This is a genomic window from Streptomyces sp. 2323.1, assembly GCF_900221035.1.
Classification (GTDB): domain Bacteria; phylum Actinomycetota; class Actinomycetes; order Streptomycetales; family Streptomycetaceae; genus Streptomyces; species Streptomyces sioyaensis.
Genome location: NZ_LT907981.1, coordinates 3,549,620 through 3,662,135, shown reverse-complemented (window position 1 = coordinate 3,662,135; position 112,516 = coordinate 3,549,620). Strand labels below are relative to the sequence as shown.

The window sequence follows — 112,516 nt, the reverse complement described above, 5'->3', positions numbered from 1 at the left end:
GGGAATTCCGGAAGCATTGCTTCATTCGCCCCTGAACAGGGTTGCGGCGGTACCAATGGGTGGTACCGCCGCTGGCATGTCCGCCGGGTTACCATGCGTGCTCGAAAATGTGCCCATCAGGTCGGAATCTTCGTCCGGTTACCTGGTGTGGCTGGCCCGTAATCGACGGGTCGGCGTCGCGTGGGTGCCCGGCATTCATGCATCGGTCCGTGGGCCACTTCCTGCGTTAAAGGCGTTCCTCTCGGATGTCCTTGGTCTCGCGGGCCGTTAAGTCCTTTGTACTCCTCGGGTGAGTCAAGCGGAACCCTGCTTCGCAGATCTTTACGTTTGACGTCAAACGCGATCGGTGCGGGTCATGGGACCGCGGCCAATAGGGCCGAGGCGGCGCTTTGTGGTTTTCCGGCGGCTGCTGTACCAGACAAGCGTCGCGGTAGCGAGCGCTGCGCCCGTGGCGGCCATGACGGCGAGGGCCGGCCGGGAGGGCATCGACAGTGTCGGCAGCCGCTGCTTGAGCGGGACCGGGCGATTGAAGGAGAGAACCGGCCAACCGCGCGCGGTCGCCTCACGGCGCAGCGCCCGGTCCGGATTGACCGCACACGGGTGACCGACCGCCGAAAGCATGGGGACATCGGTCGCCGAATCGCTGTACGCATAACAGCGTTCCAGGTCGTAGCCCTCGGATTCGGCGAGCTCCCGGACGGCTTCCGCCTTGGTCGGGCCATAGGCGTAATACTCCACCTCGCCGGTGAAGCGGCCGTCGTCGCCGACGACCATGCGGGTGGCCACCACTCGGTCCGCGCCCAGGAGTTCACCGATCGGTTCGACGACCTCGGCACCCGAGGTGGAGACGATCACGACGTCCCGCCCCGCGGCGTGATGCTCCTCGATGAGCGAGGCCGCCTCGTCGTAAATGATGGGGTCGATCAGATCGTGCAGCGTCTCGGCGACGATCTCCCGTACCTGTGCCACGTCCCAGCCGCGGCACAGTGAGGAGAGATACTCGCGCATTCGCTCCATCTGATCGTGGTCGGCGCCGCCCGCCAGGAACACGAACTGGGCGTACGCAGTGCGCAGTACGGCCCGCCGATTGATCAGGCCGCCTTGGTAGAACGACTTGCTGAAGGTCAGCGTGCTCGACTTTGCAATGACGGTCTTGTCCAAGTCGAAGAACGCGGCAGTACGGGGACTCGAGTGAGGCACGGAGTGGTTTTCCACGGGGCGAGCATAGGCGCCCACCATTCGGCGTAAGGTGTGGCGCGTGGGTTTGCCTGAGAAGGCTGTCGGGTACACCATGGAAGTCACGGATCGTTCGCGACCGTGCTAACCCGGTCCGGCTCCTCCCCCCCCGAGTCGGCCGTGGGGACGACCCCCGCTCTCCCCCCCGGCGGGGGTCGTCGCATGTCCGGACGCATTTTCCGTCGTCGGACGAGGATCCACTTCTCACCCTGCCCATGCGGCGACCGGAGTCACGTCGCTCACGATCCATTACGCACCGTAGTTGCCGGGATGCTCTGCGGAACGCTGTCTTGAGTACCGGAAGCGACCCTTCCTCGCCGAAATAGGTGACAGGGATATTCACAGTCACGGCGTTGTCCACAGATTTGCTTCAAGATCCACAAGAGTTTCCCGATCGCTGCACGGTGAAAGTCCGCGAGTTCGCGGATGTGCGAGTTGCGTAGCGATAGGGGGACAGAACGTGGCCGGATTCGTGTCATCGGAACAACCGGTGGGAAGCGGGGGAGAGCGCAGTGCGCCGCTGATCATCACCGAGGACGAAAAACTCCTCGACGATCTTGTGCGGCTGTGCGCGGCAGCCGGTGCGCTGCCCGAAGTGGCGCACGGGCTGCCGGCCCGCAAAGGGGAGTGGGAGGCGCCGCCCCTGGTGATCGTCGGCGCGGACTGCGCACGCCGGTTACGCGGCGTCGGACGACGGGCGGGCGTCCTTCTGACGGGCCGCGACGCGGACGACCCGGATCTGTGGCGCCAGGCCGTCGCGCTCGGGGCGGAGCGCGTGCTCGCGCTGCCCGAGGGCGAGCGCTGGCTGGTGGATCGGATCGCCGACGCCATCGAGGGTGTCGGGCCGCCGGCCCTGACCGTCGGCCTCATCGGCGGCCGCGGCGGTGCCGGAGCGAGCACCCTGGCCGGTGCGTTGGCTCTCACCGCGGCCCGGACGGGCCGGCGCACCCTGCTCGTCGACGGGGATCCGCTGGGCGGCGGGCTGGACGTCCTGCTGGGCGGGGAGAAGGAAAAGGGCCTGCGCTGGCCCGCCTTCGCCGAATCGCGCGGCCGGGTGGCCTGCGGCGCCCTGGCGGAGTCGCTGCCGCGGCTGCACTCGCTGCGGGTCCTCAGCTGGGACCGGGACTCCGATGTCGTCATCCCGCCGTCGGCCATGCGCGCGGTCATGGCGGCGGCGCGCCGGCGCGGCGGCGTCGTAGTGGTGGACCTGCCGCGCAGGGTCGACGAGGCGGCGGCGGAGGCCCTGGCCCAGGTGGACATGGGCCTGCTGCTCGTCCCCACGGAGCTGCGCGCGGTGGCGGCCGCCCAGCGGGTGGCCTTCGGGGTGCAGCAGGTGCTCGGCGATCTGCGGGTGGTGGCCTGTGAGGCTCCCGGACGCCATGGCCACGGCCTGCCGCCGGACGAGATCGCCCGCCTGATGGGGCTGCCCCTGGCAGGTGAAGTGCCGTGGGAGGCGGGGCTGTTGGCCGATCTTGCCCGCGGGGTGCCGCCGGGGGCGCAGCTGCGCGGTCCGCTGGCGCGGTTCTGCGCGGGCTTCTGGGAGCGGGTGACGGAGAGCGGGGGCGCGCCGGGAGCCGGTGCGGGGTCAGGTCCGGTCCCGGAGCCGGACGGCGGGCCGGAGCAGGCGCCCTGCCGGGGCGGAGGCCGGACATGAGCCAGGGCCAGGACCTGCTGGAGGCGGTGCGCCGGCGGCTCGCCGAGGACGGGGCGGATCCGACGCCGGCGCGGGTGGCGCTGGCCCTGCGCGAGCAGGGGCGGCTCCTGGGGGATGCCGAGGTGCTGGGTGTAGTGGCCGGGCTGCGCTCCGAAATGGTGGGCAGCGGCCCGCTGGAGCCGCTTCTGGCCGCGCCCGATGTCACGGACGTGCTGGTCACCGCGCCGGACGAGGTGTGGGTGGACCGCGGCGGCGGGCTGGAGCGTACGGAGGTCCGGTTCCGGGACGCGGCAGAGGTGCGCAGACTCGCCCAGCGGCTGGCGGCGGTGGCCGGCCGGCGGCTGGACGATGCCCGGCCATGGGTGGATGCCCGGCTGCCGGACGGCACCCGGCTGCACGCGGTGCTGCCGCCGGTGGCGGTCGCCGGGACGTGTCTGTCACTGCGGGTACTGCGGCCGCGGGCCTTCGGCCTCGCGGAGCTGGTAGCGGCCGGGACGGTCCCGCCGGGCGGCGATCAACTGCTCCGCGCACTTCTGACGGCCAGGCTGTCCTTCCTGATCAGCGGCGGTACGGGCGCCGGCAAGACCACATTGCTGAGCACCCTCCTCGGCCTGGTCGGCCCGGACGAACGGATCGTCCTGGCCGAGGACTCGGCGGAGCTGCGTCCGGACCACCCCCATGTGGTGCGACTGGAGACCCGGCAGGCCAATCAGGAGGGTGTCGGCCGGGTGACGCTGCGGGACCTCGTACGGCAGGCGCTGCGGATGCGCCCGGACCGGCTGGTGGTCGGCGAGGTACGCGGCCCCGAGGTCACAGATTTGCTGGCGGCCCTCAATACGGGGCACGAGGGCGGCTGCGGCACGGTCCATGCCAATGCCGCGTCCGACGTCCCCGCGCGCCTGGAGGCCCTCGGATCGACCGCGGGCCTGGACCGCGCCGCGCTGCACAGCCAGTTGGCGGCCGCGGTCTCGGTCGTCCTGCATCTCGTACGCGACCGGAACGGCCGCCGCCGCATCGCCGAGGTCCACGTCCTGGAGCGGGACCGGGACGGCTTCGTGGTGACCGTACCGGCCGCGGTCCAAAGCCCCGCCGGCTTCCAGGAGGCGCCCGGCTGGGGGCGGTTGATGCGGTTGTGCGAGCGGGGCGGGGGCGGGTTCCGGTGAGCGCGGCCGAGGGGGCGGCGCTGATGGCCGCGGTGGTCTGCGCGGGAGCCGCGGGCCGGCTCGCCGGGGGCCGGCCGGACGACGTACGGCGGCGGGCCCGGGCGCTGTTCGGGAGCCACGGCGAGAGGGACGCTGAAGCGGGATGGCGGGCCCGGATGCGGGCCCAGAAGGTGCGGAAGTGGTGCCTACAGCGGGTGGTCGAGGGGGACGCGGGGCGGCGCTGGCGCGTGGGCCCCCTGGGGGACGTCGGGTGGGAGCTCTGGTGTCTGCCGGCCGGGCTGGTGCTGGGTGTGCTGGGCGGCTCCGCGCTTCCGCCACTGGCTTCCGTGGCGGCCGCGTTCCTCGTCCGGCGGTGGCTGATCGCCCGTGGAGCGGTACGTGCGCGTGACCGGCGGGCTGCCGCGGTGATCACACTGTGCGCGGCGGTGGCGGGGGAGTTGCGGGCCGGGCGGCAGCCCGCCCAGGCACTGCTCGCCGCGGGGACGCCGGGTCTCGGAGCGGCGGGTTCGGCGGTGACCGCGGCAGCGCGTTACGGAGGGGATGTCCCCCAGGCGTTGCGTGCGACGGCGCGACTGCCGGGGGCCGAGGGGCTGACCGGCATGGCCGCGTGCTGGCAGGTGGCGGTGGAGGGCGGCGCGGGACTGGCCAGCGGGCTGGAGCGGGTCGCGGCCGGGCTCAGCGCCCAGCGGGATCAACGCGACGAACTGCGCGCCCAGTTGGCGGGTCCCCGAGCCACTGCTCTGATGCTCGCCCTGCTGCCCGGGGGCGGGCTCCTGATGGGCAGCGCACTCGGCGCCGACCCGCTGCGGGTGCTGCTGCACACGCCGGCCGGGTGGGGCTGCCTGGTGATCGGCGGGTTCCTGGAATGGGGCGGAGTGGCCTGGACGGCCCGGATCGTCGCGGCCGCGGAAGGCGCTCGGGAGAGGGGGTTGAGGTGAGCGCAGAAGTTGTCCACAGGGTGGGGATGGCGGTCGCGGCCATGACGGCGATGCTCTGCGCCGTGGCGCTGCTGCGGGAGGTGCGCAGCGGGCGAGTCGTAAGGCGACGGGTCTCGACGGTATGGGCAGCTGCTCGTCCGGATCGATACGGCGGTCACGCGGCCCGGCCCAGGGCGTCGGCCGGGGTCCCGTGGCGCAGGCGAGCCACGAGGACGAAGGACGCTGCGTACGGTCGGCTGAGCGAGTGGGCCGGACCCGTGGGAGCGGCTCTCTTCATGGTCATCCTCGTCGGTGGCGTGGGCGGCGTCCTGGCAGGACTCGCCGTGGGCTTGGGAGCGCACCGCTGTCTGGCACACCAACGCGGTGCGGAAGCGGCGCGGTTGGCGGCCGCCGAGGTACGCGCGGCACTGGCACCGGCCGGCGATCTGCTGGCTGCCTGTCTCGCGGCGGGAGCCGGGCCGCGCGAAGCGGCCGAGGCAGTAGGTCGGTCGCTCGACGGGCCGGTGGCAGAGCGGCTGCGCCAGGTGGCGGCGGAACTCCGCCTGGGCGGTGAGCCGGCGGCCGTCTGGCCACGGCTGGCCGAACTCCCCGGCGCGGAAGGGCTGGCGCGCTGTATGGAGCGCGCCGGGATATCCGGGGTACCGGCCGTCGAGTCTGCCTCCCGGGCCGCCGCCGGGCTCCGTGCGGAGCAGGCCCGGGCGGCGGTCGCCCGGGGCCGGCGGGCCGGGGTGCTGGTCACCATGCCGCTGTCGGCGTGCTTCTTGCCGGCGTTCCTGGCGCTCGGAGTGGCGCCGGTACTGATCGGCCTGGCGAGCGGCTTGCTGGGGCGCAACTGAGCGGTGGGCGCTGCGGATTTGAAGGCGGCCGGTGAAGTACGTACCGGCGGTGGCAGGGGACCGGCCGCGGGAGGAGATGCCGGCTCACCGACCGGACCACCGGCTAACCGTCCGGGCCACCGGCGCTTCCTCAACTGCCCGTCGGCGCCCGCCGCCGCACTTCAGACGACAGTCAACCAGCAGATGACAGCCAACGAGCAGAAGAGATCCATCAGCAGAAGACATCCAAAGGGGGATGGACATGGTTCGGAGTGGAACGGTCCGGCGGTGGTGGGCGCGGTGGCGCACGATCAGGGCCGACGACCGGGGAATGACCACGGCGGAGTACGCCGTGGGGACGCTCGTTATCTTGAGGAGCAACTTCCCCTCTGGCACGTCTGGTTTCAGTAGGGGCGAGTCTTCTCCTGAGAGGTATCTGAGAGTTGTTAGAGACATCTGGCACGTCTGGTTCTGCAAGTCCGACGTATCGGGCTGAGAAGGCTATTTCGCCTGATTCAGGCCGTGTGTCCTGGGTCGTGGTGGATGCGGTCACGTACGACCTGCACGCGGAGGGCACGGCCTTCCTATTCCAACTGCGGTCGCGCGGGCTGTCGGTGAACACTGAGCGGACCTATGGGGGCCGGGTTGCGCTGTACCTATCGCACTGCGCTGCCAACGGTGTTGGCTGGGCGAACCCGACGCTGAATCAGCTTGCGCGTTTTCTGCACTGGCTGGTGGATGAGCCATTGCCGCCCCGAGGCCGCAAGACGCCCCTGGAACCGCGGTTTCGATCAAAGGCGACTGCCAACGCTGTACTGACGACCGTGTGTGAGTTCCTGCGGTTCGGCGCGCGGTGTGGATGGGTGCGTGACGAGGTCGTATCGAGGCTGTCGTCTGAGAAGTACCTGAGCCACCTGCCGGCAGGCTACGACGCCGGCGAGGACGGCCAGTTCCGCACGGTCCGGGCACGAGAGATCAAGTTCAAGGTAGAGGACGAGGGCATCGAATGGCTTACTCCTGACCAGGTGGAGGAGGTCATCGGGGCAACGACCCGCCATCGGGACCGATTCCTCGTTTCACTGCTGTGGGTCACCGGGGTGCGCATCGGTGAGGCTCTGGGCTTGCGGCGCGAGGACATGCACTTTCTGTCGAACTCCCGCAGCCTTGGGTGCAACGTTGAAGGACCACACCTCCATGTGCGACGGCGTCTGAACACCAATGGCGCGTTGGCCAAGTCGCCTCGCTCCCGTTCGATACCCGTGACCGAGGGACTGGTGGAGCTCTACACCGAGTACCTACATGAGCGGGTCGCTGTTCGTGAGGCGGCCGAGAGCGACATGGTGTTTGTCAACCTCTTCCGGGGGCCACTCGGTCGGCCGATGACCTATGCAGGGGCGAAGGATCTTTTCGACCGCCTGTTGAAGCGCGTGGGGTTCACCGTGCGGCCGCACATGATGCGGCACAGCGCAGCTACCGCGTGGATTCGGGAAGGGCAGCCTCGGGATGTGGTGCAGGACCTCCTGGGGCACCAGTCGCCGTCATCGCTCGATGTCTACGTGCACGCGAGCGACACGGACAAACGCGCGGCCGTGGAACGGGTCGCAGCTGCACGGGAGACGGCCCATGAGTGAAATCGCCGTCTCAGCGGGGGATTCGCGAGTTGTCCAAGCACCGTTTCAGGTGGATCTAGAAGCATGGAAGCTCTGGCTCACGGAGCGCGTCGCGGACGAGTGGCGCCCCCACGAGTGGAATCCGAAGACCTGGCTCTTCAACGGGGATCCAGGCAGTGTCCACACGGCTATGTGGAAGTGCGCGACCGTGAAATGTGAGCTCGGCGTGCACTCCAAGGACGGTCTGTGCAAGCAATGTGCCACTGCCTTGAAGGCTAGCGGGATGGCCAAGCCCGAGTTCACAGCTAGCTACGTTCCACGGTTGCAGAAGTCGCCGGGGATCCGTGAAAGGTGTCTGGTGACAGGCGATCAAGGCGCCTGCCAGCGCGACTCCTCATCTCTGGGCATGTGTCCTCCACACTGGGCCGCCTGGCGGCGCCATAAGGAAGGCGAAGATGCGGTCTCGTTGGAGGTGTGGGCTCGCACGATGGCAGTTCCGAGGCCGGCATTTCCGCTCTGCCTTGTTGCCGGATGCACACTGCAGCGCACGAGGATGTCGGAACTCCTCTGCGCCCACCACCGGGAGCGATATCGGAGACACTGCAAGGGCGCCACCGCTCCCGTTACGCTCCAGAAGTGGGCAGAGTGGGAGACACCGTGGCTCACGCAGTTCGATTTTTCATTAGCTCCGCTGGCTCCGTTGGTGCGGTTGGAAGCGCTCTACGCTATCCGCGAGCGGGACCGTCATAGAACCCGCCTTGACCCCAAGGCTGTGCGTAAGGCGGTCCGCAGGTGGGCAGGGCTGGACAGCCTGGCGCTCTCGCCCTTGCCGCGGATTCAGAGCCCCGACACAAATGAGGAATTCTTCATCGCGGAGTCAGAAACGTGGCTACGGGCTGGCTTCGACAAGTTCCGCGGCGTCGATCCATCTCATGACGGAGAGCTCAATCTGCTGACAGCTGGGCTGGCCTCGTCGCACAGCAAATCGGGACGGCGGACTCGTGGCGGCGTGGTCTCGCTCGCGGGACTCCAGCAGCCTTGGCTGCGGACCCTGCTCTTGTCCTGGGTCAGGATGACCTCGCCGGATAGCCTCGATCTGCGCAGGACGCTGCTGTCCTGTGAGTTTGCTTCCGCCGGCTTGGCCCTGCGGTCCGGCGGCGGCACGGACGTGACCCAGCTCGGCACCTTGGACATGGACAGCGTGATCGCGGCATTCGTGGACGCCCAGATGAAAAATGGAACGGTCTACAGCTACAAGTCGCGTGCTGAGATGCGCCGGGGTTTCCTTGACCTGCTCAGCTTCGGCCGCAGCGAAGGGTTGCTCGACGATCTGAATCCGAGATTCGCTGCCCACTCTGGTCACCGGATCCCCTTCGTGGTCGAGGAAGAGGAGGATGAAGCCGGTAAGGCCATCCCCGAACCGGTGATCCGACAACTCGACGCGAATCTTGGAGAGTTGGGTCGCGGTATCAACTGCGGCGGCCTTGCTCCCGGCGACGTCATGCTGATGATGCAGACCGCCTACATCATCTGCAGGGATACCGGGCGACGCCCTAGGGAGTTCTGCGGCCTGGCCCTGGATTGCCTTAAGTACGAGAAAGGTGAATACAACCTCCGTTGGGACAACAAGAAGGGCAAGCGCCTACGTCGCCTGTTGCCCATCGAAGAGCGAACCGCGCAGGCGATTTTGACCTGGAAAAAACGTCGCGTAAAACTTGACGTCCCTCCATCCAACGCGCGTTATTTGTTTCCCGTCATGAACGAGGAAACCAAGTTGGGTCACATGAAGTCGGGGGAGTTCTCCAACGCCATGCGCGCATGGGTCGACGCGATACCAGCTATCGACTCAGACGCCCCTGGCGACGATGGCAAGCCGTTGCCCTTCGATCGGGAGAAGATATACCCGTATGCCTTCCGGTCCTCCTATGCTCAGAGGCACGCGGATGTCGGTACTCCGATCGACGTCCTGATGTCGCTCATGGACCACAAGTCTGCGCAAACCACCATGGGTTACTATCGGGTTACCATCAAGCGGAAGCGGGAGGCCGTCGAGACGCTGCGAGGTCACACGGTAGACCGATCCGGTCGCCCAGCACCCTTATCCTCCGGCATATCCTACGAGAAGAAGTCGGTCGCCGTCCCCTTTGGGGGCTGCGTCGAGCCGTCGAATGTGACGGCAGGCGGCAAGAAGTGCCCGATTCGATTTCAGTGCGCGGGCTGCGGTTTTTATCGCCCCGACCCGTCCTATCTGCCAGCAATCGAGGACCACGTCCGGTCTTTGAAGGCAGATCGCGAGATGGCCACAGCAATGGGTACCGACGACTTCGTTGTCCGCAACCTCACTGATCAAATCGAGGCGTTCCAAGGCGTTGTGGAACGGATGAATGAACGGATGGCGCAGTATCCGCCCGAGGTTCAGGCGGAGATCCAGGAGGCCAGTAAGGTGCTTCGCAAGGTCCGGGCGGGAGAGGGGCGCAAGCTCTTGCCGCTGACAGTAGTGAACAAGGCGGAAGCCGGATGACCGAGCGCCGGATCCCGGCTGAGGTGCTGCGGGAAGCGCGCCGCAAGGACAGCACCCGTAAGCGTGAGCGGGTGTTGTCGGTGGTGGACCAGATGCTTTCCGAGGGTGATCCGGTGACGTTCGCCTCGGTCGCCCGGACGGCCGGGGTGTCGAACTGGCTGGTCTACGCGGAAGGCGTGCGCGAGCACATCGAGAAAGCCCGTGCTCAGCAGGCTCACAAGGCGGTGCAGGACCGGCAGGCCGGGGTGACTGCGAGCACGGCCAGCCTGCAGACCGACCTGGAACTGGCTCGAGCGGAGATCCGCCGCCTGCGTGAGGAACGGGACAAGCTCAAGGCGGCCATGCAGCGCGGTCTCGGACGTCAACTAAACCAAGCCACGAATGCTGAGTTGGTAGCCCGAATAGAAGAGTTGACACAGATCGCCCAGCGATTGACCGCTGAGCGGGACAGCCTGCGTGGTGAGAAGGCCGGCCTGGAGAAGAGTGTGGAGGTGGCTAACGACGATCTCGCCGCTGCCCGCACAGCCTTGCGGAACATGATGCGCGACCAGAACCGGCCCATCGGGTGACGACGCGGCATGCCGCCGGTGATCCGCAAGGAGTGCGGGTGCGGTGGACGGATTCGCGAACGCCGAGCTCGTGTCGTCACGGGCAGTCTCCGTGTGCGTGAGGCGGTGCCCGTACGGGCACCGGCTTCGGGCGGGTCGAAGGCAGAGCGGCCGTTGCTGGGCCCAGCAACGGCCGCTTTCGTAGGCCCGTTCACGCACGTGTCGCGATGCGCTCGGCGAGTTCCTGCACAGCCGGGCTGTCCGGGATTCCCGGCAGGCGGGCGGCGATGTTGGTCAGGCCGTCGTTGATGCGGACGGACTGAACGCCGTCCGCGCAGGTCAGGAAGTCGCTCCAGGTGGCCAGGGCCTGGGAGATGTTGCCGCGCTTGAGCTGGACCTGGCCGAGGTCGGCGAGCACGATCGCCCGGGTCCGCTTTCGGTCGAGACCGTGGATCTCCATGGCCAGCTGCAAGTGCTCCTCCGCCGCGGCGTAGTCGCCCAGCTTGGCGTGGATCATGCCAGACTCATGGGCCCACCGGCCGTGGCTGTAGTGGCTTGCCCACGACTGGCCAGGGCGGGGCGGGGCGTGCTCGATCGCTGCCTGCGAAGAGGTCAGCAGTCGCCCGGCGGTTGTGCGGTCGCCGTCCGCGGCAGCAGCACGGGCGAGCGTGTTGCGGTAGTACGCCAGCGCCTTGGGGTTCTTCAGCTTCCGGCCGCGCTGTTCGCACGCCTCGGCGAGCCGTACGGCCGTCGCCACGTGACCGAGATCGATGGCCTGGTCCGCCATGCCCCGCAGGGCGGTCGCGGCGAGCTCGTTCTCGCCGGCCTCGGCGGCGAGCTTGAAGCTGTGCACGTTGTACTGCTGACTCAGCCCCTGGCTGCCCTCATCCCGAGCCATCCAGCCGATCAAGTGCACCAGCTCGCTGGTGGCAGCGAACAGCTCGCGGCCGACCTTCTCGGTATAGCGGCCGTCCAGCCATCGCCGGACGTCGAGGGTTAGGTACCGGACGGCCAGGTGGCGGGCGTGTCCGCCGCCGAGTTCGGAGGCGGCGTCGCCGAGTGTGGTGGTCATGGTGCGGACCGCGGCGACTTCGCCCATGCCGACCGCGACGGGGCCGGGGCGGTTCGCGCGGCGGGTGACGGCCTCGGCGTCGGGGAGGTCGATCGCGGCCAGGCCCACGGCTGCTGATGCTGCGAGGAACTGCCGTCGGTCCACGTCGGTGCCTCCCAAGAGCATGACTGAGGTCACGGTATCGGCGAGCTGGGTCTCATTGTCCTCGGACAGATCAAGGTGCAGTACCTGTTCGATGAACTGCAACCACTCCTTGGGCACCCGTCGTTCGGTCTCCCACCGGTAGACCTGCTGCCGGTCAAGAAACCCTGGTTTTCCCCAGCGCGCCGCCGACAGCTCGTCCGCGAGCCGTTGCTGGCTGCATCTGGGACGTCGTGCTTCGCGTGCCGCGCGGATGCGCTCCCCGATAGTCATGTCCGGCCGATCGTTGGTCGTGCGGGTTCACAACTGGCCTACAGCTGGCCCACATTGTGGCAGCTGCCCACGCTGTGCGTCTGCGCGTTGACTGTTCGTCATAGCCCGGCGGACCGAAGCCGGGCGGCGAGTGAAGGGATTTCGTCATGGAGCACCCCACCGAGGTCTACGAGGCGCCCGTAGTGCTGGATGCCGGCGACGTTGTCACGGTGACGCTGGGCACCCAGCCCTTCGACACCGCCGACGACACCGAGTACAAGCACTAGCCCGCGGACTGCCGGGTCCGGCCAGCGGGAATTGAGCGCCACGGCCGACCCGGCACTTAAAGGAGGCGCCGGGCCAACGTCGTTCTCGTGCTGGGGCACGAGATGGTCGGCCCGGCGCCTTCACCTTGTCGCACAAATACGCGCACGGACGAGGGAGAGGGCGATGATGAGGTGGAGCGCGGGTTGGTATGGCAGCGCTGGGAATGACCGGCGGCCCGCCAGGGGCCGGGCGGTGCCCGGCCTGGAATCGACATGGACCACTGGGTGGCCGAAGGCTCAGGTCCGTTCCGTCGGCCAGGGCCCGATGGCTCTGACCGTGATCGGCGAATGCGGCGCCGACGACCGCCAGCTGGAGAGCGCACTGCCCGTGGTGCAGGCGCGTAAGTGGCGAGCGCTGACCCGCTGGCCTGGCTCCCACCTCGTTGTCGCCCGCAGCGGCGAAACCCTGGCCGTGATCGGCGACCTGGCCGGCCAGCACCCGGTCTACTACCGCACCGACGCGGCCGGAACGTGGTGGTCGACCGCGGCGTCCGCGCTGGCAGCACTGGACGGGGCGCCGGTCGACGTGAACGCACTCGCCGCTCATCTGGCCTTCAGCCAGCCCGACGTGTTCGCTGACCGCAGCCTGTTCCGCTCGGTGCGGCGGGTGCCGGGCGGGCACCTGCTGATGATCGGACCCGACGGCGCCATGGTCGAGCGGTACGAGTCGGCCGCGTATCCGCCGGTCCCACTGCGGCAAGCGGCCCCGACGGTCCGGGCCGCGCTCGCCGAGGCAGTCGCCGCCCGCATCGACGACCGGCCCGTGAGCGCGGACCTGGCGGGTCTGGACTCCACCACACTCGCGTGCCTGGCAGCCCAGCACGCCCCGGTGACCGCGGTGACATACGCCGACGAACGCCTACGTGACGACGACCTCGCGTACGCACACCGCACCGCGGCCGCGGTGCCGGGCCTGGTGCACCAGACGGTGCCCGGTAACGCCGAGGCGGTGTACTACGCAGGGCTGGGCGACCTGACAGCGCTACCTGTCACCGACGCACCCAACGCCTACGTGGTCACCGCCTCCATCAAACGGGCCGTGCTCGAGACCGTCGCCGAGCAGGCTTCGACACCGGGGGTGCACTTCACCGGGGCGGCCGGGGACGCGGTGCTGTCCGCCCCCTCCTCCTACCTCGCGGACCTGCTGCGCGAGCGGCAGCACCGGCGTGCCCTCTGCCACGCGGTCGTGCATGCCCGGCTACGGCACACCTCCGCCTTCACCGTCCTCGCCCGCGTGAAGGACGCGGCCCGAACCGACCTCGCCGGGGCCTGGATGCGGACGGCTGCCGAACTCCGCCGCCCCGCACGGGACTGGATTCCCCAAGCCCAGCGGCCGATCGCCTGGACACCGCTGCTGGCCTCGGCGGACTGGATGGCCCCCGACGTACGCCGCCGCCTCGCCACTGCCCTCGACCAAGCCGCCGAAGAGCTCACCGACGCCCCCGCGCGGCTGGCGGACTGGAGCGACCGGCAAGACCTGGCCCGGGTCGGCACCAACACCGCTGGCTGGCGGGCGCTCGCCCTTGCCGAGCATGGCATCGAATTGGCCGCCCCGTACCTGGACAACGAGGTGATCCGGGCCTGCCTTGCCGTCCCCGCCGACCGGCGCGGAGAACCCGCACAGTACAAGCCGCTGCTGGCAGCGGCCTTCACCAAAACCGGCGTGCTGCCGGACTTCGTACTGGCCCGGACGACGAAGGGCGGGTTCAACGCCCTCGCCTACGCGGGCCTGCGCGACCACGCCCGGGTCCTCAAGGACCTGCTGGGACCCTCCTCCCGGCTGGCCGCGCTGGGACTGGTCACCGAGTACCCCGTCGCCGCGGCGCTCGCGCGGGCCGCCGCCGGGCAGTCCACCGCCCAGGGAGCCCTCCACCTGGTGGTCACCGCCGAGGTCTGGCTACGGCAACTGGCCTTCGCGCCCAAGCACTGGTGGGAGGAGGTAAAGCCCCGTGTGGCAGCTGCGTGAACGTGCCCACCCGATCCTCACCGACCAGGGCGGCGCCATCCTCGACGAGCACACCGGACGCTGGACCCAGCTCACCCCGACCGCAGCCGCCGCCGTGATGCTCCTGCTGTCCTGCCAGACCGAGCAACAGGCGGCCCACCGCTTCGCCCAGCGGTACGGCATCGGGGCCGAGCAGGCCGCCACCGACATCCGCACCGTCGCGAACAGACTCTCTGCCAAGGGTCTCGCGCAGGCCGAGGAGGCACCGCCGCGGCGGCGCCGGTGGAGGTGGCGATGACCAGCATGGAGGCGTACTCCACCGTCCGCACCGGGACCTACCTCGAGCGTCTGGCGGCAGCCGCGGGCCTCACCCTGGCGCTCGTCCTGCTGCGGCTGCCCTTCCGTCACACCGTCCGCGCCACCCGCCTAGCCACCCAGGCCGGCCGACGCCTGCTCGCCCCGGCACGAGCCGAGGCGCTGGTCGGTGCCGTACGGCACACCGCCAGATGGTGGCCCGGACGCGCCGCCTGCATGGAAACCTCGCTCGGCGCCGTGCTCGCAGCTGCCCTGCTCGGCCGACGTCTCACCTGGTGCATCGGGGCCCGCTTCTCCCCGCCGCCGGTCGAGCACCACGCCTGGGCCGAGCTGCCTGACCACGGTCCGGTCGGCGAGTACACCGTGGCCGGGTGGCACTACCTCACCGGCATGACGATCCCGGGGCGCCGGGCGCGTATCCATCAGCCGCCCCAGGCGGTTGTCGCGTATGAGTGCCCCACCCCTCGAAGGAGTGAACAGTGACTGCCGTCGCCGACGTCGCCCAGACCGTTCCCGAACGCCACTACACCCACCACGAAGGCCGCGGAGCCACCGCGAACCGCTCCAACCCCAAAGCCATCCACCGCGAGCTGACCACGCTGGAGGTCCAATCGGCCATGAACGTCGTGGAGTTCGGAACCGGCTCCGGCTACTCCGGCGCCCTCCTCGCCCAGCTCGTTGGCCCCACCGGTACGGTCACCAGCCTCGACATCGACAACTACCTCGTGAAGTGGGCCAACCTCATCCACCACGAACGCGGAATCGGCAACGTGCGCTGTCACATCGCGGACGGCACCGCAGGCTTCTCCGAACGCGCCCCGTACGACCGCCTGGTGGCCTGGTGCACCCCACCGCTGCTGCCGAAGGCGTGGGTGGACCAGGTCATCGACGGTGGGCTGATCGTCGCGCCGCTGCCCATCGCAGCCGTGCCCAACATGACCGTGGTCGCCAAGATCCGCATCCATGGCGGCGAGCCGGTCGTTGAGCAGGTGGTCAACGGCGGCTACATCGAGGCGACCGCCTCCCCGAAGACCGACCTGGATCTGCCCGGCCGCTGGGTGGACTGGGAAAACCGCGTCCCCGCCCCGTCCTGGATCTCCATCGCCTGGCGCGAGCAGGACGACCGGCTCCACACCGGTGCCCGCACCGCGCTGGGGCGGCTGCTGAAGGACGCGCACACCGAGCCGTATAGCGGGGAGGAAGTCGACTGGCCGTCCTGGCGGACCTACGCCGCATCCCCGGCCGACCCGCACCTGACCATGGCCGGGATCAACCCGGGCCTGTGGGCCATCGGCCACTCCACACCCACCACGGTCGCCGTCCTGCAGCAGGACGGCACTATCGTCGCCGACGGCCCCGACTCCTCGTCCCTGTCCGTCCTGCGCGACTGGCTCAGCGCCTGGGAGGACGCTGACCGCCCGGCCCCCGAGACGTACACCCCCAGCCTCGCAAGCCACGACGAGCCTGGCCTGACCGGCTGGAACCTCCGCCTGACCCTCTAAGGTTCATCGCCCCAGCCCCGGCCGGCGTCCTTCCCCTTGGGAGGCAGTAGTCGGGGCCCGTCTCTGCCCCAGAGTCCTGTGACAGCGCACCTTGAGCATTTGCCATCCAAGGTTGAGGGCGTGATCAGCAGCGGGGCGTTGCGATGAGGCGTCGCAGTGCGGCGTGGGCGGGTGGGCGCTAGGTGAGCTTGCCACCGGGGCCGCCGTAGACGCCTGCCTCTCCGATGAGGATGCCACCGAGGGCGCGCAGCGTCGCCCAGCCGAGCGCGGCGTAGGGTCGCGGCGTCCGGGACCCCGGCTGGGACGCTTCTGCGCTCCTTCGGCGCCGCGCCGCTGCGGCGAGTGCCTCCCCGGCCGAGCGGTGGATGGTGGACCAGAACGAGACCGGCGCCCTCGTTCTGGTCGCCTTCGGGCCGGGGGACATCGCGCCGGAAGGCCACTGAGCGGGTGGATCCCCCGACGTCCCGGCCGCTGTCGGCTCGCGGCCCTGTGCGCAATCCTTCAGGGGCACCGACGGGCAGCCGACTCGCTCACACTCACTCTCTCCTCAAGAACTAGTGCGATTCCGGCGATCGGGGGGGTGATTGAGTGGTCAAGAACGGGATTCGGCAGGTGAAAATCGGGCTGCTACGGGTAGGGTGATATCACGCAAGAGCCCCTAGGCGGGCTGCCGGGATTACGGCCGGAACCAGGGAACTGGATCCCTCCACCCCCAGAGGTGGTTGTGGCCCCCGGGAGTCCCCCCGGGGGCTTTGTGCATTTCACCGGTTCTTGAGGTCCGGCCACCAGGCGCGTTCCGTGACGAAACGCTTGTCCCCGATGACCTTGATCCCGTAGCCGTCCAGGTCACCGCGCGCCGATCGGCGCAGCTGGTGGCTGATCTTCTGGAGGTTTTCCGCGCAAGCGGTGTCCTGGGGGTTCCCGCTGAGCGCGCTGTTGAGCAGGCCGGCGTGGACGTCGGCGAGCTGAATGCCGTTACAGGCGGTGTTTACCCAGGTGGGTGGCCATTTGATGTGTTGCCACGGGACGCCGAAAGTCTCGCCGCTGCGTACCCGATCCAGGTAGCTCGCGCAGTCCCGGTGGTCCATGTGTTTGACCTGGCCGAGCCGGACTATCGCCAGGCGCTTCCCGCCGGGCCACTCCCTGGCCAGGTAGGCGACGCGTTCCAGCAGCAGCCTGGTCGTGTAGTTGTAGAAGACGCCCTTGTCCCTCCGCAGCTCGGCGTCCTGGTGCAAGGTCTCCTTGTGCGCGATCACATGGATGACACGGGCTGTGGGTATGGAGGCGAGCGCGTGCGCGGCCTGGCTGCGCCGCTGGGGGTTCTTGGCCTTGAAGTGCTCCACCCAGTGGATCGGCTTGAGCAGCTGCTGCGGCTGGCCGCTGTGGACGAGGGCGCGCAGGCCGCCCGCGGCGCACGTGACCATCCATTCGTCTTCCTGGGGCAACGCTAAGGCCGTCATGGCAAAGAACGGCGACTGCGCCTGGGACCGGGCGCTGAAGCCGCGGTCGCCGGTCTCGTCGACGTAGACGTGGAGCTTCGGCAGCTGGCCGAAGTGGACGGGGACGTGGAAAGCCGCCATCAGGCCCGCCTGGGGCGGGCATAGACCGGGCACGGCATCGCGCCACGGTGAGAGTGCACCACGGGAGCGGGTCTCCTTTGTCCTGCCCAACGATCCAACGCCGGGTAGCTCTACGTTGTTACCGACCGGTCACTCCCAGCTACCGTCCGATTTGATGACCGTACACCCGTTGGTCGACATGTCAGCAATGCATATGTACAAGCCCAGTTGACCTGCTGACTTGGATCAAGTCGTCTCTTCGCACGAGTCAGGCCGTCCAGTCGATGTCACCGCCCAACTCGGACCCCGCTCAGCCGAAATCTTCGTCCGGGCCGTCAACTCCGGTGCTCAGCACAGGCACGACGGGCGTCGCGGGCGGAAGCCTCCAGCGCGGCCATCAGGCCCACCGGCTGCTGCGGCTCGCGCGGTGGCAGCACCTTGCCGCCGGCTGCCTGGGTGTCGACCAGGACGTTCAGCGCCTGGGCGTAGCCGTCGTGGAGCTCGCCGATGTCGACGCCGGCCATCTCGTCTATCAGCAGCTCGGCGAGGGCCAGCTCCCGGTCGGTGGTCGGCGCCGGGCTGGACAGGTCGCCCGGGTCCCGGGGGCGTGGCAACGCTGCTCGCCCGGCTTTGGCCAGGCTCCGCTGGCCCCGCCACACCGCCGGCGCTGGGGCGAGATCAGAGGCGCCATGTGCCAGCCGGCAGCCGGAGCGGTCGGGGCTCCGGCTCGCCGCGGTTGTCCATGGGCCGGTCGGTCAGCCTATGAGGCTGCGAAGCACGGGGATGCTGAGCCCTGATGCGCTGAGGCCGGCAAGGACAGCGGCCGGAACGAGCGTGCCGCTGAGGAAGGTGAGGATTCCTGCGATCAGCCCGATGATGACGGCCGCCAAGAGGATGATGGCGGTGTGCATCGTCATGAAGGGGGCGGGATCGGGGCGGTTGGGCTGCGGCGCCGCGGAGGATGAACTCAACTTGACCTCCAAGTAGTTGGTGGTTGTGACGCACGCTCCTACGTCGCCGTGGCCGCGATTCCCCACGGACATCTGGCTGTGGACCTCGTCTCTAGAAAAACTTGGGGGACCTGCGTGGGGTGGCCGGCTGGACGGCACTTAGAAGCCGGCAGATCACAATCGAACCGAAGGGGGAGCAGCATGGGGGGCGACGACGAGCTCGTGGACGAGGAGTCCACGGCCGTGCGCTCCTCGGACCTACAACCTGTAGAAGACGGTCCAATCCTCGCCGATCCAGTGTCGACGAGAGAGCTCAGCGCCTTGGAAGCGCCGACGCACAGCGGCACCACCCAGCACCTGCAGGCCACCATCGACCAGCACATGGCTGACGCGCGGTTGGTGAACGTCCTTGCCGAGGATGGGTTCGCGGGTCCGCGCTACGAGCGGTTCGAGGAAGAGCTCGCCCGGTACGGGATCTCGGTGATGCGGGGCTGGATGTACTCCGGCTTCGTGTTCAAGCTCGTGGCATCACGCGGCTTCAACCTCTTGCCCCACGATGTAGAACTGGAGCAGCTGGCTCGCGACAGTGACCTGCGTGAAGAGCTGGCCATGATGACCGTGGCTCGGGCCCTTCGCCGCTTCCGCGAGCGCGCACTCGTCGGCGGAGGCTGGAAGCCCGCGGGCGGCGCCAGCATCACCACGTACTTCATGGGCGCGTGCGCCTACGAGTTCCCCAACGAGTTCCGCCGGCACCGCAAGGAAGAGGAACGCTGGCGCCGCGGGACGGAGCAGGAAGCGACGGGAGAGCCCGTGCCGTCTGTGCAGAGCGTCGCCGAGGAGGTGCTCGGCAATCTGCGCGTCCTGGAAGACATCAATGGCATCGAGAATCCACGTGCACGGGCCGTGGTCGCCCTGACCATCGACGGCTACACCCAGGAAGAGATCCGACAGATGCTGGATGCGCCAACTGTGCGCGCTGTTGAGGCCGTGCTTCACCGGTGGCGAGCGAAGGCGAAGAGGGAACTGGAGGGAAGGCATGGGTGATCAGCGAGACGAAGCTTTCGAGGCCATCCTGGAGCAGTCGTCGCTCGGCTCTTCCGGAGCGCGCCTACTGCGGGCACGGACCTCTCCCGCCGAAGCCGCTGCCACTCGCGAACTGGCGCAACCGCAGGATTGCCCCCACACCGCTGCCTCCGCGCCATCACCGACAATTGAGTATCTTCGCGCCCTCATGGGGGTGGCCGCCGAGGCCCAGACCGAAGAGGAACCCCCAGCTCCTCCCGAGCACTCAACTGGTAAGGGCGTCGTCTTCCTCACTGTGACAGAGGTTGCCACGGTGATGCGCGTCTCCAGGATGACGGTCTACCGGCTGGTGCACTCAGGTGCACTGCCGGCGATCCGGGTTGGACGTTCGTTCCGCATGCCCGAACAGGCCGTCCACGACTACCTGAAGGCTTCCTTCAAAGGATCTCTCTCCGGCGTCTCTCCTCGCTTGTAAAAATAGCCATGCCGAAGACTCGGTCACGCGAGAAGGGGCGCTGACCTGCGGGGGCCTGATCAGGGGACGGACGCGGGCAAGCGCATCATCGGCCGCAAGCGCCACCTGGGCACGGACACCCTCGGCCTGCTGCTGACCGTCATGGTCACCGCCGCAAGCGTCTCCGACACCGCGGCCGGCGTCCACCTGCTCGCCCGCATCGCCGCAGCCCACCCGCAGGTCCGCAAGGCATGGGTGGACGCCGGCTACCGCACCACCGCCATCGACCACGGAGCCCGCCTCGGCATCGACGTCCATCCCATCCAACGACCCCCGGGTACCCGCGGGTCACAGTGATCCCGCGGCGCTGGACGATCGAGCGCACTTTCGGCTGGTTCATGCACCACCGCCGCCTCGCCCGTGACTATGAGACCCACCCGCACCGCTCCGAAGCCATGATCCATCTCGCCATGATCGACCTCATGACCCGCCGCCTCACCGGCGAAACCACCCCGAACTGGCGCGGCACCTGATCTGCCGGAACCAAACACGAACCAGCGGACCAAACGCTCAGTAACAGCGGCTAACACAATGAGATGGATCGGTCCTGGTTGCCGTGTCCGGGGCGGGAGTTGAGCGTTCGGTCTGGTGTGGGGACGTCGCCTTGGATCGTGTCGGATGAGCTGTGGGACCGCTTGGAGCCGTTGCTGCCGCAGCGTGAGCGCAGGTTCCGCTACCCGGGCCGCAGGGCATTGCCGGACCGGGAGGTGCTGTGCGGGATCTTGTACGTGCTACACACCGGAATCCAGTGGGAGTACCTGCCGCAGGAGTTGGGGTTCGGCTCGGGCATGACGTGCTGGCGCCGGTTGCGGGACTGGAACGAGGCCGGCGTCTGGCAGGGGTTGCACGAGGTCCTGCTGGCCGAGCTGAATGCGGCCTCGCGGCTGGACTGGTCCCGCTGCGTGGTCGACTCCTCTCACGTCAGGGCGTTAAAAGGGGGCAGCGCACGGGCCCGTCGCCGGTCGACCGGGGTCGGGCCGGCTCGAAACACCATCTCATCACCGACGGCCACGGCACCCCGCTCGCGGTCCTGCTGACAGGTGGCAACCGCAACGGCGTCACTCAGCTGCTTCCCCCGCTCGACGCGATCCCACCGGTCCGCGGCCGGGTTGGCCGTCCCCGCCGCAAGCCTGACTCGCTCTTCGCGGACCGCGGCTACGACCACGACATGTACCGCGACCAGGTCCGCGCCCGAGGCATCGTGTCGGCCATCGCCCGCCGCGGCACCCGGCACGGCACCGGACTGGGCACTTACCGCTGGGTGGTCGAGCGGAGTTTTGCGTGGCTGCACGGCTTCCGCCGCCTGCGCATCCGCTGGGAACGCAGAGCCGACATCCACGAGGCATTTCTCAAACTCGCCTGCTGCCTCATCACCCATCGACAACTCAGGTCACTGTGTTGATCCTGGGAAGCAACAGCTGGTGGCCGTCGCCTTGACGTCTGAGGCGCGTGCCATGATCCGGCTTCCGGTCTTGGACGACCGGGACCACCAGATCCAGGTGGACGACGGGATCAGCGCCGGGTCAGCGTTGCTGGATCCACCAGATGATCCACCCGGCCACGCTCGCGCCCAGGGCGCCGGCGCCGCCGCGGACGATGCCGTGGCCCGCCGTTCGGGCGAGGGCGCGCAGACGGCGGACTCCACCCTGTGGCGGCCCTGGCGACGGCGCAAGGCTGACGTATGGACCCTGGGCCCCCACGGTTCGCGGTCGAGGGCTCGGCTGTTCTACGGAGCCGGGCTGATGTCGCCGTTGGTGTTCATGTCGAAGATGCCCTGGGTCTTGCCGTCGACCTTCAGGTGCTTGAGCCAGTGCTTCGAGAGGTTGTGCACGTTCTTGTGCTGCATCTCCCACACCACCGAATGCCCGGCGCAGTCCAGCTTGACCATCAGCTTGTGGTCGCCGGCGATGGCGTTGTAGAGCGCGCGGACCGAGAAGTTGAATTCCGGATCTTCGCTCGACGTGTTCGCCTGCCTGTCGTACTCCCCGTACGCGATGAGGACCGGCACGCTGCCGCCGAGGACGCCGCCCTGAGACGCGGTGGTCTTGTTCCAGCCCCACCGGACGAAGTTTCTGATGCGATTGCGCCCTTCATCGTCCGGCCCCCACGTGCTGCCCACCGGATCGCTTTTCATGATCGCGTTCCACACCTTGTCGCGCATCTCTTCTTCGCGCTGTCCCTCGCAGTGCACCTCGTTGCTCCACCCGTTCCAGGTTCCGTCTTTCGTGCTCAGGAACGTCGGGAAGCCGGGCTGCGGCAGCGGGTCGGGGGTGTTCGACGTGCCCTCGGGCGGGAAGATCGGCGCCAGCAGGAACAGGCTCGACACCTTGCCCGGGTTCTTGACCGCGTACGGCCCCATCGTGAACGCGGCCGCGGACCAGCCGATGAAGGCGACCTTCTTCACCCCGCGCTCGCGGATGATCCACTCCACGACGGTGTTCAGCTCGTCCCGGTCGCTGTTCGAGTTGGTCAGCTGGAACGGATAGTTCGGCGGGCCCGGCGTGAAACCTGGAGGTCTCGGCTTCAGAAGGTTCTGCTGGGCGGGATTGACGTTGCGAGGGTCGTCCATCTTCGGCCGCGGCGACAGCCCCGAGCCCTGGAGGTCCATCATGAAGACGTCGTAACCGGCCTCCGCCAGCGCATCGGCCCAGTTGTACGACTTGAAATCGAGATCAAAGCCCGCGAGCACCGGAACGCTCCGGCCGTGGAGCATCAGGACGGCCGTGCGCTCGTCGAGGTGGCCGGGGGGCGTGCCGTCGCGCTCCCGCACGAAGAGTTCGACGTCCTTGCCCTGATTCGCAAAGACGGTGGACTTGTGGGGTACCCGGTGGTCTTGCACGGTGACGGGCATGAGGATCCGTTCTATGAGCTCGGCCGGGGCGTCGTTGCCCCGCCCAGACCACGCTCGATGCGCGGGACCGTCCGCGCCACAGCAGGGGGCCAGTCGTGTGACGTGTACTTTCTCCGTGCCGACGGCGGCCTGCTCCTGCTCGTCGTCCTCCAACGGCGACAGCGACAGCGCCACCCCGTCGGCGGTCAGCTCGCCCGCCAGCCCCGCCAGCCCCGCCAGCCCGGCGTGCCGCTCAGCGACCTCTCGCACGATCCGCCTCGGCGTGTTCTCCGCGTCCATCCGCCGCCCGTTGCGGGCGATGAGCAGCGGCCTGGAGGCGAGCGCCGATGCGGCTGCCCTACGAACGCCAGACCGGCAGGCGAAGAGACCAGACCGGTAGGACGCGCCTCATTGTGTTAGCCGCTGTAAGGGCTCGCAGGCAATTAACTTGTGGGTTCAGAGACTTGACTTCGCAAGTCAGCGAGCCGTTCGCCCGCGTGTTGTTCTTCTGCGAGCCCTAAGCGCGCACGGAGCCCGGCCGGCAAAAGAGGACTCCCCCGGCCCTTAACCGAGCCGGGCTCCGCGCCACCACATCGGACTCCCCGGTGTCACAGCAGCCTGCAACCATAGGGACATGCTCCAGGTCTGTCTGAACGGTTCCCGCACCCGAGCACAATGCGCGCGGTGCACCACCCGCACCTCGTACTCCTGCAACTCATCCAGATCCGACGTGAACTGATACCCATCCGCCCGGGAGAACCGCAGCGGCGCCCACCCCATCGGCGCGGCCTCATCGCGCAGCATAAACTGGGCTGCCGCATGCCGTCGGACCGTTGCCGACAACGACCTCATCCCGCGTTGAGGGGTTCGGTGGAGACAGGCACTGGAATCTGCTGCCCGGTCTTAGAGTCGTAGGCCACTTGCACGGCCACCACCTGATCAGTGGGCAGCACTTCGACCCACTGGTCGAATACCTCATAGGGATTGGCCGGCTTGAAACCGCCCTCCAGAGGATCGAAACCGGTTTCGAAGACCTCTTCCGTAGCGACGGTGTTAGCGATGGCCGTGTTGGATTTCTGCAACTGAGCAGCGAGATCTTCCAGGACCTGCCCTACGTTTTTGCCGTGGTAGTTGTCGGGGTCACCCTCCTGGAATTTGTAGGGAAGGTCGAGCGCTGCTTCTCCTTCGACGTGCGCTTCTCTGAGCCAACTGAGCGCTTCGGCCTCGTGTCCGGGACGCACCGGCAGGACTGCCTTTGCCCACGCTGCGTTGAGGAACTCATTGCGGCGTGCGTCACCGTCGATCTCGATCAGCCAGCCCAGTGAACTGCCTAGAGGGGCAGGTTGGGCTTGCTCGGTGATCAGATAGTTCACGCGCCACTCTTCGCTCGTTTGGCCTAGCGGATCAATTGCGTTCGTCTTATCGGTGTGGCTGTACCAGCTGGCCACGGTCCGATCTCCAAGAACACTCGGATCCGGCACCGGGTATCTACCGATGCTGTCTTTGGTGGGTTCGGAAGGGTCCGGAGGAGGGAGTGGGGCGCCGGGGACTGGGTGAGGCCTCCAGTAGTCTGGCGCCACGAAGTACAGCATCTCGTCCACATCGAAGATCTGTCGAAGCAGCTCTGAGCCCAAATGCTTGTCCTCGAAGAGCTCGAATGGCTTGAGCTTGTGGATCACGTTTCCGTAGATCGTTTGGCGTTCCTCGTTGCGCAGATCTTGTGACGGCCGCGGGCGCATTGCACTGACCAATTCAAGCCGCTCACGCACGGCGGAGGCGTAGGCGGCACGCTGCAGCTGGGCCACTTCTGCGTCGTAGATCTTCTTCTCCTCCGCGTAGCGATCGTGAGCCTCGTTTGTCGCTGGGGGATCCCACGTGAGGTCGAAGGTCAGGGAGATCGGAGTGAGGTCGCCCGAATAGAAGAATTTCGAGAAGACGGCGAAGCCCGTATGCTCCTGGTTGGGTAGGATCAGATGGTCGATGAACGCCCTTCCCGGCGCCACGGAGACAAGTCGCGCCTCTTTCAGCTTGTATCCCTGTTCGGGAGGTGGCGGTGTGTAATCCATCCGCGCCACAGCATGGATGACGTTTTCGTGGTCAGTGATATCCTCAGCATCCGGAGAGGTGTGGAGAACGAACTCTGTATTTGCTTTGAGTTCGTCCTTATTGCCGGGTGTTCTCCGGATGGGGAACGCGCCGGTGAACTGGGTATTTTTGATCACAAGCGGCGGTGGCGGTTCCGGCTTTCTGATTGAGGTAAGGTCCGGCGCTGGAACAATGTGAACCAGGTCTCCCAGGCCAATCCTGCGGCCTGGTGCGGGAATGTACACCTGCCAGCACAGTCGTGTGCCGATGTGCTGTAGTTGCACGCCGACCTTGCGCATCTTGCGCCGCAGCTCGTAGTTGACCAGCTGCTTCGTGGTGTTTTGCACGACATATCGGCGACTGGAGGTGTCCGTGGTCTCAGTCACCGTCTTGAACGTGGTCTTGAAATTCCGCTTGATTTCGCTGGTGACTTTCGCGCTTTGCGTGCGGGTGTGTTTGTGCGTCTCCTCTGAGGAATGCTTGACCGTGTTGCTGACGCCGAAGCTGGCGCTCGCCTCGGCGTGGTAGATGCCGACAAGGTTTGCACCTCCGGACGCGCTGATGCCGAGCTTGGTGTCGTTGGCGTTGTCCTCCTTAACTGCGTCGGCGATGTCGTCCTGCTCGGTCAGGCTCTCTTCGATCTTGCGCGAAGTTTCCTCTGCCTGCTCGGCTGTCTTTTCGACCAGCGTGCGCCGCGTGCTTGTCTCGACGACCTCGACGGTGCCTCCGGGGCTGAGCCAAAGGTGGCCGGCGGGGGGCCCGAGGAACGTGTCGAACTCGAAGAAGTACTGCCGGAACAGGTTCACCAGTCCGACCGGTGAAAGCACGCCCTGGGCTGTGACCTCGAAGCGCTCCGCAAGGGCGGTCAAGGCCTCATCAGCCAGCCTGCGCGCGGCGGCGCCCGAGAACGATTCGCGGCTGAGGTTCGCCAAGGTCTCATCGGCAGTGCCCCGTGCGACGCGCAGCGAGTTTTGCAGTCCGTACCATCCGGCCAGCGGCTGATAGATGCCGAACAGCTCGCTGGCGTAGGGCAGCATGCCGGCGAATTCGGCCGGTGGGCGGCCGTTGATTGGTGACCCCACCATCGGCGTGGGCAGCAGCTGGACAGTTGCTGGCGTGCCGCTTGCACTGGTGGCGAATTGCACCGAGGCCAGGCTCTGACCTTGGGGGGCCTTGGCGAGCAGCACCTCGCAGGTGGTTTCGCTGGTTGGAGCGACGAACGAGATAATCTGCGTGCCCGGAGAGGCGATCTGGCGTCCTACGTACTGGCGACTCGATGTGGCATCTCGTTGGATGAACATGCCCTGCAGCTGCGATACATCGGGGTACCGCTCTGGGCCACGTACATCCACCTCACGGGGCAGGCCGAGCGCGACCCTCAGCCCCGCCGGGAGTTCACCGCCGCCGCTGGATCCGGCCCCTGTGGATTCAATTTTGTAAGACCAGATGCTGTATCCGACGCCTGTCCCAGGAGCGGAAAGCTCGGTCCGGCCCATGAAGGTGACTACCAGCACGATGACCACTTCCAGAGCAGAGAATTCCGGGCTTCCCGGTTCCAGTCGACCTTATGACGGCAGGGCCGTTACGGCACTTCTGGCTCGGCCTATTGGGTGCGCGTGGTGGGCTCGTAGGCGGGACATGCGCTGGGATCAGGGCCGAATGGATAGAACCATCGACTTACAGATGAGGGACACTACGACCTGCGTTGGCGATGCACAGCGAGCCCGAGCTGAGCATTTCAGTCGCGGGTGCCACCAGGTGTAGATGCTGGCTCGCGGAGATTACGTTTGCGGCTGGGCTGATTCTGTGGTATCTGACAGCCAGCCGATGGGCCGGGCGCACAGGGAACCGGAAGTGATGGTTTCCCCATCATCCAGCTGCTTGGTGATTGCTGCGTCCTGGCAATTACGCACCTGCGCGATCAAGTCCCAGAACCGGAAAGTTGATTTCCTGCAGGCCTCTTAATCTAGATCGTCTTTGAGGTTCGGCTCAGGCAGCTTGTATCGGTCCAGGTCAGCCTCGGTGACGAAATAGCGCCTGCCGGTGCTCTGATCTTGCACAATGGCACCGCGAAGTATGTCATGCCCGGGCTGGAGAACATGTTTCTTGATCTCTATCGACTCGAGCCCGTACATCCCAGCGTCGGGAATCACGAAGGTGTCTGAGCTGTGAGCAGTGATGTCTTCCATCACACACCTCGCCAAAAGCTCACTCGGCCAAGTATTTGCTTGATGAGGGACTTCGATACAACCATTCCTCAGAATATACCTTGACGCTCTGCGCTGTCCTGCTGGAGGTGACGCCAAGACCGCACCGGCCCGCTCATCGGCGTCCTCGAATCGACGCTTGAGACCAAGTGATTGTCGGCGAGGACGCGGTGCTGGTCGACGCAGCTGCCGCCGCTCGCTGCACCGGGGCAGAGTGTTCCTTAGAGTTGCGTCATGAGCCACTTCTGCTTTCAGGCCAGCCAGACGCAACGCCTTACTCGGCTCGCTCTGCAGGTAGGCGAAGAAGCGCGGCCGATCCTGTGGAAGGGGGTCGGCTCCGACGACAATGTGCATGCCGTGCTCTTCTTGCAGGAGCCGGTCGTCGTGTTCGCTGACGAGAAGGACGCCGCCTACGCTCCACAAGATTCCTACCGTGTGCTGGAACTGACGGGACGGGCACCGGGCACCAGCAAGCTCAGAGCCGTTGACGTACCTCGCACAGGCGACCTGAAGACGCTCGGCGAGCTGCAGGTCGATGTGCGGGAGGTCGAAGGCGGAGACGCGGACCTCACTTACTCCGGCAAGTTCCTGTACTGGCACAGCTCGACCCCGAAGGCAGTCAAGGCCGCCGGTCCGCTCCTGTTTCCCGCGACCTCCGGGCTCCTCAAGCACCAGTTCGGCCGTCTGCAGTCGGAGAAGGATCACGGACCCGCACCCGAGGGCCTGTACACCTTCTTCACGCACGTCAATCCGCGTCAGAACTCCGTCCAGGCTGCCAACCTGCGGGGCGACGCCATCACCAACGCAGAAGAGGGAATCGAATTCCTCCCTATTGGCGGCAACGGGCCCGTACAGCCGGCGTGGGGGACGTTCCGTGTCCGGCTCACACCGGTCCGCGGGAATATGTACGGCCGCACCGACTTCTACCTGCACAACTCACGCAAGGGATACAGCCACGGATGCGTCGAGGTCGGGAAGACGTCCGACGGTGACGACTTCTTCGCCCTCCTCCTCGCGTTCTCCGCCCAGAAGACGAGGAAGCCGAAGCTCACACTCCGCGTCAAGTACTCGGATCCGGAACAGCTGACTCGTGGACGCACGGCAGCGCCTTGACGCTCTCCAGCCGTAGCGCGTGCTCAGCACGCGTCAGAACAACCGCGTTGCCGCGACAATACGGTCGGCGTAGGTGCGGTACGCCTGACGCCCGGCCGGGGCGGAGCTATTGCCGACGGGCGTGACGCACTGCTTCACCGCGGCTTGGTGGAGCGCGAGCGGGGCGGTCACGCGAACGGAGTGGCCCTGCCCGCGGCGGATGGTCCGGCCACCACGCAGCGCTTCGCGGATCTCGGCGACATCGGTGGCCTTGGGGCCTGTAAAGATTTCGGTGTAACCGGGTTGGCTGGTCGGGTCAGATTCGGTTGTTGGTGAGGCGTCCGTCGAAGGCGATGTCGAAGGCCTGGAGGGCCCGCTTCCAGCGGGTGGTCCATCGTTTGCGTCCGGTGCCCGTCGGGTCCAGGGACATCACGGCGAGATAGACGCACTTCAGGGCCGCGTTCTCGGAGGGGAAGTGGCCGCGGGCCCGCACGGCCCGGCGGATGCGGGCGTTCACCGATTCGATCGCGTTCGTGGTGCAGACGATCCTGCGGATCTCGGCGTCGAACTGCAGGAACGGCACGAACTCGGCCCAGGCGTTCTCCCAGAGCCGGACGATCGCTGGATACTTGCCGCCCCATTCCTCGCAGAACTCCAGGAACTGGCTGGTGGCGGCATCCTCGGTCGGTGCGGTGTAGACGGGCTTCAATGCTTTGGCGATCTTGTCCCAGTCCTGACGGCCCGCAGCGGAACGACGCCCGCAGCAGGTGGACGACGCAGGTCTGCACCACGGTTTTGGGCCAGACCTCGCCGACGGCGTCGGGCAGGCCCTTCAAACCGTCGCAGACCAGCATCAGGACGTCTTCGACGCCGCGGTTCTTGAGCTCGGTCAGGACACGGAGCCAGTGCTTGGCGCCTTCGCCTCCTTCGCCGCCGGCCCAGAGTCCGAGGATGTCGCGGTGGCCCTCGGCCGTGACCGCGAGGGCCATATAGATGGGCCGGTTGGCGACCTGGCCCTCGCGGATCTTCACGTTGATGCAGTCGATGAACACGACCGGGTAGACGCGGTCGAGCGGGCGGGCCTGCCACTCGGCCATGCCCTCCATCACCGAATCGGTGATCGTCGAGATCGTCTGCTTGGAGACCTCGGCGCCGTAGACCTCGGCCAGGTGGGCTGAGATCTCGCCGTGGGTGAGGCCCTTCGCGGACAACGACAGGACCATCTCGTCGACGCCGGTCAGCCGGCGCTGCCGCTTCTTGACGATCTGCGGCTCGAAGCCGCCCTCGCGGTCCCGCGGAACGTCGATCTCAACCGGACCGACGTCCGTGACAACCGTCTTGGACCGCTTGCCGTTGCGCGAGTTGCCGCCATTCTTGCCCGCCGGATCGTGCCGGTCATAGCCGAGGTGGTCCGTCATCTCGCCCTCGAGGGCGGACTCCAGCAGCCGCTTCGTCAGCTGCTGAAGCAGACCGCCATCTCCCGTCAGCTGCAGGCCCTCGGCCTGGGCTCGGGCCACGAGCTCGTTCAGGAACTGGTCATCCACAGCTGCGGGCGCAGCCCCCACCTCGGATACCGTGGCTATGTTCTCGCTGGTCACAGGTGCACTCTTCCATGATCGGAGTTACACCGTTTTTCTTACAGTCCCTGGCCTTGAGGTGCTCGACGGCTGAAGTCCGTTCTCGGCCTCGTGTCCGAGACAGCCTTCGGAACCGGAAGCGTCTGACTGAGCGTTTGGTCCGCTGGTTCGTGTTTGGTTCCGGCAGATCAGGTGCCGCGCCAGTTCGGGGTGGTTTCGCCGGTGAGGCGGCGGGTCATGAGGTCGATCATGGCGAGATGGATCATGGCTTCGGAGCGGTGCGGGTGGGTCTCATAGTCACGGGCGAGGCGGCGGTGGTGCATGAACCAGCCGAAAGTGCGCTCGATCGTCCAGCGCCGCGGGATCACTGTGACCCGCGGGTACCCGGGGGTCGTTGGATGGGATGGACGTCGATGCCGAGGCGGGCTCCGTGGTCGATGGCGGTGGTGCGGTAGCCGGCGTCCACCCATGCCTTGCGGACCTGCGGGTGGGCTGCGGCGATGCGGGCGAGCAGGTGGACGCCGGCCGCGGTGTCGGAGACGCTTGCGGCGGTGACCATGACGGTCAGCAGCAGGCCGAGGGTGTCCGTGCCCAGGTGGCGCTTGCGGCCGATGATGCGCTTGCCCGCGTCCGTCCTCTGGTCCGCGAGGTGCACGTTGGCGGAGGTCTTGACCGTCTGGGAGTCCAGCACGCAGGCGGACGGCTCGCTGTTGCGGCCCTCGCGCTCACGGACCAGACGTCGCAGGAGTCCGCTGAGCTGCTCGAACACTCCGTCCTGCTGCCAACAGGCGAAGTAGTGGTACGTCGTCGGCCACGGTGGGAAGTCGTGCGGGAGGTAGCGCCAGGGGATGCCGGTGCGGTCCACGAACAGGATGGCGTTCATCAGGGAGCGCAGGTCGTGCTCGGGCGGGCGGCCGATGTCCAGGCTCCGTCCGCGGCGCTCGGCCCGCCAGGCGGCCAGCACCGGCTCGATCAGCTCCCACCGTTCATCGGACAGGTCGCTCGGATAGCTGCCGCGTGCGGTCATGTTCCCGAAGTACTGCGCGCAGGCCGCGACGTCCAGCGGACAAAGCGCTTGAGGGCAGGGCGGTTTGGGATCGGACAGGAGCACCTGGAACGAAACATCCCCCTGGCACCACATTACGTATCGACTGGCTCATGAAGCTCTTCAGCCCCAGCATGTCGAGCTGTAAAAACCAGTTCTTATTGCACTGAAACAGGGCGAAACGCTCAGTTAAGAGGTCCACTGCACCGGCCTCGGCCGCCGCCCTTCCCTTTGGGAGGCAGTAGCCGAGGCCGACCCTTCTCTGCGCCAGTGTCCAATTGACACCGAAGAATGACGAGCGACCATCTCGCGACAGCGAAGATTGATCACACCAGTCGGCCAGTTGATCACGCGACTGCAACCTACGCATGGACACGTGCTGCAACCGTCTCCTCACGCTTTGGTGCGAAGTCGGAACTTCGGGGCTCCTCGTCCGGTGCAGACGAGGCATCGGCCGTACGGTGGAGATATGGATGCGGAGTCGGTCCTGGCTGATGAGTTCGCTCGCTCGCTTGCAGAGAGATGGAAGAGCACTCGGCACCTAGAGGCGCACAGGACCAGCCTGGATGACGGGGCGGTCCGTGTGATCGCTGAAGATGCTGCTGCATTGGCGGTGAGCAACCTCTCCTGGCACATCGCCCTCGGAGACTGCGTCACCGCGCGGTCGCTGTCTGAACAGCTTGGTTTGCCTGTATCGGTCGTCGTCCAGGACGTGAGAAGCGGCAAGCTGGTCGGACTGGAGGGCCGGTACGAGACGTTCCTGCCGTTGTGGCAATTCCCGAACCACACGCCGGACAAGCATCCCGTGGAGACAGTGAGCAGGGTGCTGAACGTGTTCGCTCAGGGGCTGGGAAACGCATTCGCTCCGGATCTGGTCGTGCTGTGGTCTGCGACGGAGCAGCCCGAGCTCGAAGATCAGGAACCGCGGGCGGTGCTGTCAAAGATGAGTCCAGACCGGCTGGAGTGGTCGGCGAAATGCACAGTAGCGGGGCTGGCGCGATGACTGATGAGACTGTGGTCGTGTACGAGCTCGACTCGAACACCGATCTATTTCGCATCTACCTCCGCGAGGTTGACGGGAGAGCTGGCAGCCCGGCGTGGTTCTGCGATGGGCTGAAACACATCTGCAGGTTCGACCTCACAGGGGGGTTGGGCACCTGTTACACGTCCTCGTCTGCGGAAGGCGCTTTCATCGAGGTGTTCTACCGGGTCGCCGGCAAGGGTGTCCCCCAGGACAAGGTGGACGAGAGGTTCCTCGCCACCATGCGTGTGAGCCGCCCGCGTCTCCTCGTTAACCTCAATGTCAACGCCAATCTCGGTGTCATGGGGATAGACGCGGAACTGATACACGAGATGGACGAGAAGTACCCGCGAAGTCGCGCGTTTGCTCAAAGAGCCTGGGGTGAGAGGTTGAGGGGCGTTCGGTGGAACGGCTTGCGTAACCTGGACGGGACGCGGGTCAACTTCGCCCTGTTCTCAGAGTTCAGCGGCGACCAGGAGGGCAAGCTTCTGCATGTTGAGTCGCATGGGCCCATTCCGGAGGACTTGGTAACCAGGGTGGCGGCCGAGTTCAAACGTGGGCGGTTGGGATCCTCGAATTTGTACCCGCTGAAGGGCATTTGAGGGCTTTCATACGGTGTTCAGAGGTTACGAGACACGGTCAGCACCCTAACGACGGTGCTCGCATGCCTGCCAACAGGCCGCCCACCGTGCACGCAAACAGGCAAGCTCCTGACCTCTGACCTGCGCGATCACACTTCGCGTCACAACAGGCAGCCGTCAGCCTTCGATAGCGACGAGCAAGGTCGTAGTCAGAGGACACCCCCTTCGTGTCAGGGATCTACGTGCCTAACGTGCCTTAAGTGGCGTGAGCTTTCTGAACTGCACTGCAAGTTGACAACTCTAGATAATCGCCTCGGCGTGTGCCTTGGCGGCGGTGCTCTACAAGGTCGTGACCAGCGGACCGGTGCAGGCGCTGCTCCGGTCGGTGATCGAGCGGGCGATCAATGTCCAGTTCTGACGGCCACGCCCCGGGCCCCCGGGCTCGGGGCGCCCCGCCGAGCGCCCGCGACGCGGGATTCGTGACGGCGGAGACCGCTGTGATCCTCCCCGTACTCGTGGCGGTGGTGGCGGCGCTGATCTTGGGGTTGATGGCGGTCTGCGCCCGTATCGAGTGCGTGGACGCGGCGCGGGCCGGGGCCCGTGCCGCGGCGCGGTCGGAACCACGGCCGGCGGTGATCTCGGCGGCGCGGGGCGCGGCCCCTCGGGGTGCGCGGGTCGTGCTGTCGAGGGAGGGCGATCTGGTGCGCGTACAGGTCGAGGCCCAGCTGCCCGGCGTGGCGCGGCTGACGCTGCGGGTTCGAGGGGAGGCGGTGGCTCTTGCGGAGGAGACGGTGCGGTGACGAGGGTTCGGCAACGGTCTGGACGGTCTTCGCGGCGGCGGCGCTGTGCGCGGTCTTCGTCGCCCTGATGGGTGTGGGCCAGGCCGTCACGGCGCGACACCGGGCGGGTGGCGCCGCGGACCTGGCGGCGCTGGCCGCGGCGGATCACGCCCTGCAGGGCGCGGACAGGGCCTGTTCGGTGGCGCGTCGGGTGGCGGCGGCGCAGCACACCCGCCTCGTGCGCTGCGCGGTGGACGGCCCGATCGCCGATGTCTCGGCGGAGGCAGGCAGTTCCCCCTTCACCTCCCGGGTGCGCGCCCGGGCCGGCCCGGCGGGGCGCCCTCCCCAGGAGCGGGCCGGGGCCAGGCCCGTCACGGATGCGGTGGTCGGTGGCCGGCCGTTGGTCGCCAGCAGCCCACTGAGCGCCGTACGACACCCACCCCCTACGCCGCCTACGACACCCGTCACGCCGCCTACAGCACCAGCCATGCCGCTACGGCACCCGCTAGGCCTTCTCCGGCGCCCCGCGCAACAGTTCGCCCAGCAACCGGACGGCTCCCCGTTTGTGGAGCGGGTCATTGCCGTTGCCGCACTTGGGGGACTGGATGCAGGAAGGGCACCCGGCCTCGCACTCGCAGGCGGCGATGGCGTCACGGGTGGCGGTGAGCCAGTCGGCGGCCGTGCGGAACGCGCGCTCGGCGAATCCGGCGCCGCCCGGGTGGCCGTCGTAGACGAAGACGGTCGGCAGCAGGGTGTCCGGGTGCAGCGGCACGGAGACCCCGCCGATGTCCCAGCGGTCACAGGTGGCGAAGAGCGGCAGCATGCCGATGGAGGCGTGTTCCGCGGCGTGCAGGGCGCCGCCCAGCTGCTCGGGATTGACCCGGGCGGCGTCGAGCTGGTCCTCCGTGACCGTCCACCACACCGCTCGCGTGCGCAGCGTACGAGGCGGCAGATCGAGCTTGGTCTCGCCCAGGACCTCGCCGGTGATCAGTTTCCGGCGCAGAAAGGAGACGACCTGATTGGTGACCTCGACGGAGCCGAAGCACAGCCGGGCCTCGCCCCAGGGAATCTCGGTGTCGGTCTCCAGGACGGAGATGGCGGTGGTGTCGCGGGCGGTCGTGGAATAGGGCGGGCTGGCCTCCTCGACGAGCGCCACGTCGTCGTCCAGGTCGAGCTGTTGGACGACATAGCTGCGCCCCTGGTGGAGGTGGACCGCGCCGTCGTGGACGGTGGTGTGTGCGGCGGCGGCATCCACGGTGCCCAGCAGCCGCCCGGTGCCGGCCTCCACGACCTGTACGGGCGAGCCGCCCTGACCGCGGATGTCGGCGAGGTCGGCGGCCCGCTCGCGGCGCGTCCAGTGCCAGGCCCTGGCACGCCGGCGCAGCAGGCCCGCGGCCTCCAACTGGGGCATCAGACCGGCTGCCGCGGTACCGAAGAGGGCGAAGTCGGCTTCGCTGAGCGGGATTTCGGAGGCGGCCGCGCACAGATGAGGGGCGAGCACGTACGGGTTGTCGGGGTCGAGGACGGTGGTCTCGACGGGCTGGTCGAAGAGCGCCTCGGGGTGGTGGACCAGATAGGTGTCCAGCGGGTCGTCGCGGGCCACGAGCACGGCGAGCGCGCCCTGTCCGGAGCGGCCCGCCCGCCCGGCCTGCTGCCACAGCGAGGCCCGGGTCCCCGGATATCCGGCGATGACCACGGCATCCAGTCCGGAGACGTCCACGCCCAGTTCGAGCGCGGTGGTGGCGGCCAGACCGAGCAGATCGCCGCTGTGCAGCGCCCGTTCCAGGGCGCGGCGCTCCTCGGGCAGATAACCGCCCCGATACGCGGCGACGCGTCCGGGCAGCGAACGGTCCACCTCCGCCAGCCGCTCCTGCGTGATCAGGGCGATCAGCTCGGCGCCGCGCCGGGAGCGGACGAACGCGACGGTGCGCACGCCCTGGACGGCGAGATCGGTGAGCAGGTCCGCGGTCTCGGCGGTGGCGGTGCGGCGGACCGGGGCACCCTGCTCGCCGTGCAGTTCGGTCAGCGGCGGCTCCCACAGCGCGAAGACCAACTCGCCGCGCGGGGAGGTGTCCTCCGTGATTTCCACCACTGGCAGACCGGTGAGCCGGGTCGCGGCCTGCCCCGGCTCGGCGGCGGTCGCGGAGGCGAGCAGAAAGACCGGATCGGAGCCGTAACGGGCACAGAGCCGTCGCAGCCGGCGGACGATCTGTGCGACATGCGAGCCGAAGACACCGCGGTAGCTGTGGCATTCATCGATGACGACATAGCGCAGCGCACGCAGGAAGGAGGACCAGCGCGGGTGCGACGGCAGGATGCCGCTGTGCAGCATGTCGGGGTTGGTCAGCACGTAGTTGGCGTACTGGCGGACCCATTCGCGCTCCTCGACGGGGGTGTCACCGTCGTAGACCGCGGGCCGGACGGCCGTGCCCAGCGGGGCGGCCAGCTCACGTACCGCGCGCCGCTGATCGGCCGCCAGCGCCTTCGTCGGGGCCAGATACAGGGCCGTGGCGCCCCTCCCGTTCGGGGCCTCGGAGCCGTCCAGGAGCGTGGAGAGGACCGGCGCGAGATACGCCAGCGACTTACCCGACGCGGTCCCGGTGGCGACGACGACCGACTCGCCGCGCACCGCGTGTTCGGATGTCCGTGCCTGGTGGGCCCAGGGACGCTCGATTCCCGCCGACCGGATGGCGTCGATCACTTCCGGCCGGATCTGTTCCGGCCAGTCGGCATGGCTGCCGATGCGCGGGGGCAAGTGCTCCGTATGAGTGATGCGCGCAGCGCGGGTCGCGCCCCGGGCGAGACGTTCGAGAATCATGCCTGGGGAAGGGCGCGCGCCCGCATCCGGCGGGAGTGGATTGGAGGCCATCGGCACCGAGTGTGTCACCGGAGTGACGGACAATGCTCAAAGGGCGTCGTGCACGCCTGCTGGTAAGTGATTGAATGCCATGGCGGCTGCCAGATCCGCCCCTACCTTCGGTGGGGAGGCCCCAGGGGGGCGACCGCTCGATAGCAAGGTGCTGGAGGATCCGTGGACCTGTCCCTGTCGACCCGGACCGTTGGCGACCGTACGGTCGTCGAGGTCGGTGGCGAGATTGATGTATACACCGCGCCCAAGCTGCGTGAGCAGCTGGTCGAGCTTGTGAACGACGGAAGCTACCACCTCGTGGTGGACATGGAACGTGTCGACTTCCTGGACTCCACTGGGCTCGGCGTGCTGGTCGGCGGGCTCAAGCGGGTGCGTGCCCATGAGGGCTCGCTGCGCCTGGTCTGCAACCAGGAGCGCATTCTCAAGATCTTCCGTATCACCGGTCTGACCAAGGTGTTCCCGATTCACACCTCGGTCGACGAAGCCGTCTCCGCCACCGACTGACGGTTTCGCCGGTCCCCCGCGCCATCAGGCGCGGGGGGAGGAAGCAGTGGGGGGTACCGGACGCAGTGTCCGGCCCCCTACGTCGCACGCCCGCATAACGAGGGGGATGGCATGGCCACCGTCGAACTTCGCTTCAGCGCCCTTCCTGAGCATGTCCGCACCGCGCGTCTGGTCGCGGCTGCCGTGGCACGGCGCGCCGGGGTGGACGAGGCCGTGCTGGACGAGGTGCGGCTCGCCGTCGGTGAGGCGTGCAGCCGGGCCGTGGGGCTGCACGAGAGCCATGACATCAACTCGCCGGTGCGGGTCCTGCTGATCGAGGACGAGAAGAAGTTCTCGATCGAGGTGGGCGATGGAGTGAACGGCGACTCCGATGCGCACGGCACCGACCAGGCCGAGGGCGCTGCGGAGAGCGACGCCGAGGGCGAGGACGAGATGGGCCTCGCGGTCATCAGCGGGCTGGTCGACGACGTCGAGGTCACCACCGGCAAGGACGGCGGAATGATCCGCATGACCTGGCCCACGACGGCGGGAGCGGTCCTGCCGTAGGGCGGGTAACGCCCTACCGCCTGCCGCTCCAACGCGGCCGGTTGCCTGATCACGCCCGTACTCCGCACCCCGGGCCTCGTGCCCGTCATTGCGCGCGTCCTGCCGTCCCGCGAGTGGGCCCCTCGGCGGGCTCCGGCGACTGCTCATCGTCCCGACCGCGTGCCGTACGAGCCCCTCAGCCGGCCCGACGCCACAGTTCCCCGCGTTCGCGCCGGCCCCGGCCCCGTGGCTCAGCTCCGTGCCCCCGCCCCGGCTCCAGGGCCCTGGCTCGCGACTCACGGCCCCTGCCCCGGCTCCAGCCCGCCGTCCCGGCCCCTGCGCGCCTCAAACCCCGACGCGGTCCCCAGGCAGCGCCGTCACGAGCCCCCATCCTCACAGGCCCCCCACCGTCATGAGCCATCCGTAGCCACCCGTACCCACCCCCCTCATGCGATGCGATCCGGACGTGATCCGGTGCGGCTTCGCCGGATGCCGGGCGGCGGTGGGCGCGTGGTGGGTCACCCGTTCGGCCGTAGCCGGGCGGATCAATTCTCTCCGGTGTCACGGCGGCCTCAAGCGGCCCGGGTTCCGAGGCGGCATCCTTGAGCAGCGACGATCAGTACGCCGGCGATGAATGATCAGTACGACAGAGAGATCATCAGGCAGCGGTCAGTGAATTCGCTGCATTCCTTCGTCCGAGCGAATTTCGAGCGGCGTCGGCCTTTTGATCTTCCCTGCTACCGGCGAATTCCCTTTGACGCGTACTGTTTTGATCAACCGGGGCTCCCTACAATCCGTCCACATCTTGCTCAGGACGCCTGAGCGTGCTTCCGCGCGCCCATGTGCCAAACGTCAAGGAGGACGAATGGCGGGGCCTTACACCCCTCAGTTGCTTGACACCCCCACTTTTCTGGCCGGGCCGTCTCTTACGGCGGGCAACCGCGGCATCGTGCTGGTGATCGCCGTGGTCGCCCTGGCGGCGCTGGCTGTCGCGGCGGTGCTGGTCCGCCAAGTGCTCGCGGCCGGTGAGGGAACCGACAGTATGAAGAAGATCGCGGCGGCCGTGCAGGAAGGCGCAAATGCCTACCTGGCACGGCAGTTGCGGACCCTCAGCGTATTCGCCGTCGTGGTGTTCTTCCTGCTCATGCTGCTTCCCGCGGACAATTGGACGCAGCGCGCCGGACGCAGCGCCTTCTTCTTGATCGGCGCCGGATTCTCGGCGGCCACCGGCTATATCGGCATGTGGCTCGCCGTGCGCAGCAATGTGCGCGTGGCCGCGGCCGCCCGGGAAGCCACTCCGGCCGAGGGGGAAACCGAGAAAAAGGATCTTACGGCGGTCTCCCACAAGGCGATGAAGATCGCCTTCCGTACGGGTGGCGTCGTCGGCATGTTCACCGTGGGGCTGGGCCTGCTCGGCGCGTCCTGCGTGGTGCTCGTGTACGCGGTCGACGCGCCCAAGGTGCTGGAGGGCTTCGGTCTCGGCGCCGCGCTGATCGCGATGTTCATGAGGGTCGGCGGCGGCATCTTCACCAAGGCCGCGGACGTCGGCGCGGACCTCGTCGGCAAGGTCGAGCAGGGCATCCCCGAGGACGACCCGCGCAACGCCGCGACCATCGCGGACAACGTGGGCGACAACGTCGGTGACTGCGCCGGTATGGCCGCCGACCTCTTCGAGTCGTACGCGGTGACCCTGGTCGCCGCCCTCATCCTGGGCATGGCGGCCTTCGGCGATGCCGGGCTCGCCTTCCCGCTGCTGGTCCCGGCGATCGGGGTGCTCACCGCGATGGTCGGCATCTTCGTCGTCGCACCCCGGCGCCGCGACCGCAGCGGCATGACGGCGATCAACCGCGGGTTCTTCATCTCCGCGGGCATCTCGCTGGTTCTGGTGGCCGTCGCGGTGTTCACCTACCTGCCGTCCAGTTACAGCCGCCTGACCGGTGTCACCGACCCCGGCATCCTGAGCCGGATCGGTGACCCGCGGATGCTGGCGCTGGTGGCGGTGGCCATCGGCATCGTGCTCGCCGCGCTGATCCAGCAGCTGACCGGCTACTTCACCGAGACCAACCGGCGTCCCGTGCGGGACATCGGGAAGACCTCGCTGACCGGGCCGGCCACGGTCGTGCTCTCCGGCATCTCACTCGGCCTGGAGTCGGCGGTCTACTCGGCGGTGCTGATCGGTCTGGCCGTCTACGGGGCGTACCTGCTGGGCGGGGCCTCCATCATGCTGGCGCTGTTCGCGGTGGCGCTGGCCGGCACCGGCCTGCTGACCACCGTCGGCGTGATCGTGGCGATGGACACCTTCGGTCCGGTCTCCGACAACGCCCAGGGCATCGCGGAGATGTCCGGCGATGTCACCGGTGACGGCGCGCAGGTGCTCACCGACCTGGACGCGGTCGGCAACACCACCAAGGCCATCACCAAGGGCATCGCCATCGCGACGGCCGTACTGGCCGCGGCTGCGCTCTTCGGCTCCTACCGGGACGCGATCGCCACCGCCGTCCAGGGCGTCGGCACCGCCGCCACCGGCATGGGCCTGAGCCTGGACATCTCGCAGCCCAACAACCTGGTCGGGCTGGTCCTCGGCGCCTCGGTCGTCTTCCTGTTCTCGGGGCTGGCGATCAACGCGGTGTCGCGGTCGGCGGGCGCGGTCGTCTTCGAGGTGCGCCGGCAGTTCCGCGAGCACCCCGGGATCATGGACTACACCGAGAAGCCCCAGTACGGACGGGTCGTCGACATCTGCACCAAGGATGCGTTGCGTGAGCTCGCCACTCCCGGGCTGCTGGCGGTGCTCACCCCCATCGCGGTCGGCTTCTCGCTCGGCGTCGGCGCGCTCGGCTCGTTCCTGGCCGGCGCGATCGGCACCGGCACCCTGATGGCGGTCTTCCTCGCCAACTCCGGTGGCGCGTGGGACAACGCCAAGAAGCTCGTCGAGGACGGCCACCACGGAGGCAAGGGCAGCGAGGCGCATGCCGCGACGGTCATCGGAGACACCGTGGGTGACCCGTTCAAGGACACCGCGGGCCCGGCGATCAACCCGCTGCTGAAGGTCATGAACCTGGTGGCGCTGCTGATCGCGCCGGCTGTGGTGAAGTTCTCATACGGGCAGGACAAGAGCGTCGGCGTACGGCTCGTGGTCGCGTTGCTGGCGATCGCCGTGATCGTCGGCGCGGTCTACGTCTCCAAGCGGCGCGGAATCGCCGTGGGTGACGAAGACAACTCCGAAGATCCCGAAGGCATCGCCAAATCGGTCAAGACGGCGGTGGCTTCCTAGCCGGCAAGGATCACCGGAAGGGCGCGCGGACCGCTCAACTGGGCGGGTGGACGGCGTTTTTTGCAGACGCCGGCCACCCGCCTTCCGTGTGCTCGGGTGGCCCTGCGGTGCTTGGTGCAAATGGCTGCAATGAGGACGGGCCGGGATGCCCGACCCGTTGCCCAGGCCCTTTGGACGTGTATGTTCCGGGGCCGAGAGCCATGGAAGGGACCAATCCGGTGAACAAGAAGCTTGTGGCTGCACTGTCCGGCGGTGCGGCACTGGTGCTCGCGCTGACCGGCTGCAGCGACGACAGCCAGAAGAAGCTCAACAACTGGGCGAAGACTTTCTGCGACCCTGCGCAGGCTCAGTTCAAGCAGATCCAGGACGCCAACGCCGCCATGCAGATGGCCGACAACGGCAGCACGGACTCCAAGAAGGTCCAGCAGACCGACTCGGCGGCCTTCCAGAAGATTTCCCAGGCGTACGCCTCGCTGGCCACGTCCCTGGAGAAGGCCGGGCCCCCGCCCACCGACAAGGGGAAGCAGGCCCAGCAGAACGCCGTCAAGGAGCTCAACTCGCTGTCCAAGGGCTACGCGGACCTCCAGAAGCAGGTCAAGGCTCTGGACACCTCGGACAAGCTGAAGTTCGCGGACGGCCTGCGCAACCTCTCCAACGGCATCAACAAGCTCAACAAGCAGAGCGAGGCGGCCTTCAAGAACCTGGAGGCCGGCGACGTCGGTACGGCGATGGCCAACCAGAAGGGCTGTCAGAACCCGGCCGCGTCCGGCTCCCCGGCCCCGACGCAGTCCAAGAAGGCGTAGCGGCCCCGGAACAGCAGGGAAGGACGAAGCGCCCGCGGACCGCGGTGTACGCGGACCCGTGACGGCTGCGGACGGCCCGGCGCCACGCCCGGAAAGGGCGTGGCGCCGGGCCGTCGCCGATTGTCGGTGGCAGGGCCGACAATGGTGGCGTGAGTACGCACCTCCCCACCGCAGATGCCCAGGACCCCGAGAGCACCGCCCGCACCGCCCGGCTGCGCGAGGCGCTGCTGGCCGCCGACTTCACCGCCGACGGGCTGCTGGAGCTGCTGGGCGCCCCGGCCTATGCCGCGCTGGCGCGCAGCGAGACCGTCCCCGCGGTGCGGGCGACGCGCGGCGACGGCCCGCTGGAGACCCTGGTGCGGCTGTTCCTGCTGCAGCGTCCGGTGGCGCTGCCGCGGGCCCGGGCCGCGCTGCCGGTCGCGGACTGCCTCGCCGACGGGTGGCTGGTGCAGGAGGGCGACGAGCTGCGCGCCAGTGTGGACGTCCGTCCGTACGGCGGCCCCGAGGGGCAGGACTGGTGGATCGTCTCCGATCTGGGGTGTGCGGTCGGCGGCGCCGGCGGCATCCGGGGCGACGGGGACGCGGACCGCTCGCAGCTGGTGCTCGGCGTCGGCGGCGCCTCCACGACCCTCGCCGGCCTCACCGTGCGCCGCCCGGTCGCCACGGCGCTCGACCTCGGTACGGGCTCCGGCATCCAGGCGCTGCACGCCGCCCAGCACGCGACCCGGGTCACCGCCACCGACCTCAACCCCCGGGCGCTGCGGATCGCCGCGCTGACCCTGGCGCTCTCCGGGGCCGCGCCGGCGGATCTGCGGGAAGGCTCGCTGTTCGAGCCCGTCGGGCAGGAGACGTACGACCTGATCGTGTCCAACCCGCCGTTCGTGATCTCGCCGGGCGCCCGTCTGACGTACCGCGACGGCGGCATGGGCGGCGACGACCTGTGCCGGACGCTCGTCCAGCAGTCGGCCGCGCGGCTCAACGACGGCGGATACTGCCAGCTGCTGGCCAACTGGCAGCACGTGGCGGGCGAGGAGTGGCACGACCGGCTGCGCTCCTGGGTGCCGCGCGGCTGCGATGCCTGGATCGTGCAGCGCGAGGTGCAGGACGTCACCCAGTACGCCGAGCTGTGGCTGCGGGACGCGGGCGACCACCGTGCCGGTGACGAGACCTACACCGCGCGGTACGACGCCTGGCTCGACGAGTTCGAGACGCACAAGACCAAGGCCGTCGGCTTCGGCTGGATCACCCTGCGCAAGTCCGGGTCGGACAGCCCGTCCATCACGGTCGAGGAATGGCCGCATCCGGTGGAACAGCCCCTGGGGGAGTCGGTCGTAGCGCACTTCGCCCGCCAGGACTATCTGCAGGCCACGGATGACGCGGCGCTGCTGGCCGCCCATTTCCGGCTCGCCGACGGGGTGGTGCAGGAGCAGGTCGGGCTGCCCGGGTCGGAGGACCCGGAGCATGTGGTGCTGCGTCAGAACCGCGGTATGCGGCGCGCGACGAAGGTGGACACGGTCGGCGCGGGTTTCGCCGGGGTGTGTGACGGCTCGTTGCCCGCCGGACGGATCCTGGACGCCATCGCCCAACTCGTCGGCGAGGACCCGGTCCTGCTGCGGGACCGCACCCCGGCCTCGATCCGGACCCTGGTCGAGCAGGGGTTCCTGGAGCCGGTGGCGGCGGGCGACTGACGAGAAGCAGGGGAGCGGGCGGGACACGCGGAAGCCGTTCATCCGGCGTTCGCCCGGAGGCCGCCCTGGCGTGTCACGCTCCCCGCATGGAGAGTGGACCCGAGGCATTCGCCGGTGTGGCGTTCGCGCTGTTCGGTGGTGGACTGCTGGCCTGGACGGGGCTGTGCCTGCGGACCGGTATGCCGGTCGCCGACGGTGTCAGCCGTCCGGTCGCCACCGTGACGGCGCTGCTGTCCGGGGTGGTGTTCCTGACCACGGGCTGCTGGCTGCTGGCGGCGCTGTAGCCGCGGCCGTTGCCGGTCTCGCTGCCGGTCTTCGCCGCCGCGCTGAAGCGCCGGCTTCAACTGCCCTGACAAGGCACGACGTTCACTTCCGGACAGTTCCGACGTAGTTGGCCGATCTGTGGCGGTAAGCGGGAACTTTCCGGTGCCGTCAGTCATGTTCCTCAGTGCAGGTCTTCAACAGGCCGGTCGGCCAACGGCCACCAGACCGGCAGGCGCACCGACACCTCAGTGAGGAACTCAGATGAACCGTGCACTTCGCTACGCCACCGTCGGCGTCATCGCCGTCTCCCTGCTCGGCGGCGGAACCGCCGCGGCCTTCGCCGTGCCTAAGGACCTCCACTCGTCCGCCTCGGTCGTGGCCACCGCGCCGGCCGCCGCCAGCCTGACGGCCAAGGCCAGCGCCACCACGGTCAACGCCTGGCAGGAGTTCCGGATCTCCGGCGCCGCCAAGGGCCTCAAGGCCGGCACCAAGGTCACCGTCCAGCAGAAGCAGGGCACGAAGTGGGTCTCGCTGCCCGCACAGACGCCGGTCAACCGCACCGGCACCTACTCGGTGCGGGTCAAGCTGGGCCTCAAGGGCGTCAACCAGCTCCGCATGGGCGCCGGCAGCACCCTCTCGCCGGTGGTCAAGGTCACCGTCCGCTGACCTGGGACCGTCCCGCGTCCGCTCACTGACCGACGAGGTTGCGGGCGACCATCCACACCGCGGCAATGCCGAGCACCACGGCATTGCCGCGGGCCGTCACCCGCGGCCGGTACGTGCGCCCGCCGAGGCCCGCGACCAGCCAGCGCGCGACGGCGTACGCCGCGACCGGCCCGCCCAGCGCGAGGAGCACGGCGTTGTCGTGGAAGGCCGTCAGCACGTCGCCGTGCATCAGGTCGTACGCCATCCGCGTCCCGCCGCACAGCGGGCACAGCAGCCCGGTGGCCCATTTGAAGGGGCAGGGGAGCAGCAGCTGCCCCGGCTGGTGCGGATCGGTGTGCCAGAGATAGACGGCGGCGGGGACACCCAGCCCGAGCGCGATCGACGCGGTGCGGAGGGTGCGCTTCCGGACCGTCGCCCCGGAGGGTCCCGCAGGCTCGGCGGGACCCCACAGCTCCTCGGGACTCACACGCTCAGCGACCTGGCGTAGTTGACCTGGTTGAGCACGAACATGACCTGCTCGCGGGACTGCACCGGGATCATCGTGGAGTGGTGCCGGCCGCCGCTGTTCACCGTGACCTGCACGAACCCGGTCGTCACCCGCTCCTTCATCAGCAGGAAGAGCAGACCGAGCAGACAGAAGAGGAAGAAGACGATCGCGAGCACGACCGCGTGCGTCGGCATCCTTTCCTCCGTCCGCGACATATCGGTCGCCGTCCACACCGCGCCCTTGAGCGGCATCGGCCCGGCGGGTGTCATGACCGTGTCGCCGCTGACCGCGATATCGCCGAGCGACAGCATCATCCCGCCGGGCTGGGCGCCGCCCTGGAATCCGCCGGGCGCCGGCTGCGGCGGGGCGGCCGGCGGGAAGCCGGGCGCGGGCGGCTGCTGCGAGGCGGCCTGCGGATAGCCGTATCCGGGCTCCCCAGGGCGGCCGCCCTGCGGGAAGCCGTATCCGTCGCCGGCGGGCGCGCCGGTGTCCGGGGCGGCGTAAGGGTTCTGGCCGGACTGGCCGGGCGGCTGTTCCGGTGGCGGTCCGGGGTACTGGTTCGCCATGGGTGGTCCCCCCGAGGGTGCGTGATGACGGCAGTACTCGGCTCGAACGGCGAGCCGTGCCGTGTCCATCCTGCCAGCCCGCTCACATGCTGTATCAAGGCAATGACAGCATCCGTCGCCGCCCTGTGACGGTCGGCCGCCCGCGGACGGTGCGGCGGGCGGCGCCGGCGGGCGGCGAACCGTCGGGGATCCGTCACTGTGTGAGATCGCCGATGGTGCCGGGACCGGGGTCCGCAGGAGTCCTCCGAGGTGGGCGCCGGGAAGCAGCGTGGGCCCGCCATGATCCACCGGGCCCGCTCCCGGCCCGCGGAGAACGCCTGGTGCGGTCCGGGCGGCATGAAGGCATGTAGTCGGGTTACCGTTCGAGTGGCGTTGCGGGGTTTTTCCGTTTGACACGGGGCCGGGAGGTACCGTCACACTCCGCAGCGTCAAGCGTCACCGCAGTGCGCCCCCAACGTCCGACCGGGGGGTATTCCCAGCGTCGACCGGAGAGAAGAGCGAAGTTGTCCCCGACCAGCGAGACCGCAGACGGCGGCGGCCGCCGACTCGTCATCGTCGAGTCGCCTGCCAAGGCGAAGACGATCAAGGGCTACCTCGGCCCTGGCTACGTGGTCGAGGCCAGCGTCGGGCACATCCGGGACCTGCCCAACGGTGCCGCGGAGGTCCCGGCGAAGTACAAGGGCGAGCCCTGGGCCCGTCTCGGTGTGAATGTCGACGCCGAGTTCCAGCCGATCTATGTGGTCAACAGCGATAAGAAGGACCAGGTCAAGAAGCTCAAGGAGCTGCTGGCCGAGTCCGATGAGCTCTATCTCGCCACAGATGAGGACCGCGAGGGCGAGGCCATCGCCTGGCACCTCCAGGAGATCCTCAAGCCCAAGGTCCCCGTCCACCGGATGGTCTTCCACGAGATCACCAAGGACGCGATCCGCGAGGCCGTCGCCAATCCGCGTGACCTGAACCAGAAGCTGGTCGACGCCCAGGAGACCCGCCGGATCCTCGACCGCCTCTACGGCTACGAGGTCTCGCCGGTCCTGTGGAAGAAGGTCATGCCGCGGCTGTCGGCCGGCCGGGTCCAGTCCGTGGCGACCCGGCTCGTCGTCGAGCGGGAGCGCGAGCGCATCGCCTTCCGCTCCGCCGAGTACTGGGACCTGACCGGCACGTTCGCCACCGGCCGGGCCGGCGACGCGAGCGACCCGTCAACCCTGACCGCCCGGCTGAACACCGTCGACGGGCGCCGCATCGCGCAGGGCCGTGACTTCGGTCCCAACGGGCAGCTCAAGAACGACGCCCTCCATCTGGACGAGGCGAACGCCCGCGCGCTCGCCGCCGCCCTGGAGCACACCGACTTCGCGGTGCGCTCGGTCGAGTCCAAGCCCTACCGCCGCTCGCCGTACGCCCCGTTCCGGACGACCACCCTCCAGCAGGAGGCCAGCCGCAAGCTCGGCTTCGGCGCCAAGGCGACGATGCAGGTGGCGCAGAAGCTGTACGAGAACGGCTTCATCACCTATATGCGTACGGACTCCACCACGCTCTCGGACACCGCGGTCGCCGCGGCCCGGGCGCAGGTGACGCATCTGTACGGCGCGAACTACCTGCCGGACAAGCCGCGCACGTACGCCGGCAAGGTCAAGAACGCCCAGGAGGCGCACGAGGCGATCCGCCCCTCCGGCGACCGCTTCCGCACCCCGGCCGAGACCGGTCTGACCGGCGACCAGTTCAAGCTCTACGAGCTGATCTGGAAGCGGACCGTCGCCTCGCAGATGAAGGACGCGACGGGTAACTCCGTCACCGTCAAGATCGGTGGCCGGGCCGCCGACGGCCGGGACGCCGAGTTCAGCGCGTCCGGCAAGACCATCACCTTCCACGGCTTCCTCAAGGCCTATGTGGAGGGCGCGGACGACCCGAACGCGGAGCTCGACGACCGCGAGCGCCGGCTGCCGCAGGTCGCCGAGGGCGATGCGCTGGCCGCGCAGGAGATCACCGCCGACGGGCACGCCACCAAGCCGCCCGCCCGCTACACCGAGGCCACGCTGGTCAAGGAGCTGGAAGAGCGCGAGATCGGCCGCCCGTCGACGTACGCGTCGATCATCGGCACGATCCTCGACCGCGGCTACGTCTTCAAGAAGGGCACCGCGCTCGTCCCGTCGTTCCTGTCCTTCGCGGTGGTCAACCTCCTGGAGAAGCACTTCGGCCGGCTGGTCGACTACAGCTTCACCGCCAAGATGGAGGACGACCTCGACCGCATCGCGCGCGGTGAGGCCCAGTCCGTGCCGTGGCTGCGGCGCTTCTACTTCGGCGAGGGCCATGGCGAGGGCGGCGCCGCGGATGCCGGCAACGGCGACGGCGACCACCTCGGCGGGCTCAAGGAGCTGGTCGAGGACCTGGGGGCGATCGACGCCCGGGAGATCTCGTCCTTCCCGGTCGGCGGCGACATCACGCTGAGGGTCGGCCGCTACGGCCCGTACGTCGAGCGCGGGGAGAAGGACGCCGAAGGCCATCAGCGCGCCGACGTCCCCGACGACCTGGCGCCCGACGAGCTGACCGTGGAGTACGCGGAGGAGCTGCTCGCCAAGCCGAGCGGCGACTTCGAGCTGGGCATGGACCCGGAGAGCGGTCACCAGATCGTCGCCAAGGACGGCCGCTACGGCCCGTACGTCACCGAGATCCTGCCCGAGGGCACCCCGAAGACCGGCAAGAACGCGGTCAAGCCGCGCACCGCCTCGCTCTTCAAGTCGATGTCGCTGGACACCGTGACCCTGGCGGACGCGCTCAAGCTGATGTCGCTGCCGCGCGTCGTCGGCAAGGACGCCGAGGGCGTGGAGATCACCGCGCAGAACGGCCGCTACGGCCCGTATCTGAAGAAGGGCACCGACTCGCGCTCCCTGGAGGGCGAGGAGCAGCTGTTCACCATCACCCTCGACGAGGCGCTGGCGATCTACGCCCAGCCCAAGCAGCGTGGGCGGGCCGCCGCCAAGCCGCCGCTGAAGGAGCTGGGCACGGACCCGGTCAGCGGCAAGCCGGTGGTGGTCAAGGACGGCCGCTTCGGTGCGTACGTCACCGACGGCGAGACCAATGCGACCCTGCGGCGGGACGACGACGTCGAGACGATCACCGCCGAGCGCGGCTATGAGCTGCTGGCGGAGAAGCGCGCCAAGGGGCCGGCGAAGAAGACCGCCAAGAAGGCGGCCAAGAAGGCGCCGGCCAAGAAGACGGCCGCGAAGAAGACGGCCGCCAAGAAGACCGCGGCAAAGAAGACCACCGCGGCGAAGAAGACGACCGCCAAGAAGGCCACCGCGAAGACCGCGGCGGCAAAGAAGACGGCGGCGTCGGCCGAGGACTAGCGGGGGCTCCGGCCGGACCGGCCGGACGCGAAACCGCAGGACAAGGGCGGGCCCGACGGATACATTCCGTCGGGCCCGCCCATTTGTTCGGGCAGGCGCTCGACGGCGTGGCGTGTCCCGATAGGCTGGCGAGATGACGCGTGCCGAGCAGCCAACGGTCGTGACCCCCACCTCAGGCGCCCTTGCGGCGGATTCCCGCGAGCGCGCCGTGCGAGCCCTGCTCCGCTTCCCCCCACTGAAGCGATTGTGGAGCGCCCAGTTCGTCGGGGGTATCGGCGATGCCCTGTCCATGCTTGTCCTGGTACTCCTCGCCCTCCAGGCGGCGCTGTACGTACCACTGGGCGGTGAGCCCGTCTTCGGCGGTGGCTATCGGGGTGCCGCCCTTGCGGTCACCGCGGTCTTCGCCGCCCGGATGCTGTCGACGCTGCTCTTCGGGGCCGTCCTGCTGGGACCGCTGTCCGCGCTCACCGCGCCGTCGGGGCCGCTGGACCGGCGCTGGACGATGATCGGCGCGGATCTGCTGCGGCTCGCGCTGCTGGTCGTCGCCCCCCTGTGGATCGACTGGACGCCGGACAACGCACTGGCCTGGCTGCTGGTCACGGTCTTCGTCACCGGCGTCGCCGAACGCTTCTGGACCGTCGCACGGGAGAGCGCGGCCCCCGGGCTGCTGCCCGCGCCGCCCCCGGAGGGCTCCGCCGTCCGGCCGCTCCCGGACAACATGGACGCGCTGCGCCGCCTCTCGCTGCGCACTGCCTTTGTCTCGCTGCCGATCGCGGCCGCCGTACTGGTGGTCGTCACGCTCGTCAGCAAGCTGCTGGGCACCGGCATCGACTGGTTCCACCTGCACCAGGCCGCGCTCGGCTCGTATGTCGCCGCCGGTCTGTTCGCCGCCTCCGTATCGATCCTCTACTTCATCGAACTCCCCGGGGTGCAGACGCCGCGGCCGCGCTCCCCTCTGGAGGGACTGCTCCGCCCGAAGGCCACGGGAGCGAAGACCGGACAGCCGGCCCAGGGTGAGAAGCCCGAGCAGGGCCCCGCCCGGGCGGCCGCCGACAAGGGCCGCACCGGCGCCATCCCGCTGCTGGTGACGACCTGCGCCGCGGTGGCCGCCGCGATCGCCGCCGCCGTCTCCCTCGCCGTGCTGCACGGCTACGACCTGGCCGGCGGACCGGCCGCCTTCGCGCTGGTGGTGCTCGCGCTGACCGGCGGTACGGCCGTCGGCATCCGCGGCGCGCACCGCGTGCTGCCCGTCCTCTCCCGGCGACGGCTGCTCGCCCTTGCGGTGGCCGCCACCGGCCTGACGCTGCTGGCCATGGGGCTGGTGCCGGATACGACGTCGGTGCTGGTCCTCGCGCTGCTGGCCGGTATCTGCGCCGGGATAGCCGCCAATACGGCGCACGTCCTGCTGGACCAGGAGTCCGAGGAGTCCCGCACCGCCCGCACCACCGAGCATCTGCACGCCGTCGTGCGGCTCTCCATCGCGGTGGCCGCCATCGTCGCGCCGCTGCTCGCGGCCGTCATCGGCCCGCACCACCTCGGGAACGGCACCTTCACCTTCGCCTACGGCGGCGCCGCCTACACCCTGATGCTGGCCGGCGCGCTGCTGCTGCCGGTCGCCGCCCTGGTGCTCGGCAAGGTGGACGACCGGCAGGGCGTGCCGCTGCGGCGCGACCTGCTGGAGGCGCTGCGCGGCGGTGACCCCGCCCAGGCGCCCGCCCCCACCGGCTTCTTCATCGCCCTCGAAGGCGGCGACGGCGCCGGCAAGTCCACCCAGGTCGAGGCGCTCGCGGAGTGGATCCGCGGCAAGGGCCACGAGGTCGTGGTGACCCGCGAGCCGGGCGCCACCGCGATCGGCAAGCGCCTGCGCTCGATCATCCTGGACGTCTCGACGTCCGGGCTCTCGGACCGTGCGGAGGCGCTGATGTTCGCCGCCGACCGGGCCGAGCACGTCAACAGCGTCATCCGGCCCGCCCTGGAGCGCGGCGCGGTCGTCCTCACCGACCGGTACATCGACTCCTCGGTCGCCTACCAGGGCGCTGGCCGCAACCTCGCGCCCACGGAGATCGCCCGGATCTCGCGCTGGGCCACCGACGGCCTCGTCCCCCATCTGACGGTGCTGCTCGACATCTCCCCGGAGACCGCGCGGGAGCGCTTCACCGAGGCACCGGACCGGCTGGAGTCCGAACCCGCCGAATTCCACCAGCGAGTACGCGCCGGCTTCCTGACACTGGCCGCCGCCGACCCCGCGCGCTATCTGGTCGTCGACGCCGGGCAGGAACCGGAAGCCGTCACCACCGTCGTACGCCACCGCCTCGACCAGGTGCTCCCGCTGTCCGAGGCCGAGATCCAGGCGCAGGCCGAGGCCCGTAAGGCCGCCGAGGAGGAGGCCCGCCGCAAGGCCGAGGAGGAGGCCGCGCGCAAGGCGGAGGAAGAGCGCCTGGAGCGTGAGCGCCAGGAACAGCTCGCCAAGCTGCGCGCCGAGGAGGAGGAGCGCAAGCGCCGCGAGGCCGAGGAGGCCAGGGCGCGCGAGGAGGCCCGCCAGGCGGAAGAGGCCCGCAAGCGCGCCGAGGAGGCCCGGCAGGCCGCGGAGGCGGAGCGGCAGCGCCGCGAGGCGGAGGAGCGCGCCCGCCAGGCCGAGCAGGAGCGGCTGCGCAAGCAGCACGAGGAAGAGGCGCGGCTGCGCAAGGAGGCCGAGGAGCGCCGCCTGGAGAAGCAGCGCAAGGCCGAGGCGGCCCTGGTCCGCGCCGAGGAGGCACGGCGGGCGGCTGCCGAGGAGGCGGCCGCGGCCGAGGCCAGGGAGGCGGACGAGGCGCCCACTGCGGAGACGCCGGTCGCGGATCTGCGGAAGCGGCTGGCGGAGAGCGAGGGTGAGAACTCCGTCGCGTCCGGTTCCGGTGCGTCCGGTTCCGGTGCGGACGCCGAGCGTACGGAGGCCCTGTCGTGGCCCGAGGCGCGGGGCGGTCAGCCGTCCGGTGCGGCGGACGAGACGGCCGTGCTGCCCTCGGTGCGGGACGCCCGGGACTCCGGGTACGACCGTGGAGCCGGCGCGGACGCGGAGGAGACCGCCGTCCTGCCGCCCGTACGGGAGACGGGTGGCCGGGACTCCGGAGGCCGGGACTCCGGTGGACGGGACGAGCACGGCCGGGCGGGCGACCCCGCCGACCGCGTGCCGTCGTGGATGTTCCGTAAGGAGACGCCGCCGGAGGCGTCGGGGACCCCGGGGACGGCGAACGGCACGGCAGCGGGACGGCCGTCCGGCTCCCCGGCCGAGTCGCGCGTCGAGCGCACCCGCGAACTCCCGCAGATCGACCCGGAAACGGGCCGCCCCGTGGAGACCCCGCAGCGCAACCGCCCCCGCCCGGATTGGGCGGAGGAGACCCCGCTGGACGATCTGCCGACGCTCGCCGACGAGCTGCTGGGCGAGCACGACGAGGAGGAAGCGGACGGCGGAGCGGGCGACAACGGCCGCCGCGGCGGCCGGGGCCGGCGCCGCTAGCAGGCCCGGAACGCGCCTGCCAACGGCCGTGACCGCAGCCCGAAAGCTGCGGCCACGGCCGTTTTCCGGTCCGCGACGGGAGTCCGCAGGGCGGCCCGCGCCGGCTTCCGGGTTCGTTTGTCAGTGGGTTGCACCACAATGGGTCGGGCGCGGAGCAATGCGTGGTGTATGCGGCCGGCGCAGGCGCACTCCACACGCCACGAGCAGCACGGAACGGACAGGAACGGCGGACAGCGATGACGGTGTGGGACGACGTGGTCGGCCAGGACCGGGTGACGGCGCAGCTGGCCGCGGCCGCGCGCGATGCGGACGCCCTCGTCACCGCGGAGCACGCCGCGGCAGGGGCCGGGCGCGGTGCGCAGCCGGAGCCGTCCGCCGAGGGGGGCGGCGCCTCCCAGATGACCCACGCCTGGCTGTTCACGGGCCCGCCCGGCTCCGGCCGGGCCACCGCGGCCCGGGCCTTCGCCGCCGCCCTGCAGTGCGTCAGCCCGGACCGTGCCACAGAGCTCGGCACCCCCGGCTGCGGCTTCTGCGACGGCTGCCACACGGCACTGGTCGGTACGCACGCCGATGTCGAGATCGTCCGTACGGACCTGCTGTCCATCGGCGTCAAGGAAACCCGCGACCTGGTCCGGCGGTCCTCCCTCTCCCCGGCCGGCGGCCGCTGGCAGGTGATCGTCCTGGAGGACGCCGACCGCCTCACCGAAGGCGCCGGCAACGTCCTCCTCAAGGCGGTGGAGGAGCCCGCCCCCCGTACGGTCTGGCTGCTCTGCGCCCCCTCCGTCGAGGACGTCCTGCCCACCATCCGCTCCCGCTGCCGCCAGCTGTCCCTGACCACGCCGCCGGTCGACGCCGTCGCCGAGGTCCTCGTCCGCCGGGACGGCATCGAGCCGGCGGCCGCCGCCCGGGCCGCCCGCGCCACCCAGGGACACATCGGCCGGGCCCGCCGCCTCGCCACCGACGAGCGCGCCCGCGCCCGCCGGACCGCCGTGCTCAAACTCCCGCTCCGCGTCGACGACATCGGCGGCTGCCTCAAGGCCGCCCAGGAGCTGATCGACGCCGCGGGGGAGGACGCCAAGCAGGTCGCCGAGGACGTCGACACCAAGGAGACCGAGGAGCTGCGCGCCGCACTCGGCGCGGCCTCAGGCACCGGCGGCCGGCTGCCGCGCGGCACGGCCGGCGCCATGAAGGAGCTCCAGGACAGGCAGAAGCGCCGCTCGACCCGCACCCAGCGCGACAGCCTCGACCTTGCCCTGGTCGACCTCACCGGCTTCTACCGCGACGTCCTCGCCCTCCAGCTGGGCGCCTCGGTGGTCCTCGCCAACGATGAGGTGCGCGACAGCGTCCAGCGCATCGCCACCACCTCGACCCCCGAACGCACCCTCCGCCGGATAGAAGCCGTCATCGCCTGCCGCGAGGCCCTGGACCGCAATGTGGCCCCCCTCCTCGCGGTCGAGGCCATGACGGCGGCTCTCCGGGCCGGCTGACCACCCCCCCAGCCAATGGGGCCACCACCCCGACCCAGCCCTCATCCCAAGGAGCCGCACACAACGTCCTCACCCGGATACTCTCCGTTCAGCAGTCGTCACACCCTCACCCACCGCCGATTACCGCCGTTCCACTACGGCCCCCACCCCAGTCGCCGCCCGCACCGCTGGGCCCGCAGCCCAAACACCGCGCGGAAATCCCACAGGGCCCCGCCCACTACTGGCTCCCCACCGCTTCGCCCGCACCGCCCCGCCCCACCACGCGGACACCGCCCCACCCCACCCGCACTCCACCCTCAGGGACCGCACCGCACCGCACTCCAGATTCCAGGGACCGAGACCAAGGGACACCGCCCATGGCCACCAGCCGTCTGCTCCGCACCCCCGCCGCTGTCCTCGCGGCCACCGCTCTGCTGATCTCCGGCTGCTCCTCGGGGAGTTCGTCCCCCGGCGGCGAGGCGTCCGCGGGCCGCACCACGGAGGCCGGCGCCCAGCGCCCCGCCGCCGACGCCACCCTTGCGCCTCTCCCGTCCTCCACCCCCGGCAATCTCCGCCCGTATTACGACCAGAAGCTGAGCTGGCATCCCTGCGGAGCGTCCGGTTTCGAGTGCGCCACGATGAAGGCCCCCCTGGACTACGCCAAGCCCGACGCCGGCAACGACCTCAAGCTCGCGGTGGCCCGCAAGAAGGCCACCGGCCCCGGCAGCCGGATCGGCTCCTTGATGGTCAATCCCGGCGGCCCCGGCGGCTCGGCGATCGACTACCTCCAGCAGTACGCACCCCAGCCTGCCGCCGTCCGCGCCCGCTACGACATGGTGGCGATGGACCCGCGCGGCGTGGCCCGCAGCGCACCGGTCGAGTGCCTGACCAACAAGCAGATGGACAGCTACACCCAGATCGACCAGACCCCGGACTCACCCGCCGAGACCACCAAGCTCGCCAACGCCTACCGCGCGTTTGCCAAGGGCTGCGCATCCCGCTCCGGCAAGCTGCTCCCGCATGTCTCCACGATCGAGGCCGCCCGCGACATGGACGTCCTGCGCGCCGTCCTGGGCGATGCGAAGCTCACCTACGTGGGCGCCTCCTACGGCACCTTCCTGGGCGCGACCTATGCCGGCCTCTACCCCTCCCGCGTCGGCCGTATGGTCCTCGACGGCGCCATGAATCCGGCGCTCGACGCCCGCACCGTGAACCTCGACCAGACCACCGGCTTCAACACCGCCTTCACGGCCTTCGCTGCGGACTGCATCAAGCACAAGGACTGTCCGCTCGGCACGAAGAGCACCGCGGACGCCGGCCGGCAGATGTCCGCCCTCTTCAAGAAGCTGGATGCCCACCCGGCAGCGACGGGACAGGCCCGAAAGCTCACCGAATCCCTCGCCACCACGGGCGTCATCGCCGCCATGTACGACCAACGGGCCTGGCCCGTCCTGCGCGAATACCTCGCCCAGGCCAAGGGCGGCGACGGCCGCGGGCTGCTCACCCTCTCCGACAGCTACTACGAGCGCGACCCGAACGGCACCTACAGCAACCAGATGTACGCCAACCCCGCCGTCAACTGCGTCGACCTCGCGTCCGCATTCCGCAACCCCGACCAGGTCCGCGCCGCTCTGCCCAGCTTCCGCAAGGCCTCCCCGGTCTTCGGCGAAAGCTTCGCCTGGGCCGCCATGAACTGCGCGTACTGGCCGGTCAAGCCCACCGGCACGGTCCACCGCATCGTGGCCAAGGGCGCCGCCCCGATCCTCGTCGTCGGCACCACCCGCGACCCGGCCACCCCCTACACCTGGGCCAAGGCCCTCGCCGCCCAGCTCTCCAGCGCCACCCTCCTCACCTACGAGGGCGACGGCCACACCGCCTACGGCCGCGGCAGCGACTGCATCGACACCGCGATCAACACCTACCTCCTCGACGGCACCGTCCCCCCGAAGGGCAAACGCTGCAAGTGATCCGCACCACACCGCCCACGCAGCTTCCAGCCAACCGCTGACCAGCCCCTAAACCGGTTACAGAGCACCCCTCAGCGATGTGTAGACTGGGCCGCGCACCACGCCGCCTTAGCTCAGTTGGCCAGAGCAACGCACTCGTAATGCGTAGGTCTCGGGTTCGAATCCCGAAGGCGGCTCCGTGGAAACCCCAGGTCAGAACTCAGCTGACCTGGGGTTTTGCGTTCAGCGGACGCGGCGACGGCGCCGGGAGCGGGCTGCGCGGCCGTCTTGAGTCTCAGTTGTGGTCTCAGATGCCGGTTCCTGCCGAGGTCGGCGGCGGGCCCGCCGGGCGGGCGACTCCTCCGGGAGTGCGGCGACGTGAGCGAGCAGCTCGACGGCGGAGCCGGTATCGGTGAGGCGGTCGGCAGCCGGCAGCGTGGAGTCAGCGCGGGCGGTGACCGCGCCCAGTAGTACGCGGCGACCGTGTGCAGGGTGTCGGTGCTCCCCGCCCGCCACTCGTCCAGGGCTGCGCCCGCGACAGCCAGCAGGTCCGCGGCGGCCTTTGTGTCCCGGCGCTTCCAGTGGATCCAGCGGCTCCGCTCGTCCGGGCAGCCGGGGTCCGCGGGATACCGGCGCCTGCGAAGTCCACCCCTGGCACACAGCCATACCTGGACCGCCAACTCACCTGGCAGCAAGGGGCACTGGCGCATCCATGGCCACGCCGGGATCATTGCGCCATGGACGAAGAACTCCCGAATACTGACGAATTGCGGCAGGCGGTCCGTGAGTTGGCCGACGCGTTGGAGACGATGCTGAACCTCGTGAAAGCCGACGCGGTCCCCAGGACTCCCGAAGCGATGAGTCTCGTCAGGAAAGCCATCACCACACTGGATGTATCCGGCGATGTGCTCATGAATCCCGCCTCTGCCGGTGAGCTTCTCCCTCTGGCTGCCGCCATCAACGCAATGACCATCGCTGCGCGGGAGCAGATCCTCGACGACGCGGTCGCCGCCTCCCCCGTGCCGGACCACCCGCCGGTGTAGCTGAGGCGCCGCTGGCGGATGGCCGGCCGCGAGCCGTTGGAGGGTTCAATCGGCCCTCCCCACCGGCATCCTGCTGGTAGGGAGGCCGCGGACTTGCCCTGGGGCCACTAGCAGGACGGTGCCGCACCGTGGCCGAAATGCGCCCCTACCAGGTCGATTGTCAGTGCTGTCTGCCATCGTCACCTGAGAGCCGGAACTGGTTTCAGCGGCTCGCGATGGTTACGCGTACACGGCCCAGGGGGAGGCAAGGCATGGCTGGCGATGGCTTTGACATAGATACCGACCAACTCAAGTCCACTGCTCCGACGTTCCACCGGGAGTCTGTCGCTCTGGAACGGGCGACGGCCAAGCTCCGGCATGCGCTCGACGGGTTGGGAGAGCCGTGGGGTGGCGACGAGCAGGGTAAGAAGTTCGAGCACGTCTACGACCCGCACCGGGTGCAGATCGAGAAGGCAGCCGCAGCCCTCGTGAAGGGCTTATCCAGCATCACCAAGGCCATGAACGACATGGCGGCCAACCATGAAGAGGCGGATCGGTCAGCCAAGTCCGGCTTTGAGGGCGGTAAGTGATGGGCGCTGCCGACAAGGCCAAAGAGATCGTCCAGGACCTCACGGGCATGTGGTGGCCGGAGGGCGACGAGGACGAACTCCGGGAAGCCGCGCGGGCCTGGCGTTCGTACGCGGACGATGTCGAGGACTGCACGGCGGCCTGTCACAACCGGGCCCAGGATGTGATCGACAACAACAAGGGCAAGTCGATCGACGCGTTCGGGGAGTTCTGGCGCAGGTACCATGGTGGCGGCAAGGGCTACCTCGACGACATGGCCAGCGCCGCCCGCGACATGGCCAAGGCGCTGGACAAGTACGCCGATCAGGTCGCCGAGGCGAAGAAGAAGATCGAGCACGAGCTGGAGATTGCCGGTGCGGTCCTGGTTGCCGGTACGGCTCTGGCCCTCTTCACCGGTGGCATCAGCGAGGTCGCGGCAGCCGGCGCCACCGAGGCGATCGTCGCCGCAGCGAGTACGGCAGGCGTCGCCGTTTCCGCCACCGTCGCCGAGATCGCCGGAACGGTGCTGGCCACCGCCGCCATAGGCGGCATCGAAGCCATTACCGTCGACGTGGTCGTCGCCCAGGGCGGCAGAAACCTCCTTGGCGACCAGCACGGGGTCAACCTCCAAGAGGCCAGCGCCGCCGGCACAAGCGGCATGCTCCTGGGTGGGGCTTTCGGCGCCGGGGCCCGTGTGGCATCTCGGGTTGCCGAGGGGGCAGGCGCAGAATCCGCCCTCGGCGCGACCAGGATCGACCTCGCGGGGATCAACTCCCTGCGCGTGCCGAGGGCCGGCTCGCTCAAAATGAGCCGCCACTACGATGCCCGTGTTGCGCCTGATTCCACGATTCCCGCGCCGCCCAAGACCGCAGGCAATGCCCATCTTGCCGCTGGCGACCCCGTGTACTACCGGCCCGGCTCGACGGGGATCGGCTACGACTCGGCAACCCTGAAAAACCTTGACTGGGTGAAGCCGAAGAACGGTTTCCACGACGTTGTCATCCATGGCAATGATCGCGGATTCTTCGAGCCGGGCCGCGTCAACGCGCACGGCAACGGGTTCTCCGGAGGAAACACACATCCGGCCCAGATCGCGGAAGCCATTCGGAACAACCCCAGCTACGACGGCGGCCCGGTCAGGCTCGTATCCTGCCATTCGGGAACGGTCGGTGAGGGTGTGAGCGTCGCGCCGGCAGCGCAACAGGTGGCGAACGAACTGGGCGTCCCTGTCATGGCACCTACCAACAAGGTGGGTGTGATGAGGGGCGCTGGTGCCGGCCAGGAGCCGATCATCTTCGCCAACGGCTACTGGCGTACCTTCCTTCCCATAGCCCAGTGAGCACGGACATCAAGGACCCTCAATGAAAATTCTCGGTCATTACGAAGAGCTGTGGCTGGAGCGCGCTGGCACCCCCGACGGGAAACTTCAGGACTTCACGCGGGAGAAAGGCCAACCGGACGAGGACCGGATCGTGCAGTATCTCCGTGCCGGTGAAGAACTTTTCTCGGCGATGGGGACCGTCGGTGACATCCTGGGATCGGACGAGCGCATCCTTGGCGGGGACTCCGTCTTCACCGATGGCGAATGGATCTGGCGTGGTGATCTGTGGTTCTACCTGAGCCGCTACCACCTGCGCCTGCCGGACGAGTTCCTCACCCGGGCCCGCGAGAATGGGTACGCCCTGCCCGTGCTGGATGAGGCTCGCCTGATTGCCTTGTCTGATGAGTTGCAGGAAATTCTCTGAATCTGGGGACGAAATCGGCAGCAGCACCGCCCCGCCTCCGCTCCGGCATAGGGTCGGGGCGGAGGCGCTTTTCGACTCCACACCGGAACCCCCTACCCCACCCCAGCCCCCAACCTCAAAGTCGCCAAGGCGCCCCCGTCCGGAGGGTTTTCGTACGTCACCCGGGCGTTCAGGACGCGGGCCTGGCCGGTGACGATGGTGAGGCCGAGGCCGATGCCGGGGGTGTGGGCGTGGGGGGTGGTGCGGAAGCGTTGGGGGCCGTGGGTGAGGAGGTCGGTGGGGAAGCCGGGGCCGTGGTCGCGTACGTGGAGGGTGGTGCCGTCCACGTCGAGGGTGACCGGTGGGGCGCCGTGGCGGTGGGCGTTGGTGAGCAGGTTGGCCAGGATGCGTTCTACGCGGCGGGGGTCGGTCGTGACGACGGATTCGCGGTGGATGCGGATTTCGATGTCCTCGTCGGCGAGGGCAGCGGCCCGGTGCGCCAGGGTGCTGGGGAGGATCTCCTCGCACTGGGCCTGCTCGACGCCGGGGACGTCGAGCCGGGCCACCTCCAGGACGTTTTCCACCAGGGTGCGCAGGGTTTCCACGCCGCCGCTGACCAGTTCGGCCGGGCGGCCGGGCGGGAGCAGGCCGACGGCGGTCACCAGTCCGGCCACGGGGGTGCGGAGCTCATGGGCGATGTCGGCGGTGACCTGGCGTTCGGCCTCCAGGCGGGCGCTCAGGGCGTCGGCCATGGTGTTGACGGCGGCGCCAAGACGGGCGATTTCGTCCTTGCCCGTGGGCCGGACGCGGTCGGTGAGGTCGCCGTCCGCGATCCGCTGGGCGGTGCGGGCGGACGCGGTGATGCGGCGTCCCGCACCGGCCGCCGCGAGGACGCCCAGCGCACAGCCGAGGGCGGTGACGGTGGCGCCGGAGCCGACCAGCACCCGGTCGAGGGAGGCCAGGGCGCGGGCCTGGGATGCGTAGGAACGGCGGATCGCGAGGATGTCGCGGCCGCTGCGGGTGGCGGCCCAGAGCACCGGGGGTGCGGAGCCGTCGGCGGGCTGGAGAAAGGTGGCCCGTACGGGGCGGTCGGTGATGGTCCGGCGCAGTGCGGCGGGCAGATCCGGCGGGTTGACCAGGGCGCCGCTGTCGGTGCCCGAGGCGTAATCGGCTGCCGCGTCGACGAGCCGGGCATCGGCCGCGCGGGTCGCGTTCGCCCGCTGCTCCTCGGCCGTGCGCTGATGCACCAGCAGCCCGATGAGCGTGGCGACGATCGCGGCGGTGGCGGCGATGACCAGGGCGGTCTTGGTGCGCAGGCCCATGGCGTCAGGGCGCGAGCTTGTAGCCGAAGCCGCGGACGGTCACGATGCGGTCGCGGCCGATCTTGGCGCGCAGCCGCTTCACATGGACGTCCACGACCCGGGCGTCCCCGCCGCAGGGGTAGTCCCAGACCCGCTCCAGCAGGACGGTGCGGGAGAGCACCACTCCGGGCTCCGCGGCGAATTCCAGCACCAGCCTGCGCTCGGTGGGGGTGAGGTCCAGCAGCCGGCCCTCCCGGTGGACGTCCATGGAGGCGGTGTCCACCGTGAGGTCGCCGAACCGCAGCCGGGTGGCGTCCATTTGGGGCTCGCTCGGGGCGGCGTCCGCGGTACGGCGCAGTGCCGCGCGTATCCGGGCGACGAGGACGGGGATGTCGTACGGCTTGGTGAGGTAGTCGTCGGCGCCCGCCTCCAGGCCGAGGATGACATCGACGGGGTCGGTGCGCGCGGAAATCATCAGCATCGGCAGCCGGCTCACCGCGCGGATGCGGCGTACCACGCTCACCCCGCCGAGACGGGGCAGCATGACGTCCACGACGACGACATCGGGCGCGCGATCGTGGAACAGGGCCAGTCCGGCGTGGCCGTCGGAGGCGGTGCGCACCCCGTATCCGTAGCGTTCCAGGGAGAGTTGGGTGGCTTCCCGCAGCAGCGGGTCGTCCTCCACGAGCAGCACGTCAGTCATCGCCGGCAGTTCCTAGGACTCGGGGAGCGGCAGCCGCACCGCGCTCAGGTCGCTCGCCCCGTCGTGCCCGCCGGGCGGGAGATGGGAGGAGCGGACGGCGGCGCGGGTGTAGTAGGAGACGTTCTCCTGGCGCTGCAGACGGCTGAGTTCGACGGTGGCCGGATAGCCGTTGCCGGTGCACCGGGGGAGGCACCAAGCGCCGGACAGCCGGCCGGTGGCCACGGCTTTCGCTCCTCCCCAGGAGCGCCAGCTCAGCCGGGAGACCGACGAGAACTCGGTGAGGGCGAAGCCCGTGGGGCGGCTCAGCGGGTGGCCCAGGGTGTCGGAGACATAGACCGGGCCGGAGGCCGGGGAGGGGCGGGGCGCGGGGCCCTCGACCCGGGGCTGCGGGGACGTTCCGCATCCGGTGGCGCCCACGGCCGTCAGCAGCAGTGCGCAGACGGAGGCCACGGCCGTGGGCTTGTTCATCGGGGCCTTTCGCGTCAGCTGGTGGCGAGCGGGCGCTTGCCGTTGAGGTCCTCGGAATCGTACTTTCCGGCGCCGTCGGCCAGCTGAACGGTGAAGGACGAGTAGACCTTCTTGCCGTGCACGCTCTTGGGGTCGGAGAGGGTGACGGTCGCCTTCAGCGGCTTGTCGAGGCAGGTGTCCAGGCACCAGGCGCCGGTGACCTTACCGGTGGCCACGGCCTTCGTCCCGTCCCACTGCTTCCAGTGGAGGCTGCCGGCCGAGGTGAATTCGGAGAGCACCAGGTTCGCGGGGCTGCGCTCGGCCTTGCCCTTGTCCGCGTTCTCCTCGCCGTAGTGGTTGATGACGTAGGGGGCGCTGCTGGTGGTCTTCGCGGGGTGCTGCGCGGTGGCGGCGTTCGCCGACTGGGCGGTGGCGAACGTGCCGAGGACGGCGACGGCGGCCAGTCCGGCGCCGAGGGCCGTCTTTATGCGCTGGGACCTGCTCGTGCTGAAGTTCATGGCTTCTGCTCCGGTTCGTGGGGGTCGTTCGGCCGATTCAGAAGCTATGAGGGGTGCTTCTCGGTGGGCGGTCAGCCGTGTAACAGCCGTCCATCGGCGGCTGTTACCTGATCTACATATGGGTTGGCCCGTTCCCGCAACGCCCCCTCCCTTGGCGGTTGTTGGGGGACGGGCCAGGTCAGAGGTGGTGTGGTCAGTCGCGTCCGGTACGGCGCAGGGCGCCGGTGAGGAAGACGGTGCCCAGCAGGGCCGCGGCGACCGCGAGGGTCACCGGCGGTTGCAGAGCGGCCCGTTGGGAACCGTCGCGGAGGGCGCCCATGAAGTCGAAGACGGGCAACCCGTTGGCGACGGTGTACCAGAGCGGCAAATACAGCGCCTGGAAGAGGCGGTGGGTGCGGCTGAGGGTGCCCAGGGCGAGCGCCAGCGAGGGGATGAAGAGGGCGCCGCCGGCCCAGCCGGCCAGGCCGAGCGGGTCGGCCGCGGCCAGCAGCCGGAGGAGGGGGCCGAGGCCGGCCACGACGGTGACGGTCAGGCCCGCGGCCCATTCGGCGAGCACCCGGCGGTGCGCCGAGGGACAGGCCGCGAGCAGGACGTCCATGTCGTGTTCGGGGCGCTGGGAGCCCAGCCGCGACCAGATCAGCAGCGGCCAGATCCAGGCCAGCGGCAGCGCGATCCGGGTGACGGCATGGAGGCTCGCCGCGCAGAGACCGAGCAGCGCGAGGAGGGCGCTGCCCAGCCACCACCACCAGCGCACCCCTTGCAGCAGGATGCGGACCTCACCGGCCCAGAGCCGCAGCAGTACGGCACCCTGCCGCGGGCGGGTGCGCAGGACGGCGGCGACGGTGGGGCGGGGCGCGGCGGGGACGGGGGCGGACGCGTCGAGGAGGACCGGCGGGTGGAGTTCCGCGCCCGGCGACGGCCGGCCGGCCGCCTCCTGGGGCCGCCGGACCCGCGCGGGGTCGAAGCGGCCGAACCAGAGGGCGGGGAGCACGGCCAGGGCGACGGCGAGGAGCAGCAGCGCCGCCCGGCCGAGGACATAGCCCGCGGTGGGCGTGAAGCCGTACCAGACGAAGCGGCCGAGGGGCGCATCGAGGTAGGTCAGGCCGAGGCTGAACGCACCGTGGGCGTCGAGGTGCTGGGCGGCCAGCTCGGCGCCCATCGACCGGGCGACGCTGTGGACGCCGAGGCCGTCGAACGGCAGACCCGGGCCCTGACCGGCCGTCGCGAGCACCAGCCAGCCGCAGAACCACACGGCATTGCCCAGACCGGTGCGCAGCAGCGGCAGCGCCTCGAAGAGCAGGGCGAGGGCCGCGGTCACCGCGACGAGGGGCAGCGCGATGAGGACGAACGGCCCGCAGAGGGCGAGCGGATCGACGGCGTAGGACTCGCCGTGGGCCAGCTGCATGACCACCGCGGTGACCGCGAGGACGCCGAGCATGGAGGACAGCAGCAGGAGGTTGCTGAGGAACTTGCCGGCCAGATACTCCCAGGTGCGCAGCGGGGACGCGGCCAGCAACTGACCGACGCGGGTGCGGCGGTCGCGTTCGAGGGAGTTACGGACGAGGTAGAAGCCGCCCAGGCTGATCCACAGCGCGCCGGCCAGGGCCGTCGCCATGCCGACGTAGGCGCTGTTGTACACCCCGCGGCGGTCGCCGATCTGCAGGATCACCCAGCTGGAGTCCGCGGCGGGCACCGCCACATATCCCAGCGCGACGGCGGCGGCCAGGATGACGGCGTACGCGGGCCGGCGTATCCGGTCACGGAAGTCGGCCAGCGCGAGGCCGGTCAGCATGTGCAGCATCGCGTCACACCGCCCGTGCCGCGCGCGGCCGTTCGCCGGTGGCCCGCGCGGCCGGAGCGCCGGCGGCCCGCCGGATGACGGCGAGGTAGGCGTCCTCCAGGTCGGCGGTCAGCGGCAGCGCGCCCTCGTACGGCAGCTGCGGCGACAGCAGCCGGATGCGGACGCCGTCGGCCGTGCGGACCATGCGGCTGACGGTGTACCGCTCCTGGACCGCCGGGACCGCGGAGGGGGCGACCAGCACCTCCCAGACCTGGCCGTCCACCGCGTGCAGCAGCTCTTCGGGAGTGCCGTGGCTGCGGAGCCGGCCGTCGGCCAGTACGGCGATGCGGGAGGCAACCGAGGCGACGTCGGAGGCGATATGGGTGGACAGCAGCACGGCCTTGTCCGCGGCGAGCTCGCTGAGCAGATGACGGAATCCGACCCGCTCCTCGGGGTCCAGCCCCGCGGTCGGCTCGTCCACGATGATCACCTGTGGGTCGGCGAGCAGCACCTGGGCGATGCCGATCCGGCGCAGCATGCCGCCGGAGTACTTGCCCAAGGGGCGCTTGACCGCCTCGGTGAGATTGACGAGTTCCAGCAGCTCGTCGATACGGGCCCTGGCGGTGCGGGCCGAGACGCCCTTCGCGGCCGCCAGGTAGCCGAGGAATTCGCGGGAGGTCAGATGCGGATAGACGCCGAAGTCCTGCGGGAGGTAACCCAGCTGCCGGCGCAGGGCGTTGGGCCTGGCGACCACATCCGTACCGTGGAAGCGGACGGAGCCGGTGGTGGGGCGGGTGACCGTGGCCGCGATCCGCATCAGGGACGACTTCCCGGCGCCGTTGGGGCCCAGCAGGCCGAGAATGCCCGGTTCCAGACGCAGCGTCAGGTCGTCGAGGGCGCGCTTGCCGCCTTTGTAGACCTTGGTGAGGTGGACGAGGTCAAGCACGGCCGGTCAGCTCTTTCCGGCCGGGGCGGTGTTCTCGGGGGCGGTCTTCTCCGTTGTGGGAGCCGGTTTCCGCCCGGTCAGCCCGGTCCTCCTGCCGTCCTTGGTCACCGCGATGCCCCGGGGGACCTCGACCCTGAACTTGGCGTCGCAGAACGCGATCCCGCTGCACCCCGCGTCGATGTCGAGCGTGTCGCCCTTGAGGGTCCACGTCAGATGCTCGCTGCCCGCGGCCGCGTCGAACCAGCGGGTGACCTTGATGTCCGAGCGGTCGGCGGCGACTAGGTCGGTGGCCACCTCGTGCGTGGTCAGCTTCAGGGTGGTCCCGGCGTACCGGAAGCTCTTCGATTCCGGCTTCTGCTGCGAGGCGTCCACGGAGCAGCCGGTGAGTCCGAGGGCGGCGGCCGCCACCGCGACGACGAGGGCAACGGACCGCTGCGGGCCGGGACTGGGAAACATCGGTTCCTCCACGGGTACGGGATGGTGCACTCCGAGGAGGATCCCGGGCCGGGGCGGGCCGCACATCTGCCGTTCGGCAGATATCGGGTCAGCGAAGGGCGGGCCCCGGCAGCACACAACGGACCCGCCAGCCCTGCGCGTACGGGCCCGCCTCCAGCGCCCCGCCCAGGGCGCCGACCCGCTCGGCGAGGCCCGCGAGGCCGGTGCCGCCGCCCTGCCGGGTGCCGTCGGGTGAGGCGGGCCCTGCACGGTCGGCGATCGAGATCTCCACGCCGCCCTCGGGGGTCCGGCCCGCGCACACCTGGACCCGGCCGGCCCGCGGCGCATGCCGCCGTACGTTGGTCAGCGCCTCCAGCACCACGCGGTACGCGGCCTCCTCGGCCTCCGGTGCGAGCGTGCCGGCCACCTCGTCCGCCAGGGACAGGGTGACCTCCGCGGGGGACATCGCGGAGAAGCGGTCGAGGAGTTCGGGCAGATCGGCCAGGCCGTGGAGCCGGGTGGGTCCGGGCTCCTCCCACGGGCGGCCGTCCGCCTCGCGCAGGGTGGCCACCGTCCGGTCCATGGAGTCCAGCGCCCGCAGCCCGGCCTGCTCGATGCGCTCCAGCAGCGCGCGGTGTTCCGCCGGTCCGGGGTCCTCGCCCAGCTGGGCCGCCTGTGCCTCCAGGACGATGCCGGTCACCTCGTGGGCGACGAAGTCGTGCAGATCACGGGCGACTTCGAGCCGCTGCTCGCGCCGGGCCAGCGCCACGGCATGCGCCCGGCGGTTGTCCAGCGACCGCAGATACAGCCCGACGCCCGCCGCTCCGGCGGCCGGGAAGAGGGCCAGCGCGGCCAGGAAGACCGATTCCTTGAGCCCCGTGTGCGGCGCGTGCAGGGTGAAGCGCAGCGGTAGCAGGACCGTGGCGGTGCCGGTCAGGGCGCCGACGAGGCCCACGCGGGGCGCCGGTACGTGCCGTACCACCCGCTCCAGGAGCACCAGCAGCGCGATCGTCTCGAACGGGAGCCAGAGCAGGGCCGCCTCGGCCCGCCCGAACGGGACGAAGTCCGCGACCAGGGAGAGGGCCGCGATCCCGCCCGCCGCCCGGTCGAGCGGGATCCGGCCCGCCGGCCGGGCCGCCATCGACACCACCAGCGCCAGTGCGGCCATGGCCGCCGGCGGCAGAGCCTCGCGCGGCCAGAGGGCGGCGGGCAGGAGCATCGCCGCCGCGGCCACCCCGCACCACCGGCGGCGTCTTCGCCGGCGTGGCGCGTCGTCCTCCCCGACGGCGAGGCTGGGCACCCTGTCCGCGGCGCGGGCGTGCACCGTCATCCCGGCGTCCGCCCGGTGGCGTACCCCAACTCCCAGGCCCGCACGGCGACCCCGACCCGATTCCGTACCTGGAGCTTGCGCTGGATGCTCGCGACATGGGTCTTGACCGTGCCCGGGGAGATGAACAACTCGCGGGCGATATCGGCATTGGTCTTTCCCTCGGCGACCTTCCCGGCGATCTCCCGCTCCCGCTCGGTCAGCACCGGATCGCGGCGGCGCGGGCGGCGCCCGGCCGTCGGCCCGGTGACGTGCTGCAACAGCCGTACGGTGATCGACGGGCTGATCAGGCTGTCACCGGCCATGGCCGCCCGGACCGCCTCGGTCAGCAGCGCCGGTCCGGAGCGCTTGAGCAGAAAGCCCGAGGCGCCGAAACGCAGCGCGGGATAGACGTATTCGTCGAGGTCGAAGGTCGTCACGATGACGATCCGGACCGGGTCGGGCGCCGTGGGGTCGGCGAGCCGGCGGGTCACCTCCAGGCCGTCCATCCGCGGCATCCGGATGTCCACCAGCGCCACATCGGGCCGCAGCGTGCGCCCGAGCTCCACGGCGTCCACGCCGTTCGCCGCCTCGCCGACCACTTCCATATCGGGCTGGCTCTCCACGATGCGGCGCATCCCCCGGCGGACCATCTCCTGGTCGTCGGCGATCAGTAGGCGAATCGTCACAGGCGGGAATTCTGCCGTACGGGGCGCGAGGGGGCCGCGGAATTCCCTGCCGGGCGGGGAAGCGGCGGCGGTGCGGACCCGCGGTGCTCCGGCGACGGCCCGCACGGATGGCGGGCCGCGCGGGACCTCGTCACCCGTCCGACCGGATCCCCTCCCTACCTGCGCTGACCTTGGGAAAAGGTCTCGGAGGGGCGGCCGGTGATCGGCGGACGGGGGGTGTGCTCGCGTGGCGGGTGCGGAGGGATCCGGGCATGTTGAGGTGACAGCCGTGGCCCTGGACCGGAGGAGGAGGGCCTGACGGGGCGTACCTGGCGCAGACGGGGCCGTCTGCGGTGAGCGGACCGGGAGGCTCCCGCATGCTTCGGAGATCGCTGCGGATACCCGCCGCCTCGGTCGCCTACCTGGTGACGGCCGCGGTGTCGTCGTCCGTGCTTTCCGCCGGACCGGGGGAGTACGCGGACGTCGCAGTGATCAGCGGCGCCCGGGCCGGCCCCGGCACGGCGGCGACCCGGGTGATCGCCCACCGCGGCGCCTCCCGTGACGCGCCCGAGAACACCCTCGCCGCCGTCGATGCCGCACACCGTCGCGGACTCATCTGGGTGGAGAACGATGTGCAGCGGAGCAAGGACGGCCGGCTGGTGGTGCTGCACGACGCCACGCTGGAGCGGACGACCGACGCCGCGAAGGTGTTTCCCCGGCGGGCGCCATGGCGGGTGGGAGACTTCACGGCCGCCGAGCTCGCGCGGCTGGACGCCGGGAGCTGGTTCGGCGGACGGTTCGCGGGGGAGCGGCTGCCGACGCTCGCGGCCTATCTGCGCCGGCTGGACCACAACGGGCAGCGGCTGCTGCTGGAGATCAAGGCGCCGGAGAAATACCCCGGTATCGAGGCGCAGGTCCTCCGCGAACTACGGGCACTGGGGTGGCTGGATCGCGCCCATGTCCGCAGCCGGCTGGTGATCCAGAGCTTCTCCGTGCGCTGCGTCAAGGCCGTGCACGAGCGGGCACCGCAGGTGCGTACCGGAATTCTGGGCGCGCCCGACGTGCGCCGCCTGCCGGGCTATGCGCGCTTCGCCGATCAGATCAACCCCCCTATTTCCGCGGTCAGTTCAGGCTGGCTGGCGGCCGTGCACCGGCTGCGTGGGCCGCACGGGCGCGCCTTGGAGGTCTATGCGTGGGACGTGGCGAAGAACACCACCGCGCGGTCCGTGCGTGCGCGGGGGGTCGACGGTGTTATTGAATAATGGGCAACGGACGGTGATTCGAGGGGCATTGTCCAGATCGCTCGCGGTGCCGGGGTCACGCCACGGTGCCGCACCGCCGTCCGCGCTGCGTGAAGGAGCTGTGGAGGGCGGATGCGCCGCGTGTGGCCGCGGCAGTCGGGGATTTACGTGATTCCCGCCGCGGGGCTAAGGTGCCTGAGGTGTTCGACGCCGCCACACTCCCCGTAAAAGAACTAAGACGCAGGATTTGGCTTTTGGGTTCCGATGTGCGGCCCGGTGCGGGCCATCGCCCAGTTCCTCCCCTGGGATCCTTTCGGGAGGCTCCTTGACGAACGACTTTCCGGCGTACGGCGAACGGCGGGTTCCGCTTCCCCCGCCACGGCAGATGCCGCATGACACGCTGACGCATACGGGTGCCGCGGCGCCCGCGCAAGCCGCAGGTGCGACGGCCACGATGGCACCCGTCGCGACGGCTTCCGCCACGGCGACGGCCGGCCGGCCGCCCGCCGATTCCCCTGGCGCGGGCGGTACTTCGCAGGCCCGGCCCCAGCACCGCGCCGCGGGCCGGGGCGGCAGCCGGGCGAAGAATGAGGCCACGGCCGAGGCCAAGGCGAAGCCGCGCGATGCCTTTTTCGACAATGCGAAGTACCTGGCCATTGTGCTGGTGGCGATGGGGCACTCCTGGGAGCCGCTGCGTGACGGCAGCCGGTCCGCGGCGGCGCTCTACATCACCGTGTATGCCTTTCATATGCCGGCGTTCATCATCATCTCCGGCTATTTCTCGCGCAGTTTCGATATGCGCAAGGACCGGCTGCAGCGGCTGATTACCGGAGTCGCCGTTCCCTACATCCTCTTCGAAGTCGCCTACACGCTCTTCAAGAGGTGGGCGGACGACGATCCGGGATATCCGATCAGCCTCACGGACCCCTGGTATTTGACCTGGTTCCTGGCCGCGCTGTTCATCTGGCGGCTGACCACCCCGCTGTGGAAGATCGTGCGCTGGCCGGTCCCGCTGGCGCTGGCCATCGCGGTGCTCGCGTCCATCTCACCCGACATCGGTGACGACCTGGACCTCCAGCGGGTGCTGCAGTTCCTGCCGTTCTTCGTGATCGGGCTGTCGCTGCGGCCGGAGCACTTCAGGCTGGTACGCCGCAAGAAGGCGCGGATCCTGGCCGTCCCGGTCTTCGCCGCCGCGCTGGTCTTCGCGTACTGGGCCGCGCCGCGGATGAACGCCGCGTGGTTCTACCACCGCGACGCCGCACAGGAACTCGCCGCCCCGTGGTGGAGCGGCGCGGTGATGACGCTGGCCATGTTCGGCTGCTCGCTGGTGCTCGTGGCCTGCTTCTTCGCCTGGATCCCGGGCCGCACGATGTGGTGCACGGCGCTGGGCGCGGGGACGCTGTACGGCTATCTGCTGCACGGCTTCCTGGCCAAGGGCTCGCGCTTCTGGAACTGGTACGACAGCCCGTGGATGCACACGCCCTGGGGCGCGGTAGTGCTGACGCTCATCGCGGGCACGGTCATCACCCTGCTGTGCACACCACCGGTGCAGCGGATGTTCCGGTGGGCCATGGAGCCCAAGATGACCTGGGCGTTCAAGAAGGACCCGGTGGGGATGGCCCGCAGCCGGAACTGAGCGGACGCGGTCGGGCACCGAGCGCGGGGACACCTCGGGGGTCCGTGACGGGAAGCGCACGCCTGCGACGGCACGTGGGTCTGGGAACAGCGTCAGGGGCGCTCGCTCCACCGGAGGACCGGTGGGGCGGGCGCCTCTGGTGTGTGCGGGGCGGACGGGGGTGGACGTCGCCGCTACCGGACGACGGCGATGCCCTCGATCTCGACCAGTGCCGCCTCGTCCCACAGACGGGTGGCGCCGATCACGGCCATCGCCGGATAGTCGCCGCCGGCCAGGCGCTTCCACACCCGGCCGAGGTCGCGGGCATGCCGGCGGTAGTCGGCGACGTCGACGGCGAAGACGGTGAGCTTGGCGAGGTCGGCCGGGCCGGCGCCGGCGGCCGCCGCGACCTCCAAGAGGTTGGTCAGCGCCCGCTCGAACTGCTCGACGAGGCCGTCCCCGACGATCCGGCCCGCTCCGTCGAGCGCGGTCTGCCCGGCGAGAAAGACCATGGTGCCCGAGGCGGCGCGCACGGCATGGCTGAAGCCGGTCGGCGGCGCGAGATGCGGTGGGTTGATGCGCTCCAGCCCGTCGCGCCGCGCGTCCGCATCCCCGCCGGGCGTGCCGTTCCCGCCTGTCGCGCCGTGCTCGCCGTTCTCGGTCGTCATCGCTGCTCCCGCGCTCGTCCCGGCCTCTTCACGCATTCCGCGGGTGCCCGTTCGCCGTCAATGCGACCCGCCTCCCAGGGATTCAAGCGTCTCGGGCGTATGGCCGTCCAGCGTTCCCTGCGCACCGTAGGGCCGGAAACGCAGGAACGCCGCCTCATGGTGGAACGGTTTCGCCCGGTGCTCCCTGACGGCGTCCTTGTGCTCGGGGAGTGCGGCCCCGTAGGCGTACCGGCGCATCGCCGACGTGCTCTGCCAGAGGGAGAAGGTGCCGACGAAGCGGGGTGGCCGCGCCACGGCGACCGAAGCGAGCAGCGCGGGGTCGGCCGCGGCCCGGCCGGCGGTCCGGGAATTGGCCCGCAGGAACGGCAGCGCGCGACGCAGCCGCAGCTGCCCCAGGGTGAGCACGGCGACCGCCCCGTCCTCCTCGTCCGGCGCGGCACCGGGATCGATCTCCACCGGCAGCGCAGGCCAGGCTCCGGATATCCGGAGCGGCTGCAGCCGCACCCGCCAGCCGCCGGCCAGCCGTCGCGCCAGCGGGTCCTCGGCGAGGAAGCGGTCGAGCGCGGCATCGTCCTCCCACGCGGCGAGCAGCGTGGCCCGGCCGGGACGCAGCCGGGGCGGGCCGGCTGCGATGAGGCCGGTGAGTGCGGTCTGGGCCCAGCGCAGGCCGGGCGTCCCGTCCGGCCGTGGGCATGCGCGGAGGACGCTGCGTACGGAGCGGACACCGACATCTGCGACATGGACGGAAACGATCACGACAGGTCCCCCGTTCCTCGATGTTACTGATGCGTGTACCAATTGGTACACGACCTAGTATGCTTCATTGGAGAGGCAAGGGCGACCCGAAAACACCGGCCGGAACAAGCCAGATCGCAGGGTGGGAGCGCATGAACGAGATCGACCGGAGCCGCGCCGCGCGAGCCGCGGCCAGGACCCGTATCGAGGACACCGCGGCCCGGCTGTTCGCGGAGCGCGGCTTCGCGGGCACGACCATCGGGGAGATCGCGGCCGAAGCGGGCCTGAGCAAGCCGATGCTCTACCGCCACTTCGACTCCAAGCAGGAGCTGCACCTCGCCCTGCTGGAGCGGCACCGCGACGAGCTGGCCGCCGCTCCGATCGGTGAACTCCTGCACGGCGAGGGCGATCTGGACTCAAGATTGACGGCGATGTACGACGCCTGGTTCGCGCATGTGCAGGGCCATCCGTACACCTGGCGCATGATGTTCCGGGACACCACCGGGGACGCCGAAGTGCAGGCCTTCCACCAGGAGCTGCAGCGCAGACAGCGGGAGACGGACATGGCGCTGCTGCGCGAGTTCGTCCCCGGCATCCCCGAGGCCGAACTGGAGCCGCTCGGCGAGGCGATCCGCAGCTCGCTGCACGGCCTGGCCCTGTGGTGGCTGGAGCGCCCCGACCGCCCGCGCGAGCCCCTGGTCGCCGCGATGGTGCGGCTCACCCGCGGCCTGATCGCAACGGTCGGCCACCCGAGCGGCACGGGCCCGGGCGACCGGACTCCCTGACCGGACTCCCTGACCGGACGCGCTAACCGGGTGCGCTAAGACGCCCGATGCAACGCCGCCCGCAGATGCCCGGTCCAGTGCGCCGCCATCTCCCGCGCGAGCCGCGTCCCCGGTGCGTGCAGCTCGAAGCCGTGCCAGGCTCCGGGCACATTGCGGACGGTGACCTGCACGCCCGCGTCCATCAGACGCCGCGCATACGCCAGTCCCGGGTCCCGCAGCGGATCGAGATCGCAGACCAGAACATAGGCCGGCGGCAGCCCCGTGAGGTCCTCGGCGCGGGCCGCCGCGGCGTAGACGCCCGCCGCCGCCCCCTCCGGCAGATAGTGCTGCCACGACGCACGAATCGTGCGGAGGCTGTTGACCCACGGGGCCGGTGCGTTGTCGGTATCCGCCGGGACCGGCTCCTCGGCGATGCGGTCATCGAGGTCCGGTACGCACATCGACTGGTAGGCGAGGGCCGGTCCGCCGCGGTCGCGGGACATCAGGGCCACGGCCGCGCTCAGCCCGCCGCCCGCGGAATTCCCGGTGACGGCGATCCGTTCGGGGTCGATGCCGAGCTCGGCCGCCCGCTGTGCGGTCCACTCCAGCGCGCGATAGCAGTCCTCCACACCCGCCGGACAGCGGTGCTCGGGCGCGAGACGGTATTCGACGGTGACGGTCACCGCGGGCAGCGCACGGCAGAGATCGATGGCCGTCTTGTCCTGCCCCGGCAGGGCGCGGCCGATGGCGTACCCGCCGCCGTGGAAGTGCAGTACGGCGGGCAGCGCGCCGGGAGGGGAGGAGCCCTCGGCGACCTCGGGACGGTAGACCTCGACCGTCAGGGCGCTGCCGTCCTCCCGCGGGATGTCGTACCGCCGGCTGGACACCCCGGTGCGGTCGGCCGGGGTCGCGGCCAGCAGCTTCCGGAACCGCTCACGGGTCGCCGCGATGTCCTGGAAGGGATCGGCATACGGCGGCAAGGCATCCAGATACGGGGCGAGTTCAGGATGGACGGTTATTCCCGGCGGGAAGGGCACAGGGGGCCTCCGATGATCGCGTAGGGGCCATGCATTCTGCTCACACCGCACCCTCACCGCCACGACCGACACCCTCCCGGCGGCGCCCCCCCCGGTCACTTCGCGTCGGCATAGCACTCCACCACCGCCGTGGTGAACGGAAAGCGCACGGGGGTGTCCCCGAACGCGATCCGCCCCGCCGTCGCGGCCGCCGCTGTGATCGCCCCGGACACGGTCGCCGCCTCCTCGGCCGGGCAGTGCACGATCACCTCGTCGTGCTGGAAGAAGACCATCTCGGCGCGGAGCCCGCCCTCCGACAGCGCCCGGCGCAGCGCCGCCAGCACCAGCAACGCCCAGTCGGCGGCGCTGCCCTGGACGACGAAGTTACGGGTGAACCGGCCGCGGGCGCGGGCGGCGGCCGAGCCGGTGCGGTACCCCGGCGCCTGCTCCTCCTCCTGGGGCAGCCCCGCCTCGTCGGGCGGTGCCACGGACACCGGCGGGCAGGTGCGCCCCATCCAGGTGCGCACCAGGCGGCCCTCCTCGCCCGCGCGGGCCGCCTCGTCCACATACGCCACCGCGGCCGGATACCGGCGGCGCAGATCGGCCATGTGCTTGAGGGCGTCGCCGGAGGTCTGGCCGTAAATGGCGCCCAGCAGGGCGAGCTTGGCCCGGTCGCGGTCGCCGCCGAACGCCCGGGCCGCCAGATCCGCGTACAGATCCTCGCCGCTGCCGGCCACCTCCATCAGCCCCCGGTCACGGGAGACGGCCGCCAGCACCCGGGGCTCCATCTGGTCGGCGTCCGCGACCACCAGACGCCACCCCGGATCGGCGCGGACGGCCTGCCGGACCACCTTGGGGATCTGGAGTGCGCCGCCGCCGTTGGTGGTCCACCGGCCGGAGACCGTTCCGCCGGGCAGATACTCGGGGCGGAAACGGCCGTCGTGCACCCACTGCTGGAGCCACGACCAGCCATGGGCGGTGTGCAGACGGTAGAGCGTCTTGTATGCCAACAGCGGCGCCACCGCCGGATGATCGATCTGCTGGAGCTCCCACTTGCGGGTCGAGGTGAGGGAAATCCCGGCCCGGGCAAAGGCCTTGATGATGTCCTGCGGCAGATCCGGACGCACCCGCGCGTCCGTGCCGAACGCCCGGGACACCTCATCGGCCAGCTCCGCCATCCTCCGCGGCTCCAGCCCGCCCGGATAGCGCCCGCCCAGCAGCCGGTCGAGCAGTTCGCGGTGCACATCCGCCCGCCAGGGCACCCCGGCCCGCCCCATTTCCGAGGCGATCAGCATGCCCGCGGACTCGGCGGCGAGCAGCAGCCGCATCCGCTCCGGATGCTCCGCTTTCTCCGTACGCGCCACCTGGCCGGCATAGACCTCCAGCAGCGCGGCCAGCTCGTCCGTGCCGGGCGGCAGCGGCACCGAGCCCGGCTCGAACAGGGACGGCTGGGTCTGCGCCGTACGGGCAGGACCGTCCTGCGGAACGGGCAGGCCGTGCAGCCGCGCCCAGGCAGCGGCCAGGGAACGCGGCTGGCCGTACTGCCCCTCCTCATGGCCGATCAGCAGCGCCTCCGCGGCCTCCACGTCATAGCAGCGCTCGACCCGCACCCCCGCCGCCAGCAGCGGCCGGTAGATCTCCGCCGTGGACCGCCACACCCACCGCTCGACCTCGGGCCGGCTGCCCACGGCCGCGGCGAGCGAGGGCTCCTGCACCACCGGCCCGGCGGCCCGCCCGTCCGGAGCGAGCGGGCAGAGACGAGCACCCCCGTCGCCCGTCTCCACCACCGCCCATCTCATGCCCCTGAGTCTTGCATCAGGGTCTGACAATGGCCCTGACCAGCGCGGATGGCACATGCCCGCACGGGCGCCGGGGGAGCCGACCGCCTATTCCGTACGAACATCAAGCCTCCGCGAGTCCCCCGTGCGGCGCGCGAGATGTGAGGGCCCCGCCTCCAACCCGCCCGCGGCGCCGCGCCGACACCGGCAGAGAGCAGATGCAGGGTGCCGCCCCTCATCGCTCAGGCCGGCACCGCTCAGCGGCCCCCTTCATGAGCCAGGGGACACGACACCGCTGCCAACCACCGGATATCGCCCGGAGATTGGCGTCAGGTGTAAGGATGATGAAGAACTGATGACGCCGAATTCTTCGGGTTCGCGATTCACGTATTCACCCGAATGAAGCGCTACTTTCCCCCTGTTGATGCGTTGAGCAGCTTGTCGCGCAAAGCGGCGCATCACAGATATCTGCTTGCTGCTCAGTGAAGAGGTTCACCGTGAAGTTTGTCTCCAAGGCCGCAGTCCTGTCCGCCGCCGCGGGCTTTGCCGTTGTGGGCGGGGCCGGTGTGGCCAGTGCCTACGGCGGCGCCGGCGCCGCGGGCGTTGCCCAGAACTCGCCCGGTGTCGTCTCCGGCAACCTCATTCAGGTCCCGATCGACCTGCCGCTCAACATCTGCGGCAACACCGTCGACGCCGTCGCGCTGCTGAACCCGGCCTTCGGCAACACCTGCATCAACCTCTGATCACCATACGGTGCTTGGGGCCCGGCTTGCGCCCGGGTGGGGCCTCTCGGCAGCAAAGGCCGGTACGCATTCCGTACCGGCCTTTCGTATGCCCAAAGAGCTCCGAACGCAGCGGAGCCCAGGGGCAGTGATATGTATCTATCGTTTCGCGGCATTCGGGTGAAACGGCGAAACCGCACCCTCAGAAGCGAGTTGACCAGTGCGCTCCGGATACGGGCACTCCGCTTCGAGAAGGGTAAATCGTGATCAAGAAGGTCCTGGCTACGACGGCTGTAGCCGCGTCCGTCGTCGGAATCTCGGCGACTGCCGCCCCGCAGGCCATGGCGATCGGGAACCACAATGGCACGTCCACGGTCAACGGCAACGGTGCCAAGAGTGCGTTCGGCAACTCCACCACCTTCGGCAAGATGAGCCCGCAGCTGGAGCTCATCCAGGGCTCGCTGAACAAGCCCTGCCTCGGCCTGGGCAAGGTGGACGCCCAGATCTTCGCAGGTGCGGTCCCGATCGCGCTGCAGGACATCAATGTGCTGTCCAGCTCGCAGAACCAGCAGTGCACCGAGAACTCGACTCAGGCGAAGGGCGACGATCCGCTGTCGCACATCCTCAGCGACATCCCGATCCTGTCGGGCAACGGCGTCGGCAACCACTGAGTCGGCCATCGGTCGCAGGCCCGGGCCGCCGGCTCTCATTTCCAGAGCGGCCCGGGGCCTGCGGTACCCCGTTACGAACCGTAGGGACGGAAATTCTCGATCCCCCTTTCGGTAGGAATTCGTATTCGGCGGGAACCTCGTTCGTTCGAAATCCGGTGTTTTTTCCGCGTCGTATGCGTGGTGGCAATCTCCTGAAACGGTCTTGCACCCTTCGGGCGATTCCTCCGAAAACTTCCCGGCAAGAGTTTCGTTCACGAGGAGTAATCGTTACCAATATCGGCAGCGGCGTTACGGGCGAGCAGCCCGTGCGACACGACGGTCGTGTTCGCTACGGACCCGCTGCAAGGAAGGGCTGAAAGTGAAGTACGCAAAGGTAGCCGCAATCACCGCCGGAACGCTCATGGCGGTCGGCTCCGCTGCGCCGGCGTTCGCCGACGCGGGTGCCGCGGGTGGCGCCAAGAACTCGCCCGGTGTGCTTTCGGGGAACGCCATCCAGATCCCGATCCACATCCCGATCAACATCTGCGGCAACACCATCAACGCCGGCGGTCTGCTGAACCCGGCGTTCGGCAACACCTGCCTGAACCACTGACTCGAAGGAATTCGAGCCGTGTCGGTGTGAACCGGCCCCGGTGCGCGGTCCCCTGTGCGCCGGGGCCGGTTTCCCTCCATTTCCAGTGGGCACCTGCATAACCCCTCCAATTTTCGGACGGATTAGCCGAGAAGGGCGGAACTTCAGGGTTTCCCCGGACGAAGGCACTCGTTAGTCACGCTGAAAGCGGTGATCCGAGCAGCGAAAGTGATTGCTCACGTGGCGCTGATGTCGCGGGACCGTCAAGCACCGCCCGAGAAGGGACAGTTGAAGTGAAGTACGCAAAGTCTGCTGCGGTTGTTGCCGGTTCCGTCATGGCACTGGGGGTCGCCGCCCCCGCTTTCGCCGCCCAGCCCGGCGCTCCGACCATGAGCCTCAACGGCGGGCTGACCGACGCCCTGAGCAACAAGCAGCTGGACGGCCACCAGCTCACTCCGCTGATCAATACGGTCAAGGCCGCGGAGGGCAAGGTCAGGTCGACCAACGCGAAGAAGCTGCTCCGTGGCGTTTCCGGGGCGACCAAGAAGACTCCGCTGCTCGGTGGGCTGCCGCTCAAGTAATTCCGGGGCAGGTGGCGTTGACCGCCACAGGCCGGACCTCGAAGCTGTCCGCCCCAGGCACGGAGACGGGTGTGGACTTCCCTGCTCCGCAGCCGCGCCAGGTGAGTTCGAGCGGTATCGAGATTTCGCGGTACATGGCTGCGGATTCAAGTGCCTGGAGCCGCGTCACGTCTCGGCCGTTTCTCATTCGGAGCGCCGGTGCCAGGTCGCGAAGCCGAGTGTCGAAAACGGCTCGGGGCGCAGCTGTTTGAGTGAATGAGAACAACCAAAAACATCCTTGTGAGTTGGGCAGACTGCCCGGCCCAAGGGCATCCCGAAACACGAAGGACCAACATGATCAAGAAGGCTCTGGCGACCGCGGCCGCGGCTGCGTCCATTGTCGGCGTGTCCGCCGCTGCCGCCCCCGAGGCGATGGCGATCGGTAACCAGCACGGAACGTCCACCGTCAACGGCAACGGTGCTGCGCAGTACTTCGGGAATTCGACCACGTACGGTTACATGAGCCCGCAGATCGGCCTGATCCAGGGCTCGCTGAACAAGCCCTGCCTCGCTGTGGGTAAGATTCCTGCCCAGGTCCTCGCAGGTGCGGTCCCGATCGCGCTGCAGGACATCAATGTGCTGTCCAGCTCGCAGAACCAGCAGTGCACGGAAAACTCGACGCAGGCAAAGGGCGACGACCCGCTGTCGCACATTCTGGACAACATTCCGATCCTCTCCGGCAACGGCGTCCACAACCACTGACCGGCCGCGTACGACCCGGGCCGCCCGGTCCTCCTTCTTCCGGGCGGCCCGGGTTTCCGCTGTCCGGCTCCCGAGCGGAAATGTTATTCGCTCGTGACTGAACTCCGGTGAGCCGGATCGTTAGAAATGGTGTGTGGAGGGAAGCTGCCAATGCCCTTGTCGGATTGATGGGGCTGCCAGGGCATTGGCATGCCGTCCGTAACGAAGCAGGGCCTGCGAATCCATTTCATCGGTTTCGCAGGCCCTGTGGCATGCAGAGGAAATTGATGTGCCGAGCAGATAAGTCGCACTGCTGGTACGTGAATTGGGAGTTTTCGGCCGCCGCAGCGACGCTGATGTCGTTGCGGGTTGGTTCGTGCCAGCTATTCGGGTGATGGTGCAGAACTCAAACCGGTATGGCGGGTTGTTCAAACAGGGCTCCCGTGTCGGGAGTTTCTTCTCCTGAAGGGTTTTCGTGATGAACAAGATGATCGCGGGCGCGGCAGTGGCGGCGTCGTTGGTCGGCACTTCTGCCATGGCCGCGCCGCAGGCCATGGCGATCGGCGACCAACACGGCACCAGGACGGTCAACGCAAACGGGGCGGCGTCGGTCTACGGCAACTCGACCACGCGCGGCGACCTGAGCACTCAGCTCGGGCTCATCCAGGGCTCGCTGAACCAGCCTTGCCTCGGTCTGGGCAAGCTGGATCTCCAAATCTTGGCCGGCGCGGTGCCGATTGCGGCGCAGGACGTCAACGTGCTGTCCAGCTCGCAGAACCAGCAGTGCACCGAGAACTCGTCGCAGGTCAAGGGCGACGATCCGCTGTCGCACATCCTGGACGACATCCCGGTCCTCTCCGGGAACGGCGTCGGCAACGGCTGACGACCAACGGCTGGGACATGTCCGCCGCTTGTGTCCCCGGGCGGTCGGCGCCGCGTATGCGCTGCCGACCGCCCGGTCGTGTGAGCGGCACGGGGAGCGGCGGGCGGCGGGCCGTGCGCCATGACTGTGGAGGAAGGACGAGAGATGCGACAGAGCCTGAAGGCGTGCGTGTTCGTGGTGGCGGCGTCGGGCGTGCTCGGCGCGAACTGCAGCGCGGCGTACGCGGATGCCGGCGCCGGAGGGAGCACGACGAACTCTCCCGGGGTGCTGTCCGGGAACAACATCCAGGTGACCGTGGACACGCCGGTCAATGCGTGTGGCAATTCGGTGGATGCGGGCGCGGCGCTCAACCCGGCATTTGGCAACCGGTGCGGGAACGGTGCGCCGGCCGTTCAGCAACCGTTTCCGGGGCAGCGGCCTCGCGTGGCCCCGCAGCCTCCGGAGGGGGGAGGCGCCCCGGGGGTGCACTGGACGACCGCGGGGCCGGCGAAGCACGCGGAGCCGGTGCAGCGCCCGGCTCCGGAACGGGCCGAGCATCCTGCCCCGGTGCCGGCACCGGTGGCGCATTCCCCCAGGCCCGCCCCGCGCCCCGCACCGGACGCCCGCGTGGATGAGGTGGAGCGGGCCGGGTCCTCGGCGGGATCCGGGCTGCTGGCCGCCACCGGGCCCGGTGCGCTGAGCGCGCTGGCAGGTACGGGCGGTGGGCTGCTGCTGGGCGGGGTGCTGCTGCTGCGCAGGGCGCGTCCGCGGCGCAGATGAGGCGGGGACGGCCGTCGGGCGGTGGCCGGGGGCTCGGCGGCCCCGCCGAGCGGATCCGGCGGGCCGGTCGGCGGCCGCACCACCCGGTCGAACCGGCCGCCGGCGGGGCCGGACGGTTCGACCTCAGGCCGTCGCAGAGCTGTCGCCGGGCGGCGCTGCGGCCGGCAGCCGCCCCGGGGGCGTACGACGGATCGTGCAGATCAACGGGTGAGACGGGGGGCCGGCGGTACGGGCAGGGATGCGGTGTCGCTCATGGGTGGGGACCCGCAGGCCGCCGGGTGCGCGAAGCGAGCCGGGACCGGACGGGCCGCGGGCCGTGCCGGGCCCTGCCGCCTCTGGCAAAATGAGGACGAAGGCCGCAAAAGCGATCGGTCGATGAGGTGGGGACATGCTCATTGCGCTGGCGCAGACGGACTGCGTGCTCGGTGACGTGGAGGCGAATCTCGAGATCGCCCGCGAGCAGATCGAGCAGTCGGCGGCGCAGGGCGCGGATCTCGTCGTCTTTCCCGAACTGAGCCTGCACGGCTACCACTTGGGAGCGCTCAAGCGCGATGAGTCCCTGGAGGCGAACGATCCCCGGCTGCTGGAGCTCAGTACCCTCGGCCCCGATGTGCTGGTCGGCTTCCATGAGCACACCAGTCTGCGGGCGTACAACACGGCGGGGCACTATGCGGACGGTGCCCTGCTGCATGCGCACCGCAAGCTCTACCTCCCCAACTACCTGGCCTGGGAGGAGCGCAAGCACGTCAGCCCGGGGCAGTCGCTACGGGCGTACGACCTGACGAAGTCCAGGAGCGGCGGCCGGGGCGCGACGCTGGTGTGCAATGACGCCTGGCAGCCGGCGCTGCCGTGGCTGGCCGTGCAGGACGGCGCCGAGGTGCTGTTCGTGCCGACCGCCAGCGCGGCGAGCCTGGATCCGGAGGCGATGGACACCGGCCTGTACTGGGACACCCTGCTGTCCTATACGGCGAAGATGCTGCAGTGCTGGGTGGTCTTCGTGAACCGGGTGGGCAGTGAGCACGGGGCGGCGTTCTGGGGCGGCTCGCGGGCTGTCGACCCGCGGGGCGCGGTGGTGGCGCAGGCGCCCAAATGGGAGCCCTACCTGGTCACCGTCGATATCGATCTCTCCGAGGCGCGGCGGCAGCGGCGTGCGGTGCCGCTGGTCGCCGAGGCCCGGCTCGGCTTGATCGACCGCGAGGTGCGGCGGCTGATCGACGAGGGCGGCGACCACTGAGCGCCGCCGGGCCCGGCGTCAGTGGGCGCCGGTGGATCCCTGGCGGGGCGCCTCGGCGGGCGCGTCGTCCTTGAGGGCCTTGGCCTCGGACTTGAGGATCCGCATCGAGCGGCCGAGACCGCGCGCCATGTCGGGAAGCTTCTGGGAGCCGAAGAGCAGCACGAGCACCGCGACGATCAGGATCAGGTGCCAGGGCTCGAAGGCGTTGCGGAGCATGGACGCGCTCGCTTTCGTCGGGGGCCGGCGGACGTTCTGTCCAGTATGACCCCAACGGCCCGGCCGCCCGGTCCAGGGTGCGCCCCCGGCGCCGGGCGGCCGGGGCACGGCTACCAGCTGGACTTGCGGACGCCCGGCAGATAGCCCGCGTGCGCCTGGTCGCGCAGCCGTACGCGGGACAGACCGAAGGCGCGGAAGTAGCCGCGGGGGCGGCCGTCGACGCTGTCGCGATTGCGTACCCGGGTGGCGCTGGCGTCCCGCGGCTGGCGGGACAGCTCGCGCCGGGCGGCGGTGCGCTCCTCCTCGGGGGTGTGCGGACTGCGGATGACGGCCTTGAGGAGGGCCCGCCGGGCCGCGTAGCGGGCCACCGTCGCGCGGCGCTTCTCGTTCTTGGCGATCTTGCTCTGCTTGGCCATCAGACCTTCTCCCCTCGTGCGCGGATACGGGCGACGGCCGCCTCGATCCCGATGACGTCCACGGTCTTGAGGCCCTTGGCGCTGAGGGTGAGCCGGATGTGCCGGCCCTCGCTCTCCAGCCAGTAGCGCTTGCGCTGGATGTTGGGGTCGAAACGGCGCGGGGTGCGCCGGTGCGAGTGGGAGACGGTCTTGCCGAAGCCCGGCTTGCGGCCGGTCAGCTGGCAGTGGGCGGACACGGTGCGGTCCTTCCGGTCGGAGCCCCTGGTGGGCGGCTATTGAAAATGGAAACCATTTCCGTATACTACCTGCATGGCTCGCAATGAACTACGCCCGGTCGTCAAGCTCCGGTCCACCGCCGGCACGGGCTACACGTACGTCACCCGCAAGAACCGCCGTAACGACCCCGACCGCCTGGAACTGCGCAAGTACGACCCGGTGGCCGGCCGTCACGTCGCTTTCCGAGAGGAGCGCTGAGGACAGCGATGCAGTCCGGAATCCACCCCGCCTACGGGCCCGTCGTCTTCCGCGACCGGGCCGCCGACTACGCCTTCCTGACCCGCTCGACCGCCACGAGTGACAAGACGGTCGAGTGGGAGGACGGGAACACCTATCCCGTCATCGACGTCGAGATCTCCTCGGCGAGCCACCCCTTCTACACGGGCACCGCCCGGGTGCTGGACACCGCCGGCCGCGTCGAGCGGTTCGAGCGCCGTTACGGCAAGCGGGCCCGCTGATGGAGCGGCTCGACGTCGTGCTGCTCGGCGGCCTGCATGCGGAGGCGCGGCAGGCCGCCGTCGAGCGGCTGCTGCGGTCCGTGCCCGGCAGCGTCGCCCTCCACCACGACCTCGCCTCGGCCGTCGAAGGCACCGTGCGGCGCACGGTCCGCGATGCCGGCGGCACGCTCGACACCGCCGACGTACCGCTGGTCAACGACTGCGCCTGCTGTGCGCTGCGCGAGGACCTGGTGCCCGAGCTGGAGCGGCTGGCCGCCGGGCGGACCTGCCGGCTGGCGGTCGTCGAACTGTGGGACTCGGTCGAGCCCAAGGCCATGGCCGAGGTGATCACGTCCTGCGGCAGCGAGAACCTCGCACTCACCGGGGTGATCACCGCCGTCGACCCGGCACTGCTGCTGCCCTACCTCGGCTGCGGCGACGACCTCGCCGAGGCGGGCCTCGCCGCCGCGGCCTCCGACCAGCGCACCGTCGCCGACACCTGGGCGCGGCAGCTGGAGTACGCCCCGGTGCTGGCGATCGCGGCGGGGGAGGAGGAAGCGGAGCCGGCCGACCTCGCGCTGCTCGCCCAGCTGCATCCGATGGCACACCAAGTGCCCGTCGCATCGAAGGAGTTGGCGGCCGCGGCGACGGCCGGCTTCGATGTGGCGGCGGCCGCGGCGCGTCAGCACCCGGCCTGTGCGCTGCTGCCCCAGGAGGCCGACGCGGACGGCGTCGGCACCCTCGTCTGGCGGCACACCCGCCCCTTCCACCCCGGCCGCCTCTACACCGCGCTGGAGGATCTGACCTGCGCGGCCGCCCGCAGCCGGGGCCGGTTCTGGCTGGCCGACCGCCCGGACACGCTGCTGTCCTGGGACGCGGCCGGCGGTGCGCTGTGTGTGGAGAACGCCGGGCCGTGGCTGGCCTCGCTCCCGGACGCGGCCTGGGAGCTGGTGCCGCCGATGCGCCGGGCCGCGGCCGCGCTGGACTGGCACCCCGAGCACGGGGACCGCGCCCAGCACCTGGTCTTCACCTCGCCCGGCCTGGACCGCGAGGGCCTGCGGTCCCTGCTGGATTCGTGTCTGCTCACCGATGCCGAGTACGCGGGCGGCCCGTCGTCCTGGAAGAGCCTGCCGCCCGCCTTCGACGCCCTGCTCGATCCCGTTTCGTAACGCCGGCCACGTCCCCTGTGACGGCCGGTCCGCCCTGCACGGACAAGGAAGTTCTCATGCCCCGTCGGCACGACTCGCGCCGGACGCCCCCGCCGCGCCGCAATCCGCTGGATGCGGCGGGCATCACCTACATCGACTACAAGGACACCGATCTGCTGCGCAAGTTCCTCTCCGACCGTGGCAAGATCCGCAGCCGCCGGATCACCCGGGTCACCGCGCAGCAGCAGCGGCAGCTGGCCCGGGCGGTCAAGAACGCCCGGGAGATGGCGCTGCTCCCGTATGCGTCACGGTGAAGGCGGCAATGGCCTGGCACCTGCACCCTGGAACCCGAGGGGCGTGGCACACGTCTCTTCCTCGGCCGTGAGGGGTTCGGCCCCGGTGAGCCGTACCAGGTAGCGACGCACCGGCTCATGGGCGGCGGCCTGCGGGCGAGCGTGGGCGAGCGGCTGGGGACGGTGCTCGACGAGCGGTGACCGGCTCGGTACCGGCTGTCGTGCACGTGCATCTGCGCATGCATCCGCATGAGAACGGAGCTATGCTCCCGGGCAGTTGACACCATTTATCACCGGGAGACCCCTGTGCCCCACGCATACAACGGCATGGCCGCCACGGATCTCCACGAGGTGACATGGCAGAAGAGCCGGCACAGCAACTCCCAGGGGTCCTGCGTGGAGTTCGCCAAGCTGCCAGGGGGTGACATCGCGGTCCGCAACTCCCGCTTCCCGGACGGCCCCGCGCTCATCTACACACCGGCCGAGGTCCAGGCGATGCTGCTCGGCGTCAAGGACGGGGAGTTCGACCACCTCGTACGGGACTGAGCGCCGGTACGGGACGGCGTGCCCGTACGCGACCGGGCGGCGTCGCGAGCCGGACGGCCGCGGGCGCGCGCCCCGGAGGGCCCGGAGGCGGCGAGAGTCCGCACACGCCAACCGGGCGCCCGCCCATGGCGGAGCGCCCGGTGTGCGGAACGGCTACGGCAGCCGGAAGAGCGCCCACACGATCTTGCCGTGCGAGGAGCCGGCCAGCGGGTGCCAGCCCCAGCTGTCGCTGAAGGAGTCCACCAGATACAGCCCGCGACCGGACTCCGCGGCGGAGTCCGCCTCGCCGGCGACCGGTGAGTCGTCGCTCGGGTCCCGTACGGCGCAGATCAGCCGGGAGGACCAGCGCATCAGATGCAGCCGGGCGGGCGGGGTGGTGTCGTGCTGCTCCGGGGCGGCGAGGATCGCATGCCGCAGGGCGTTGGTGACGAGTTCGGAGACCACCAGCGCGACCGAGTCGAAGAGCTCGTCGAGATCCCAGCCCTGCAGCGTCTCGCGGGTGAACGCCCGTGCGCTGCGCACCGATTCATAGCGCGGCGGGAGCGTGCGGGACGCGGATCCGGAGACGGCCAGGGGGTCGACGGGAGGAAAGCCCTGCCATAACGGCTCGAGCATGGTCAAAACCTTGGTCCCCATGCGAGGCACTCCTGGCGTTCGCGGACGTCATGACCCTGGCCGGGCAGCCGGATCTGGCGGATCTGGCGGATCTTTCACGAGCGTGCATGCGTGCGACGCCCATGGTTCCCAATGTCCGAGACAGATGCAAGGGCAGATGCACGTGCACGTGCCGTGATTGCGGGGGCACGCACCGGTTCGTTGGGAATTCTTCCGGCTGATTTGTGTGGAGGGCTTGCGGGGGCCTCACACATCCGTAACCGGATGAGCACTCAACGAAGCCCGAACGTGGCAGACTTGCGGCCCTCTGTTGGACGGGGTGGGGTCACAGGAGGGTCTGAGAGGTGTCCGCAAGTGAGTCGAGCGGGTCGGTGGTGCGGCGGATCCTGCTCGGGTCGCAGCTCCGTCGGCTGCGTGAGTCGCGTGGGATAACCCGCGAGGCGGCCGGCTACTCGATCCGTGCGTCCGAATCGAAGATCAGCCGCATGGAGTTGGGCCGCGTGAGCTTCAAGGCACGGGATGTGGAGGATCTGCTCACCCTGTACGGGGTCGGCGACGCGCAGGAGCGTGAGGCGCTGCTGTCCCTGGCCCGGGAAGCGAATGTGGCGGGCTGGTGGCACAGTTACAGCGATGTGCTGCCCGGCTGGTTCCAGACGTATGTCGGTCTGGAAGGAGCCACTTCGTTGCTCCGGGTCTACGAAGTCCAGTTCGTGCACGGGCTGTTGCAGACCGAGAACTACGCCCAGGCGGTCGTCAGACGCGGCATGCCGGACGCCGGTCCGGCAGAGATAGAGCGCCGGGTCGCGCTGCGCATGGAGCGGCAGAAGCTGCTGGTGGCCGAGCGGTCGGCGCAGTTCCACTGCGTGCTGGACGAGGCCGCGCTGCGGCGCCCGTACGGCGAACGCGCGGTGATGCGCGAGCAGGTGAAGCATCTGATCGAGGTGTCCGAGCGTCCCAATGTGCGGCTGCAGGTGATGCCCTTCAGTCTTGGCGGGCACGCGGGCGAGAGCGGCGCGTTCACCATGCTCGGCTTCCAGGAGTCGGGCCTGCCGGACGTGGTGTATCTGGAGCAGCTGACGAGCGCGCTCTACGTGGACAAGCCCGAAGAGGTGGCGCAGTACGGGCGGGTGATGGACCGCCTCCAGGAAGAGGGGCCGAATCCGGCCGAGACCAGGGACCTGCTGCGCGGGCTGCTCCAACTTATGTGACGCGTCGGTAGGATGGCGTGCCATCAGGAGTCAGCACACCCCCCATACGGCGCCCTGAGCGCCCTGTTCTCCAGATCGGGATGGCATGTCCTACTTCGACGAGTTGGCGTATCAGTTCATCGACGGTGAGTGGCGCTCGGGAAGCGGCTCATGGGACATCGTCGACTTCAATCCCTATAACGGCGAGAAGCTGACCTCCATACCCGTGGCCACGGTCGAGGAGATCGACCAGGCCTACCGTGCGGCCGAGCGCGCCCAGAAGGCGTGGGGCGCCACCAACCCCTACAGCCGGCGGCTCGTCTTCGAGCGTGCGCTGCGGATCATCGACGACCGTGAGGCGGAGCTGGCCGCGGCGATCGCCGCCGAGGTCGGCGGCACCCTCGCCAAGGTGGGCTTCGAGCTCCATCTGGCCAGGGAGTTCCTGCGCGAGGCGATCCAGCTGGCGCTGCGTGCCGAGGGCCGCATCCTCCCCTCGCCGATCGACGGCAAGGAGAACCGCCTCTACCGGCTCCCGGTCGGTGTCGTCGGCGTCATCAGTCCCTTCAACTTCCCCTTCCTGCTGTCGATCAAGTCCGTCGCGCCGGCCCTCGCGCTCGGCAACGCCGTCGTCCTCAAGCCGCACCAGAACACCCCGGTCTGCGGCGGCGGTCTGGTCGCCAGGATCTTCGAGGAGGCCGGGCTGCCGGCGGGCGTGCTCAATGTCGTCGTCACCGATATCGCCGAGATCGGCGATGCGCTCATCGAGCACCCGGTGCCCAAGACCATCTCCTTCACCGGCTCCGAGAAGGTCGGCCGGCATGTCGCGACGGTCGCCGCCGCGCACTTCAAGCACTCCGTGCTGGAACTGGGCGGCAACAGCGCCCTGGTCGTCCTCGACGACGCCGATGTGGACTACGCGGTCGACGCCGCGGTCTTCAGCCGCTTCGTCCACCAGGGCCAGGTCTGCATGGCCGCCAACCGGGTGCTCGTGGACCGCGCCGTGGAGCGGGAGTTCACCGAGAAGTTCGTGGCCAAGGTCCGGTCGCTGAAGGTGGGCGACCCCACCGACCCGCAGACCCATATCGGCCCGCTGATCAACGAGGGCCAGGCCGAGGCCGTCAGCTCGCTGGTGGACCGCGCCGTCGCCGACGGCGCCTCGGCGCTCGTCCACGGCGAGACCCGGGGCACGCTGGTCGGCCCGAGCGTGCTGAGCGGGCTGGCGGCGGACTCCCCACTGCTCCAGCAGGAGATCTTCGGTCCCGTCGTGCTGCTGGTGCCGTTCGACGGTGACGAGGAGGCGGTGCGCCTCACCAACGCGACGCCGTACGGGCTCAGCGGCGCCGTGCACACCGGTGACATCGAGCGCGGGGTGCAGTTCGCCAAGCGGATCGAGACCGGGATGTTCCACGTCAACGACGCCACGGTGCACGACGAGCCGATCGTGCCCTTCGGCGGCGCGAAGAGCTCCGGTGTCGGGCGGCTGAACGGCGACGCGATGGTGGAGGCCTTCACCACGACCAAGTGGATCTCCATCCAGCACGGGCGGTCGCAGTTCCCGTTCTGAGCGGAGCACCCCGCGGCGAGCGGCTGCGGATTGCGGACAGAAGCTGACCGCAAGGGCTCCTAACGTGAGTGACGTCGAAAGGCGGACGGCGAAACGGCCGGCCGCCGAGGGATGTCACGAAAGGCGGAGCCCATGCCCACATTCGTACCTGCCGAGGCACACGGCGACGAGGCCGGCGCGCTGCTGGCCTTCCTGGAGGCCCAGCGCGGCGGGCTGCGGCGGGCGGTCCTGGGGCTGACCGAGGACCGGGCGAACGAGCGGCCGAGCGCCAGTGAGCTGTCGCTGGCCGGGCTGGTCAAGCATGTTGCGCAGACCGAGCAGAGCTGGGTGGAGAGGGCGCAGGAGCTGCCGCACTCCATCGAGCGGACCCAGGACACCTGGCACTTGAGCTTCCAGCTCGAAGACGGCGAGACGCTGGCCGGCATGCTGACGTTCTGGGACGGCGTCGCGCGGCGCACCGAGGAGTTCCTCCGCTCCCTGCCGAGCCTGGACGAGACCTTCCCGCTGCCCGAGAAGCCGTGGTTCCCGCCGCAGGCCCGGCAGTCGATGCGCTGGCTGATGCTGCACCTGATCGAGGAGACGGCCCGGCACGCCGGTCACGCCGACATCCTCCGCGAGTCCCTGGACGGGAAGACGGCCTTTGTGCTGGTCGACGAGGAGCGGGCGGCGCAGCAGGGGTAGCCCGGCGCCCTGCCGGGGCCCTCTAGGCTGACGGCAGGGGCGCGAGGATAGAGGAGACGATGTCGGCGATCCGGCTGCTGGTACTGGGCGCCGTGCGGCAGCACGGCCGGGCGCACGGCTATCAGGTGCGGGGCGACCTGGAGTACTGGGGCGCCCACGAGTGGTCGCACGCCAAGCCGGGCTCGATCTACCACGCGCTCAAGCAGATGGCCCGGCAAGGGCTGCTGCTGGCCCATGACATCGCGCCCAGCACCGCCGGCGGCCCGCCGCGTACCGAGTACGAGCTGACCGCGGCGGGCGAGGCGGAGTACTTCTCCCTGCTGCGCACCGCGCTCTCCCGGCACGACCAGAAGGTCGACATGCTCAGCGCGGGCATCGGCTTCGTCGTCGATCTGCCGCGGGACGAGGCGGTGGCGCTGCTCAGGGAGCGGGTGCGGGCGCTGGAGGAGTGGCGGAGCACGGTCACCGAGTACTACACGCCCGAGGGAGGGCCGGGGCAGCTCGGCCACATCGGCGAGATCATGCAGATGTGGGTGCACTCCTCGGACAGCGGCGCCGAGTGGACCCGCGGGCTGATCGAGCGGATCGAGGGCGGGGCGTACGTCTTCGCCGGTGAAGGGGAGCCGTTCGTCGGCGTATTGGCGGACGGGGAGGAGAACCCGTACGCGAAGAAGGACGCGGCGCCGGACGAGGGCCGTGACGGGCGTCCGGACGAGGTCGGGGACGAGAGCGAGGGCGGCGCCGCCCCCGCGCACTGAGCTCAGTGGTGGAACGCCGTGGCCACGTTCTCCGGGCGCTGCATCGGGCCCGACTGCTCCCGGAGTTCGGTCAGCAGCTGCTCCAGGTCCGCGAGGAACAGATCGGCGAGGTCCATGGAGAAGCCGTTGCGGCAGACCACCCGCAGGACGGACAGGTCCTCGCGGTTCGGGGGGAAGGTGTAGGCGGGCAGCAGCCAGCCGCGTTCCCGCATCCGCCGGGACACGTCGAAGACGTCGAACGCGGTGACGTGGTCCGCGGTGGTGAAGGCGAAGACCGGCAGCTGGTCGCCCCGGGTGAGCAGTCTGAAGTCGCCCAGCGCGCCGATCCGTTCGGCCATCGAGCCGGCCACGTCGCGGGTCGCCTGCTGTACGGCACGGTAGCCCGCCCGGCCGAGCCGCAGAAAGGTGTAGTACTGCGCAGCGACCTGGGCGCCCGGCCGGGAGAAGTTGAGGGCGAAGGTCGGCATGTCGCCGCCCAGGTAGTTGACGCGGAAGACCAGCTCCTCGGGCAGCGCCTGCGAATCGCGCCACAGCGCCCAGCCGACGCCCGGGTAGACCAGGCCGTACTTGTGCCCCGAGGTGTTGATGGAGGCGACCCGCGGCAGCCGGAAGTCCCACATCAGCTCCGGGTCGAGGAAGGGCGCGATCATGGCGCCGGACGCGCCGTCCACATGGACCGGGATGTCCCAGCCCCGCTTCTCCTGGACCTCGTCGAGCGCCGCGCAGATGTCGGCCACCGGCTCGTACGACCCGTCGAAGGTCGAGCCGAGGATCGCCACGACGCCGATGGTGTTCTCGTCGCACAGCTCGGCGGCCGAGGCCGCGTCCAGATGGAAGCGGTCGCCCTCCATCGGGACGGTGCGGGCCTCGACCTCCCAGAAGTTGCAGAACTTCTCCCAGCAGACCTGGACGTTGGCGCCCATGATCAGGTTGGGCCGGGCGCTGCCCGGATAACGGTCCTGGTTGCGCTGCATCCAGCGCCGTTTGAAGGCCATCCCGGCGAGCATGCAGGCCTCGCTCGACCCGGTGGTGGAGCAGCCCATGGCGGACGAGGGGTCGGGCGCGTGCCACAGGTCGGCGAGCATCGCCACGCACCGCTTCTCCAGTTCGGCGGTGCGCGGGTACTCGTCCTTGTCGATCATGTTCTTGTCCCGGCACTCCGCCATCAGGACGGCGGCCTGCGGCTCCATCCAGGTCGTGACGAACGTCGCCAGGTTCAGCCGGGAGTTGCCGTCCAGCATCAGCTCGTCGTGCACGAACTGATAGGCGTTGTGCGGGGCGAGCGGGCCGTCGGGCAGGGTGTGCTGCGGGGGTGCGGTCTCCATTCCGGCGATCGGGTCGGCCTCGCCGTAGAAGGGGTTGACCGGGTTCCCGGTCTGCTTGCGGTCGGATGCCGATGCGCCTTTGTGCAGAGTCATGTTGTCGCCACTACCCGTCAACTGGCCGGTGAGAGGCCGTGTTTGATGGCCTTGGTGAACTTCACGACGCGCTCCGCCTGGATGCGGGCGGCGGTGCGGGCGTCGTCGTCGAGCGGAGTGTCCGGGCCGCCGACGTGCGAGGTGCCGTAGGGATTGCCGTCGGAGTACTTCGCCGGGTCGGTGTAGCCCGGCGTCACGAGGATGCCGCCGAAGTGGTGGATGGTGTGGTACAGCGCGAGCAGGGTGGATTCCTGGCCGCCGTGCTTGGTGGCGCTCGCGGTGAAGCCGCTGTAGACCTTGTCGGCCAGTCTGCCCTGCTGCCAGAGGCCGCCCAGGGTGTCGATGTACTGCTTGAGCTGCGAGGTCACATTGCCGAAGCGGGTGGGGGAGCCGAAGATCACCGCGTCCGCCCAGAGCATGTCCTCGTGGGCGGCCTCCATGATGTCGGCGGTGGCGGCGGCGTTCGCCGCCCAGGCCGGGTTGGCGTCGATCGCGGTCTGCGGGGCGAGTTCCGCGGTCCGGCGCAGGCGTACGTCGGCCCCGGCGTGCTCGGCCGCATCCGCGATCCGGCGGGCGAGCTCGGCGACGGTGCCGGTCGAGGAGTAGTAGATGACGGCGACCTTGACGTCGTGCACGGGCATGGACGTACCTCCTGGAACCCGACAATAAGGGCATAGGGGGTACGTGGCCTCCAGGGTTCACCCAGTGGAAGCGGGAGCGGGCGGGTGGCCGCCCCGAAGGACCGCCGCCCGCCCGCTCCCGCGTCGTACGCGCCGCCCCGGCGCCGGCTCAGCCCGCGCTCGCCAGCGACAGCTTCGCCGCGAAACCGAGGAACGCCGCCCCGGCGCCCGCCGACAGCCCGGCCGTCAGCCGCTTGCGGCGGCGGAAGGTCGCCGCCAGGAACGTCCCGCTGAAGATGAGGACCGACAGATAGGTGAAGCTGAACAGCTGCGCCCAGGCGCCGAGCGCCAGGAACGACAGCGCCGGGTGGGCGTACGACGGGTCCACGAACTGCACGAAGAAGGAGATGAAGAACAAGATCGCCTTCGGGTTGAGCAGACTGACCACCAGCGCCCTGCGGTACGGCCGCTCGACGGCCTCCTTCGGCGCCTGCGACGCCTCGCCGGGCTCGGACCGCCGCGCCTCCCGGCCGCGCCACAGCGCCCAGGCGCCGCGCAGCATCCCGACCGCCAGCCACGTCAGATAGCCCGCGCCGGCGAACTTGACCACGGCGAACAGCACCGGGCTGGTCTGCAGCAGCGAGGCCACCCCGCCCGCCGACAGCGTCATCAGCACGGTGTCGCCGCACAGCACCCCGGCCGCCGCCCGGTACGCCACCCGCGGGCCGCGCCGGGCCGCCACCGACACGACGTACAGCGAATTCGGGCCCGGCAGCAGAATGATCAGCGCCAGCCCCACCAGATACGTGGACAGATCCGTTATCCCCAGCATGGGCGGCAGGATCTCACCCGCGGTCCGCCGCCTCATCGGATTTCAGCATCCGGACGCTGCCCCGGCCGTCCGGCCACCGCCCGTCCCGCCACCGCCCGTCCGGCCCCCGGCCCGTACGGTCCCGGACCGGACGCGCCACCAGCTCGTACGGTCCGGGCCCGGCGCGCGCTCAGCTCAGCGGAGCGAGTACCACTGCCGTCCCGTAGGCACACACCTCGGTGCCCACGTCCGCGGCCTCCGTGACATCGAAGCGGAACATCAGCACCGCATTCGCACCCCGCGAGCGGGCCTGCTCCACCAGCCGCTCCATCGCCTGGTTACGGGTCTCGACGAGGGTCTTGGTCAGGCCCCGCAGCTCGCCGCCGATCATCGACTTCAGGCCCGCGCCGATCTGGCTGCCGAGGTGCCGGGAGCGCACCGTCAGGCCGAAGACCTCGCCGATCACCCGTTCCACGTGAAACCCCGGGACGTCGTTGGTCGTCACCACCAGGACGTCGGACTGGGCGTGCTGCCCGCCGCCGTACTCCTCGATGCCCATGCCGCACACCTCCTTGTGGCCAGCATCACCCGGCCCCGGGGGCTCGGCCAGCGGTCGGGGGCCGTCGGGTGGGGGCGCAGGCGCCCGCCTGGAACCACGGCGGGCCGTCCGGCGTTGATAGCTTTGGGCCGCACACGCGCCTCCACCCCGTCGCTTCGCTCGTCGCACCGCACGATCCGGCGCCCTCGACCCAGGAGCCTTCACCCCGTGAATACTCTCGCGCTCGGCCCCCAGTGGCTGGACCCGGACTACCTGATCGCGACATTCGGCCTGATCGGCGTCCTGGTCATCGTCTTCGCGGAGTCCGGCCTGCTGATCGGCTTCTTCCTGCCGGGTGACGCGCTGCTGTTCACCACGGGCCTGCTGGTGACGACGAACAAGCTGGACCAGCCGCTGGCGCTGGTGTGCTTCCTGATTGTGCTGGCGGCCGTCATCGGCGACCAGGTGGGCTATCTCTTCGGCCGCAAGGTCGGCCCCTCGCTCTTCAAGCGTCCCGACTCCCGCCTCTTCAAGCAGGAGAACGTCGAGAAGGCGCACGACTTCTTCGAGAAGTACGGCCCCAAGTCGCTGATCCTGGCCCGCTTCGTGCCGATCGTGCGGACCTTCACGCCGATCATCGCCGGTGTGAGCCGGATGAACTACCGCTCCTTCCTCACCTTCAACATCGTCGGTGGCGTCCTGTGGGGCGCCGGTGTCACGCTGCTCGGCGCCCTGCTGGGCAACGTCGCCTTCGTCCACAAGCACATCGAGCTGATCCTGATCGCGATCGTGCTGGTGTCCGTGGTGCCGATCGCCATCGAGTTCCTCCGGGCACGCGGCAAGGCGAAGAAGGAAGCCAACGAGGCCCCCGCGCCGGGCGCGCCGGGCGCCACCCAGAGCGCCACCCCCGCGGAGCCCTCGCGCCGCGGCCGGCACGCCAAGCGCTGACCCCGCGCCCGGACCCGCCGCCGGGCTCCCTGCCGCGCTTCCGACCCTGCCCCCACCGGGCCCCCGTCCCGCAGCCTCCGCCCGCCTCCCGTACAGCCGTCCCCCGGGAGTGCTCCCACCAGGCCCGGGGCAGGCGTGAGCGATGAGTTCCCGAAAGCGGCACGACGGCGCAGCCGAAAACGTCCGCCCCAAGGAAGCGCAGCGCACGGCCATCAGGCATCGTGTCCTTGACACCTGTCAGGAGGCGTACGAGGAGCGGAGATCCGTGGCGTCGGACCCACAACGCGGCCAGCGAGGTACCAGCGGCAGCAGCGGTGCCCCGGACCCGAGCGGTACCCCCGAGGACCGCAAGCCCGCGTCGGACGAGGCGCACAGCGCCTTCACCCCTCCGCTGGGCGTGCCGTACCCGCCGGCCCCCGAGGAAGAGCACCCCACCTCCGAGTTCGCGCTGCCCGCGGGTCTGCGCCCGGAGACCCCGGCCGAGCAGGAGGGCTCGGCGTTCACGCCGCCCAGCGGCGCCACCGGCCAGCACCCGATGCCCGTCGGCGCCACCGCCATGGGCGCCGCCTTCACCCCGCCGCACGGCATACCGGTCGTCCGCCTCACCAAGGAGGCGCCCTGGCAGGACCGGATGCGCACGATGCTGCGGATGCCGGTGGGGGAGCGGCCGGTCCCCGAGCGCCTGGAGCGCGGCGACGAGGACACCGGCCCGGCCGTACCCCGCGTCCTCGACCTAACGCTGCGTATCGGCGAGATCCTGCTGGCCGGCGGTGAGGGCGCGGAGGACGTCGAAGCCGCGATGTTCGGTGTGGCGCACGCCTACGGGCTGGAGCGGGTCGAGCCGACCGTCACCTTCACCCTGCTGTCGATCTCGTACCAGCCGTCGCTGGTCGACGACCCGGTGACGGCCAGCCGCACGGTCCGGCGCCGTGGCGTCGACTACAACCGGCTGTCCGCCGTCTTCCGGCTCGTCGACGACATCACCTCCGAGGGCATCACCCTCGAAGAGGCCTACCGCGGCCTCGCCGAGATCCGCCGTAATCGCCACCCCTACCCGAGCTGGGCCCTGACGGTGGCCTCCGGGCTGCTGTCCGGTGCGGCATCCATGCTGGTCGGCGGCAATATGCTGGTGTTCGTCGCGGCCGCGGTGGGCTCGATGCTCGGTGACCGGCTGGCCTGGCTCGCGTCCGGGCGGGGGCTGCCGGAGTTCTACCAGTTCGTGGTCGCCGCGATGCCGCCCGCCGCCGTGGGCGTCGCCTTCGGTCTGGCGCACGCCAGCGTCCAGGCGTCCGCGGTCATCACCGGTGGACTGTTCGCGCTGATCCCGGGGCGGGCGCTGGTCGCCGGTGTGCACGACGGGCTGACCGGCTACTACATCACCGCCGCCGCCCGTCTGCTGGAGGTCGGCTATCTCATCGTCGGCATCGTCGTCGGCGTGCTCAGCGTGCTCTACATCGGTCTGCAGCTCAATCCCGATCTGCGGCGGCTCAACCCGGAGCAGGCGCTGCAGCAGTACAACGAGCCGCTGGTTCAGATCGTCGCGGCCATGCTGCTGGCGCTGGCCTTCTGCGTGCTGCTCCAACAGGAACGCAACACGGTGGCGTTCGCGACGCTGAACGGCGGGGTCGCCTGGGTCGTCTACGGCACCCTCGTCTACCGCGCCGAGATCAACGTGGTGCCCGCCACCGCCATTGCCGCCGGACTGGTCGGTCTCTTCGGGCAGTTGCTCTCCCGCTACCGCTATGCGTCCGCACTGCCGTACGTCACGGCGGCCATCGGCCCGCTGCTGCCCGGTAGTGCCACGTACTTCGGCCTGCTCAACTTCGCCCAGGGGCATCTGTCGCAGGGGCTGCCGTCCCTGGTGCAGGCCGCCTCGCTGGCGCTCGCCATCGCCGTCGGCGTGAACCTCGGTGCCGAAGTCGCCCGGCTCTTCCTGCGCGCGCCCGGTGTCGAGGAGGCCGCCGGCGGCCGCCGCGCCGCCAAGCGCACCCGCGGCTTCTAGGGCGGCAGCCGGCGCGCACCTGACACGGATAACGCAGGCCAGGGGGTTCTCCGTGGTCAGCGCTTCGGCGGTGCGGCCTTGTCGCGCGAGCGTGCGGAAAGACAAGTAACGCGGTGGACGGAGAATCTTTGGCGTGTTTCAAGTCTGCCGCTGAGGGTCCGTCCCCTGGGCAGCCCCATGGTGGGGCCCACTCGGTCGGTGCGGAGGTCGGCCGCCGGCTTCGTAAGAGAGTAATCGTAGCCAGCCCCGGAGGAACGGGCCAAGTAAACAACAAAGCAATTAACTTACGCCGGTCGCGTACGGCTGCTACTTGTCCAAGGGAGGTGCGACATCGAATCAACTAACTCGTAACTTGATATAGGGCGTCGTGCTAGCTTCGAACACCTTGACGACGGATCCTCATCAGGCAGGCCTTGCCGCGCGCACGAAGCGACCGTCGTCAATACGGGGGGAGCACTCTTGGCGAGTCATGCGCACCACGCGAGCCTGAGAGGTGGGACCGGAAACGGCACCGGGTCGGTCGCGAGTGTCTTCAGACAGCACACCACGTTGCTGGTCACAGGCGTACTGCTGGGTTTGTTCGGGGTAGCTGCCTCGCTCGCCCAGCCCTGGGCCATCGGCGAACTGATCAAGACGGCGGGCCAAGGCGGCTCGCTGGCCCAACCCATTGCGCAGCTGGTCGGGCTCTTCTGCGCGGGCGCCCTTTTCTCCTCGCTGCAGGCCTACATTATCGGCCGGGCCGGGGAGAATATCGTCTTCGATGTCCGTGACATCTTGACCGGACGACTTCTGCGCGCCGACCTCACCGCATTCGGTAAACAGTCCCAAGGCGATATTTTCACCCGCACGGTCACCGATACCTCATTGGTGAAAATCGCCCTCTCGCAGAGCCTTGCTCAGTTGATTATCAGCGGCGCCACGGTCATCGGTGGCGTCGTGCTGATGTTCCTCATCGATCTGTGGCTGATGGTCATCACCATCAGCTGCCTCGGCGTCGCCAGCATCATCTCCATCGCGCTCGCCCGCAAGCTGCGCAAGGTGGCCCTGGAAAACCGGGATGACACCGGCGAATTCGCCAGCGACATCCAGCGGGTGCTCTCCGCGCTCCCCACGGTCAAGGCGTCCCGTGCCGAGCCCCGGGAGGCCGCCCGCATCGGCAAGCTGGCCGACAAGGCGCGGCGTTCGGGCATCCGGGTCAACGCCTACAACGCCCTGCTGATGCCGTCCATGAACGTCGGCACGCAGGGCGCGCTGGCCGTCGTCGTGGGTGTCGGCATGTCCTGGGTGGCCCGCGGCGAGATGAACATGGCCACCCTGACCTCGTTCATCATGTATCTGTTCCAACTGGTCTCGCCGCTGGTGATGTTCTTCATGGGCGTGGGCCAGTTCGTCCAGGGGCGAGCGGCCATCCAGCGGGTCGACGAGCTCGCCCGGATGCCCCAGGAAGGCAACGAGCGGGCGGACGCACGGCCCCCCATGCCGTTCGGGCCGCTGGCCCGGCAACGGCCGGCGGTCGAGTTCCACGATGTGCGGTTCTCCTACCGGCGCGGGAAGCAGGAGGAGCTGACGCAGGTCCTCAAGGGAGTCTCGTTCACGGTGCCGGCGCGCGGGCTGACCGCGGTGGTCGGGCCGTCCGGCGCGGGCAAGACCACCATGTTCCAGCTGATCGAGCGCTTCTACGCGGCGGACGGCGGCCGCGTGCAGCTCAGCGGGCAGAACATCGAGTCGCTGCCGCTCGACACGGTCCGCGGGCTGGTCGGCTACGTCCAGCAGGACAGCGCCGCCATGCGCGGCACCGTCCGGGAAAACCTGATCTACGCCAATCCACACGCCACGGAGTACGACATCCAGGAGGCGGTGGAGATGGCCGGCCTCAGCTCGGTGGTCGCCAATCTCCCGCGCGGGCTCGACACCGAACTCGGCGACCAGGGCAGCGGGTTGTCCGGCGGCCAGCGCCAGCGCCTGTGCATCGCCCGCACGCTGTTGCAGAAGCCCGCGGTCATGCTGCTGGACGAGGCCACCTCCAACCTGGACTCCGACTCGGAGCGGGACTTCCGCGACGTGCTGCGCCGGGTCTCCCGGCAGTGCGCCGTCATCGCCATCGCCCACCGGATCTCCACGGTGGTCGACGCCGAGAAGATCGTGGTGCTGGAGGGCGGCCGGGTCCGGGCCACCGGCGTGCACCGGGACCTGATGGAGCACGACGAGCTCTACCGGCGGCTGGCGGGCTCGCAACTGCACGCCGGGCCCGGCTACACCGCCCCGGCGGCGTCCGCCCCGGTCCCCATGGAACCGTGGTCACCGCCGCCCGCCATCGCGATCGGCTGGCCCGCGTATGCCGGCCTGACCGACCAGACGGTCCGCCTGCGGCCCATCAGGAGTGAGGAGCAGTGGTGAGCGCCGACGTCGCCATCGTGGGCACCGGCCCCAACGGCCTCGCGGCCGGCGTGGTCCTGGCCCGGGCCGGCCTGCGGGTGGAGCTCTACGAGGGGGCCGACACCATCGGCGGCGGGCTGCGCACGGCCCCCCTCTTCGACAGCGGTGTGCTGCACGACATCTGCGCCGCCGTCCACCCCATGGCTGCCGCCTCTCCGTTCTTCCGGGCGTTCGACCTGGCGGCCCGCGGGGTCGAACTCCTGCATCCCGAGATCAGCTACGCCCATCCCCTGGACGGCGGCCGCGCGGCCCTGGCCCACCGCTCCCTGGCGGCGACCTGCGCGCACCTTGGCCCCGACGGCCCGCGCTGGCGGCGCCTGATGAGCCCGCTGCTGGAGCACAGCGAAGGCGTCGTCGACCTGCTTCTTTCCGGCCAGCGCGGACTGCCGCGGGACCCGGCGGCCGCCCTGCGGATGGCGAGGCGGGTGGCGGTGCACGGCAGCGGGCTCGGCGCGGCACGCTTCCAGGGCGAGGAGGCGTCCGCCCTGCTCACCGGCGTCGCCGCGCACGCGGTCGGCAGGCTGCCGAGCCTGGCGTCCGGCGCGGTGGCCATGCTGCTCGGCCACCTCGCGCACGGGTCGGGCTGGCCCCTGCCGCGGGGCGGCAGCGTCCGTATCGCCGAGGCGATGGCGCAGGACATCACCGCGCACGGCGGCGTCTTCCACACCGGGCACACCGTGCAGAACCTGGCGGAACTACAGGGCGCACGGGCGGTGTTGCTCGACACCAGCCCCAAGGGCTTCCTGTCCCTCGCGGGCGAGGGGCTGCCGCGTTCCTACGCGCGCGCCCTGGAGCGCTTCCGGTACGGTCCGGGCGCCGCCAAGGTCGACTTCCTGGTCTCGGAGCCGATTCCCTGGTCCGATCCCGCCGTGGGCCGCGCCGGAACGGTGCATCTGGGCGGCACCCATGCCGAGATGGTCCGGCAGGAGACCGCGAACGCCCGGGGAATACGGACCCGGGAGCCCTTCGTCCTCCTCGTGGACCCGGCGGTGACCGATCCGGGCCGCGCGCTGCCCGGGAAGCGCCCCGTGTGGGCGTACGCGCACGTGCCGAACGGGGATCCCACCGACCCCTACGAGCTGGTGCGCGCCCGCATCGAGCGGTACGCCCCGGGCTTCGGGGACACGATCATCGCCCACCGCTCCGTGCCGGCCGCACACTACGAGACCTATAACCCCAACTACGTGGGCGGGGACATCGGTTCCGGCGCCATGACGCTGTATCAGAGCATCGCGCGGCCCGCCCCCCGCATCGACCCCTACCGCACGCCGCTGCCCGGAGTGTTCCTGTGCTCCGCGGCCACCCCTCCGGGGCCCAGCGTGCACGGCATGTCCGGCTATATGGCCGCTCTCTCCGCGCTTCGACATTGCTTCGGTATACGCCATTTGCCCAACCTGGCGCCCACCCCTGAGCCATTCAAATCCGGCCGTACCCGCTAATGCCGCCTGTGTAATTCTGATGCACCGTCAACTGGCCCCAACTGCCGGTTAGTACTGTGGAGTACGCCACCGAAAAAAGCCATTGGACAGCGCATAGCGACCTGATATTGTCTTAATTGTAAGTACCCCCCCACAACGCTCCGTTGAGGCGTCATCACTGGATCGACAGGAACTGCTGGTCTGACCAACCATGCAGACGGCTGCGGTTCGACCGCATCGCCGCCTTGTTGGCGAATCACGTCTTGCCTCGCTCCAGCTCTTCGGCTTCGCGACGTTCCCATCGGCACCGACAGTGGGGATAATGAGAGGAAGCTCGGGTGCAAAACGGGGTTGAAGACATTGGCTATGGGCGGCAGTTCAAGGGCTGGTATGACCGGCTGCTCCCGGACGAGGGGCTTGCTGCTGAGACGGTAGAGGGGCTGTTGGCCCTCCACCCCGATCCCGAGAAGGGGACCCTTGAGTTCGGCGTCGGTACGGGACGGATTGCCCTCCCGCTCTCCGAACGCCTCGGCCATGTGACGGGAGTGGACTCCTCACCGGAGATGCTGGACGCGCTGCGCGTCAAGCTGAAGGACGGCGGAGACGTCGAACCGGTGCACGGGGACATCCGCACCTATACCTCGGAATCCCGTTACGGGCTGGTGTACTGCGTCTGCGCCACCCTGTCGATCCTGCACACTCCCGAGGACCAGCAGCAGGCCGTGCAGCGCGCGGCCGACCTCCTCGCCCCCGGCGGCCGGCTGGTGATCGAGACGCACAACAAGCCGCCGATCCTGGAGATGCACGAGGGGCGCACCCGCACCACCTACTTCGTCCCCTACCAGGAGCCCGGGACGGGCGTGCAGACCCATTCCACGCTGCTCGACGGCGGTCTGTGGCACTGCTCGCACATCCTGTACCAGGCCGACGGCACCACCAGGGTGGGTTCCGAGCTCACCCGGCTGACCACGCCGGACGACATCGACGGCTATGCCCGCGCGGCCGGGCTGGAGCCCGAAGCCCATCTGTCGCGGTGGGACGGCACCCCCTACAGCGAACGCGCGCCCATGTTCATCTGTTGCTACGTCAAATCCTGACGGCAGCACACACAGAAACGCAGATGACAGAAGAGGGTTGCCGTGGGACGTCCTCCGATTTTGCCGACAGACAAGAAATTCGACCTCGTACTCAGAGTGGTGTCCGGTGAACTGACCGCAGCGGAAGCCGCGCGGGAAGCCGCAGTCTCCGAGCAGTCCGTATCCAACTGGCGTCGGCAGTTCATTGAGGGGGGCCGTAATGGCCTCGCCGGTGAGGGCGGCAGGGACTCCGAGAGTGCATCCCGGATAGCCGAACTGATCAAAGAAAACGCCACGCTGAAGGCCACGATAGGCGAGCTGTACATAGAACTCCGAAAGTACAGCCGGAGCCCGATCGGCCGTGTTCCGGCGCCCCGGGGGAATATGCACCCCGGCCGGCGAGTCAACTAACTCATTATTTGATCCCGGCACCGCGTGTTAGGTTTCGGGATAACAGCCACTTCGAATCACGGGGGAGGGAATGTGGCGTCTCTGGAGCGCCATTTTGCCGTAGGCATTGCGGGACTTGCCGGCGCAAGCCTTCTGACCGGCGCAGTCACGCGATTCACCGGTAAGCGCGAACGTGCACGTCGCTACCTGATGCACGAGAGGCCGGACGGCAGCCTCGTCGAGGTCGACGTTCATATTCCTCCGCAGGCGAAGCGCGCCGTTCTGTTCGACAACGGTATGGGTGCGCCCCAGGAATACTGGGACTGGGTGTGCAACGCACTTCCCGCAGACATGGGGTATGTGCGGTTCAACCGTCCCGGCTACGGCCTCAGTACGCCGAACACCCAATACGGCCTGGAGCCGCACTTCGAGCTGTTGCAGGAGCTGCGCGACACGTACATCGCCGACCTTCCGGTCGTACTGGCGGGCCACTCCCTGGGCGGATACTTCGTCGCGGCCTATGCGGCGCAGCATCCGGACGCGGTGAAGGGCGTGACCCAGGTGGTCATGATCGACGCCACCGAAGTGGTCAGCCTGCGCCACTCCCGCCGTACCGAGGTCGACCGGTGGTCCCATCAGCGGATGCTGATGGAGCAGGTGTTCGCGGCGACGGGTCTTTCGGTCTTCCGCCCCGCCATGAACACGAATCAGCAGTACCGCCCGGACATCAACCGGAGCTACACGGCGTTCCTGGCGAACCCCCGTACCTGGGCCAAGGCCTACCGGGAGTACCGGGACGCGATGACCTATCCGGAACTGACCCATCTGGACTGCCCGTTGACCGTCATCACGGCGGAGAACAACATCGGTGACAACACCCTGCACGCCGGGATCCAGGCCAGGCTGGCCGTCATCTCGGAGCGGGCCCGGCACCACTTCGTCGACGGCGCCGATCACGAGTCCATTCTCGCCGTGCAGCCGCACGCCGAAGAGGTGGCGGAGCTGATCGCCGGCGAACCGCCTTCCGAGGGGCTCGGATCGTCGTGGCAGCCGTCAACCACGTGGCGCCGGACCGCTGAGAGCGCCGTGGAGCGGGCGGAGGAACTGGCGTGATCATGAAGGTGAACACCGAACGCGTAAAGACGGTCGCCGTGACGGCGTCCCTCGCCGCCTGGCTGGCCGCGACGGCCGTGGCACAGATCCCCGAGCAGCGCTTCGACAACCTCCTGCGCCGCGGGAAGGTGCGGATACCGACCCCGAACTGGCGCTTCTTCGGGCCGAACCCCGGAACCAAGGACAACCATCTGCTCTACCGGGACATCACGGACGGCAAGCCCGGTGAGTGGACGGAGGTTCCGATCGTCCACGACCGGCCGTGGTACGCACTGGCGTGGAACGCACGGAACCGTCCCCCGAAGGCCCTGTTCGACGCGACCCAGCACACCCTTGCCCAGTCGGTCGCGTTCGGATCGGAAGTGCTTCCCGTGACGACGGCGTCCGGGTACCGGCTGCTGGCCCGCTACATCCAGCTCCACCTGCCCCATGCCGAAGGCGCCTCGCACAGCCAGTTCATGCTGCTGCATTCGTTCCCCACCAGCCCGAAAGACCGGCACATCGATCCCGTCTTCGTCTCCATGGAATTCCCTCTGGACGGAGACGTCACCCCCGCCAACGCTGCATCTCTGCTAGCCGCATAGCGAGCCGATCAACCCTCTCGACTGGAAGCTGCGAGCTCACTCGGCGTCCCGCGCCGCGTGAGTCCGCGCCCTCCCGCCGAACGGCTGGAGAACTCGCTTGATGAATCTTGAGAGAAAGAGGAAAACCATGTCTGTTGTGGCTAACTTCGCCAACACCGAGCTGGCCGACGTGAACCCGGGCCGCATCGGCAACGACGCGACCCCGACCATGCTCACCCCGCTGGCCGCCCTCGCGACCCCCGAGGGTGTCGCCGTGACCTCCGCCACCGCGTACGCGCTGCACGAGGTCACGAAGGACATCCAGCGCTAAGCAGCCGGCCGGCAGGCGATGCTGACCGGCATCGTTAGCCCCGTCTGAGAAAAGACCCGGCGGCACGGTACGCCCGATACGCATACCGTGCCGCCGTTTTCCATATCCAACCGTACTCGCATCACATCATCGGGAGCACCCATCCATGTTCCTCAGCGCTCCGCCCGAGGTCACGGCACGCCGAGTGGCTTCGCTGGGTACGCTGGTCTCCGCACTGGAAATGCTGAGCCAGACGCGTAAGTTCGAAGACGGCGAAATGCTGAGCGGCCAGTTGGCGAACATGCGCCCCAAGTTCGCCAAGCGATTTCCCCGGCTGACCCGCGCCCTCGAATCCAAGAAGGCAGCGGTCGCCCTGTACGGGGTACAGGCGGGTGCTTCTGCCGCCACGCTGATCTGGGGTCACAAGCGCGGCGTACGCACGGCGGGCAGCGCCGTTCTGGCGGTGACCGGCGCGGCCGGCCGGCTGCGTTCCCCCTTCGGTGGGGACGGCGCCGACCAGCTCCAGCAGGTGATCAACATTGTCCTCGCCTCGACCGGCACCTTCCAGGACAACGAGAAGGCCCGCGACGTGGCCATGCGCGCGCTGGCCCTGGAAACGACCATCTCCTACGTCGCGTCCGGTGTGGTCAAGCTGGTCTCCCCGGTGTGGCTCAGCGGAGAGGCGTTCAGCGGAGTCATCCGTACGCACAACTACGGGGACAAGCGCGTCTACGAGCTCGTGCACAAGTATCCGATGCTGGGGAAGCTCATCACCTGGGGAACGGTCGCCGCAGAGGTCGGTTTCCCGCTGGTGTTCGTGCTCCCGAAGCCCGCGGCCAAGGCCTATCTCGGCTCGATGACGCTGTTCCACCTGGGAATCGGTCAATTCATGGGCCTCAACCGCTTCGTGCTGGCCTTCGGCGCCACTCACCCGGCACTTCTCTACGTCTTCGCCCAGCAAGAACAGCGCTCGATTGCGGCCGGCAAGTCCACTGCGGCGCTCGCCCCCGCATCTTCCTGAGGGCTGTTCCCGTAACTGCCGGTCAGGACGCCGATCAGGTCACTCGATGACAACGGGGAAGTCATGAACTTGAAGAAAAGCATCGCGGCCATGGGTGTCGTCATGGCCGGTGTCACGTTCGCCCTCGCCGCTCAGGGCAGCGCACAGGCCGCGTCGGCCCCGCAGGGCCCGGCCGTGGAGGAGTCCGGCCGGAATCCGGTCCTGGCGGGCGACGCGGTGACCTCTCGCGCGCCCCAGGGTGACTGGCACCCGCCGGCCGGCTACGTCCTCGCGCGCTCGTTCCTGGGCACCGATGCCGCCTGCCGCAAGGAGGGCGACCGGGGAGTGGCCGGCGGACAGTGGCGGCAGTATGTCTGCCACGAGAAGATGGTGAAGGTCGCCGATCTGTGGATGCTCTACCAGTACCTGTACGTCAAGAAGTGAGCCGGGACACCTCGGCACTCGCGCTCCAGGCGCCTTCCGCGCCTGGAGCGCTGCTGCGTTGACACGAGCGACGGGCGGCACCCGACTGGGTGCCGCCCGTTCGCGTACGAAAATCAGAGTGCCTGTCCCGGCGTGCGACGGCCGGAAGAACCGGGCCGGACGCCGGGACGCTGACCCTGCGTCAGTGCGCGCCGCCCTGCGCCTCGAGGCGCTTGAAGGAGGCCTCGATCTCGGCCTCGGCCTCGGCGCGGCCGACCCAGTCGGCACCCTCGACGGACTTGCCGGGCTCCAGGTCCTTGTAGACCTCGAAGAAGTGCTGGATCTCCAGGCGGTCGAACTCCGACACGTGGTGGATGTCCCGGAGGTGCTCCACGCGCGGGTCGGACGCCGGCACGCACAGCAGCTTGTCGTCGCCGCCGGCCTCGTCGGTCATCCGGAACATGCCGATGGCGCGGCACTTGATGAGACAGCCGGGGAAGGTCGGCTCGTCCAGGATGACCAGGGCGTCCAGCGGGTCGCCGTCCTCGCCCAGGGTGTTCTCGACAAAGCCGTAGTCGGCCGGGTAGCTGGTCGAGGTGAAGAGTCGACGGTCCAGGCGGATCCGACCGGTCTCGTGGTCCACCTCGTACTTGTTCCGCGAACCCTTCGGGATCTCGATGGTGACGTCGAACTCCACGGGTGGCTCCTCCATGATCAACACATACGTCTGGTGATTAAGTGTCCCCCACGCAGGTGTGTGGTGGCGAAAGGGGCTGGTCCGAGGTGCCGGAGACCACAAAGTGGCAGGTCAGATGGCAGTCGGCGCAGCGTTCCGCGCGAGCGGCGGCGCAGGCGGCCGGGCGGGCCGTGCGCACGGCGGCGCAGACCGCGGGCCGGTCGACCCGGGCAGCGGCCGTTGCCGCACGGCAGGCCTGGCAGGCCACACCGCGCCACACCCAGCAGACCTGGCGGCTCACGGCGGTCTCCGCGGTTACCGGCCTGGCGGTCGCGTACGTCGCGGTGGCGGCGGCGGGACCGTGGGACTCGGGTCAGCGTACGGCCGAGCGTGCGGAGGCGGCCGTGATGGACGGTGCCAGTGGCGAGCATCACGCCGAGGAGCCGGGGCCGGCGCCCAGCGCGCCGGCCGTGCTGCCCGCACTCGGCGGGCCCACGCACGGTGCCGCGGGCCACGGGGCGGCCCCGCTGCCCACCGACGCCGGGCTGGCCGACGCGCTCTCCCCGCTGCTGGCGGATCCGGCGCTCGGCGCGCTGCGTACGGCCTCCGTCGTGGACGTCGCCGGCGGCCGGGAGGTCTTCGGCGCCGGGCAGGACAAGGCCGCCACCCCCGCCTCCACCGTCAAGCTCGCCACCGCCGTCGCCGCGCTCTCCGTGCTCGGCCCCGACCACCGCATCGACACCGGCGTCGTCCTGTCCGGCCAGAACCGCCTCGTCCTGGTCGGCGGCGGCGACCCCACCCTCACCGCGCGGGCGCCGCGGCCCGGCGCCGAGGAGCAGCCCGCCAATCTGCGCACCCTCGCCGACGCCACCGCCCGCGCCCTCAAGCAGCGCCACCTCACCAAGGTCGCCCTCGGCTACGACACCGGCGCCTACTCGGGCCCCGTCGAGCACCGCATCGGCCCGAACGAGAACCTCGCCCCCGTCACCCCGCTGATGACCGACGAGGCCCGCCTCGACGACAGCGAGCACGGCCCGGCCCCCCGCGACACGGACCCGGCCCACTCCGCGGCCCGCACCTTCGCCGACCTGCTCCACCAGCGCGGCATCACCGTCGACGGCGACCCCGCCGGCGCCGAGGCGCCCAGCAAGTCCGCCCGGATCGCCGTCGTCCACTCCCTGCCGCTGTCCGCGCTCGTCGAGCGCATGCTCACCTACAGCGACAACGACATCGCCGAGGCCCTCGCCCGGCAGACCGCCCTCGGCTCCCGCCGGCCGGCCAGCTTCGCCGGCGCCGGAGCGGCCGTCCGCACCGCCCTGGCCCGGCAGCACCTGCCCCTGTCCGGCGCCGTCTTCGCGGACGGCAGCGGTCTGAACCGGGACGACAAGGTCACCGCCGCCCTGCTCTCCCACCTCCTGCTGCAGGCCGCGGCGCCCGACCACCCCGCCCTGCGCCCCGTCGTGACCGGCCTCCCGGTGGCCGCCTTCACCGGCACCCTCAGCAACCGCTACCGGGGCCAGAGCGCCGGCGCCGGCGCCGTACGCGCCAAAACCGGCACCCTCACCGGCGTGAACACCCTGGCCGGCACGGTCGTCGATGCCGACGGCCGGCTCCTGGTGTTCTCCTTCATGACCACCGGCACCAGCGACCCCCAGGGCGCCCAGAACGCCCTGGACAAGCTGGCCTCCGCCGTGGCGAATTGCGGCTGCCGCTGACTTCCCACGTTGTCGGCTGTCCCGCCGTGGGTGTTTCTCGCCGTTGCGCTATGCGGCGCCCCGCACGTTGTCGGCTTTCCCGCCGTGGTGGTTTGTCGCCGTTGCGCCTGGCGGCGGGCGTGGGTGGTTGGGTGCGGTGCCGCTCCTCCGGACTTCGTCCTGCGGCGCGGCCCCTCCCGTGAGTGGGTGGGAACAGGCCGGTGGGGGCGGGCCCCGGCCCTCGTCTGCGCGCGGTCGACGGATGAGGCCCGCCCCCACCGGTCTTCTTCCACCCTCAACGGGAGGGGCCGGACCGCAGGACGGAGTCCGGAGGGCCGGTCCCGCAGCCGAACAGCCAGCGCAGCGGCAACCAGCCCGCCGCAGGCGCAACGGCGAGAAGCACCGCGGCCGGTCGGCCGACAACGTGCGGGGGCGCCGCAAAGCGCAACGGTGAGACGCCACGCGGCGGGCCGGCCGACAACGTGCGGGGCGCCGCAAAGCGCAACGGCGAGAAGCCCCCGCGGCGGGAAAGCCGACAACGTGCGGGGGGCCCCGCAAAGCGCAACGGCTACCAGCCGCCGCGGCGGCCCCGTACGGTGATGTCATGACGAGCATCGGTGGAACCGAGATGGTCGACTGGAATCTCGCGGTGGCGACCGCGACCCGGTTCGTGCGGCCGGGCCCTGAGGTGAGCCGGGACGAGGCGCGCGCGATCGTCGCCGAGCTGCGCAAGCACGCCAAGGCCTCCGAGGCGCATGTCCGTGCCTTCACGCGGCTGGCACAGCCCGACGCGACGGGCGAGGAGCCCCATGACACCCCGGTCCTCGTCGTGGACCGGCCCGGCTGGATCAGGGCGAACGTCGCCGGTTTCCGTGCCGTGCTCAAGCCGCTGCTGGCCAAGATGGAGGACCGCCGCTCGACGGTCCCCGGAGGTGCGGTGCTCGGTGCGGTCGGCGGCAAGGTCACGGGCGTGGAGCTGGGCATGCTGCTGTCGTTCCTGGCCTCCCGGGTCCTGGGCCAGTACGAGACGTTCGCCCCGGCCTCCCGGGACCTGCCGGCCGCGGCGCAGGGCGGCCGGCTGCTGCTCGTCGCGCCGAACATCGTGCACGTCGAGCGCGAGCTGGAGGTGGCCCCGCACGACTTCCGGCTGTGGGTGTGCCTCCACGAGGAGACCCACCGCACCCAGTTCACCGCCGTCCCGTGGCTGCGCGACCACATCGAGGGCGAGATCCAGTCTTTCCTCAGTGAGACGGACATCGATCCCGGCGCCCTCCTGGAGCGGCTGCGCGAGGCCGCCCAGTCGCTGGCCGGCGCCAAGCCCGAGGGCGAGGAGGGCGAGGACGACCGCTCCCTCGTCGATCTCGTCCAGACGCCCGCGCAGCGCGAGATCCTCGGCCGGCTGACCGCCGTGATGTCCCTACTGGAGGGGCATGCCGACTTCGTGATGGACGGCGTGGGGCCCGATGTCGTGCCCACCGTCGCCGAGATCCGGGAGAAGTTCCAAAAGCGCCGGGCCAGCGGCGCCGGCCGGCTGGACCAGGCGCTGCGCAAGCTGCTCGGCCTGGACGCCAAGCTGCGGCAGTACCGCGACGGCGAGCGGTTCGTCAGCGCGGTCGTCGAGGAGGTCGGCATGGACGGCTTCAACCGCGTCTGGACGTCGCCGAACACCCTCCCCACCAAACAAGAGATCGCCAAACCGGCGGACTGGATCGCGCGGGTGCACCGCCGGACGGATGGGGCACCGTAAGCGAACGGCGTGAGCTGGGCACGCCGGGCGGCAGTAGCGCGCCCCTTCAATCACCCGTCTGAGGGACCGTTACGGATGGATAGGCGTGCAATGCTCGGGGAACCGCTCGCCTCTGTCACCATCTAGGCACTCTGTGTGACGAAGTTGCCGTCCACGGCCCGAGGCTCCCCAGCTGAACGATTGGAAACGGACATGGGTCCCCATCCAGCGGTCGCCGCGATACGCCTGGCGGTTCGCCGCGTACTCCACGACGTCCTCACCCACCACTGCACGCAGGACCGGCACCAGCCCCCGCTCGTGCTCGTCGCCTGCTCCGGCGGCGCCGATTCCATGGCGCTCGCCTCCGCTCTCGCCTTCGAGGCCCCCAAGCTCGGGGTCCGCGCCGGGGGCGTCACCATCGACCACGGCCTGCAGGAGGGCTCGGACCTCCGTGCCGCCGAGGTCGCCCTGCGGCTGCGGGCCCTGCGGCTCGACCCGGTAGAGGTCGTCCCCGTCACGGTGGGCCGCGAAGGAGGCCCCGAGGCCGCCGCCCGGGACGCCCGCTACGCCGCTCTGGACGCCACGGCCGAGCGCTACGGCGCCAGCGCCGTCCTCCTCGGGCACACCCGCGACGACCAGGCCGAGACGGTGCTCCTCGGCCTCGCCCGCGGCTCCGGGACCCGCTCGCTCTCCGGGATGGCCGCGACCAGCGGACGGGGCGGCCGCTACCGCCGGCCCTTCCTGGACGTCGACCGCCAGACCGCCCGTAAGGCCTGCCTGATCCAGGCGCTCCCCGTCTGGGACGACCCGCACAACTCCGACCCCGCCTACACCCGCTCCCGGCTGCGCCACGAAGGCCTGCCCGCCCTGGAGAAGGCGCTCGGCAAGGGCGTCGTCGAGGCCCTGGCCCGTACCGCCCAGCTCTCCCGCGACGACGCCGACGCCCTGGACGCCTGGGCCGCCGACGCCGAGGGCACGGTCCTCGACGAGACCGGCACCCTCGATGTCGCCGCGCTGTTCGCCCTGCCCCCCGCGGTACGCCGCCGGGTGCTGCGCCGGGCCGTCATCGGCGCCGGCTCACCGGCCGGTTCGCTCTTCGCCCGCCACATCGAGGAAGTGGACCGGCTCATCACGGCCTGGAGGGGCCAGGGAGCCATCAACCTCCCCGGGCGAGTAGGTGTGCGACGGCAGGGTGGCAGACTGGTCATCCGGCAGGGCTGAGCCGCAGACGCTGCCCCGCATCCGAAGTCTCACGACTGACGTGAACACCGAACCGAGCGAGAGTGGCACGGGTGGACGACAAGGACATGGGCTCCGACCTTCAGTCGGTACTCATCAGCAAGGAAGAGATCGACGCGAAGCTGGCGGAGCTGGCGGCGAAGATCGACGCGGAGTACGCGGGCAAGGACCTGCTCATCGTCGGTGTCCTCAAGGGGGCCGTGATGGCGATGGCGGATCTGGCGCGCGCGCTGTCCACCCCCGTCACGATGGACTGGATGGCCGTGTCCTCCTACGGCGCGGGCACCCAGTCCTCCGGTGTGGTCCGCATCCTCAAGGACCTCGACACCGACATCAAGGGCAAGCACGTCCTGATCGTCGAGGACATCATCGACTCCGGCCTGACGCTGTCGTGGCTGCTGTCGAACCTCGGCTCGCGGGAGCCGGCCTCGCTGGAGGTCTGCACCCTGCTGCGTAAGCCGGACGCGGCCAAGGTCGCGATCGATGTGAAGTGGATCGGCTTCGACATCCCGAACGAATTCGTCGTCGGGTATGGCTTGGACTTCGCGGAGAAGTACCGGAATCTGCCGTTCGTCGGTACTCTCGCGCCGCACGTCTACGGCGGCTGAGGGGCTCCCGCGGTCCGGCGGGAACCCTTCGGGGCTTCCCGCCGTTGGAGCAGGGAGAGCAGAATCCTCGGCTGCATGTTCACTGTCGGCGCAGGCGCCGGGTGACGATGCTGGGGTACCGTCCGAAGGCAATTCTTTTTCGGGCCAGTAATACACCGTACGCACGACCAGCCCTCCCAAGGGCGTTGTGCCTCACTGTGGCAGGAGGGACGGGGCCTTTCCGGCTCCGTATGGATGGACGTGAAGCGATACTTCCGTGGGCCGGTCATGTGGATCGTGCTGGCCGTCCTCGCCGTGGTCGTGTTGATGCAAGTCGTCGGCTCGTCCGGCGGCTACAAGACGGTGGACACCGGTCAGGTCGTCAAGGCGATCGCTGACAACAAGGTGAAATCCGCCGAGCTGACGACCGGTGACGAGAACAAGATCAAGATCGAGTTGTCGGGCTCCAACAAGATTGAGGGCTCCAACAAGATCCAGGCGAGCTACATCGGCGACCAGGGCGTCGACGTGGCGAAGAACCTCCAGGCCAAGTACCAGACCGGCGAGATCAAGGACGGGTACACGGTCTCCCCGTCCAAGCAGAACCCGTTCGTCAGCGTGCTGATCACGCTGCTCCCCTTCATCCTCCTTCCCATCATCTTCCTGTTCCTGATGAACCAGGCGCAGGGCGGTGGCTCCCGGGTGATGAACTTCGGGAAGTCGAAGGCGAAGCTGATCACGAAGGACACCCCGAAGACGACGTTCTCGGACGTCGCAGGGTCGGACGAGGCCGTCGAGGAGCTCCACGAGATCAAGGAGTTCCTCCAGGAGCCGGCGAAGTTCCAGGCCGTGGGTGCCAAGATCCCCAAGGGCGTGCTGCTGTACGGCCCGCCCGGAACGGGCAAGACCCTGCTCGCGCGCGCCGTCGCCGGCGAGGCGGGCGTCCCGTTCTACTCGATCTCCGGATCCGACTTCGTCGAGATGTTCGTCGGTGTCGGTGCCTCCCGTGTCCGTGACCTCTTCGAGCAGGCCAAGGCGAACGCCCCGGCGATCGTCTTCGTCGACGAGATCGACGCCGTCGGCCGGCACCGCGGTGCGGGCCTGGGCGGTGGCCACGACGAGCGCGAGCAGACCCTCAACCAGCTCCTGGTCGAGATGGACGGCTTCGACGTGAAGGGCGGCGTGATCCTGATCGCCGCCACGAACCGTCCGGACATCCTCGACCCGGCGCTGCTGCGCCCCGGCCGTTTCGACCGGCAGATCGCCGTCGACCGTCCGGACCTGCAGGGCCGTCTGGAGATCCTCAAGGTCCACCAGAAGGGCAAGCCGGTCGCCCCGGACGTCGACCTCTCGGCCGTCGCCAAGCGCACCCCCGGCTTCACCGGTGCCGATCTGTCGAACGTGCTCAACGAGGCCGCGCTGCTGACTGCCCGGAGCGACGAGAAGCTGATCAACAACCACTTCCTGGACGAGGCGATCGACCGCGTCGTGGCCGGTCCGCAGAAGCGGACCCGGATCATGTCCGACAAGGAGAAGAAGATCACCGCGTACCACGAGGGCGGACACGCCCTGGTCGCGGCGGCCTCACCCAACTCCGACCCGGTCCACAAGATCACGATCCTGTCCCGCGGGCGGGCCCTGGGCTACACCATGGTCCTGCCCGACGAGGACAAGTACTCCACCACCCGCAACGAGATGCTCGACCAGCTGGCGTACATGCTGGGCGGCCGCGCGGCGGAGGAGCTGGTCTTCCACGACCCGACCACGGGCGCCGCGAACGACATCGAGAAGGCCACCGCCACGGCCCGCGCGATGGTCACGCAGTACGGCATGACCGAGCGGCTCGGCGCGATCAAGTTCGGCACCGACAACTCCGAGCCCTTCCTGGGCCGTGAGATGGGTCACCAGCGCGACTACTCGGAAGAGATCGCCGCGCTGGTCGATGAGGAAGTCAAGAAGCTCATCGAGACCGCGCACAACGAGGCGTGGGAGATCCTGGTCGAGAACCGCGACGTGCTGGACAACCTCGTGCTGACGCTCCTGGAGAAGGAGACGCTCAACAAGGACGAGATCGCCGAGCTCTTCAAGCACGTGGTCAAGCGCCCGGCCCGCCCGGCGTGGACCGGCTCCTCGCGCCGTACGCCCTCCAGCCGCCCGCCGGTGCTGTCGCCGAAGGAGCTGGGTCCGGCCAACGGCTCGGTGACGACGACCGCCACCGTCTCCACGGAGAAGGCGGAGGCTCCCGAGGAGCAGCGTCCCGAGAGCTGATCCCCGTGGGCCCCGGCCCCGGAATATATGCCGCGCCCTCCAGGTTTAGCCTGGGGGGCGCGGCATTCCGCGATTTTCGAGCGGGCGCAGAAGGAACGAGGCACCACATGACCGACCCTGTGACGCTGGACATCGCCGGCAAGCTGGGCGTTTTCGACGAGAAGCGCGCCGAGAACGCCGTCCGCGAGCTGCTCATCGCGGTGGGTGAGGACCCCGACCGCGAGGGGCTGCTGGAGACGCCGGCGCGGGTGGCACGGGCGTACAAGGAGATCTTCGCCGGGCTGTGGCAGAAGCCGGAGGACGTGCTGACGACCACGTTCGACCTGGGCCACGACGAGATGGTGCTGGTCAAGGACATCGAACTGGTATCCAGCTGCGAACATCACCTGGTGCCGTTCGTCGGGGTGGCGCACGTCGGCTACATCCCGTCCGCGGACGGGAAGATCACCGGTCTGTCGAAGCTGGCGCGGCTGGTCGATGTGTTCGCCCGGCGCCCGCAGGTCCAGGAGCGGCTGACCACGCAGATCGCGGACTCCCTGATGGAGATCCTGGAGC

The 112,516-nt window shown here is 69.5% G+C and carries 105 protein-coding genes, 1 tRNA gene and 6 pseudogenes (1 of these 112 only partly in view); 77 read left to right on the top strand and 35 right to left on the bottom strand.

Annotated elements, in window-relative coordinates:
* Positions 1-333: 333 nt before the first annotated feature.
* On the bottom strand, positions 334-1,239 hold the full coding sequence (locus CPH93_RS15385; protein WP_040898760.1) for an HAD family hydrolase: 906 nt from the start codon (positions 1,237-1,239) through the stop codon (positions 334-336).
* Between the two features lie 457 nt (positions 1,240-1,696).
* Here CPH93_RS15385 and ssd point away from each other — a divergent pair, with 457 nt between their 5' ends.
* From ssd to CPH93_RS15345, 8 genes are all read left to right on the top strand, one after another.
* Entirely contained in the window at positions 1,697-2,890 is a 1,194-nt protein-coding gene (gene ssd, locus CPH93_RS15380) for a septum site-determining protein Ssd (protein ID WP_093484386.1), read from the top strand.
* Positions 2,887-4,053 (top strand): TadA family conjugal transfer-associated ATPase, encoded by a 1,167-nt coding sequence (locus CPH93_RS15375; RefSeq protein ID WP_096213179.1) that lies wholly within the window; start codon positions 2,887-2,889, stop codon positions 4,051-4,053. Before ssd ends, CPH93_RS15375 begins: the two co-directional genes overlap by 4 nt.
* Before the next feature lie 23 nt (positions 4,054-4,076).
* Positions 4,077-4,991, top strand: a complete 915-nt coding sequence (locus CPH93_RS15370; protein WP_096215453.1) for a type II secretion system F family protein — start codon at positions 4,077-4,079, stop codon at positions 4,989-4,991.
* A 275-nt stretch (positions 4,992-5,266) separates the two neighbouring features.
* Positions 5,267-5,827: a type II secretion system F family protein gene (locus CPH93_RS36795; protein ID WP_371126784.1), complete on the top strand. Its 561-nt coding sequence runs from the start codon at positions 5,267-5,269 to the stop codon at positions 5,825-5,827.
* 235 nt (positions 5,828-6,062) lie between these two features.
* Positions 6,063-6,302 carry a DUF4244 domain-containing protein gene (locus tag CPH93_RS37600; protein WP_096213178.1) on the top strand — a complete coding sequence of 80 codons (240 nt, stop codon included), beginning with the start codon at positions 6,063-6,065 and terminating at the stop codon, positions 6,300-6,302.
* 28 nt (positions 6,303-6,330) lie between these two features.
* The gene (locus tag CPH93_RS15355; protein ID WP_096213177.1) at positions 6,331-7,437 is read left to right on the top strand and encodes a tyrosine-type recombinase/integrase; all 1,107 of its coding nucleotides are present in this window, start codon (positions 6,331-6,333) and stop codon (positions 7,435-7,437) included.
* Positions 7,430-9,937 carry a tyrosine-type recombinase/integrase gene (locus CPH93_RS15350; RefSeq protein ID WP_159395001.1) on the top strand — a complete coding sequence of 836 codons (2,508 nt, stop codon included), beginning with the start codon at positions 7,430-7,432 and terminating at the stop codon, positions 9,935-9,937. The genes CPH93_RS15355 and CPH93_RS15350 overlap by 8 nt, the downstream gene beginning before the upstream one ends.
* Positions 9,934-10,506, top strand: a complete 573-nt coding sequence (locus CPH93_RS15345) for a DUF6262 family protein (RefSeq protein WP_096213175.1) — start codon at positions 9,934-9,936, stop codon at positions 10,504-10,506. The genes CPH93_RS15350 and CPH93_RS15345 overlap by 4 nt, the downstream gene beginning before the upstream one ends.
* 190 nt (positions 10,507-10,696) lie before the next feature.
* Here the strand turns inward: CPH93_RS15345 and CPH93_RS15340 are convergent, their stop codons facing one another.
* The gene (locus CPH93_RS15340) at positions 10,697-11,701 is read right to left on the bottom strand and encodes a tetratricopeptide repeat protein (protein WP_443031469.1); all 1,005 of its coding nucleotides are present in this window, start codon (positions 11,699-11,701) and stop codon (positions 10,697-10,699) included.
* 416 nt (positions 11,702-12,117) lie between these two features.
* Here CPH93_RS15340 and CPH93_RS35415 point away from each other — a divergent pair, with 416 nt between their 5' ends.
* The 5 genes from CPH93_RS35415 (at position 12,118) to CPH93_RS15320 (ending at position 16,038) form a co-directional block, all read left to right on the top strand.
* Positions 12,118-12,237: a lasso RiPP family leader peptide-containing protein gene (locus CPH93_RS35415; protein ID WP_107470880.1), complete on the top strand. Its 120-nt coding sequence runs from the start codon at positions 12,118-12,120 to the stop codon at positions 12,235-12,237.
* Between the two features lie 163 nt (positions 12,238-12,400).
* Positions 12,401-14,242, top strand: coding sequence for an albusnodin/ikarugamycin family macrolactam cyclase (locus CPH93_RS15335; RefSeq protein WP_096213173.1), 1,842 nt, complete (start codon positions 12,401-12,403; stop codon positions 14,240-14,242).
* Positions 14,226-14,519 (top strand): PqqD family peptide modification chaperone, encoded by a 294-nt coding sequence (locus tag CPH93_RS15330; RefSeq protein WP_096213172.1) that lies wholly within the window; start codon positions 14,226-14,228, stop codon positions 14,517-14,519. The genes CPH93_RS15335 and CPH93_RS15330 overlap by 17 nt, the downstream gene beginning before the upstream one ends.
* Positions 14,516-15,019 (top strand): lasso peptide biosynthesis B2 protein, encoded by a 504-nt coding sequence (locus CPH93_RS15325; RefSeq protein WP_231977349.1) that lies wholly within the window; start codon positions 14,516-14,518, stop codon positions 15,017-15,019. The genes CPH93_RS15330 and CPH93_RS15325 overlap by 4 nt, the downstream gene beginning before the upstream one ends.
* Positions 15,016-16,038: a protein-L-isoaspartate O-methyltransferase family protein gene (locus CPH93_RS15320; protein WP_096213171.1), complete on the top strand. Its 1,023-nt coding sequence runs from the start codon at positions 15,016-15,018 to the stop codon at positions 16,036-16,038. The genes CPH93_RS15325 and CPH93_RS15320 overlap by 4 nt, the downstream gene beginning before the upstream one ends.
* Positions 16,039-16,799: 761 nt before the next feature.
* On the opposite strand, the gene CPH93_RS15310 is transcribed toward CPH93_RS15320, so the two are convergent.
* The 3 genes from CPH93_RS15310 to CPH93_RS36160 all read right to left on the bottom strand — a co-directional run bounded on the left by CPH93_RS15310 (position 16,800) and on the right by CPH93_RS36160 (position 18,514).
* Positions 16,800-17,618: a DUF3800 domain-containing protein gene (locus CPH93_RS15310; RefSeq protein ID WP_096213170.1), complete on the bottom strand. Its 819-nt coding sequence runs from the start codon at positions 17,616-17,618 to the stop codon at positions 16,800-16,802.
* Positions 17,619-17,932: 314 nt separating this feature from the next.
* Positions 17,933-18,211 carry a hypothetical protein gene (locus tag CPH93_RS15305; RefSeq protein WP_096213169.1) on the bottom strand — a complete coding sequence of 93 codons (279 nt, stop codon included), beginning with the start codon at positions 18,209-18,211 and terminating at the stop codon, positions 17,933-17,935.
* Positions 18,212-18,352: 141 nt separating this feature from the next.
* Positions 18,353-18,514, bottom strand: a complete 162-nt coding sequence (locus CPH93_RS36160) for a hypothetical protein (RefSeq protein WP_173909818.1) — start codon at positions 18,512-18,514, stop codon at positions 18,353-18,355.
* 234 nt (positions 18,515-18,748) lie between these two features.
* Here CPH93_RS36160 and CPH93_RS15295 point away from each other — a divergent pair, with 234 nt between their 5' ends.
* The 4 genes and pseudogenes from CPH93_RS15295 (at position 18,749) to CPH93_RS15280 (ending at position 21,486) form a co-directional block, all read left to right on the top strand.
* On the top strand, positions 18,749-19,591 hold the full coding sequence (locus CPH93_RS15295) for an RNA polymerase sigma factor (protein ID WP_096213167.1): 843 nt from the start codon (positions 18,749-18,751) through the stop codon (positions 19,589-19,591).
* 274 nt (positions 19,592-19,865) lie between these two features.
* Positions 19,866-20,045 carry a helix-turn-helix domain-containing protein gene (locus CPH93_RS15290; protein WP_231977436.1) on the top strand — a complete coding sequence of 60 codons (180 nt, stop codon included), beginning with the start codon at positions 19,866-19,868 and terminating at the stop codon, positions 20,043-20,045.
* Positions 20,046-20,108: 63 nt separating this feature from the next.
* A pseudogene (locus CPH93_RS15285) lies at positions 20,109-20,557 on the top strand (transposase); the annotation flags it as partial.
* 63 nt (positions 20,558-20,620) lie between these two features.
* Positions 20,621-21,486: pseudogene (locus tag CPH93_RS15280) on the top strand (IS5 family transposase).
* A gap of 324 nt (positions 21,487-21,810) precedes the next feature.
* On the opposite strand, the gene CPH93_RS15275 reads toward CPH93_RS15280, so the two are convergent.
* From CPH93_RS15275 to CPH93_RS15260, 3 genes are all read right to left on the bottom strand, one after another.
* Positions 21,811-23,214 carry an alpha/beta fold hydrolase gene (locus CPH93_RS15275; RefSeq protein ID WP_443031449.1) on the bottom strand — a complete coding sequence of 468 codons (1,404 nt, stop codon included), beginning with the start codon at positions 23,212-23,214 and terminating at the stop codon, positions 21,811-21,813.
* A gap of 548 nt (positions 23,215-23,762) precedes the next feature.
* Positions 23,763-26,522 (bottom strand): hypothetical protein, encoded by a 2,760-nt coding sequence (locus CPH93_RS15265; RefSeq protein WP_096213164.1) that lies wholly within the window; start codon positions 26,520-26,522, stop codon positions 23,763-23,765.
* 438 nt (positions 26,523-26,960) lie between these two features.
* Positions 26,961-27,188 (bottom strand): hypothetical protein, encoded by a 228-nt coding sequence (locus tag CPH93_RS15260; protein WP_096213163.1) that lies wholly within the window; start codon positions 27,186-27,188, stop codon positions 26,961-26,963.
* Between the two features lie 252 nt (positions 27,189-27,440).
* Between CPH93_RS15260 and CPH93_RS15255 the strand changes: the two genes are divergently transcribed.
* The gene (locus CPH93_RS15255; protein WP_107470879.1) at positions 27,441-28,319 is read left to right on the top strand and encodes a DUF2778 domain-containing protein; all 879 of its coding nucleotides are present in this window, start codon (positions 27,441-27,443) and stop codon (positions 28,317-28,319) included.
* Between the two features lie 295 nt (positions 28,320-28,614).
* Here CPH93_RS15255 and CPH93_RS15250 read toward each other — a convergent pair.
* Positions 28,615-29,863: pseudogene (locus tag CPH93_RS15250) on the bottom strand (IS256 family transposase).
* A gap of 200 nt (positions 29,864-30,063) precedes the next feature.
* Positions 30,064-30,902, bottom strand: a pseudogene (locus CPH93_RS15245) (IS5 family transposase).
* 487 nt (positions 30,903-31,389) lie between these two features.
* Between CPH93_RS15245 and CPH93_RS15240 the strand changes: the two are divergent.
* From CPH93_RS15240 to CPH93_RS15220, 5 genes and pseudogenes are all read left to right on the top strand, one after another.
* A complete protein-coding gene (locus CPH93_RS15240) occupies positions 31,390-31,923 on the top strand; it encodes a hypothetical protein (protein ID WP_096213161.1) in 534 nt (177 codons plus the stop codon).
* 17 nt (positions 31,924-31,940) lie between these two features.
* Complete coding sequence (locus CPH93_RS15235; protein WP_159395000.1) at positions 31,941-32,543, top strand: RES family NAD+ phosphorylase; 603 nt, start codon at positions 31,941-31,943, stop codon at positions 32,541-32,543.
* Positions 32,544-32,856: 313 nt separating this feature from the next.
* Positions 32,857-32,940 carry a hypothetical protein gene (locus CPH93_RS36785; protein ID WP_443031468.1) on the top strand — a complete coding sequence of 28 codons (84 nt, stop codon included), beginning with the start codon at positions 32,857-32,859 and terminating at the stop codon, positions 32,938-32,940.
* The gene (locus tag CPH93_RS15225; protein ID WP_231977347.1) at positions 32,927-33,322 is read left to right on the top strand and encodes a TadE family type IV pilus minor pilin; all 396 of its coding nucleotides are present in this window, start codon (positions 32,927-32,929) and stop codon (positions 33,320-33,322) included. Before CPH93_RS36785 ends, CPH93_RS15225 begins: the two co-directional genes overlap by 14 nt.
* Positions 33,300-33,620 (top strand): annotated as a pseudogene (locus CPH93_RS15220) (Rv3654c family TadE-like protein); the annotation flags it as partial. The gene CPH93_RS15225 and the pseudogene CPH93_RS15220, both read left to right, overlap by 23 nt.
* Positions 33,621-33,806: 186 nt before the next feature.
* On the opposite strand, the gene CPH93_RS15215 reads toward CPH93_RS15220, so the two are convergent.
* A complete protein-coding gene (locus CPH93_RS15215) occupies positions 33,807-36,170 on the bottom strand; it encodes a DEAD/DEAH box helicase (RefSeq protein WP_231977346.1) in 2,364 nt (787 codons plus the stop codon).
* Between the two features lie 162 nt (positions 36,171-36,332).
* Here CPH93_RS15215 and bldG point away from each other — a divergent pair, with 162 nt between their 5' ends.
* From bldG to CPH93_RS15180, 7 genes are all read left to right on the top strand, one after another.
* Positions 36,333-36,674 (top strand): anti-sigma factor antagonist BldG, encoded by a 342-nt coding sequence (bldG, locus tag CPH93_RS15210; RefSeq protein ID WP_046926810.1) that lies wholly within the window; start codon positions 36,333-36,335, stop codon positions 36,672-36,674.
* A gap of 111 nt (positions 36,675-36,785) precedes the next feature.
* Entirely contained in the window at positions 36,786-37,220 is a 435-nt protein-coding gene (locus CPH93_RS15205) for an ATP-binding protein (RefSeq protein ID WP_093484397.1), read from the top strand.
* Positions 37,221-38,064: 844 nt separating this feature from the next.
* Entirely contained in the window at positions 38,065-40,470 is a 2,406-nt protein-coding gene (locus CPH93_RS15200; RefSeq protein ID WP_096213157.1) for a sodium-translocating pyrophosphatase, read from the top strand.
* A 218-nt stretch (positions 40,471-40,688) separates the two neighbouring features.
* On the top strand, positions 40,689-41,273 hold the full coding sequence (locus CPH93_RS15195; RefSeq protein WP_093484399.1) for a small secreted protein: 585 nt from the start codon (positions 40,689-40,691) through the stop codon (positions 41,271-41,273).
* A 149-nt stretch (positions 41,274-41,422) separates the two neighbouring features.
* Complete coding sequence (locus CPH93_RS15190) at positions 41,423-42,961, top strand: DUF7059 domain-containing protein (RefSeq protein WP_096213156.1); 1,539 nt, start codon at positions 41,423-41,425, stop codon at positions 42,959-42,961.
* A gap of 86 nt (positions 42,962-43,047) precedes the next feature.
* On the top strand, positions 43,048-43,245 hold the full coding sequence (locus tag CPH93_RS15185; protein ID WP_093484401.1) for a hypothetical protein: 198 nt from the start codon (positions 43,048-43,050) through the stop codon (positions 43,243-43,245).
* Positions 43,246-43,486: 241 nt separating this feature from the next.
* Entirely contained in the window at positions 43,487-43,891 is a 405-nt protein-coding gene (locus CPH93_RS15180; RefSeq protein WP_096213155.1) for a hypothetical protein, read from the top strand.
* 22 nt (positions 43,892-43,913) lie between these two features.
* Here CPH93_RS15180 and CPH93_RS15175 read toward each other — a convergent pair whose 3' ends face one another.
* A complete protein-coding gene (locus CPH93_RS15175; protein WP_096213154.1) occupies positions 43,914-44,357 on the bottom strand; it encodes a DUF2752 domain-containing protein in 444 nt (147 codons plus the stop codon).
* The gene (locus CPH93_RS15170; RefSeq protein WP_096213153.1) at positions 44,354-44,944 is read right to left on the bottom strand and encodes a hypothetical protein; all 591 of its coding nucleotides are present in this window, start codon (positions 44,942-44,944) and stop codon (positions 44,354-44,356) included. Before CPH93_RS15170 ends, CPH93_RS15175 begins: the two co-directional genes overlap by 4 nt.
* A gap of 503 nt (positions 44,945-45,447) precedes the next feature.
* Here CPH93_RS15170 and topA point away from each other — a divergent pair.
* From topA to CPH93_RS15125, 9 genes are all read left to right on the top strand, one after another.
* Positions 45,448-48,285: a type I DNA topoisomerase gene (topA, locus tag CPH93_RS15165; protein ID WP_093484404.1), complete on the top strand. Its 2,838-nt coding sequence runs from the start codon at positions 45,448-45,450 to the stop codon at positions 48,283-48,285.
* Positions 48,286-48,418: 133 nt separating this feature from the next.
* Complete coding sequence (tmk, locus tag CPH93_RS15160) at positions 48,419-51,781, top strand: dTMP kinase (RefSeq protein WP_096213152.1); 3,363 nt, start codon at positions 48,419-48,421, stop codon at positions 51,779-51,781.
* Between the two features lie 236 nt (positions 51,782-52,017).
* A complete protein-coding gene (locus tag CPH93_RS15155) occupies positions 52,018-53,268 on the top strand; it encodes a DNA polymerase III subunit delta' (RefSeq protein WP_096213151.1) in 1,251 nt (416 codons plus the stop codon).
* A 356-nt stretch (positions 53,269-53,624) separates the two neighbouring features.
* Positions 53,625-55,214, top strand: coding sequence for an alpha/beta hydrolase (locus CPH93_RS15150; protein WP_096213150.1), 1,590 nt, complete (start codon positions 53,625-53,627; stop codon positions 55,212-55,214).
* A 102-nt stretch (positions 55,215-55,316) separates the two neighbouring features.
* A tRNA-Thr gene (locus CPH93_RS15145) sits at positions 55,317-55,390 on the top strand.
* 540 nt (positions 55,391-55,930) lie between these two features.
* Entirely contained in the window at positions 55,931-56,236 is a 306-nt protein-coding gene (locus CPH93_RS15140; protein WP_096213149.1) for a hypothetical protein, read from the top strand.
* A 251-nt stretch (positions 56,237-56,487) separates the two neighbouring features.
* Positions 56,488-56,805, top strand: coding sequence for a WXG100 family type VII secretion target (locus tag CPH93_RS15135; RefSeq protein ID WP_096213148.1), 318 nt, complete (start codon positions 56,488-56,490; stop codon positions 56,803-56,805).
* On the top strand, positions 56,805-58,121 hold the full coding sequence (locus CPH93_RS36780; protein WP_231977345.1) for a WXG100 family type VII secretion target: 1,317 nt from the start codon (positions 56,805-56,807) through the stop codon (positions 58,119-58,121). Before CPH93_RS15135 ends, CPH93_RS36780 begins: the two co-directional genes overlap by 1 nt.
* A 22-nt stretch (positions 58,122-58,143) precedes the next feature.
* Positions 58,144-58,527 carry a hypothetical protein gene (locus CPH93_RS15125; RefSeq protein WP_096213147.1) on the top strand — a complete coding sequence of 128 codons (384 nt, stop codon included), beginning with the start codon at positions 58,144-58,146 and terminating at the stop codon, positions 58,525-58,527.
* A 92-nt stretch (positions 58,528-58,619) separates the two neighbouring features.
* Here CPH93_RS15125 and CPH93_RS15120 read toward each other — a convergent pair whose 3' ends face one another.
* From CPH93_RS15120 to CPH93_RS15080, 9 genes are all read right to left on the bottom strand, one after another.
* On the bottom strand, positions 58,620-59,828 hold the full coding sequence (locus CPH93_RS15120) for a sensor histidine kinase (RefSeq protein WP_096213146.1): 1,209 nt from the start codon (positions 59,826-59,828) through the stop codon (positions 58,620-58,622).
* A 4-nt stretch (positions 59,829-59,832) separates the two neighbouring features.
* Entirely contained in the window at positions 59,833-60,510 is a 678-nt protein-coding gene (locus tag CPH93_RS15115) for a response regulator transcription factor (protein WP_096213145.1), read from the bottom strand.
* 12 nt (positions 60,511-60,522) lie between these two features.
* On the bottom strand, positions 60,523-60,978 hold the full coding sequence (locus CPH93_RS15110; RefSeq protein WP_096213144.1) for a hypothetical protein: 456 nt from the start codon (positions 60,976-60,978) through the stop codon (positions 60,523-60,525).
* 14 nt (positions 60,979-60,992) lie between these two features.
* Entirely contained in the window at positions 60,993-61,475 is a 483-nt protein-coding gene (locus tag CPH93_RS15105) for a hypothetical protein (RefSeq protein WP_096213143.1), read from the bottom strand.
* A gap of 193 nt (positions 61,476-61,668) precedes the next feature.
* Positions 61,669-63,276 (bottom strand): hypothetical protein, encoded by a 1,608-nt coding sequence (locus CPH93_RS15100; protein ID WP_096213142.1) that lies wholly within the window; start codon positions 63,274-63,276, stop codon positions 61,669-61,671.
* Positions 63,277-63,280: 4 nt separating this feature from the next.
* Complete coding sequence (locus CPH93_RS15095; protein ID WP_096213141.1) at positions 63,281-64,201, bottom strand: ABC transporter ATP-binding protein; 921 nt, start codon at positions 64,199-64,201, stop codon at positions 63,281-63,283.
* Positions 64,202-64,207: 6 nt separating this feature from the next.
* Entirely contained in the window at positions 64,208-64,657 is a 450-nt protein-coding gene (locus CPH93_RS15090) for a hypothetical protein (protein ID WP_093484426.1), read from the bottom strand.
* Between the two features lie 88 nt (positions 64,658-64,745).
* Positions 64,746-65,966: a sensor histidine kinase gene (locus CPH93_RS15085; protein WP_096213140.1), complete on the bottom strand. Its 1,221-nt coding sequence runs from the start codon at positions 65,964-65,966 to the stop codon at positions 64,746-64,748.
* Positions 65,963-66,631 (bottom strand): response regulator, encoded by a 669-nt coding sequence (locus tag CPH93_RS15080; RefSeq protein ID WP_096213139.1) that lies wholly within the window; start codon positions 66,629-66,631, stop codon positions 65,963-65,965. The genes CPH93_RS15085 and CPH93_RS15080 overlap by 4 nt, the downstream gene beginning before the upstream one ends.
* A 356-nt stretch (positions 66,632-66,987) precedes the next feature.
* Here CPH93_RS15080 and CPH93_RS15075 point away from each other — a divergent pair, with 356 nt between their 5' ends.
* Together CPH93_RS15075 and CPH93_RS15070 are read left to right on the top strand one after the other, a co-directional pair.
* Positions 66,988-67,872 carry a glycerophosphodiester phosphodiesterase gene (locus tag CPH93_RS15075; RefSeq protein ID WP_096213138.1) on the top strand — a complete coding sequence of 295 codons (885 nt, stop codon included), beginning with the start codon at positions 66,988-66,990 and terminating at the stop codon, positions 67,870-67,872.
* A 433-nt stretch (positions 67,873-68,305) separates the two neighbouring features.
* A complete protein-coding gene (locus tag CPH93_RS15070; protein ID WP_231977344.1) occupies positions 68,306-69,487 on the top strand; it encodes an acyltransferase family protein in 1,182 nt (393 codons plus the stop codon).
* Positions 69,488-69,660: 173 nt separating this feature from the next.
* On the opposite strand, the gene CPH93_RS15065 is transcribed toward CPH93_RS15070, so the two are convergent.
* Both CPH93_RS15065 and CPH93_RS15060 read right to left on the bottom strand, forming a co-directional pair.
* Positions 69,661-70,134 (bottom strand): RidA family protein, encoded by a 474-nt coding sequence (locus CPH93_RS15065; protein WP_231977343.1) that lies wholly within the window; start codon positions 70,132-70,134, stop codon positions 69,661-69,663.
* A gap of 57 nt (positions 70,135-70,191) precedes the next feature.
* On the bottom strand, positions 70,192-70,890 hold the full coding sequence (locus CPH93_RS15060; RefSeq protein ID WP_096213137.1) for a spheroidene monooxygenase: 699 nt from the start codon (positions 70,888-70,890) through the stop codon (positions 70,192-70,194).
* Between the two features lie 131 nt (positions 70,891-71,021).
* Here CPH93_RS15060 and CPH93_RS15055 point away from each other — a divergent pair, with 131 nt between their 5' ends.
* Entirely contained in the window at positions 71,022-71,654 is a 633-nt protein-coding gene (locus CPH93_RS15055) for a TetR/AcrR family transcriptional regulator (protein ID WP_096213136.1), read from the top strand.
* Positions 71,655-71,689: 35 nt separating this feature from the next.
* Here CPH93_RS15055 and CPH93_RS15050 read toward each other — a convergent pair whose 3' ends face one another.
* Entirely contained in the window at positions 71,690-72,670 is a 981-nt protein-coding gene (locus tag CPH93_RS15050; RefSeq protein WP_096213135.1) for an alpha/beta hydrolase, read from the bottom strand.
* 95 nt (positions 72,671-72,765) lie between these two features.
* On the bottom strand, positions 72,766-74,448 hold the full coding sequence (locus CPH93_RS15045; RefSeq protein ID WP_096213134.1) for a bifunctional 3'-5' exonuclease/DNA polymerase: 1,683 nt from the start codon (positions 74,446-74,448) through the stop codon (positions 72,766-72,768).
* Between the two features lie 476 nt (positions 74,449-74,924).
* Here CPH93_RS15045 and CPH93_RS15040 point away from each other — a divergent pair, with 476 nt between their 5' ends.
* From CPH93_RS15040 to CPH93_RS15005, 9 genes and pseudogenes are all read left to right on the top strand, one after another.
* Positions 74,925-75,170 (top strand): chaplin, encoded by a 246-nt coding sequence (locus CPH93_RS15040; RefSeq protein ID WP_093648955.1) that lies wholly within the window; start codon positions 74,925-74,927, stop codon positions 75,168-75,170.
* A 242-nt stretch (positions 75,171-75,412) separates the two neighbouring features.
* The gene (locus tag CPH93_RS15035) at positions 75,413-75,820 is read left to right on the top strand and encodes a rodlin (protein WP_093648954.1); all 408 of its coding nucleotides are present in this window, start codon (positions 75,413-75,415) and stop codon (positions 75,818-75,820) included.
* Between the two features lie 358 nt (positions 75,821-76,178).
* Positions 76,179-76,412, top strand: a complete 234-nt coding sequence (locus tag CPH93_RS15030) for a chaplin (RefSeq protein WP_093648953.1) — start codon at positions 76,179-76,181, stop codon at positions 76,410-76,412.
* A gap of 314 nt (positions 76,413-76,726) precedes the next feature.
* A complete protein-coding gene (locus CPH93_RS15025; RefSeq protein ID WP_256331997.1) occupies positions 76,727-76,972 on the top strand; it encodes a hypothetical protein in 246 nt (81 codons plus the stop codon).
* Positions 76,973-77,305: 333 nt separating this feature from the next.
* Positions 77,306-77,713 (top strand): rodlin, encoded by a 408-nt coding sequence (locus CPH93_RS15020; protein ID WP_093484439.1) that lies wholly within the window; start codon positions 77,306-77,308, stop codon positions 77,711-77,713.
* Positions 77,714-78,170: 457 nt separating this feature from the next.
* Positions 78,171-78,575: a rodlin gene (locus CPH93_RS15015; protein WP_093648952.1), complete on the top strand. Its 405-nt coding sequence runs from the start codon at positions 78,171-78,173 to the stop codon at positions 78,573-78,575.
* A gap of 120 nt (positions 78,576-78,695) precedes the next feature.
* Positions 78,696-78,941, top strand: a pseudogene (locus tag CPH93_RS37595) (chaplin); the annotation flags it as partial.
* A 96-nt stretch (positions 78,942-79,037) separates the two neighbouring features.
* Positions 79,038-79,334 carry a hypothetical protein gene (locus tag CPH93_RS36775; RefSeq protein ID WP_231977341.1) on the top strand — a complete coding sequence of 99 codons (297 nt, stop codon included), beginning with the start codon at positions 79,038-79,040 and terminating at the stop codon, positions 79,332-79,334.
* Between the two features lie 388 nt (positions 79,335-79,722).
* A complete protein-coding gene (locus CPH93_RS15005; RefSeq protein WP_093484442.1) occupies positions 79,723-80,568 on the top strand; it encodes a nitrilase-related carbon-nitrogen hydrolase in 846 nt (281 codons plus the stop codon).
* Between the two features lie 18 nt (positions 80,569-80,586).
* Here CPH93_RS15005 and tatA read toward each other — a convergent pair whose 3' ends face one another.
* The 3 genes from tatA to rpmB all read right to left on the bottom strand — a co-directional run bounded on the left by tatA (position 80,587) and on the right by rpmB (position 81,436).
* Complete coding sequence (tatA, locus tag CPH93_RS15000) at positions 80,587-80,784, bottom strand: Sec-independent protein translocase subunit TatA (protein ID WP_093484443.1); 198 nt, start codon at positions 80,782-80,784, stop codon at positions 80,587-80,589.
* 110 nt (positions 80,785-80,894) lie between these two features.
* On the bottom strand, positions 80,895-81,200 hold the full coding sequence (gene rpsN / locus CPH93_RS14995) for a 30S ribosomal protein S14 (RefSeq protein WP_093484444.1): 306 nt from the start codon (positions 81,198-81,200) through the stop codon (positions 80,895-80,897).
* Positions 81,200-81,436 carry a 50S ribosomal protein L28 gene (gene rpmB / locus CPH93_RS14990; RefSeq protein WP_093648949.1) on the bottom strand — a complete coding sequence of 79 codons (237 nt, stop codon included), beginning with the start codon at positions 81,434-81,436 and terminating at the stop codon, positions 81,200-81,202. Before rpmB ends, rpsN begins: the two co-directional genes overlap by 1 nt.
* A 73-nt stretch (positions 81,437-81,509) precedes the next feature.
* Here rpmB and rpmG point away from each other — a divergent pair, with 73 nt between their 5' ends.
* The 5 genes from rpmG (at position 81,510) to CPH93_RS14965 (ending at position 83,900) form a co-directional block, all read left to right on the top strand.
* Positions 81,510-81,674: a 50S ribosomal protein L33 gene (gene rpmG / locus CPH93_RS14985; RefSeq protein WP_006604069.1), complete on the top strand. Its 165-nt coding sequence runs from the start codon at positions 81,510-81,512 to the stop codon at positions 81,672-81,674.
* 8 nt (positions 81,675-81,682) lie between these two features.
* Positions 81,683-81,934: a type B 50S ribosomal protein L31 gene (locus tag CPH93_RS14980; RefSeq protein ID WP_093484446.1), complete on the top strand. Its 252-nt coding sequence runs from the start codon at positions 81,683-81,685 to the stop codon at positions 81,932-81,934.
* The gene (locus CPH93_RS14975) at positions 81,934-83,082 is read left to right on the top strand and encodes a CobW family GTP-binding protein (RefSeq protein ID WP_093648948.1); all 1,149 of its coding nucleotides are present in this window, start codon (positions 81,934-81,936) and stop codon (positions 83,080-83,082) included. The genes CPH93_RS14980 and CPH93_RS14975 overlap by 1 nt, the downstream gene beginning before the upstream one ends.
* Positions 83,083-83,138: 56 nt before the next feature.
* On the top strand, positions 83,139-83,375 hold the full coding sequence (rpsR, locus tag CPH93_RS14970) for a 30S ribosomal protein S18 (protein ID WP_093484448.1): 237 nt from the start codon (positions 83,139-83,141) through the stop codon (positions 83,373-83,375).
* A 285-nt stretch (positions 83,376-83,660) separates the two neighbouring features.
* Positions 83,661-83,900: a DUF397 domain-containing protein gene (locus CPH93_RS14965; protein WP_096213132.1), complete on the top strand. Its 240-nt coding sequence runs from the start codon at positions 83,661-83,663 to the stop codon at positions 83,898-83,900.
* Positions 83,901-84,053: 153 nt separating this feature from the next.
* Here CPH93_RS14965 and CPH93_RS14960 read toward each other — a convergent pair whose 3' ends face one another.
* A complete protein-coding gene (locus CPH93_RS14960) occupies positions 84,054-84,536 on the bottom strand; it encodes an ATP-binding protein (RefSeq protein ID WP_096213131.1) in 483 nt (160 codons plus the stop codon).
* Positions 84,537-84,859: 323 nt separating this feature from the next.
* Here CPH93_RS14960 and CPH93_RS14955 point away from each other — a divergent pair, with 323 nt between their 5' ends.
* The 4 genes from CPH93_RS14955 (at position 84,860) to CPH93_RS14940 (ending at position 88,705) form a co-directional block, all read left to right on the top strand.
* A complete protein-coding gene (locus CPH93_RS14955) occupies positions 84,860-85,723 on the top strand; it encodes a helix-turn-helix domain-containing protein (RefSeq protein WP_093484450.1) in 864 nt (287 codons plus the stop codon).
* Between the two features lie 85 nt (positions 85,724-85,808).
* Complete coding sequence (locus CPH93_RS14950) at positions 85,809-87,266, top strand: aldehyde dehydrogenase family protein (RefSeq protein WP_096213130.1); 1,458 nt, start codon at positions 85,809-85,811, stop codon at positions 87,264-87,266.
* A gap of 132 nt (positions 87,267-87,398) precedes the next feature.
* Positions 87,399-87,947 carry a DinB family protein gene (locus CPH93_RS14945; RefSeq protein WP_096213129.1) on the top strand — a complete coding sequence of 183 codons (549 nt, stop codon included), beginning with the start codon at positions 87,399-87,401 and terminating at the stop codon, positions 87,945-87,947.
* A gap of 59 nt (positions 87,948-88,006) precedes the next feature.
* Positions 88,007-88,705 (top strand): PadR family transcriptional regulator, encoded by a 699-nt coding sequence (locus CPH93_RS14940; RefSeq protein WP_096213128.1) that lies wholly within the window; start codon positions 88,007-88,009, stop codon positions 88,703-88,705.
* Positions 88,706-88,707: 2 nt separating this feature from the next.
* Here CPH93_RS14940 and CPH93_RS14935 read toward each other — a convergent pair whose 3' ends face one another.
* From CPH93_RS14935 to CPH93_RS14920, 4 genes are all read right to left on the bottom strand, one after another.
* Positions 88,708-90,123 (bottom strand): glutamate decarboxylase, encoded by a 1,416-nt coding sequence (locus CPH93_RS14935; RefSeq protein ID WP_096213127.1) that lies wholly within the window; start codon positions 90,121-90,123, stop codon positions 88,708-88,710.
* Between the two features lie 17 nt (positions 90,124-90,140).
* Positions 90,141-90,764 (bottom strand): NAD(P)H:quinone oxidoreductase, encoded by a 624-nt coding sequence (gene wrbA, locus CPH93_RS14930; RefSeq protein ID WP_093484455.1) that lies wholly within the window; start codon positions 90,762-90,764, stop codon positions 90,141-90,143.
* A 148-nt stretch (positions 90,765-90,912) separates the two neighbouring features.
* On the bottom strand, positions 90,913-91,575 hold the full coding sequence (gene leuE / locus CPH93_RS14925) for a leucine efflux protein LeuE (RefSeq protein WP_096215446.1): 663 nt from the start codon (positions 91,573-91,575) through the stop codon (positions 90,913-90,915).
* A 169-nt stretch (positions 91,576-91,744) separates the two neighbouring features.
* A complete protein-coding gene (locus CPH93_RS14920) occupies positions 91,745-92,113 on the bottom strand; it encodes a YbjQ family protein (protein WP_006604058.1) in 369 nt (122 codons plus the stop codon).
* Positions 92,114-92,320: 207 nt separating this feature from the next.
* Between CPH93_RS14920 and CPH93_RS14915 the strand changes: the two genes are divergently transcribed.
* The 11 genes from CPH93_RS14915 (at position 92,321) to CPH93_RS14865 (ending at position 103,792) form a co-directional block, all read left to right on the top strand.
* Positions 92,321-93,040: a DedA family protein gene (locus tag CPH93_RS14915; RefSeq protein WP_096213126.1), complete on the top strand. Its 720-nt coding sequence runs from the start codon at positions 92,321-92,323 to the stop codon at positions 93,038-93,040.
* A 265-nt stretch (positions 93,041-93,305) separates the two neighbouring features.
* Positions 93,306-95,042 (top strand): threonine/serine ThrE exporter family protein, encoded by a 1,737-nt coding sequence (locus CPH93_RS14910; RefSeq protein WP_093484457.1) that lies wholly within the window; start codon positions 93,306-93,308, stop codon positions 95,040-95,042.
* Positions 95,043-95,501: 459 nt separating this feature from the next.
* Positions 95,502-97,439, top strand: coding sequence for an ABC transporter ATP-binding protein (locus CPH93_RS14905; protein ID WP_269460157.1), 1,938 nt, complete (start codon positions 95,502-95,504; stop codon positions 97,437-97,439).
* The gene (locus CPH93_RS14900) at positions 97,436-98,917 is read left to right on the top strand and encodes a phytoene desaturase family protein (protein ID WP_096215444.1); all 1,482 of its coding nucleotides are present in this window, start codon (positions 97,436-97,438) and stop codon (positions 98,915-98,917) included. The genes CPH93_RS14905 and CPH93_RS14900 overlap by 4 nt, the downstream gene beginning before the upstream one ends.
* Positions 98,918-99,234: 317 nt before the next feature.
* Entirely contained in the window at positions 99,235-99,993 is a 759-nt protein-coding gene (locus tag CPH93_RS14895; RefSeq protein WP_093484458.1) for a class I SAM-dependent methyltransferase, read from the top strand.
* A gap of 42 nt (positions 99,994-100,035) precedes the next feature.
* Entirely contained in the window at positions 100,036-100,383 is a 348-nt protein-coding gene (locus CPH93_RS14890; RefSeq protein WP_093484459.1) for a helix-turn-helix domain-containing protein, read from the top strand.
* A 189-nt stretch (positions 100,384-100,572) separates the two neighbouring features.
* Positions 100,573-101,475: an alpha/beta fold hydrolase gene (locus CPH93_RS14885; protein WP_096213125.1), complete on the top strand. Its 903-nt coding sequence runs from the start codon at positions 100,573-100,575 to the stop codon at positions 101,473-101,475.
* 2 nt (positions 101,476-101,477) lie between these two features.
* The gene (locus CPH93_RS14880) at positions 101,478-102,059 is read left to right on the top strand and encodes a hypothetical protein (RefSeq protein WP_231977433.1); all 582 of its coding nucleotides are present in this window, start codon (positions 101,478-101,480) and stop codon (positions 102,057-102,059) included.
* Between the two features lie 127 nt (positions 102,060-102,186).
* Positions 102,187-102,369, top strand: a complete 183-nt coding sequence (locus CPH93_RS14875; RefSeq protein ID WP_100315524.1) for a linaridin family RiPP — start codon at positions 102,187-102,189, stop codon at positions 102,367-102,369.
* A gap of 145 nt (positions 102,370-102,514) precedes the next feature.
* Complete coding sequence (locus CPH93_RS14870) at positions 102,515-103,369, top strand: hypothetical protein (protein WP_093484461.1); 855 nt, start codon at positions 102,515-102,517, stop codon at positions 103,367-103,369.
* Positions 103,370-103,432: 63 nt separating this feature from the next.
* Positions 103,433-103,792, top strand: coding sequence for a hypothetical protein (locus CPH93_RS14865; protein ID WP_096213123.1), 360 nt, complete (start codon positions 103,433-103,435; stop codon positions 103,790-103,792).
* A 181-nt stretch (positions 103,793-103,973) separates the two neighbouring features.
* Here the strand turns inward: CPH93_RS14865 and CPH93_RS14860 are convergent, their stop codons facing one another.
* Positions 103,974-104,468 (bottom strand): inorganic diphosphatase, encoded by a 495-nt coding sequence (locus CPH93_RS14860; RefSeq protein WP_005314187.1) that lies wholly within the window; start codon positions 104,466-104,468, stop codon positions 103,974-103,976.
* An 86-nt stretch (positions 104,469-104,554) separates the two neighbouring features.
* On the opposite strand from CPH93_RS14860, the gene dacB reads away from it, so the two are divergent.
* From dacB to folE, 6 genes are all read left to right on the top strand, one after another.
* Complete coding sequence (gene dacB / locus CPH93_RS14855) at positions 104,555-106,162, top strand: D-alanyl-D-alanine carboxypeptidase/D-alanyl-D-alanine endopeptidase (protein ID WP_096213122.1); 1,608 nt, start codon at positions 104,555-104,557, stop codon at positions 106,160-106,162.
* Between the two features lie 583 nt (positions 106,163-106,745).
* Complete coding sequence (locus CPH93_RS14850) at positions 106,746-107,888, top strand: zinc-dependent metalloprotease (protein ID WP_006604046.1); 1,143 nt, start codon at positions 106,746-106,748, stop codon at positions 107,886-107,888.
* Positions 107,889-108,080: 192 nt separating this feature from the next.
* Positions 108,081-109,088 carry a tRNA lysidine(34) synthetase TilS gene (gene tilS, locus CPH93_RS14845; protein ID WP_093484464.1) on the top strand — a complete coding sequence of 336 codons (1,008 nt, stop codon included), beginning with the start codon at positions 108,081-108,083 and terminating at the stop codon, positions 109,086-109,088.
* A gap of 86 nt (positions 109,089-109,174) precedes the next feature.
* Complete coding sequence (gene hpt / locus CPH93_RS14840; RefSeq protein ID WP_006604044.1) at positions 109,175-109,714, top strand: hypoxanthine phosphoribosyltransferase; 540 nt, start codon at positions 109,175-109,177, stop codon at positions 109,712-109,714.
* Between the two features lie 234 nt (positions 109,715-109,948).
* Positions 109,949-111,961 (top strand): ATP-dependent zinc metalloprotease FtsH, encoded by a 2,013-nt coding sequence (gene ftsH / locus CPH93_RS14835; protein WP_006604043.1) that lies wholly within the window; start codon positions 109,949-109,951, stop codon positions 111,959-111,961.
* Between the two features lie 107 nt (positions 111,962-112,068).
* A protein-coding gene (folE, locus tag CPH93_RS14830) for a GTP cyclohydrolase I FolE (protein WP_006604042.1) crosses the window boundary here: on the top strand, positions 112,069-112,516 show its 5' portion. 158 nt of this gene lie beyond the right edge of the window; only the first 448 of its 606 coding nucleotides appear in the window; its start codon is at positions 112,069-112,071; the stop codon falls past the right edge of the window.

What these genes read in the sequence shown, in the direction of transcription:
- CPH93_RS15385 (WP_040898760.1), bottom strand. Translation starts at nt 1,239, where the DNA reads ATGGTGGGCGCCTATGCTCGCCCCGTGGAAAACCACTCCGTGCCTCAC.
- CPH93_RS15375 (WP_096213179.1), top strand. Translation starts at nt 2,887, where the DNA reads ATGAGCCAGGGCCAGGACCTGCTGGAGGCGGTGCGCCGGCGGCTCGCC.
- CPH93_RS15370 (WP_096215453.1), top strand. Translation starts at nt 4,077, where the DNA reads ATGGCCGCGGTGGTCTGCGCGGGAGCCGCGGGCCGGCTCGCCGGGGGC.
- CPH93_RS36795 (WP_371126784.1), top strand. Translation starts at nt 5,267, where the DNA reads ATGGTCATCCTCGTCGGTGGCGTGGGCGGCGTCCTGGCAGGACTCGCC.
- CPH93_RS37600 (WP_096213178.1), top strand. Translation starts at nt 6,063, where the DNA reads ATGGACATGGTTCGGAGTGGAACGGTCCGGCGGTGGTGGGCGCGGTGG.
- CPH93_RS15350 (WP_159395001.1), top strand. Translation starts at nt 7,430, where the DNA reads ATGAGTGAAATCGCCGTCTCAGCGGGGGATTCGCGAGTTGTCCAAGCA.
- CPH93_RS15345 (WP_096213175.1), top strand. Translation starts at nt 9,934, where the DNA reads ATGACCGAGCGCCGGATCCCGGCTGAGGTGCTGCGGGAAGCGCGCCGC.
- CPH93_RS35415 (WP_107470880.1), top strand. Translation starts at nt 12,118, where the DNA reads ATGGAGCACCCCACCGAGGTCTACGAGGCGCCCGTAGTGCTGGATGCC.
- CPH93_RS15335 (WP_096213173.1), top strand. Translation starts at nt 12,401, where the DNA reads ATGATGAGGTGGAGCGCGGGTTGGTATGGCAGCGCTGGGAATGACCGG.
- CPH93_RS15325 (WP_231977349.1), top strand. Translation starts at nt 14,516, where the DNA reads ATGACCAGCATGGAGGCGTACTCCACCGTCCGCACCGGGACCTACCTC.
- CPH93_RS15310 (WP_096213170.1), bottom strand. Translation starts at nt 17,618, where the DNA reads ATGGCGGCTTTCCACGTCCCCGTCCACTTCGGCCAGCTGCCGAAGCTC.
- CPH93_RS36160 (WP_173909818.1), bottom strand. Translation starts at nt 18,514, where the DNA reads ATGACGATGCACACCGCCATCATCCTCTTGGCGGCCGTCATCATCGGG.
- CPH93_RS15295 (WP_096213167.1), top strand. Translation starts at nt 18,749, where the DNA reads ATGGGGGGCGACGACGAGCTCGTGGACGAGGAGTCCACGGCCGTGCGC.
- CPH93_RS15275 (WP_443031449.1), bottom strand. Translation starts at nt 23,214, where the DNA reads ATGGACGCGGAGAACACGCCGAGGCGGATCGTGCGAGAGGTCGCTGAG.
- CPH93_RS15260 (WP_096213163.1), bottom strand. Translation starts at nt 27,188, where the DNA reads ATGGAAGACATCACTGCTCACAGCTCAGACACCTTCGTGATTCCCGAC.
- CPH93_RS15255 (WP_107470879.1), top strand. Translation starts at nt 27,441, where the DNA reads ATGAGCCACTTCTGCTTTCAGGCCAGCCAGACGCAACGCCTTACTCGG.
- CPH93_RS15240 (WP_096213161.1), top strand. Translation starts at nt 31,390, where the DNA reads ATGGATGCGGAGTCGGTCCTGGCTGATGAGTTCGCTCGCTCGCTTGCA.
- CPH93_RS15225 (WP_231977347.1), top strand. Translation starts at nt 32,927, where the DNA reads ATGTCCAGTTCTGACGGCCACGCCCCGGGCCCCCGGGCTCGGGGCGCC.
- CPH93_RS15215 (WP_231977346.1), bottom strand. Translation starts at nt 36,170, where the DNA reads ATGGCCTCCAATCCACTCCCGCCGGATGCGGGCGCGCGCCCTTCCCCA.
- CPH93_RS15205 (WP_093484397.1), top strand. Translation starts at nt 36,786, where the DNA reads ATGGCCACCGTCGAACTTCGCTTCAGCGCCCTTCCTGAGCATGTCCGC.
- CPH93_RS15200 (WP_096213157.1), top strand. Translation starts at nt 38,065, where the DNA reads ATGGCGGGGCCTTACACCCCTCAGTTGCTTGACACCCCCACTTTTCTG.
- CPH93_RS15185 (WP_093484401.1), top strand. Translation starts at nt 43,048, where the DNA reads ATGGAGAGTGGACCCGAGGCATTCGCCGGTGTGGCGTTCGCGCTGTTC.
- CPH93_RS15180 (WP_096213155.1), top strand. Translation starts at nt 43,487, where the DNA reads ATGAACCGTGCACTTCGCTACGCCACCGTCGGCGTCATCGCCGTCTCC.
- CPH93_RS15170 (WP_096213153.1), bottom strand. Translation starts at nt 44,944, where the DNA reads ATGGCGAACCAGTACCCCGGACCGCCACCGGAACAGCCGCCCGGCCAG.
- tmk (WP_096213152.1), top strand. Translation starts at nt 48,419, where the DNA reads ATGACGCGTGCCGAGCAGCCAACGGTCGTGACCCCCACCTCAGGCGCC.
- CPH93_RS15155 (WP_096213151.1), top strand. Translation starts at nt 52,018, where the DNA reads ATGACGGTGTGGGACGACGTGGTCGGCCAGGACCGGGTGACGGCGCAG.
- CPH93_RS15150 (WP_096213150.1), top strand. Translation starts at nt 53,625, where the DNA reads ATGGCCACCAGCCGTCTGCTCCGCACCCCCGCCGCTGTCCTCGCGGCC.
- CPH93_RS15140 (WP_096213149.1), top strand. Translation starts at nt 55,931, where the DNA reads ATGGACGAAGAACTCCCGAATACTGACGAATTGCGGCAGGCGGTCCGT.
- CPH93_RS15135 (WP_096213148.1), top strand. Translation starts at nt 56,488, where the DNA reads ATGGCTGGCGATGGCTTTGACATAGATACCGACCAACTCAAGTCCACT.
- CPH93_RS36780 (WP_231977345.1), top strand. Translation starts at nt 56,805, where the DNA reads ATGGGCGCTGCCGACAAGGCCAAAGAGATCGTCCAGGACCTCACGGGC.
- CPH93_RS15125 (WP_096213147.1), top strand. Translation starts at nt 58,144, where the DNA reads ATGAAAATTCTCGGTCATTACGAAGAGCTGTGGCTGGAGCGCGCTGGC.
- CPH93_RS15120 (WP_096213146.1), bottom strand. Translation starts at nt 59,828, where the DNA reads ATGGGCCTGCGCACCAAGACCGCCCTGGTCATCGCCGCCACCGCCGCG.
- CPH93_RS15115 (WP_096213145.1), bottom strand. Translation starts at nt 60,510, where the DNA reads ATGACTGACGTGCTGCTCGTGGAGGACGACCCGCTGCTGCGGGAAGCC.
- CPH93_RS15110 (WP_096213144.1), bottom strand. Translation starts at nt 60,978, where the DNA reads ATGAACAAGCCCACGGCCGTGGCCTCCGTCTGCGCACTGCTGCTGACG.
- CPH93_RS15105 (WP_096213143.1), bottom strand. Translation starts at nt 61,475, where the DNA reads ATGAACTTCAGCACGAGCAGGTCCCAGCGCATAAAGACGGCCCTCGGC.
- CPH93_RS15100 (WP_096213142.1), bottom strand. Translation starts at nt 63,276, where the DNA reads ATGCTGCACATGCTGACCGGCCTCGCGCTGGCCGACTTCCGTGACCGG.
- CPH93_RS15090 (WP_093484426.1), bottom strand. Translation starts at nt 64,657, where the DNA reads ATGTTTCCCAGTCCCGGCCCGCAGCGGTCCGTTGCCCTCGTCGTCGCG.
- CPH93_RS15085 (WP_096213140.1), bottom strand. Translation starts at nt 65,966, where the DNA reads ATGACGGTGCACGCCCGCGCCGCGGACAGGGTGCCCAGCCTCGCCGTC.
- CPH93_RS15075 (WP_096213138.1), top strand. Translation starts at nt 66,988, where the DNA reads ATGCTTCGGAGATCGCTGCGGATACCCGCCGCCTCGGTCGCCTACCTG.
- CPH93_RS15070 (WP_231977344.1), top strand. Translation starts at nt 68,306, where the DNA reads ATGGCACCCGTCGCGACGGCTTCCGCCACGGCGACGGCCGGCCGGCCG.
- CPH93_RS15065 (WP_231977343.1), bottom strand. Translation starts at nt 70,134, where the DNA reads ATGACGACCGAGAACGGCGAGCACGGCGCGACAGGCGGGAACGGCACG.
- CPH93_RS15055 (WP_096213136.1), top strand. Translation starts at nt 71,022, where the DNA reads ATGAACGAGATCGACCGGAGCCGCGCCGCGCGAGCCGCGGCCAGGACC.
- CPH93_RS15045 (WP_096213134.1), bottom strand. Translation starts at nt 74,448, where the DNA reads ATGAGATGGGCGGTGGTGGAGACGGGCGACGGGGGTGCTCGTCTCTGC.
- CPH93_RS15025 (WP_256331997.1), top strand. Translation starts at nt 76,727, where the DNA reads ATGGCACTGGGGGTCGCCGCCCCCGCTTTCGCCGCCCAGCCCGGCGCT.
- CPH93_RS15020 (WP_093484439.1), top strand. Translation starts at nt 77,306, where the DNA reads ATGATCAAGAAGGCTCTGGCGACCGCGGCCGCGGCTGCGTCCATTGTC.
- CPH93_RS15015 (WP_093648952.1), top strand. Translation starts at nt 78,171, where the DNA reads ATGAACAAGATGATCGCGGGCGCGGCAGTGGCGGCGTCGTTGGTCGGC.
- CPH93_RS15005 (WP_093484442.1), top strand. Translation starts at nt 79,723, where the DNA reads ATGCTCATTGCGCTGGCGCAGACGGACTGCGTGCTCGGTGACGTGGAG.
- tatA (WP_093484443.1), bottom strand. Translation starts at nt 80,784, where the DNA reads ATGCTCCGCAACGCCTTCGAGCCCTGGCACCTGATCCTGATCGTCGCG.
- rpsN (WP_093484444.1), bottom strand. Translation starts at nt 81,200, where the DNA reads ATGGCCAAGCAGAGCAAGATCGCCAAGAACGAGAAGCGCCGCGCGACG.
- rpmG (WP_006604069.1), top strand. Translation starts at nt 81,510, where the DNA reads ATGGCTCGCAATGAACTACGCCCGGTCGTCAAGCTCCGGTCCACCGCC.
- CPH93_RS14980 (WP_093484446.1), top strand. Translation starts at nt 81,683, where the DNA reads ATGCAGTCCGGAATCCACCCCGCCTACGGGCCCGTCGTCTTCCGCGAC.
- CPH93_RS14975 (WP_093648948.1), top strand. Translation starts at nt 81,934, where the DNA reads ATGGAGCGGCTCGACGTCGTGCTGCTCGGCGGCCTGCATGCGGAGGCG.
- rpsR (WP_093484448.1), top strand. Translation starts at nt 83,139, where the DNA reads ATGCCCCGTCGGCACGACTCGCGCCGGACGCCCCCGCCGCGCCGCAAT.
- CPH93_RS14960 (WP_096213131.1), bottom strand. Translation starts at nt 84,536, where the DNA reads ATGGGGACCAAGGTTTTGACCATGCTCGAGCCGTTATGGCAGGGCTTT.
- CPH93_RS14950 (WP_096213130.1), top strand. Translation starts at nt 85,809, where the DNA reads ATGTCCTACTTCGACGAGTTGGCGTATCAGTTCATCGACGGTGAGTGG.
- CPH93_RS14945 (WP_096213129.1), top strand. Translation starts at nt 87,399, where the DNA reads ATGCCCACATTCGTACCTGCCGAGGCACACGGCGACGAGGCCGGCGCG.
- CPH93_RS14940 (WP_096213128.1), top strand. Translation starts at nt 88,007, where the DNA reads ATGTCGGCGATCCGGCTGCTGGTACTGGGCGCCGTGCGGCAGCACGGC.
- CPH93_RS14935 (WP_096213127.1), bottom strand. Translation starts at nt 90,123, where the DNA reads ATGACTCTGCACAAAGGCGCATCGGCATCCGACCGCAAGCAGACCGGG.
- wrbA (WP_093484455.1), bottom strand. Translation starts at nt 90,764, where the DNA reads ATGCCCGTGCACGACGTCAAGGTCGCCGTCATCTACTACTCCTCGACC.
- leuE (WP_096215446.1), bottom strand. Translation starts at nt 91,575, where the DNA reads ATGCTGGGGATAACGGATCTGTCCACGTATCTGGTGGGGCTGGCGCTG.
- CPH93_RS14920 (WP_006604058.1), bottom strand. Translation starts at nt 92,113, where the DNA reads ATGGGCATCGAGGAGTACGGCGGCGGGCAGCACGCCCAGTCCGACGTC.
- CPH93_RS14885 (WP_096213125.1), top strand. Translation starts at nt 100,573, where the DNA reads ATGCACGAGAGGCCGGACGGCAGCCTCGTCGAGGTCGACGTTCATATT.
- CPH93_RS14880 (WP_231977433.1), top strand. Translation starts at nt 101,478, where the DNA reads ATGAAGGTGAACACCGAACGCGTAAAGACGGTCGCCGTGACGGCGTCC.
- CPH93_RS14875 (WP_100315524.1), top strand. Translation starts at nt 102,187, where the DNA reads ATGTCTGTTGTGGCTAACTTCGCCAACACCGAGCTGGCCGACGTGAAC.
- CPH93_RS14870 (WP_093484461.1), top strand. Translation starts at nt 102,515, where the DNA reads ATGTTCCTCAGCGCTCCGCCCGAGGTCACGGCACGCCGAGTGGCTTCG.
- CPH93_RS14865 (WP_096213123.1), top strand. Translation starts at nt 103,433, where the DNA reads ATGAACTTGAAGAAAAGCATCGCGGCCATGGGTGTCGTCATGGCCGGT.
- CPH93_RS14850 (WP_006604046.1), top strand. Translation starts at nt 106,746, where the DNA reads ATGACGAGCATCGGTGGAACCGAGATGGTCGACTGGAATCTCGCGGTG.
- tilS (WP_093484464.1), top strand. Translation starts at nt 108,081, where the DNA reads ATGGGTCCCCATCCAGCGGTCGCCGCGATACGCCTGGCGGTTCGCCGC.
- hpt (WP_006604044.1), top strand. Translation starts at nt 109,175, where the DNA reads ATGGGCTCCGACCTTCAGTCGGTACTCATCAGCAAGGAAGAGATCGAC.
- ftsH (WP_006604043.1), top strand. Translation starts at nt 109,949, where the DNA reads ATGGACGTGAAGCGATACTTCCGTGGGCCGGTCATGTGGATCGTGCTG.